Raw genomic sequence first — 96,313 nt, 5'->3', positions numbered from 1 at the left:
GAGTTTGTTGGGTGTCACCACGTGCATGCCGGCCGCCAGCCATTCGGCGTAGCGCGAGGCGACCGCTTCGTTTGCGCTGCAATCGATCAGCAACGCGTGGCGGCCGTCGTTACCGCGTACATGGGCCGCGAATTCGTCCAGATTGCCGGGGCGCCAGGTCTGCGCACTGTCATGGCGGCCATTGAGTTCGGGGTCGTCCGCATCCAGCCACATGCGTCGACTGGCGGCCACGCCGCATAGTTTCAGCTCCAGTCCGGCGTGGGCCAGGCGGGGTTGTGCGGCGCGCAGTTGATCGAGCAGGGCGCTGCCGACGCGACCGGGGCCGATCAGGCCCACCGCGAGCACGCGGGTGCGCGCGGCGCGCCTGGGCAGCGCCATGGCGTGGGGTGGCAGCGAGGGCTGTTCGAGCGAAGAGCATGCAGCAAGGTTCACGGTGGCCTCCATTCGGGGCCCGTGCTCGCTAGCGGGATTCGGGGTGTGCTCCGGCCCGCCTCATCGAGGGCGGGGCCGTTTGCGTTGGGAAACTTATTCGCGCACGGACACCCACCCCGACCCGGTGGTAATAGTGGTCGTGGTGGTGGTGGCGATGAAGGTGACGCCGACGCACAGCGGCATGCGCCCGGTCAGAGCCGGGTTGGAAAGCATGCGTGCTGGCAGGATGGACGGCGACATGGTTCCGACCATAGGGCGATGGCTGTACCGCAGTCAACAGGTACAGATGAAACTTTGGACGTCCATCCGTGCCGGCAAGCCGGCACGGATCACGCGGTCGTACGGGGCACGCCTACTTGCAGGCCGCCGTGCCCCGGGTGCTCAGTGCGACAGATCGATGGCGTAGGTTGCGGTGCCGTCGCCGTGGTCCTTGAGCTGGCGGATGTTCTTCAGGCCAGCTTCCTGGGCCACCTCGGCCTTGCCGGCGGCACCCTTGAACACCACTTCGCCACGGGTCTTCAGCGGAGCGAAGTGCCAGGAAGTGCGGGGCAAGTCCTTGGCTTCGATGGTCTGCTGGCGCTGCAGCCAGCGGGCGAGGATCTCGCGGGCGCCGTCCGGCGCAGACAGCACGATGTTCTTGCCGTCCAGGCCGGGGAAGTTGCCGCCGCCGCTGGCACGGTAGTTGTTGGTGGCCACGATGAACTGCTGTTGCGGCGTCACCGCCTTGCCGCGATAGCTCAGCTTGCGGATGCGTTCGCCTTCCGGCTTGGATACATCGATCTCGTAGCTCAGCTCGCCCTGCAGCTGATCAAAGTTGAAACCCGGGTAGCGGTCATTGATAAGCGCCTGCTCGCCCTCCTTGCTGGGGTCGATGCGGTTGAAACGCTCGGCTGACTTCTCCAGCCACGCCTTGAGGCCGGCACCATCCACCTGCACGGCGGCGAGGGTGTTGGGGTAGAAGTACAGGTCGGCCGCGCTGCGCAGGGTGAGCGGGCCGGGCGCCACGTCGGTGTAGTCGTCCGGGCCGCCAAAGCCAGTGCGGAAGGCGGCGGCGGCGGAGAGCACGGGTAGCTGGGCCAGGTCCGGGCGGGACTTGGCCAGCTCCGTCTTCACGTAGTCGCGCATGGCCGCGTTGATCGGCGCCAGCGCGGTCATGTTGCCCTCGTCGGCGAAGTAGCTGCTCATGTGCACGCGGGTCTGGCCGACCGGGGTATTCACATAGGCCATGGCCGCTTCGTGCGCTTGCGCCACCAGCGGGGCGATACCCGGGTCAGCGGCCACGCATTCGTTCTTCTTGGGGCAGATGGGCCGCACTTCGCTATGCGTCTGGCTGGCATCGATCACCCAGCGGCCGTCCTTGCGCGCCAGCGCCAGGTCGATCACGCCCAGGTCCTTGCCGAAGAAGCCGCCCATCACCGCCGGCTTGCCGCGCACGAAGCCGCGCTCGGCATCCACCTCCGCGAGGCCCTTGTAGTGCGGCCCGGGGAACTCGGTATGCGAATGACCGAGCAGCAGCACGTCGATGCCGGGCACGCCGGCCAGGTGCCAGCCGCCGTTCTCCATGTCCGAGGTATAGGGTGCGGTGCTGAGGCCGCCGTGCAACACGGCCACGATCAGGTCGGGGTGCTGGGCCTCCAGTTCGGGCAGGTACTTCTGCGCCGCTTCCACCACGCCGCTCACGGTGACCTTGCCGGCGAGGTTCTGCTTGTCCCATTCCAGGATCGGCGGCGGGGTGAAACCGATGATGCCGACCTTGAGCGGCACCTTGCGGGTGCTGCCGTCCGGCGCGGTTACGGTGATCTCCTTCTGCACCACTGTCCACGGATGGAAAATCGGCGCGCCATCGCGGGCGCTGTACACATTGGCCAACACCAGGGGGAAGTGCGGCCCGGCGCAACGATCGCCGCGGCCGCCGTCCACGTTCATGGGCGTGCCGGTGACCTGGGAGAGGAAACCCAGCCCGTAGTTGAACTCGTGGTTGCCGGCGGTGCCGCCGTCGTAGCCCATGGCGTCCATGGCGCGGTAAATGCCCAGCTCCTCGGCGCAGCCGATCGGCTTGACCTGGGCCTGGTAGTCGGCCAGTACGCTGCCCTGGATGGTGTCGCCGCTATCGAACAGGAAGTTGTTTTGGAACTGCCCGCGCGCCTGGCGGATCAGCGTGGCGGTGCGTTCGTAGCCTACCGAGCTGTCCTCGCGCTGCTTGTAGTAGTCGTAGCTGAGCACGTTGGCGTGCACATCGGTGGTTTCCAGGATGGCTACCTGGGCGCGGCTGCCGTCGGGCAGGGCGACCGGGCGGGAAGCCTGGTGGGCGCATCCGGCCAGCAGGGCCGTGGCGACGAAGGCGAGGGGGCGCAGGCGAAGCAGCATGGGCGAGCAATCCGTGGTGAGCGGGGTGGGGCAGGCACGCTAGCAGATAGCGATGTCTCAATCCCAGCGAAACCGCGGCTGAACCGCTTGGGGTCGCCGTTTGTCCGTTGCCGGCCATTGTGCTTGTGACGACGACAAGACCGTAGAATTACCTTCGAATGACATTGAGGCCAAACAGGGGGCCTTTTCCTACTATGCCGCGACAACCGCTTTCATTCTTGCGGAAGAGTGGTCCATGGCTGTGCGTGGCGGGATTCTTCCTGTTCTGCGTCAGCATGACCGCACTGCGTGAGCCCGAACTGCTGCAACAGGCGTTCGTGATCGCTCTGATGGTGTGCGCCTTTGGCGTGCTGCTTTTCGCCTTTGCCCGTCCGGCCACCGCCCTGGTGGTGACCGGAGGCCTGTTCCTGGGCCTGAATTTCCTGTCCGTGCTCAAGCTGCGCTACCTCGATTCGCCGCTGATGCCGGCGGATTTCATCTACTACGCGCGCAGCAGCCTGCTCGAAACGCTGGGCCATTACCCGCACTTGTGGGGCCTGTGCCTGCTGATCGGCGTGGTGACGCCGCTGCTGCTATGGGCCGTGTGGCGCTGGGATCGACGCATGCTCGTGCATGTGAGCCGTCGTCGTGCCTGGATGCTGCGCAGCGGCGGCGTGATGCTGTGGGCCGTGGCGTTCTGGGTATGCCTGCTTCCGGATGGCCCGTTCGCCGAGGTGCACGCCAAGAACGTGTGGGAGAAGCTCTCCGACGACGCGCAGATCACCAACTTCTTCGTCAACTTCAGCGATTCGGACATTCGCATGCCCGCCATGAGCGATGGCGCGATGGCCGAGCAGGAGTGGGGCGCCACCGCCGCCGGCGAGCCGGCCGCCGCGCCGCGTTCGCCGGAGACATACCCGGACATCGTGCAGGTGCTGGAAGAAAGCACCTTCAATCCGGCCAATTTCACCCAGTGCAATGTGCCCGAGTGCCGCGTGGGCATGTTCAGGCCCGACGCGCGCACCCGCGCCACCGGTCCGATGCGCGTGCACACCTTCGGCGGGGGCACGTGGGTGAGTGAGTTCGCCACGCTCACCGGCATGCCGCAGGACATCTTTGGCCCGGGTGGCATGTATGCGCCTTACGTGCTGGCACCGCACGTGCAGGACAGCCTGCCGCGCCAGTTGCAGCGCCTGGGTTATCTCACGGTGGCGATCTATCCCACCAACGGCAGCTTCCTCAATGGTCGCAACGCTTATAAGGCCTACGGTTTCGACCAGTTCTACGACGCCGGCCAGTTGGGGCTGGAAGAGTGGGAGGAAACCGACAAGCAGATGTTCGACGCGGCCAAGCGCGTCTACGACAAGGTGAAGAAGCCCGGCCAGCCGGTGTTCGTGATGATCCTCACCCTGGCCCAGCACGGCCCGCACGACACCGACCCGCAGTCGTCGTTGCCGGCACCGTTCAACAAGGGCGTGCTCAAGGGCGTCAACGCGCACCAAGCGCAGAACTTCAACACGTACCTGTCGAACCTGCGCAATTCCGACCTCGCGATGCGCGGGCTGGAACACGATTTCCTCGATCGCGAACAACCCACCGTGATCGTGCATTTCGGCGATCACCAGCCGTCGTTCAGTGGCCTCATCCGCGAAATGCCGCGTACCTGGCCGGAGGGGCTGTCCCCGTACAAGGACTACCTCACCTATTACATGATCAAGAGCAACTTCCAGGGTGCGCCACTGCCGCGCTACCCGATGCTCGACATCGCGCTGCTGCCGAGCATGGTGCTGCAGGCGGCGGACCTGCCGACCGATCCGTACTTCTCGGCGGCCATCGCGCTACGCACGCGCTGCAATGGCCTGTACACGGACTGTGCGCAGCCGGAGCTGGTGAAGTCGTATCACGCGTGGATCTTCGACCGGCTGCACGTGTACCAGTAAATCGCCGCGCGGCGGCAACGGGGCAACACGCGTAAAGCATCCAGCGCGCGTTGCCCGCGTCTGCGGTCTTCCTTGCATGTGGCGCTTGGCCAATACCGGCCAGGCGCGCTTGCCGCCTGCCTGCCGTCAGCTCGCGGCGTAACGCACGCCGCCGATCCAGGTTTCATGCACGTGCAGGGTATCGTCGAGCACGGCGAAGTCGGCGCGCTGGCCGGCCACCAGTCGGCCGAGCTGGCGATCCAGGCCCAGCCATGCGGCGGGGTAGGCACTGGCCATACGGGACGCTTCGGCCAGCGTCAGGCCCACCATCTGCACCAGGTTGCGCACGCCGGTGGCCATATCGAGGGCCGAGCCGGCCAGCACGCCGGCATCGCTCTGGCAGATGCCGTCGCGGGCGACGATGGTCTGGCCATTGAGCACATATTCCGGATTGGCCGCGCCCACCGGTGGCATCGCGTCGGTCACCAGCACGCTCTTGCCGCGAGCCTTGGCGGCGATGGCCACGCGCAGCGCAGCCGGGTGTACGTGATGGCCGTCCACGATCAGGCCGCACCAGCTATGCGGATCGTCCAGCGCGGCGCCGACCACACCGGGCTCGCGACTGCCCAGCGGCGTCATCGCGTTGTACAGGTGAGTGAAGCCGCACACGCCGGCGTCGAGCGCGGCGCGCGTGGCGTCATAGGTGGCGGCGGTGTGGCCGGCCACGACCAGGACGCCGGCTTCGCTGAGCTGGCGAATGGTATCCAGCGGCACTTCTTCTACCGCCAGCGTAATCATCACCACGCCGCGACGGCGCCGCGTGATGGCGGCGATGTCGTCGGCATCGGGCAGGCGGAACAGCGTGGCATCGTGGATGCCCTTGCGCGCGGTGGCGAGGAAGGGGCCTTCCAGGTGGATGCCGAGCACACCCGGCACGCCTTGTTCGATGGCGGCATCGACGGCGTCCAGCGCCTTGTGCATGACTTCCGCGGTATCGGTAATCAGCGTGGGCAGGAAACCGGTGGTGCCGAACTGCCGATGCGCGGCGCTGATGGTGGCGAGCGCCTCCACCGTGGGCTCGGCGTTGAACAGCATGCCGCCACCACCGTTGACCTGTACATCGATAAAGCCGGGCAGCAGCAGGCGGCCACCGACATCGTGTCGCTGCGCGTTGGCGATGCGGCTGTCATCGGCGCGCACGATGGCTTCGATGCGCGCGCCGCGCGTGAGCACCGCTAGCCCGTCTTGCGGGCCGTGCTCGCCCATCACGCGGGCATTGACGAGTGCAGTGAGTGGCGCGTTCATTACATGGTCTCCGTGACCTTGCGCAGATGCGGCGGTACGTCCGGATCGTAGCCGCGTGCCAGGGCCAGCGCGCTGGCGGCGCGGTAGAAGCTCTGCACGGCCAGCAGCGGCGTCACGATGGGCGCGATGTCCTTGGGCAGCGCCAGGGTATCGGGCTCCGTACTGCCCGGCGCGGCGATGAATACGCGTGCGCCACGGGCGCGGAACTCGCGCGCCACGGTAAGCGTATTGTCCAGCGTGCCATCGTCCTGGGCCAGGAACAGCACCGGAAAGCCTTCGCCCACCAGGGCCATCGGGCCGTGCTTCACTTCCGCCGCGCTGAACGCCTCGGCGTGCAGGCCGCAGGTTTCCTTGAGTTTGAGCGCCGCTTCCAGCGATGCGCCAAAGCCGTAGCCGCGACCCACCACGAACAGGTTGCGCGCATCGCGCAGGCCCTCGGTGAGTGCGCTCCAGTCGCTGTCCCAGCCGCGCCGCAGATCGTCGGGCAGGCGCTGCACCACATCGTGCAGCACCTTGTCGTTGCTCCAGTGCGCGGTGAGCTGCAGGATCGCCGCGAGCGTGGCGAGATAGCTCTTGGTGGCGGCCACGCTGAGCTCCGGGCCGGCACGCAGGGGCACGAAGGTGTCGGCCATCTGCGCCAGCGGGGAATCTTCCACGTTCACCAGCGCCAGCACATGCGCGCCGGCGGTCTTGGCGGCTTGCGCGCTGCGCAGCAGGTCCGGGCTTTTGCCCGACTGGGAGATGGCGACGAACAGGGCGCCATCCAGGTGCAGGTCGGCATCGTAGATGGAGGAGATGGACGGCGATGCCGAAGCGGTGATCAGCCCCAGGCGTGTCTCGAACACATACTTGGCATATGCGGCGGCGTGATCGGAACTGCCGCGGGCACAGGTGACGATGAAGCGCGGCGGCTTGGCTCGCAGTCGTTCGCCGAGAGCAGCCAGGATGGGCGCATTCTCGCGCAGCTGGCGCTCGACCACGGCGGCCGTTTCATGAGCCTCGCGGAACATCAGGGTGGAGCTGGCTTCTTTCATCGTCTATCTCAATGGCAAGCGTGGTCGCGCCACGCGGGGTGAGGTATGGACCTCACCCCTTGCGGGGCGCGGGGGTTTGCGGTGGCGCGGTGGAGCCGCGCACGACCAGTTCGGGTACGAAACATTCGCTGTGCGGCGCTTCGGCGGTGCCGCCGGCCTTGCGCTGCAGTTCGGCCATCAACTGCAGCGCGGCATGGCGACCGATGTCGCTGGTGGACTGGCGCGCGGTGGTGAGCGCCGGCCACGCCTGCTTGGAGAACGGGCTGTCCTCGAAGCCGGCGATGGAAAGATTCCATGGCACGTCCATTCCGCTGGAACGGGCCGCAGCCAGTACACCGGCGGCGATTTCGTCGTTGCTGCCGAAGATCGCCGTGGGCGGATCTTTCAGTGCGAGCAGTTTGCGCGCGCCGCGGAAGCCGTCGTCGAACGCATAGCGGCCAGGCAGTACGAGCTTCTTGTCCAACGGCAGGCCGTAGTCCTTCAGGGCGTCGGCATAGCCCTGGTAGCGCTCGGGGCTGGAACGATGATGCGGTTCGCCCCATAGGAAACCGATGCGCTTGTGGCCCATCTGGATCAGGTGTTCAGTGATGGCATACGCGGCGCTGCGATCGTCGATGTACACGCAGGGCGCGCCGTCGTGCGGATCTTCGCGCGAGGAAATGATGCGCACGAAGCTGATGTCGTTCGCGGTCAGCGTGGCGATCAGCTCGGCTTGTTCGGACATCGGCGGCGCCAGCACCAGGCCGGCGAGCCGGTTGCGTTCCACCAGGGCGCACAGCTCTTCGGCCAGCGTCGGCGAGGTGGAGTCGCAAGGGTGAATCAGCAGGCCGAAGCCGCGCTCCCGGCAGGCCGACAGCACGCCATCCTGCATGCTGATGACGTAGTGCGCGTTCGGGTTGTCGTAGACCAGGCCGATGGCATAGGCATGTGCGCTGCGCAGGCCGCGTGCCGATGGGTTGGGTTGGTACCCCAGCGCCTCGATGGCGCGCTCGACCTTTTCGCGCGTGTCCTGGCGCACCGACGCCTCGCGGTTGATCACGCGCGATACGGTCTTGAGCGAAACGCCCGACCGCTTGGCGACGTCCTTGATGGTGGGGTTGCGCAACGTAGGAACTCCGGCAGAACGAAGATGGGCATCGTAGCCCAGCGCGGCGCGCCATGAAGCCGCGCCGCGCGTGCGAGGTGGCTCAGGTCGCGTGTTGACCCACGCGATGGCCCCTCATGCCGTAGTAGAGGATGTACAGGTAGCAGGGCACCATCAGCAGCATGAATACCAGCTGGAAGTTGAAGTGCTGTTTCAGGTGCACGAACAGTTGCGGCACCAGGGCGCCACCCACGATGGCCATGATCAGCAGGGCCGAGCCGCGCTCGGTGAGGCGACCGAGGCCGTGGATGGCCAGCGGGAAGATCGCCGGCCACATCATCGCGTTGGCAAAGCCCAGCGCGGCGACGAAGCCCACCGAGATATGGCCCTGGGTGAAGTAGGCGCCCAGCGTAAACAGCACGCCCAGCACCGCGGACACCGCCAGGTAGCTCTGCTGCGAGATAAAGCGCGGAATCAACACCAGGCCAGCCAGGTAGCCGCCTAGCATCGCCACCAGCGTATACGAGGTGAAGTGCTTGGTTTCTTCCAGCGGCAGGCCGAAGCCTTGTCCATAGGTGCCGATGGCATCACCTGCCATCACTTCCACCCCCACATAGAGAAACAGGCACAGCACGCCCAGCCACAGGTGCGGGAAGCTGAAGATGCCACCCTTGGCATGACCGATATCGGACTCGGCGTTCGCGCCGGAAGGTTTGATCTCCGGCAGCGGCGAACGCACTACCCAGATCGCCAGCAGTACAAGCAGGCCGGCCATGATCATGTAGGGCATGTGGATCTTGGCGGCGAACGCATTGAGCAATGCCTCGCGCGCTTCCGGCGTGGGTGCGGCCTTGACCTGCTGGTCGAAGTTGTCGATGCCGCTGAGCACCAGCGCGCCGAACAACACCGGGGCGAGTGCACCGGCCACCTTGTTGCAGATGCCCATGAAGGCAATGCGCTGCGCGGCGCTGTCGATGGGGCCAAGAATGCTTATATACGGGTTGGATGCGGTCTGCAGCAGCGCGAGACCCGCGCCGATCACGAACAGGCCGAGCAGCGCCGGGTAGAAGATGCGCATGCTGACGAACTGGCCAAACAACACCGCGCCAATCGCCATCACGAACAGGCCCAGCCCCATGCCCTTCTTCATGCCCGTGCGGCGCAACACGCTCGACGACGGAATGGCCAGGAAGAAGTACGAAAAGTAGAACACCAACGGCACCAGAAACGCCGATACGTCATCCACGTTGAAAGCGAGCTTGACGAAGGTAATCAGCGGACCGTTGAGCCAAGTCACGAAGCCGAAGATAAAGAACAGCACACCGATGATCAGCATGGGTACCACGCTGGATGAGCGCGCCCCGCTGGCGGAAAGCGTAGTGGCAGACATGTAGGTGAAAACTCCCCGCGAATGGCTGATGACTGACAGGCCGCAGCGGCCCGACTCCCCCGAATTGATCTTTTATCGACGCTAATAGCAACGTTGTCAATTGTCCGCCCTTCACGGCTCATCCATGACTTATGGCGGGGGTGTTGAATGACTCTTCATGACCGCCTCTTTTGGCGCGTTGCGGCACGTTTCAGCGCTCCTGTTTTACCCTCGTGATTTGCAGTTAAATATCCGTAAATCAATGCTTTGTATTTACTGGTCTACGCAGGTATCTGCGACTCATGCTGTCCCGCCGCATCAATCGCCACCCCCCGTGCCATTTCTCTTATTGACAACGTTGTCAGTCATTACCAGACTCCGGCCAAATTCGACGCTGACTTGACAGCTTCGTGACATCGGGATGACGAGGGGATAGCAGTGGGGGAAGCCATCAGCCACGGCGTGCGCGCGTTGTCGCCAGCCAGCATGTTTCTCGCGGCGGACGTCGGGGGAACACATGCGCGCATCGGCCTGGTGAGCCCGCAGCCAGACGGCCCGCGGCCAGTCACGGTGCTGGAATACCATCGCTATGCCTGCGCCGAATGGCCCAGCCTTACCGCGGTGCTGAAGGATTTTGTCGGCCATCTCGGTCGCGCGGTGCAGGTGGATCGTTGCGCCGTGGCCAGTGCCGGCTATGTGCTGGGCGATGCCATCATCAACGACAACCTGCCCTGGCCGGTGTCGATCCGCGATATCCGCGACAGTCTCGGCATCGAGCAGCTGGCGGTGGTCAACGATTTCGAAGCGGTGGCCTATGCCACGCAGTTCCTCGGCCACGCCGACACCACACCGGTGATCGAGAGCAGTGCGCCGCAGGCGGTGGGTCCGGTACTGGTCATGGGCCCGGGCACCGGCCTGGGTTCGGCGGTGCTGCTGCCAGGCCACCCGCACGCGACGGTGCTCGCCACCGAAGCGGGCCAGATCGCGCTGGCGCCGGGCAACGAGCGTGAGATCGAGATACTCCGTCATCTCGCGCGCGATCGCGCCTACGTATCGTTCGAGCATGCGCTGTCCGGCCCCGGCCTGTTGAATCTCTACACTGCCGTTTGCGCGCTCAATCAGCAGGCGTCCGTACTCACCGAACCCAGCCAGGTCACCCAGGCCGCACTGGCGCGCAGCGATGCCGCCGCCGTGGAGGCGCTGGAGGTGTTCTGCGGCTTGCTCGGCAGCTTCGTCGGCGACCTGGTGTTGCTGTACGGCGCGCGGGGCGGCGTTTTCCTTGCCGGCGGCATCCTGCCGCAGATCCGCGACGTGCTGCTCACCAGCAGCTTCCGTCAGCGCTTCTTCAACAAGGGCGTGATGCGCGCCTTTCTGCAGCAGGTTCCCGTACGACTGATGGAGCACGGCCAACACGGCGTGATTGGCGCAGCCGGCCTGTACCTGGATGGCCGGCATGCGAAGCCTGGAGAAATCGAAGTACCGCAGTAACCACCGTTGCACTGAACCGGGCGCAAGCCCAGATCGCCAAGCCGCAGCAGGACAGCCCACACACATCCGCTGCAGAAATACCTTCGAGGGGAGGAAACCATGTCACACCGCAAAACGATTCTTGCAGCTAGCATCATCGCCAGCCTGTGCCTGTCCAGCGCGCTCTACGCCCAGGACGCCAGCCAGCAGTCCAACACGACCCAGTCCAGCGACCAGGCTGACCAGTCGAAGGCCAAGCAGCTCGAGACGGTGACCGTCACCGGTATTCGCGCCAGCCTGCAGGCGTCGATGGACACCAAGCGCAACGCCGACGCCATCGTCGATGCGATCACCTCGGAAGACATCGGCAAGTTCCCGGCCAGCAACGTGGCCGAGGCGCTCGCCCAGATGCCGGGCGTCACGCTCGATCGCCAGCTCGGTGCGACCCAGCGCGTCAGCATCAACGGCATGGACCCCAGCCTCAACCTGACCCTGCTCGACGGTCACCCGGTGGCCCAGGCCGTGTGGCTGTACGACGACGCGCCGAACCGTGGCTTCAACTACTCGCTGCTGGCGCCGGAAGTGGTCGGCCGCCTCGAGATCTACAAGAGCCCGGAAGCCCGTCTGCCGGAAGGTGCGCTCGGCGGCACCATCATCATGCACACCATCAAGCCGCTGGACGTGCCGTCCAATACGCTGACCGGTTCGGTGGGCGTGAACTACAACGACATGGTCAGCAACAGCCGTCCGTCCGCGTCGGTGTTCTATAGCTGGCATAACGACGACAAGACCTTCGGCGTCGACGTGTCGGCCCAGCATTACGAGCAGTTCCAGAACCGCCAGGGCCTGGAAAACTACGGCTATACGCCGGTGTCGGGCATCGTCTCCGCCAGCCCCGTGGCCGCCGCGCTGGTGGCTGCCGGCAAGATCAAGCTGACCGACCAGATCCCCAACCAGATCAGCGTGTCCAACTTCCAGCAGACCGAGAAGCGCGACAGCGTTACCTCGAACATCCAGTGGAAGCCGATCGACAACCTGAACTTCAACCTTGGCTTGATGTACGCCAAGGACAACCTCGACAACCTCAACCAGTCGATGTACCCGTGGCAGCTGCACAGCCCGGCCGGCATCACCTCGCTGACCGAAGGCCCCAACGGCATCATCGTCGCGGGTAGCCAGGCCGGCACGCCGTGCCAGAACAACCTCAACTGCACCAGCACCGCGCAGACCTTCGCCGACAACAATGCCCGTCGCTCGGAGATCACCACCAAGGGTGTGGACCTGAGCGGCGAGTACAAGGGTGATGGCTGGCGCCTCAATGGCCAGGCTGGCGTGAGCGTGTCGCGCAACCCGATGGAAGCCGGCGTGAAGGAAATCTTCTACGGCGGCGGCTTCGACTGGTCGATCAACAAGGGCCCGCAGTACACCGACCCGACCACCGCCAACGACCCGACCTACTGGGCCGACAACGGCTGGGGCGGCAACCTTGGCAAGGAGCTGTACAAGGCCAGGGATGTCTACGGCCAGCTCGACTTCACCAAGGACTTCGACGGCTTCCTGAACTCGGTGGCCGTGGGTGCGCGCTACGCCTCGCATTGGGAAAGCCAGACGCTCAACGTGTTCACCGGCCCGCAGGCGCTCACGCTCGACCAGATCGGCTACGGCGGCCTCACCAGCCTCGACGGCGCACGCAGCCTGGGCCTGAGCCAGACGGCCATCCAGCACGTGCAGACCGCCGGCGCCAACGCAATCTTCAATGCCATCGAGAGCTCGCCGGGCTTTGGCGTGGCGCAGGATCCCAATTCCTATTGGGATAACACCTTCGCCGTGCAGCAGAAGAACACCGCCGCTTACCTGCAGGCCAACTTCGGCAACGACAACCTGCACGGCAACATCGGCGTGCGCTACGTGCACACCGAGAACACCAGCAGCGGCTACGTGATTCCGCAGGAATGCGCTTCGGCCGATACCTGGGGGTGCGTGTTCCCGGCCGGCTTTGGCTACATCACGCAGAACAGCTCGCACAACAACTGGCTGCCGTCGTTCAACATCGCCTACAACGTTACGCCGGACATCATCCTGCGTGGTGCGGGCTCGGAAACCATCTCGTACGCACCGTACAACCAGATGGCGCCGTACTTCGCCGCCAACGACACGGTGCTCACCGCTGCCGCGGGTAACCCGAACATCAAGCCGTATCGTTCGGTGAACTGGGATGGCTCGGCCGAGTGGTACTTCAACCCGGAATCGATGGTCGCGGTGTCGTTCTTCTACAAGAACGTGCTGAACTACATCGTCAACGCCGCCTCCGTGCAGGAGCGCATCAACGGCTCCTGGGCCCTGCCTGACTTCGCCAACAACGCGGCAGCCCTCGTGGCCTCCGGCCAGTGTACGACCGCGGGTCTGTGCGCTTATGACGTGACGGCGCCGGTCGATGGCGGTCGCGCCAAGGTCAAGGGCGGCACCATCAGCTACCAGCAGGCTTATGGCTACGGCTTCGGTCTGCGTGCCAACTACACCTACTCCGACGCGTCCACCAAGACCGGCGGCGCCCTGCCGTACAACTCCAAGAACTCGTACACGGTCTCCCCGTACTACGAAGAAGGTCCGTACAGCGCGAGCCTCGCCTATACCTACCGCTCCAGCTACCTCGCCGGTGGCTATGTGGCCGGTGCACCGTCGACCTACATCGACGGCTTCAAGGAACTGGACGCGACCCTGGGCTACGAGATCAACAAGAACTTCTCGCTCAGCCTCAACATGCTGAACCTGCTGAACTCCAAGTACTACGCGTACCTGGGCAGCAAGACGCAGATGTCGAACGAGTACGTGACCGGCCGCCAGTACATGCTGAAGGCCAACTTCAAGTTCTAAGTGCGTAAACCGCGTGCCAGGGCCGGTTTGGCCCTGGCACACGGGTGGAATCCGGGCGGTGGGCGTGCTCCCGTTCTCCCGCTTGCCTGGCGAGTGTCACTCACGATGTTCGCGCACGCAGAACGGTGCGCGAACCGCGTGATCGGTTGTATCGGTGTCTACTCTTTATTGGAGCCCGCGGGCTTCCTCCCCAACGGACCTGGCGGTATTGCCCGGTCCGATTTTTCTTGTGGCGAGTCAAACCGCCTGGCTCGTCATGCCTTTTCGCTTATCTTCCGCAGGGAAGCCGATGACGCGAGACTTTCGATGAGCATTCACCGTTACGTGCTGTGCCTGGCCCTTGGCGGGGTCGCTGCCGTTGCCCATGCCGCCACCACCGTCAACGTGATTCCGCTGCCCGCACAGGTGAGCGTGGCTGGCGAGGGATTCACCGTCACAGCGCAAACACCGATCGTGGTCGATGCCGGCGATGCCGACGCTCGCCACGCGGCCGATTACCTCGCGTCACTGACCGCGAAGACGCGCCAGTTGCCATTGCAGGTGAGTACCGCACCGGTGCGCGGCCCGGCCATCGTGCTCAAGCGCGATCCGCAGGCGCCCGTGCAGGGCGAGGAAGGCTATGCCCTCGACGTCGATGCCCAGGGCATCCACGTGGTCGCCAAAGGCGAGGCGGGTCTGTTCTACGGTGCCGTCACCGCCTGGCAGCTGCTGACCGCGACGCCGGGCCAGGGCGATGCACGGATACCCGCCGCGCATATTCGCGATGAACCGCGTTTTGCCTGGCGCGGCTTCATGCTGGATTCGGTGCGCCATTTCCAGACCACCGACGAAGTGCGCACGCTGATCGACCAGATGGCCCAGCACAAGCTCAACGTGCTGCATTGGCACCTCACCGACGACCAGGGCTGGCGCATCGAGATCAAGCGTTATCCCGAACTCACGCGCATCGGCGCATGGCGCACGCCGCCGGATGCCGGAAAGAACGGCGAGCCCGCGCGCTACGGTGGCTTCTACACGCAGGACGAGATCCGCGCCATGGTGGCCTATGCCGCCGAGCGACACATCACCGTGGTGCCGGAGATCGACATGCCCGGCCACGCGCAGGCTGCCGTGGCCTCCTATCCGGAACTGGGCGTAACCGGCCAGCGTCCGCCGGTATCGGTGGACTGGGGCGTCAACCCGTATCTCTACAACGTGGACGATGCCACGGTGCAGTTCCTGCACAACGTGCTCGACGAAGTAATGACGCTGTTTCCTTCGACCTACATCCACGTGGGCGGCGACGAAGCGGTGAAGGACCAGTGGCAGGCCTCGGCCGCCGTGCAGGCCCGCATGCATGCGCTCGGCATCAAGAACGAGGATGCGTTGCAGAGTTGGTTCATCGGCCAGATGGGCCAGTACCTCAACGCGCATGGTCGCCGCCTGATCGGTTGGGACGAAATCCTGGAAGGCGGCTTGCCGGCCAGTGCCACGGTGATGTCATGGCGCGGTACCGAAGGCGCGATCAAGGCCGCCAGGCTCGACCATGATGTGGTGCTGTCGCCCGCGCCGCAGCTCTACCTGGATCAGATGCAGAGCGACCGGGCCGACGAAACCACCGGTCGCCTGCCGCCAATGTCGCTGGAGAGCATCTACCGCTTCGAGCCGGTGCCCAAGGCACTGGACGCGACGCAAGCCAAGCATGTGCTGGGTGTGCAGGCCAATATGTGGACCGAGCACATGCCCACCCTGCGTCATATCGAACACGCGGTGTTCCCGCGCATGGACGCCTTGGCGGAAGCGGCGTGGACGCCGGTGGCGCGGCGGCAGTGGCCGGATTTCCTGCAGCGCTTGCCAGCCCAGTTGGCGCGCTACCGCACGCAGGATATCGGCTATGCCGACAGCGCGTTCGCGGTCTCTATCGACGTGGACCGCAATGCGGCGCTGGCCAGCGGTCATGCCAGCGTGACGTTGTTCAACCAGGCGAAGCACGGCCAGCTGCACTACAGCACCGATGGGAGCGAACCGGGCGCCAGCTCGCCGCTGTACGTCAAGCCGTTTGCGGTCACCCTGCCGACCACCGTCAAGGCGATCGCGTTGGATGAGGCCGGCACGGCCTTGGCCGCGGCGCGTGAGCGCGTGCTGGATGCCAACGCGCTGCGCACGCGCACCACCGGTGAGTTGTCGAACTGCGCCGGCAGCGACTTCTACCTGCGCGTGCAACCCACGCCCGATGCCACCAGCATGGCTCCTTCCTACGCCATCAACGTGTTCGATAACTGCCGCATGTATGGCAAGGCGCGCCTGGATGGCATCGGTGCGATCCGCGTGGATACCGCGCGCTTGCCGCGCAACTACCAGCTGGCGCATGACGCCAAGTTAGTGGTGTCGCACCCTGCCACCACGCCCAACGGCGAACTGGTGATACGCATGGATAGCTGCAAAGGCAAGACGCTGGCGACCTTGCCGTTGCCGGCGGGTGGCTCCAACACCTTCACCTTGGAAGGCGCATTGACGCGGCAGAAGGGCGTGCACGATCTATGTCTGGTGTTCACCTCGCCGATCACCGGACCCATCTACGGTATCGGCGCGGCGACCTTGCTGCCGGCGGTGCAGACCTCGCCGTGAATGGCTTCATGCGTCGGTTGGCGTCGGTGGATGCCCTGCGCGGCTGCACCGTCGCCTTGATGTTGCTGGTCAATGATCCGGGCGATTGGCAGCACGTGTACGGGCCGTTGGAGCATGCCGCCTGGGATGGCTGCACGCCGACCGATCTGGTGTTTCCTTTTTTCCTGTTCGTGGTGGGTGTCTCCATTGCGCTGGCGATCGGCCCGCGCGTGGAGCAGGGTGCCGGGCGTGGCGCGCTCGCGCGTGCCGCCCTCAAGCGCGCGTTGCGCATCCTGCTGCTGGGCGTGGCTATCAACGTATGTGCCTGGTTGATCATGCCCGGCGCGCATCTGCGCTTTCCGGGCGTGTTGCAACGCATTGGCGTATGTTTCGCCGGCGCCGCGATGTTCGCCATCTATGTACCGGCACGCATGCAGTGGGGCGCCATCGCCGCGCTGTTGCTGGGCTACTGGGGGCTGCTGTGTAGCGGCGGTACGCTGGAGCCGTTCGTCAACATCGTCAGTCGTACGGATTTCGCCCTGTTCCGGCGCTTCGTGTATGAGATCGATCCGTTGAGCGGGTTGGGCCACGATCCGGAAGGCCTGCTGGGTTGCCTGCCATCCCTGGCCACCAGCCTGCTTGGGCTGCGCGCCGGCCAATGGTTGCGGCAGGAGCGCATGCGCGCGCTGCTGCTCGCGGGCGTGGTCTCGCTGCTGTTGGGTTACCTGTGGTCGCTGTGGCTCCCGCTCAACAAGCATCTGTGGACCTCGTCGTTCGTGCTGTGGACGGCCGGCTGGGCAATGCTGGCGCTCTACGTGTTTCATGTACTGATCGACCGGCGCGGCTGGCCCGCCGTGGGGCGGCGCTTCGGCGTGAACGCCGTGGCGGCCTATGCGGGGTCGGAGTTGATGCAGATATTGCTGTCCGGCCTGGGGGTGCAGGAGCCGCTGTACCAGCACGCGTTCGCCGGCTGGATCACCCCGCTGGCCGGGCCGTACCTGGCCTCGCTCGCGTTCGCGCTGGCCTTCGTGCTGGTGTGGTGGCTGATCGTCTATGCGATGGACCGGCGTCGGCTCTACCTCAAGCTGTAGCCGTCTGCGGGGCGTTCGGCCACACTCCGGGCATCCATGTCGGGAGGTAGCCGCGTGACGACGGAAACCGTGCTGGATGTTGCCTTCTCTGCCGCAATGTTGGGGCTGGGCGCCCTTGCCGCGTTACTGGTGCCCGTGGCTAGCCGGCATCGCGCATCGCGTTTCCTGGCGGGCTACTTTGTTTGCGTGGCGATCGACAGCCTGGTTGGATTGGTGATGAATGGCTGGCGCCCGCAGCTATCCGCCGGCGCCGTGCGCTGGCTGCACGCCGTGAATGTGCCGCTGGCGTATCTGTATGGTGTGCTGCTGTATGGCTATGTGCTCGCGGTAACCTCGCCACCGCAGCGCGTCCGCCCGCGGCGCATGCGCGCGCACCTGTATCTGTACGGCATGGTGCTGACGTTTTCGTTGGCCAATGCGTTGTTCGCGCTGGATGACACGCGAGCGGGCGCGTTCGCCTTTCTCATCAGCTATCACGGCTGGGTCGTGGTGGGGCTGGTCTATCTCGCGCTACTGGTGCAACGCATTTATCGCGCACGGCCTTTGCTGGAACAGAGCCAGGCCGATGAGGCCGCCTTGACGCTGGGCTGGTTGCGCGGCCTGGCGGCGCTGCTGGCGGTGAGCTGGATCGTTACGGCGGTGGGGCGCTGGGCCAATGTGACGGGCGAGCCGGCGTGGCCGTGGCTGGGCACGTTGTTGGACAGCATGACCATGGCCGCCTTGTTCGCCCTGGCCTGGTCTGGTGCGCACCAGCGTGTGTTGGTGCCGGGCGAGCCGGCGGTGGCGGCGCCACCGTCCGAGGTATCCGTGGGCATGCCGGCCTACGCCCATTCGGCGCTGGATGCGAACCAATGCATGGCGATGGCTGCCGAGCTGGATCGCCTGATGGCCGGCGAGCACTTGTATGTGGACAGCCAGTTCGACCTGGCCGCGCTCAGCCGGCGCAGCGGCTGGTCGCCCAATTACGTTTCCCAGGCGCTCAACCAGGGGCGGGGCCAGAACTTTTTCGAGTTCGTGAATGGCTACCGCGTGGCGGCGGCCGAGCGCTATCTGGCCGACCCCGCCGAACGTCGCACCATTCTGGAGGTTGCGCTGGCCTGCGGCTTTGGCAGCAAGTCCACCTTCAACGCCGTGTTCAAGCGCATCACCGGCCAGACGCCCAGCGGGTACCGCCGTGCCTTGCTCGTGCCGGGCGGTGAACCGGCCGCCTGACGTCCGATCCGGCCGGTTCGGACGCCAGCGGAAGCTGCGGCGATACAGGCTGCATGGTGATGCACGCATCCCGTCGGCATCCATCCCCCTTTGCCAAGGAAAGCCCATGCCCTTGCGTTCCCTGTTGCTTGCTTCGGCCTTGCTCGCCGCCGCCCCCGTGCTGGCGGATGGCGCGAACCAACCGGCTACCGTGTCGGTCGATTTCCAGTGGGGCGTGAAAATTCCCCTGCGCGACGGCGTCAAGCTCAACGCCACGCTGTATCGCCCACCCGGGCAACAGGCGCCGCTGCCGTGCATTTTCACGCTGACGCCCTACATCGCGCAGAAGTACCACGAGCGCGGCATGTACTTTGCCTCTCACGATTACGTATTCCTCACCATCGACGTGCGTGGTCGCGGCAACTCGGAGGGCGCGTTCGCTCCGCTGCTGCAAGAAGCGCGGGACGGCTACGACATTGTCGAATGGCTGGCCAAGCAGCCCTACTGCAACGGCAAGGTCACCATGTGGGGCGGCTCCTATGCCGGCTACGACCAGTGGGCCACCGCCAAGGAATTTCCGGCGCACCTGGCCACCATCGTGCCGGTGGCCTCGCCGCGACCGGGCGTGGATTTTCCATTCACCAGCAACATCTACTACGCCTATGACATGCAGTGGCTCACGCTGACCAGCGGTAAGACCGCCCAGGACGCCATCTTCGGCGATGCCACATTCTGGTCGAGACAGTTTGCCCGCCTCAGCGATGCGCACCGTCCTTTCAAAGAGTTGGATGCGGTGGTGGGCAATCCGTCGCCGATCTTCCAGGAATGGCTGGCCCATCCCGAGCAGGGCGCCTATTGGGACAGCTACAGCCCTACGCCCGAACAGTTCGCCAAGCTCGACCTGCCCATTCTCACCATCACCGGTCAGTACGATGACGACCAGCCGGGCGCGATGTCCTTCTATCGCGAACACATGCATCGGGCGAGCGCGGCGGCGCGAAATCGGCACTACCTGCTTATCGGTCCGTGGGATCACGCAGGCACGCGCACGCCCACCGAAACGTATGAAGGCGTGAGCTTTGGCGCGGCGAGCCTGGTGGACATGAATGCCTTGCACAAGGATTGGTACGACTGGACGCTCAAGGGTGGCAAACCGCCCACGTTCCTCAAGAACAAAGTCACCTACTACATGCTTGGCAAAGGCGCGGAGGATTGGCGCTACGCCCCCGCGCTGGAGGCCATTACGGCGAGCGTGAAACCGATGTACCTCGCGTCCGCGAATGGCCGCAGCAACAGCGTGTATGCCTCGGGCCAGCTTGCCACGGACGCGCCGGGCGGCGCGGTCAAACCCGATAGCTATGTCTACGATCCGCTGGATACGCATTTCACGGCGTGGGATGGCGATGAGGAGGGTGCTACCAGCCTTACCGACCAGAGCGGTTTGCTGGGCGCCTCGGGCCAATTGCTGGTGTATCACTCCGCGCCGTTCGAACAGGACACCGAGCTGGCCGGCTTCCCCAAGCTCAGCCTATGGCTGTCGTTGAATCAGCCGGACACCGACCTGGCGGCCTTTCTGTACGAGATCAAGCCGGACGGCAGCAGCATCCGCATCGGCAGCGCCTTGCTGCGCACGCGCTATCGCCTGGGCCTGCGTGAGGCGGTGCTGGTGAAGCCCGGCGCCATCGAGCGCTACGACCTGGATCAGTTCAGCTTTCTCGCCCGCCGCATCGGTCACGGCAGTCGCCTGCGACTGGCCATTGGCCCGCTCAATACCAAGTACTTCGAGAAGAACTACAACAGCGGCGGCGTCGTGGCGGAAGAATCGGGCAAGGATGCGCGTACGGTCACCGTGACGCTGTACCACGATACCGCGCATCCCAGCGCGCTCTACCTGCCCATGGCGGCGCCATCGACGCCAGGCAAGCCGTAGCGCACACGCGTCCGTTGCCTTGGTGACCGCGCCCGGATTCGACTGGGCGCGGTGCGCCACGGCACGGTCATGCATGCCGCTACTTGCGGCGGTCATCATCGATAGGCACGCTACTGGGTTTTGTGTACCCAAGCGGAGTTGCCATGTCGAGCCAAGAAACCATTCTCCAGATCATGCCCGCCACGGGCTGGGTCGCCGTGTACGACGAAGCCGGCGAAGAAACCGCCGAGGCGCTGGTCTGCTTCGCCCTGGTCGACGGCGGTCGCGCCGTGCGCCCGATGCGTGCTGACGGCAACAAGATCGCTTTCGCCGATGCGGTCGCCAACTTCCTGCGCGTGGAAGAGCTGGCCGAGTTCGAGGAAGACGAAGAAGAGGAAGAGGACGAGGAAGAAGAAGAGGACGACGAGGTCTGAGTTCCTCGCGGTCTTCGCGTGATGCGGCGCCAGCCGTCGCATCACGGTGGCGTCGATAGCGCCTGCGCCAGCGCAACACTGCGTGGCGCGGCGAGCCCACCGTAGCGGGCATCGATCCGTACCAGCTGATCGCGCGCGGGCGCCAACGTCCCGGCGCGAATCAGTGATTGCACTTGATCCAGTTGCGCATCGACGCGCGCCGCCAGCGCGCTGCGGCAGGCCTCCAACGCCTGCGGATCGGCGGGCGGCTGGTGCTCCAGCGCGCCCAGCGCCTGGCTCAAGGCAGACGCATCGGCCAAGGCGTGGCTGGTGCGATGAAGTGTCAGCACCGCCACGCGGCTCACGCACCAGGCTTTCAGCGACAACCGGCTCCGCCGATCGGCCTCCAGCCGCGCGGCGTCTTCGTCACCGGTGAGGTAAACCAGGCGTGTGTCCTGCTGGAAGCGATACAGCAGGTCGCGCGGTGGTGGCGGCAGCTGTTCGCCGATGGCATCGCTGCCGGCGTCGAGCAGGGCGCCATGAAACAGATCCGGATAGCCCAGCGCCACGCGCTGCGCCACGCGCGCGCCGCCGGAAAACCCACCCACATATACCCGTTGTGCATCGACGCGATAGCGCGCCATCACGTTGAACGCCGCCAGCAAGGCCAGCGGCTCGCGCCGGTCCAGCACATCGGCATCATTGCCAGCGTTGGCCGCCGTCACCAGGATCACGCCGTGCGCGTCCAGCTCGGCCTGCCAGTTGCCCGGCACGCGGGCTTCGTTCCATGGCGGCACGAACACCAGCAAGGCATAGCCATTGGCCGGCATCTGCGCGGGCACGTACAGGGCGAAGTGTTCCCGGGCCAGGTCGATCGGCTGTTCGCGGAGCGCGGCGCCGCTGTCTGCCACGCGTTGCTGCAAGCGTTGGGCGTTGAGCGGCGACAGCAGCCGGCGCATCAATTGGGCGCTGCTCGACAGCGGCGTGTATGCCTGGAAGGACACATCGCTGAGCAGGCCCGTGGGCGGCGCGGCGGTTTGCGCCAGCAACGCGGAGGAGATCAGCCCGAAGCCCGTCAGTACGCTGCGCCATCCCATGGGAGGGCAGGCTAGCACCGGCTCGGGCGCCGATTGTCATCGTAAATTATTACGGCACGGCTATGATCGATGGTTCACCCTGTGTCCTTTCGATCGAGGTTGCCGATGATTGCTTCGTCGCCGCTGGCGCGCCGCGCCGTGCTGCTGGGTTCGTTTTCGTTGTTGACGGCATGTGCCGGCCAGGTGGCTTCCGAGCCGCCCGCGCGTGCGTCGGCGATCGAGGTGGCCGCCATCCAGCGCCCCGACGGCGAGACCCCGCAGTGGTGGTTCCGCAGTGGTGCCGCCGCGGCGGCCAAACTTTCGGCGCAGGCCAACAGCCAGGGCCAGCGCGCCAAGAACGTCATTGTGTTCCTGGGCGACGGCATGAGCATTCCCACCATCGCGGCGGCGCATGTGCGCGCCGGCCAGCGCAAAGGCCTGGATGGCGAAAGCTATCGGCTCAGCTTCGAGCAGTTTCCCTTCAGCGCGTTGAGCCGCACCTACGAAACCGACCAGCAGACGCCGGACTCGGCCGGCACGATGACGGCGGTGATGAGTGGCGTGAAGACGCGCGGCGGTTTCATCGGCGTGTCGCAGGTGCCGCGTCGCCAGGATTGCGCCGCCTCGCGCGGGCAGGAACTGGTGAGCGCGCTGGAGCTGGCGGCCACCGCCGGCATGAGTACCGGCGCCATCACCACCACGCGCATCACGCACGCCACGCCGGCAGCCACCTTCGGCCATCTGCCTGAGCGCAATTGGGAAGTCGACGCCGACCTCACCGCCGAAGCCAAGGCGCAGGGCTGCAAGGACTTCGCCGCGCAGCTGATCGATTTCCCCGCCGCTGGCGGCCTTACCGTGGCCATGGGCGGCGGCCGTACCGAGTTCATGCTGGCCGGCGAAGACGACCCGGTGGAGCAGGGCAAGGTGGGCCAGCGCCTGGATGGCCGCGACCTGATCGGTGAATGGAAGAAGCAGCATCCCGATGGCGCCTACGTGTGGAGCGCCAGCCAGCTCAAGGCGCTGGACCTCAAGCGCACGCCGCGCCTGCTGGGCCTGTTCAATGCCTCGCATCTCAACTACGAACACGAGCGCACGAACGACAAGCTGGACGAGCCCAGCCTGGCGCAGATGACCACCCGTGCCATCGAGGTGCTCAAGCAGAACCCCAACGGCTTTTTCCTGATGGTGGAGGGCGGCCGCATCGATCATGCGTTGCATGCTGGCAATGCGTATCGCGCGCTGGATGAAACCATCGCCTTCGCCGATGCGGTGCAGGCCGCGCTGGAACACACCGACCCCAGCGAAACGCTGATCGTGGTGACGGCCGATCATGCGCACACGCTGACCTTCTCCGGCTACCCCAAGCGCGGCAATGACATTCTCGGCCTGGTGCAGGGCCATACCGACAGCTACGACGACGAAGGCGGCGCCGGCATCGCGCGCGATGCCGCCGGCAAGCCGTACACCACGTTGGGCTTTGCCAACGGTCCGGGCTACACCGGCGCCAGCGATACGCAGCCGGAAGGCAGCAAACGCTTTCCGCACGTGGTGCACGACTACTCGCTCATCACCAAGGGTCGTCCGGATCTGGGCAAGACCAACACCGCCGATCCGGATTACATGCAGGAATCGGTGCTGCCGCTCAAGGCGGAAACGCACGGCGGCGAAGACGTGGCGATCTTCGCCACCGGCCCGGGCGCGGCCGCGTTCCATGGCGAGCTGGAGCAGAACACCATCTTCCACGTGATCGTGCAGCACGCCCCCTTGCTGCGCGACGAGTTGTGCAAGCTGCACAGTTGCAATGCCGATGGCGTGCCGGTGGATCGCCCCACGTATCAGGCGTGGTTGCAGCAGGCGAGCCAGGGCGGCGCGCGCTGACATTGGCGACGCCGCCCCCGCGGATCGTGTGAAATCTTGGTGTAAACGTAATTTCATACGAGTTCCGCAGGATGCGGGGAGGCCTGCCGCCAGCAGGCGTCCCCGTCCCCTGGAGTTGCGTTTCCATGAAGAAGAACCTGCTCGCCGCCGCGCTCGCGGCGGCCATGGTCGTTGTGTTGCCCCACGCCCATGCGGCTGAGAACGACCAGCCCACCGCCGCCGCTGCGTCGACCGCCGATAGCGCAAAGAATCTCGAAACCATCTCGGTGATCGGCCAGGGCGAAACCCGCCAGGTGCAGCGCATCGCCGCGAAGGACACCGCCGTGTTGCCGGCCGGCACCAGCATCCAGAAGCTGCTCAACCGCATGCCGGGCGTGAACGTGCAGTCCAACGACGCGTTCGGCGCCAACGAAGAATCGCAGACCATCAGCTTGCGCGGCTTCAACACCGTGCGCCTGGGCTACACGCTCGATGGCCTGCCGCTGGGCGACAACGCCTACGGCAACTACAACGGCCTCAATATCAGCCGCGCGCTGATCGCCGAGAACTTCGGCGGCGTGGAACTGGCCTCGGGCATCGGTAGCCTCGGCACCGCGTCCACCAGCAACCTTGGCGGCACCGTTCAGTACTACTCGGACGATCCGGCCAGCACCTTCGGCGGCCGCTTCGGCCAGACCATCGGCAGCGACCAGAACCGTCGCACCTACGTGCGCCTGGATTCGGGCGACTACCATGGTTTCTCCATGTACCTCTCCGGCATCCGCGCCACGGCCGACATGTGGGCGCCGCCGGAATCGCCCACCACCACCAAGCAGTTCAACGGCAAGGCGGTGTATCAGTTCGATGGCGGCAAGCTCACCGCGTTCGCCGATACCTCGCGCACCTCGCAGGCCGACTATGCATACCTCTCCAAGAGCGGCATGTCGCGCGGCCTGGGCTGGGACTGGAACCTCTACGCGCCGGACTGGAAGCGCGCCCTGGCCGCCGCCTATTGCGCGCCGATCTACACCAAGGGCGGCAAGCGCGATCCGCGCTGCGCGTTCTCCGGCGGCGTGGACAACATCGACGATGCGTACTACCAGAGCCGCGCGCTGCGTCGCGATGAACTGTACTACCTCGCGGGCGATTTCTTCCCCAGCGACGCGGTCACCGTGCATACGCAGGTCTATCACCACGAAAACGCCGGCCAGGGCCACTGGTGGGCGCCGGGCCAGCCGTCCTATCCGGGCACCGCGCAGGAATTGCCCATCTCCATTCGCAGCACCAACTACACCATCAATCGCAACGGCGCGATTGCCTCGGTGAGCTGGGACCTGGAGAACCATCATCTGGAAGGTGGCCTGTGGTACGAGCAGAACCACCATTCGGTGCAGCGTAACTTCTACTGGATCAGCGGCCCGATCAGTGACGATACGTATCTGAGCGATCCCAATCGGCGCCTGTTCTATCAGAAGTACCTCATCACTACGCGCCAGGCCTACCTGCAGGACAGCTTCAAGCTGCTCGACGATCGCCTGAGCGTGGACATTGGCGTCAAGAGCCCGCACACCACCATGAAGGCCAACGAAGTGGCTGGCGTGCCGGTGGAGTCGCCGGTGGCCAACGGCGAGCTGCGCGCCAGCAAGGCGCTGCTGCCGCAGATGGGCCTGGGCTATCAGTTGGGTGGCGGCCAGGAGCTGTTCCTGTCCTATGCCAAGAACATCGCGGCCTTCCAGGGCGGCGGCGCCAGCGGTCCGCTGCTGGTGACGCAGGGCGCCTACGACGCCACGCGCGGTAACTTGAAGCCCGAGCAGTCGCGCACCATCGAAGGCGGCTACCGCGTGGTGCAGGGCGATTTCCAGGCATCGGTGGCGCTGTACGACGTCAGCTTCAACAACCGCCTGCTTTCGCTCAACCCGTGTCCGAGCATCCAGCAGGGCACCACGCCGGCGTGTACCACGCGCTTCTACAACGTGGGCTCGGTGAGCAGCCACGGCGCCGAGTTCACCTTTATCTGGAAGCCGTTCGCGCACTTCGAGTGGTACAACTCGGCCTCCTTCAACCGCTCCACCTACGACAACAACTACACGCAGAACGGCGTGACCATCCCGACCAAGGGCAAGGTCACGGTGGATACGCCCAACAAGCTCTTCGCCAGCGAAATCAACTGGGTGTATGGGCCGTGGAACGTGGGCCTGCGCGGCAAGTACACCGGTACGCGCTACTACACCTACACCAACGACCAGGGCTTTGGCGGTTACACCTCGTTCGACCTGGGCGCCGGCTACGACTTCGGCGCCTTGTATGGCCTCAAGGACGTCAAGCTCTCGCTCAACGTGACCAACCTCACCGACAAGCGCTACGCCTCCAACCTCACCGCGTTCACCAACAGCGATCCGGCCGGCCGTGCCCTGGCTTTCCATGCCAGCGCGCCGCGTCAGACCTTCCTCACGCTGGATGTGAGGTTCTAAGTCGAAAGAGCGGCAGGGGATGCGCCCCAGCGGGACGGGGCGCATCCTGGCGGCGGAACCGCACCGTGGGCGGGCTTGGCGCCGCCTGGACGCACTCGGGCCAGGCAGCGCCATGCACGTGTCAAGGAAACGACATTTAAACCCTGCACCATGGTCGGATGGCTTGCGCCAAGGCGGCGCATCGTAAGCATCACAAGGGTTTTGCCATGGGTCGTTTAAGCTGGGCCATCGTCATGATGGGTGTGTTGCTGATGGGCGCGCAGGTGCAGGCCAAGGAAGCTCCGCTGGCGTCGAAGGTGCTGGTGATCGGTCATCGCGGTGCCAGTGCGTTGCGTCCGGAACACACGCTGGCTTCCTACGGCAAGGCCATAGCCGATGGCGCCGACTTTATCGAGCCGGACCTGGTGATGACCCGCGACGGCGTGCCCGTGGCCCGTCATGAGAACGAAATCAGCGGCACCACCGATGTGGCCGCGCACCCCGAGTTCGCCAGCCGCAAGACGACCAAGACCATCGACGGCCACGCCGTCACCGGATGGTTCACCGAAGACTTCACCCTCGACGAACTCAAGACGCTGCGCGCCCGCGAGCGCCTGCCGCAGTTGCGCAGCACGGCGTACGACGGCCAGTTCCAGATTCCCACGCTGGACGAAATCATCGACTTCGTGGCCACGGAGTCAGCCACGCAGGGCCGCGTGATCGGCATCATCCCCGAGATCAAGCACGGCACCTATTTCCAGAAAGCCGGCCTGCCGATGGAAGATCGCGTGCTGGCCATTCTCGCCGCACACGCCTATACGCGCACGGCGCCGGTGGAAATCCAGTCCTTCGAGATCGCCAACCTGCGCTACCTGCGCGGCAAGCTGGGCAAGAACCATCCGAACATTCGCCTGCTGCAGTTGCTGGATGACGCCAAGGAACAGCCGTACGACGTGGTGGCTGCGGGCGGCAAGCTGAGCTACGGCCAGATGATGACGCCGGCAGGGCTGCGCGACATCGCCGGCTACGCGGACGCCATCGGTCCGAACGTCCGCGCCATCATCCCGCTCAAGGCCGATGGCACGCTGGGCGAACCCACCGCGCTGGCGCATGACGCGCACGCGGCGAAGCTGGAGCTGCATCCGTACACGTTCCGCCCGGAGAACTATTTCCAGGCCAGGAACTTCTGGCAGGGCAGCGACCCCAAGACCTTCAACGAAGCCGGTTCGGTGGCGGAGATCCGCGCCTATCTCGATGCCGGCGTCGATGCGTTCTTTACCGACGATCCGGCGCTCGGCCGCAAGGCCGTCGACGGCCGCTGAGCGTGGCCGTCCCATTGTTTCGTCGCGGCGGGCATCGGTGACGCCGATGCCCGGTCTGCCACGCCGGACGCACGTGCCTGGCGGTACGACGCGGCGCGCCCTCGATCGCACACATGTCTTCTTCTACCGGGTGACACAGATATGCGCCTCTCTCCGTCCAAGCTCGCCGCCAGCCTCCTCGCGCTGACCCTCGCCGCGCCCGCCGTCGCGGCGCCGGTGTTGATGATCTCCATCGACGGCCTGCGTCCGGCCGACGTGCTGGAAGCCCAGAAACGTGGTCTCAAGCTGCCCAACCTGCAGGCTTTCCTGAAACAGGGCAGCTATGCGCAAGGCGTGCGCGGGGTGCTGCCCACGCTGACCTACCCCAGCCATACCACGCTCATCACCGGCGTGTCGCCGGAACTGCACGGCGTGGGCGGCAACCTCACCTTCGATCCGTACAACAAGAACCAGCAAGGCTGGGATTGGTACGCCAGCGACATCAAGGTGCCCACGCTGTGGGATGCCGCGCATGCCGCCGGCTTGCACACGGCCAACGTACATTGGCCGGTGAGCGTGGGCGCGCAGGTGGATTGGAACCTGCCGCAGATCTGGCGCACCGGCACGGCGGATGACCGCAAGCTGGTTGCCGCGCTGGCCACCCCGGGCTTGTTGCCGTCGCTGGAGCAGCAGCTTGGTCCTTACGCCGATGGCATCGATGAAAGCATGGAAGGCGACAAGACGCGCGCACGCTTCGCCGTGGCGCTGCTGGAGTCACGCAAGCCCGATTTCATGACCGCTTACCTCACCGCGCTCGATCACGAGCAGCATGCCAGCGGCCCGGACACGCCGCAGGCGCGTGCCGTGCTGGAGCAGATCGATGCATTGGTGGGTGAACTGGTGAGCACCGCCAAGCGCGTGCATCCCGATGGCGTGGTGACGGTGGTGTCCGATCACGGCTTCCTGCCGGTGCAGAACGATGTGAATCTCTATGCGCCGTTTATCCAGGCTGGCCTGGTGACGGTGAAGGATGGCGCGGTATCCGATTGGCAGGCGATGCCGTGGAATGACGGCGGCAGCGCGGCCATCGTGCTGCGTGACCCGAGCGACCAGGCCGTGCGCGCCAAGACCGCCGCGCTGATCGCGCAACTGGCGAAGGACCCGGCGTACGGGATCGCGCGCGTACTGGAGCGCAACGAGATCGCGCAGCAGGGCGGCACCGACATGGCGCAGTGGTTCGTGCTGTTCAAGCCGGGCTACGAAATGGGCATCAAGCCGGACGCATCCATGCCTTCGCCCAGTCACTATCGCGGCATGCATGGCTACGACCCCTCGCTTGCCGCCATGCGCTCCACGTTCCTTATCGAAGGCAAGGGCGTGCCGGCCGGAAAGAACCTCGGCGAGATCGACATGCGCGATATCGCACCCACCGTGGCGCACACGCTCGGTGTCAGTCTGCCGCAAGCGCAGGGTAAGGTTTTGTTGCCGTAAGTGCGCTTTTTAGCGGGGTTTTCGCGCATGTTTTAAATATGCGTGTAACCGCCGCTACACACGCCAAGTTCACAATTTCCTAATGCCGTCCAAGTGGCTTGGACGGCTATTTCCCCACGCCTTTCCTATTCAATTGAGCGTGCCGACTCAAGGCGAGTCGGCGCGTGAGGATTCGTCATGCCCAAGCATTCCCTTCGCAGGACCGCGATCGCGCTGGCTACCCTGGCATCCCTCTACGGCGGTATCGTCCACGCGGACGATGTAACCTCCCCCAACGCCGCACCCGCCGCTGATGCGTCGGCCGACACCAATCGCGACAAGGCCAAGAGCCTGGAAGCGATTTCGGTGGTTGCATCGGGCGAAACGCGCCAAGTGCAGAAGGTGACCTCCGAGGACATCAAGGCGCAGGCACCGGGCACCAGCCCGCTCAAGGTGATCGACAAGCTGCCGGGCGTGAACTTCCAGTCCGCCGATCCGTGGGGCGCCTACGAGTGGTCCACGCAGATCTTCCTGCACGGCTTTGACCAGAGCCGCCTGGGCTTCACCCTGGACGGCATCCCGCTGGGCAACATGAGCTACGGCACCACCACGGGCCTGCAGATCACGCGCGCCATCAGCAGCGACAACATCAGCACCGTGGAATTGGCGCAGGGCGCCGGCGCGCTGGGCACGGCCGCCAACACCAACCTCGGCGGCACCATCCAGTTCTATTCGGCCGATCCGGATGCCGTGGCCGGTGCGCGCATCAACCAGGTGATCGGTTCGGACGCCACCAACCGCACCTACGTGCGTCTGGACAGCGGCGACTACCACGGCTTCTCCGCCTATGTGTCCTACGACCACGCCACCACCGACAAGTGGAAGGGCTACGGCGACCAGCGCTCGGAGCAGGTAAACCTCAAGGCCGTCTACCAGTGGGAAAGCGGCAGCGTGAGCCTGTTCTACGACAACTCGCGTCGCAAGGAATACGACTACATGGATCTGTCCCTGGCCAGCCAGAAGGCGCTGGGCTGGGATTGGGATTACCTGCAGCCCGATTGGGGCACTGCCGTACAGATCGCCAATGCCGCCAACGGCAAGGGCAACTATCCGGGCGTGTTGTCCAAGCTGCCGGCCGGCTATGACCTGGTGGATTCCACCTATTACGCGGGTGGCGGCATTCGTCACGACTCGCTTACCGGCTTGAGCGGCACCTTCAACCTGGCCGAGCACACCACGCTCAACCTCGGCACCTACTACCACGACAACCGTGGCGAGGGTCAGTGGGCGACGCCGTATGTGGCTTCTTCGCCGACGGTGCCGCTGGCGATGCGTACCACCGACTACGGCCTGGACCGTTACGGCGGCACCGGCTCGCTGGTGTTCTCGCTGGGCAACAACGATATCGAAGTGGGCTTCTGGGCGGAGAACGCCAAGACCAATCAGGAGCGCAACTACTTCTACCTTTCCGGTGCGTACAACTACCTCAGCAATTTCTATGAGAACCAGGAGCCGTTCCTGCGCGGCTTCTTCCAGCACTACAACACCAATACGCGCATGGCGTATGCGTCGGACACCATCCATCTGATGGATGATCGCCTCACGCTTAACTTCGGCGCCAAGGCGCTGGGCGTGACCAACACCGCCGATTCGCTGGTGGCCAGCAGTGCGCTGGCGCAAGGCCGCATTCGCGCCAGCGATGCGTTCCTTCCGCAGGTGGGTGCCAACTACAAGATCGACGCCAACCAGGAGGTGTACGCCTCCTACAGCAAGAACCTGTCGGCGTATGGCTTCCTGCCGTTCACACAGTCGCAGGCCTCGTTCGATGCGAGCAAGAGCACGCTCAAGCCGGAGCAGTCGCAGACCTTCCAGCTGGGCTATCGCGTGCACGGCGATACCTTCGAAGCGTCCGCCGATGCGTACTACACGCGCTTCACCAACCGTCTGCTGGCGGTGTCGCCGTGCAGCGCGGTGCAGACCTGCTCGGCCGTGCTCAACAACGTGGGCTCGGTAAAGAGCACCGGCGTGGACCTGGCGGTGATCTGGCGCCCGATCGATCACCTGCGCTGGCTGAACTCGTTGTCCTACGACAACTCCAAGTACCAGGACGACTACCTCAACAACGGCGTGGTCGCCACCAAGGGCAAGTATGTGGTGGGGATCCCCACCTGGATGTTCACCAGCGACCTCAGCTACAGCTACGGCGGCTGGACGGCCAACATCGACGGCAAGTACACCGGTCGTCGCTACATCACCTACGTCAACGACTCGCAGGTGCCGTCGTACTGGATGTTCGACGCGGGCGTGAACTATGACTTCGGCGCAGTGTCCTTCGCCAAGGACCTGAGCCTGGGCCTGAACATCACCAACCTGCTGAACAAGCGCTATTTCGCAACCACCGGTACCAACGGCTATGTGGCCTCCGATCCGATGGGCTGGAACCAGACGCTGATGGCCGGCGCGCCGCGCCAGGTGTTCTTCAACATCAACGCAAAGTTCTGATCGCGGCTCCATCAGCGTGCAACACCCTCCCCCCGCGGTAGCGGGGGGGGACCCGGGAGAAGCCCACCATCCCGCTGGTGCGCTCCACCCTTGCGGCCCTCCCTGTCTCGGGGAGGGCTTTTTTTTGCGCTGCGGAAACAAGCGTGCGCGCTTGGTTCTAAGATCGTGCGACATCCATCGGATGGGGGAATCACGCATGTCTGTTTCAAACACCGCCATGGCCGCCGCGCCATCGCGGCGGATCGATGGCGCCATCGCACTGGCGGCCGTGGGCGCCATCCTGGGTTCGATGCTGGCGGCGACCGATGCGGTCGACGGCTGGCGCTGGTTGCACTGGATATGCAAGCCGCTGGCGACGGTGTTGATCCTGGCCACGGTGTGGCGAACGGCCTCGCCGGTATCGGCGCCGTACCGGCGCTGGATCGGCATCGGCATGTTGTTCTCGCTGGCCGGCGATATCTTCCTGATGTTGCCGATGGACGCCTTCGTGGCGGGGTTGGTGGCGTTCCTGCTCGGTCATCTGTGTTTTATCCGCGCGCTGGTGAGCGATAGCCGCTTCGCCGTCCGCGTGTTGCCGGTGGCGGCCTGCCTGGGCTACGGCGCGCTCAATCTGTGGGCGCTATGGCCGTCGCTGCCGTCGGCACTCTACGCGCCGGTGGTGGTCTATGTGGTGGTGCTGGCAAGCATGGGCGGCCAGGCGGTGGCGCGCGCCGTGGCGCATGCGCGCGATCGCTTGGCGCTACCCGCGCAATGGGCGGCGGCCGGTGCACTGTGCTTCATGCTCAGCGATACACTGCTGGCCTGGAATCGATTCCGGCTGGCTATTCCGTGGTCGTCCCTGTGGATTCTGGCGACCTACTATCTGGCGCTGTGGTGTCTGGCGCGATCGGTGCGACGGGGTGTGTGAGTCACGATGAATACGCAGGAAATCATTATCACCTGGGCAACGCCGGTGTTCTTAGTGCTGATCGCGCTGGAGCTGCTGTGGGCGCGCCTGCGGGGACGCACCGTGTATCACACCAGCGATGCCATCAGCAGCCTCGGCCTGGGCGTGATCTCGCAGATCGTGGGCGTGTTCAGCAAGATCCTTACCCTGGGCATCTACGCCTGGTGCGCGCAGCATCTGGCCTTGTTCACGCTGCCCGCCAACAACGTGCTGGTGTGGGTCACCGCGCTGATCGCCTATGACTTTCTCTATTACTGGCTGCATCGCGCCGGTCACGAGGTGAACATCCTGTGGGCCGCGCATGTGGTGCATCACCAGAGCGAGGACTACAACCTCTCCACCGCGCTGCGCCAGACCGGCAGCGGCGTGCTGCTGGGTTGGCTGTTCTATCTGCCGATGGCGGTGATCGGCTATCCGCTGGAAGTGTTCGTGGTGGTGGCGCTGATCGATCTGCTGTACCAGTTCTGGGTGCATACGGAATTGGTGGGGCGGCTGGGCTGGTTCGATCGCGTGTTCTGCTCGCCTTCCAATCATCGCGCGCACCACGCGGTAAACGACAAATACCTGGACAAGAATTACGGCGGCATCCTCATCCTGTGGGATCGCCTGTTCGGCACCTTCGTGGAAGAGGACGATCGCGACCCTCCCGTGTTCGGCACGCGCGCGCCGCTGCGCAGCTGGAACCCGCTGTGGGCGAACGCCGAGGTGTACTGGGCCACCTTCAAGGATGCGTGGCACGCCCGGCGTTGGCGCGACAAGCTGCTGGTGTGGCTGAAGCCGCCGGGCTGGCGGCCGGCCGACGTGGCGGCGCGCTTCCCCAAGCCGGCGTTCGACATCCAGCGGGAGCGCTTTCTGCCCGTGTTGTCGCGTGGCTTCGTCATCTACAGCCTGGTGCAGTTCGCCTTGCTGCTGGTGATGGCCGTGCAGTTCCTGGATCTGGCCAAGCAGCTGCCGGCGCTGGCCTTGTTCGGTTATGCGGTATTCCTGGTGCTCAGCCTCACCGCGCTGGGCGCGCTTACCGAGAGCAAGCGCAGCGGCGTGCTGCTGGAGCTGCTGCGGCTGCTGGCAACCGCCGCCATCCCGCTGCTCAGTGGCGGCTGGTTCGGCGTGCCGCACATGAGTCCGGGCGCCATCGCGGCACTGGCCGCCATTCCCGCCGGCAGTGCGCTGGTGCTGGGCTGGCTGGTGCTTTCCACGCCGCGCCAGGCCGGCAACGGCAAGCCGATTCCGGGCTGAGGGCGGTCTCCGGGCCGGCCCGTCGCGCCTTTCGCACAGGCCTCCATGGTCGGCCCCCGCGCAGCTGCAGCATGGCAGCCGCGGGGGCTTTCGCTATGATCGCGGCTCACTCTCGGGGATGTGCTGATGGGTTTCTTCAATAAATTGGTGCGCCACAAATCGGTGGAGATGCTCCAGGCCGAAGCCGGCAAGCGTGGCGACTTCCGCCGCGTGCTGGGTCTGTGGCAACTCACCGCCATCGGCATCGGCGGCATCATCGGCGTGGGCGTATTCGTGCTGGCCGGCCAGCAGGCCGCGTTGAACGCCGGCCCTGGCGTGGCGATTTCGTTCCTGATCGCCGGCATTGCCAGCGCCGCCGCGGCGCTGTGCTACGCGGAATTCGCCGGCCTCATCCCCGTCACCGGCAGCGCTTACACCTATGGCTATGCCGTGCTTGGCGAGCTGGCGGCGTGGCTGATCGGCTGGGATCTGCTGCTGGAGTACGCCCTGATCGTGGCGGTGGTGGCGATCGGCTGGTCCGGCTATGTGCAGTCGTTCCTCTCCAGCATGGGGCTGGGCTTGCCGGTGTGGGCGCAGGGCGCCATGGGTACCGGCGAGGGCCACGTGTTCAACATCATCGCCGCGCTGGTGACGCTGGGCGTGGCGGGCCTGCTGACGTTCCGCACCGAGTGGGGCGCGCGCTTCAATACGCTGGTGGTGGCGATCAAGGTCGCGGCGGTGGCGCTGGTGATCGGCATCGGCGCGTTCTACGTGAACCCGCACAACTGGGTGCCCTTCATTCCGGAGCGCGTCATGGGTGCCGATGGGGTGCCGCACTTCGGCTTCCAGGGCGTGGCGACGGCGGCGGCGGTGGTGTTCTTCGCGGTGTTCGGCTACGACACCCTGACCACGGCGGCCGAAGAGTCCAAGAATCCCCAGCGCGACCTGCCGCGCGCGGTACTGCTGTCGCTGGCCATTTCGATGACCATGTACCTGGCGGTGTCGCTGGTGCTCACCGGCATTGCCCACTACTCCACGCTCAACACCGATGCGCCGGTGGCCGATGCCTTCAAGGGCCTGGGCCTGCATTGGGTGGCCGTGGTGATTTCGGTGTCGGCGGTGTTCGGCCTCATCAGCGTGCTGTTCGCCTTCATGCTGGGCGCCACGCGCATCTGGTTCGCACTGTCGCGCGATGGCCTGCTGCCCGGTTGGTTCGCCAAGGTGCATCCACGCTACGGCACGCCGTATCGCCCGACCTTCGTGCTGGGCGTGTTCACCGCGCTGGTGGCGGGCCTGTTGCCGATCGAGGAAGTGGCCAAGCTGGTGAACATCGGCGTGCTGTCGGCCTTCATCGTGATCTGCAGCTCGGTCATCATCCTGCGCAAGCGCAAGCCCGATCTGCCGCGCTCGTTCCGCACGCCGCTGGTGCCGCTGATCCCGCTGATCGGCATCGGCTTCTCCATCTGGCTGCTGGCCGAACTGCCGGCCATCACCTGGAAGGTATTCCTGATCTGGGTGAGCCTGGGCCTGGTGATCTACTTTGCCTACGGCATGCGTCACAGCAAGTTGGAAAAACAATCCTGAGGAAGGTCGGGGGGAATCATCTCCTTCCCCTCCGTGCTGCGAAAGCTGGCATCCAGCGCCTTTGCGCTCAGCGATGGACGGTCACGGGGTGACCAGCCTTTCGGCGGTTGAACAGCGCCTCCCGCGTACGTGTTTTCGGCGAACCGACAGCACGGGACCTGCGCCACGCCGAGACAGCCAGCGTTGTTCCGCACGACCGTGGAAGCGGAACCCGGCCGACGCTCAAGGAGCTGTCCTGGCCGCTGTGTTCAAACGCCACCCAAAGAAAAGGGCGCCCGAAGGCGCCCTTTTTATCTGGCCACGCGCCGTTTGGCAGCGCGATCAGATGACACACGCTTATTAGAAGCGGTACTCGATCGAAGCCGAGTAGGCTGCCACGTTGGCGTTGACCTGCTCTTCGCTGGCGCCGGCACGGCCGTACTTCACGTGGTAGTTGTCGTAGTTCAGCGCCAGGCTGACGTTCTTGGTGACGTCGTAGCCCACGCCGGCACCGGCGTACCAGCCGTTGTTCCAGCTCTTCGCGGTTGCCGAGACGTCGCCCACGGTGACGCCACCGGTGGTGCGCGAACGCAGGTAGCCGCCGTGACCGGTGACGTACCAGTTGTTGTAGAAGTTGTACTTGGCGGTCACGCCGATCTGGCCCACGCGCGGCTTGGCCGAGACGCTGGCGAAATCGAAGTTGTTCTTGACCTTGCCCAGGTAGGCGTAGCCGATTTCGGCACCGACGATGCCGTTCCAGCGCCAGCCGAAGCGCACGTTCTGGAACACGTCGTTCTTGTCGGACACGCCACCGATGCGGTAGTTGCTCTGGCCGAGGTTACCGGCGACGAAGAAGTTGTCGAGCTGATTGGATTCGTCGGCCTTGGCGGCGAACGGCGCAACAGCAACAACGGCCAAGGCGGCCGCAATCAGAGTCTTGTTCATGGAGTGCTCCATCTCTTTATTTTGTGATTCCGCTGCGACAACAAGGGGGGAGTGTCGGGCGGCCCGCGTTGGGGATCGCGGAATAGAAAGCATACGGGTTTTTAACGCTTGAGAACTCTCTTAGCTTTCCGCCGGGACGGCAGAGGTTCAGGCACGTCATGACCAATGGCAGGGGGTGCTGTAAGTCATCGCCCACTACGATCGATGGTTCATGCTTGGTGCAGTTTCGATCCAGCTGCACGTATCACCCTCGGAGAACCTCTTGAAAGTCTTGCGTCTTGTCACCGCCATTGCAGCCTCGGCCCTCGGCCTGGGCAGTTTCGCCGCACTCGCCGACGTACCTGCGCCGCAGGACATCCCCTTCGAAGGCACGCTGAAAATCAAGGTCGACGCCACGGATCTGGCCCACCGCATTTTCCGTGTCCATGAGGTGGTGCCGGCAAAGGCCGGCCCGCTGACCTTGCTGTATCCGCAGTGGTTGCCGGGCAATCACTCGCCCACCGGTTCGATCGACAAACTCGCCGGCCTGGTGGTGAAGGCCAACGGCAAGGTGGTGCCGTGGAAGCGCGACCCGCTCAACGTGTTCGCCTTCCATGTCGACGTGCCGGAGGGTGCGAACAGCGTGGAGGTGGAGTTCCAGTTCCTCTCCGCGCAGGACACCCGCCAGGGCCGCGTGGTGATGACGCCGGAGATGCTCAACCTGCAGTGGAACTCGGTGTCGCTGTATCCGGCGGGCTATTTCGCCAGCCGCATCAAGGCCGAAACCAGCGTCACCTTCCCGGCTGGCTGGCAGTACGGCAGCGCGCTGGAGCTGGCCTCGCGCGATGGCGATACGGTGAACTTCAAGCCGATCGATTACGACGATCTGGTCGACTCGCCCATCTACGCCGGCAAGTACTTCAAGCGCGTGGACCTGGACCCGGGCGCCAAGACACCGGTGTTCCTCAACATCGTGGCGGACGACCCGAAGTACCTGGAAATCAAACCCGAGCAGCTCAAGCTGCACCAGAACCTGGTGCAGCAGATGTACAAGCTCTACGGCGCGCATCACTACGACCACTACGATTTCCTGTTCTCGCTCAGCGACAAGATGTCGGGCAACGGCCTGGAGCATCACCGCTCCAGCGAAAACGGCGTAAGCCCGGGCTACTTCACCGAGTGGGACAAGAGCATGGTCATGCGTGACCTGCTGCCGCACGAATTCAACCACTCCTGGGACGGCAAGTACCGTCGCGGCGCCGACCTCGCCACGCCGAGCTTCAACGTGCCCATGCAGGACAGCCTGCTGTGGGTGTACGAAGGCCAGACCCAGTTCTGGGGCTACGTCATGGCCGCACGCTCGGGCCTGTGGAAGCAGGACGAAGCGCTCGACATGCTCGCCAATGTGGTCGCCACCTACGACAAGGGTCGCCCCGGCCTGCAGCAGTGGCGCAACATCCAGGACACCACCAACGATCCCATCATCGCGATGCGCCGCCCGTTGGCGTACCGCAACTACCAGATGAGCGAGGACTACTACTCCGGTGGTCAGATGATCTGGATGGAAGTGGACAGCAAGCTGCGTGACCTCACCGGCAACAAGCGCTCCATCGACGATTTCGCCAAGGCCTTCTTCGGCATGAAGAACGGCGAGTGGGACGTCAACACCTACACCTTCGACGAAGTGGTGAAGACGCTCAACGACATCGCCCCGTTTGACTGGGCGTCCTACCTGCGCGAGCGCCTGGACGGTCACGGCCCCATCATCAACGGCTTCGAAGCCAACGGCTGGAAGCTGGTCTACAACGACAAGCCCTCCGCCGCGACCAAGGCCGTGGAAGCACGCCTGGGCGGCGCCAACCTGACCTACTCGCTGGGTGTATCGCTGGCCAAGGGCGGCGACATCGCCGACGTGCTGTGGGACGGTCCGGCCTTCAAGGCCGGCCTGTCGCCGGGCATGAAGGTGATCGCCGTGAACGGCAAGGAGTTCTCCAGCGACGCCATCAAGGACGCGGTGACCCAGGCGGCGAAGGACAAGAACCAGCCGGTGGAACTGCTGGTGAAGAACTTCGACGAGTACAAGACGCTGCGCATCGACTACCACGATGGCCTCAAGTACCCGCACCTGGAACGCATCACCGGCAAGCCCGATCGCCTGTCCGAACTGCTCAAGGCGCGCTGATGGCATGCTTCGAGACGCTCCCCCACGGAGCGTCTCGAAGCCACGCCTCCCACTCGCCGTGCCCGCGTTCGTCGTGCCTGTGATCGCAGGCACCGCGCGCCCTTAGCGCACATCCCCTGAGCGGACATCGTGGACAGCTCGCATGCTCGTGTCGGAAAAGGGCTAAAGGCCGTGCCCCGCGGGCCTTGTCTCCCGGGCGGAACCACCCGTGAGCCACGGCCGCCCCGACTCCGCTATACTGCGCGTCCGCCGTGTGTCTCCGCGCACGTGCAACGCTTATGCGCCCGTAGCTCAGCCGGATAGAGTAGTGGCTTCCGAAGCCATTGGTCGGGGGTTCGAATCCCTCCGGGCGCGCCATCTGTAAAACGAAACGGCTCCTGCATCGCAGGGGCCGTTTTGCCATGCGTGCCCTGCGTCGCCGCCTTGACCCCTGGGTCAGGGAGCCACCTGCCAGCTCTCGTCACCCTCCGGCAGCGAACCGCCGTGGCTGGTCTGGCAGCCGACATATGCGATACCCGCGCCGCCAAACGTGGACGCCGAACCCGTGGTAATCGTGGCGCCGCAGCTGGTGTCGTCGCCAATGCGCGCGGCGGCGCGACCATTCACCATCACACCCGCGCTTCCGCTGGTAACGGTGCCTTCGCCGTGGATGGGGCAACTATGGCGGTGGCCAACAAGAACAATAGCGGGCATCGGGAAACTCCATATACAAGACAGGCGAAGGTGGCGAGGGCGCGCGTGCGCCTCAGTGCAGCGAGGCATCCGCAGGCAGCATGTCGTCCACGGGGAATTGCATGATCAAGTGATTGAAAATCACGCGACCCACGGGCGACGCCTGCGGCCAAAGGCTTTCCGAGGCTTCGAACGTGCACCAGCGCAGCCGGTCGCATGCATCCTCGGCCAACATATAGCGGTGCACGATACGCGGCGTTGGGCTCAGCACGCTCCGAAAGCGGATGAACCAGGATTGCATCCCCTCATCGGGCGCATGCTCCTTCTCCTGCAACACCCGGTGCCGGGTGCGCACCTGGACCATCGACTTCTTGCCGTAGGCGCTCGCGGACATGCCGAACTTGAGGGATACGTTGTTGATGACGTTCATCGACAACGCCCCGTGGCAATCGCGCCGGCCGTCGTAGCTGGGCAGGCACGCCATCATGCCGGGCGCGTTCGTCTGCGGCATCTCGCGCACCACCCAGTCCGTGGGAATCAACACCATCGCCTGCACAGTGTTGTGCTGGTGCCAGCGAAAGCCCTCGGGGGCTGATAAGGGGATATCCATGCGTTCTGCTCCTGGCTGGCTACGCATCACGCGCCATCGTGTCAGCGGCACGCCACTACAGTGCTCATGGTGCCGCACACCAAGCGGCATCCGTGTCAGCCGGCCCCTTGACCTGGGGTGGGAGCAAGCGGTACGGGTTGAGGGCGAAGTCCTGGTTGCAATGGCGCGGTGCGCGATTCGATATCCATGGCGTCGGGCCACTTCACTTTCGGTGCAAGGCGCAGGGCGAGGTTGTACCAGGGCACGGTGTTGGGGTCCTGCGGCTCGCCCGGAGGCGGCAGGGCGCTGGGGCCTTGTTGCATATAGGTGCACACGTACGCCCATGCGTGTTCGTTCGCACCCATGGTGCTCAGGTGAAAGCGGTCGATCACTTTGTTGGTGCCGGGCGCCACGATGGAGAGCATCACACCCCACTTGATAATCACGCCGCCATTTCCGGTGGCGCCGCGTTGCTTCCAGGCTTCGGCACGCACCTGCGACCAATCGTAGGCCACGGGCACCACGCGCCAGCGCTCGAACGGGTTCCACCAGCGGTATTTGAAATTGTAGACGTAGATTTTTTGGCGGGCGCGGTTGAAGCGAAGGGGAAGGTCGCGAGGCACGGCGCAATCTAGACGATAGAAAATCGCCATTGACCACGATCCCACTAGAAGAAAGAGAGTGTTTAAGAATAGAAAAGAATAGTCTCCATTAGCGAAATCTTCAAAAATAAGCGTCTGCGTCCACAATAAATAAGTTGCTGTAAAGAGCGAAAACCAAACAAGAATTCCTCTGACTGCAAGTGATCGTCGAGGAATCTCCAGGTAAACATCATCGCTATGGTTAGGGCTGTCATAGCCGAGCGATGCCGCTTCTGTGGGCGGCACGCTGGGCAGCGAAAGGTCAGCCGTCCATCCGACGCACGGCGGATCGAGCAAGGGCTTCGTCGCACTCATGTCGGGTCCTTCGCATCGAGCTTGCTTTCAATCACGGTGAGCCGGCTTTTGTCGGTGGTAATGGCGTGCAAGGGCATGGGGTTTATGGCGCGGTGCGCGATTCGATATCCATGGCGTCGGGCCACTTCACTTTTGGTGCAAGGCGCAGGGCGAGGTTGTACCAAGGCACGGCGTTGGGGTCCTGCGGCTCGCCCGGAGGCGGCAGGGCGCTGGGGCCTTGTTGCATATAGGTGCACACGTACGCCCACGCGTGCTCGTTCGCACCCATGGTGCTGAGGTGAAAGCGGTCGATCACTTTGTTGGTGCCGGGCGCCACGATGGAGAGCACCACGCCCCATTTGATGATCACGCCGCCTTGCGCGGTAGCGCCGCGTTGCTTCCAGGCTTCGGCGCGCACCTGCGACCAATCGTAGGCCACGGGTACTACGCGCCAGCGCTCGAAGGGATTCCACCAGCGGTGCTTGAAGTTGTAGGCGTAGATTTTCTGGCGGGCGCGATTGAAGCGAAGGGGTTCGTCGCGAGGTGGGGATATGTCCAAACGCACACCGCATGAAATAACCAAAATTCCGAATAGAATAAAAAAAGAATCCAATGCAATGAACGAGTAATTCGATGCACTCCATGCGTCTAAAAGGTCATATGGCATGCCCACAAGCGCCATAAGGGGGGGTAGTGTAAAAAGCGATATCACGCCACGAACCCTGGATGAGCGCCTGGGTATTTCCAGATAGGTATCGTCTCCGTGATTAGGTCGGTCGAATCCGAGCGACGGCGCGACGGAAGGCGGTTCATTAGGCGATGGCAGGTCGGCTTGCCATCCTGGGCAGGGTGGATCGAGTAGAGGCTTCGTCGCATTCATTTCGACTGGCTCGCATCGAGCTTGCTTTCAATCACGGTGAGCCGGCTTTTGTCGGTGGTAATGGCGTGCAGGGGCATGGGGTTTATGGCGCGGTGCGCGATTCGATATCCATGGCCTCGGGCCACTTCACTTTCGGTGCAAGGCGCAGGGCGAAGTTGTACCAGGGCACGGTGTTGGGGTCCTGCGGCTTGCCCGGAGGCGGTAGCGCGCTGGGGCCTTGTTGCATATAGGTGCATACGTACGCCCATGCGTGTTCGTTCGCACCCATGGTGCTCAGGTGAAAGCGGTCGATCACCTTGTTGGTACCGGGTGCCACGATGGAGAGCACCACGCCCCATTTGATGATCACGCCGCCATTCGCGGTAGCGCCGCGTTGCTTCCAGGCTTCGGCACGTACCTGCGACCAATCGTAGGCCACGGGCACCACGCGCCAGCGCTCGAAGGGGTTCCACCAGCGGTACTTGAAATTGTAGGCGTAGATTTTCTGGCGAGCGCGATTGAAGCGGAGGGGTTCGTCGCGAGGTGGGGATAGGTCAACACGTAGCGAAAATATACAGCCCCAAATCATCAGCACGGAAGATGCAACACCGATTACGGCCAACACCCAATCGTCGCTAGATAGTGAGTCTGGAATTAGAATTGGTTCTCGTACAAACCAAAAGAATAAGAATATTCCAAACCACATCATGATGCCGCGAACTCGCGAGGATCGCCGGGGCATTTCCATCCAAACTTCGTTTAGGCAGTTTGGTTCATCAAATCCGAGCGACGGCACGACGGAAGGCGGTTCATTAGGCGATGGCAGATCGGCTTGCCATCCTGGGCAGGGTGGATCGAGTAGAGGCTTCGTCGCATTCATTTCGACTGGCTCGCATCGAGCTTGCTTTCAGCCACGGTGAGTCGGCTCTTGTCGGTGGTAATGGCGTGCAGGGGCATGGGGTTTATGGCGCAGTGCGCGATTCGATATCCATGGCGTCGGGCCATTTCACTTTCGGTGCAAGGCGCAGGGCGAGGTTGTACCAAGGCACGGCGTTGGGGTCCTGCGGCTCGCCCGGAGGCGGCAGCGCGCTGGGGCCTTGTTGCATATAGGTGCATACGTACGCCCATGCGTGTTCGTTCGCACCCATGGTGCTCAGGCGAAAGCGATCAATCACCTTGTTGGTGCCGGGCGCCACGATGGAGAGCACCACGCCCCATTTGATGATCACGCCGCCTTGCGCGGTAGCGCCGCGTTGCTTCCAGGCTTCCGCGCGCACCTGCGACCAATCGTAGGCCACGGGTACTACGCGCCAGCGCTCGAACGGATTCCACCAGCGGTGCTTGAAGTTGTAGATGTAGATTTTTTGGCGAGCGCGATTGAAGCGGAGGGGTTCGTCGCGAGGTGGGGATAGGTCGAAACGAAGACCGCAAAACATAGACCAAATCCCGACTAAAGTTATAAGGCTACCCACTACTACGAACGAGTAATCTAAGCGATTCCACGCTTCTAAAAGTTCGTATGGCATTACCGCAAGCAACATAATAAAGGGTGGTACAAGAAGCGATATCACTCCCCGAATCGTGGATGAGCGCCTAGATATTTCTAGATAGGTATCGTCTCCGTGATTAGGTCGGTCGAATCCGAGCGACGGCACGACGGAAGGCGGTTCATTGGGCGATGGCAGATCGGCTTGCCATCCTGCGCAGGGTGGATCGAGTAGAGGCTTCGTCGTACTCATTTCGACTGGCTCGCATCGAGCTTGCTTTCAGCCACGGTGAGCCGGCTCTTGTCGGTGGTAATGGCGTGCATAGGCATGGGGTTTATGGCGCGGTGCGCGATTCGATATCCATGGCCTCGGGCCACTTCACGTTCGGTGCAAGGCGCAGGGCGAGGTTGTACCAGGGCACGGTGTTGGGGTCCTGCGGCTCGCCCGGAGGCGGCAGGGCGCTGGGGCCTTGTTGCATATAGGTGCACACGTACGCCCACGCGTGTTCGTCCGCACCCATGGTGCTCAGGTGGAAGCGGTCGATCACTTTGTTGGTACCGGGCGCCACGATGGAGAGCATCACGCCCCACTTGATAATCACGCCGCCTTGCGCGGTAGCGCCGCGTTGCTTCCAGGCTTCGGCACGCACCTGCGACCAATCGTAGGCCACGGGCACCACGCGCCAGCGCTCGAAGGGATTCCACCAGCGGTATTTGAAGTTATAGGCGTAGATTTTCTGGCGGGCGCGGTTGAAGCGGAGGGGTTCGTCGCGGGGTGGGGAAATATCCACCCGAAAGGCAAATAGAGCGAACCAGACAATTAGCGCTATAAAAGAAATATCAAAAAAGAAGAACGATGTATTCACATCCTCCCAAGCATTGACTATCCATTTTGAAAGGGGGAGCGGCCAAATTAATATGAGCCCCGCAAACCACATCATGATGCCGCGAACTCGCGAGGATCGCCGGGGAATTTCCATCCAAACTTCGTTTAGGCAGTTTGGTTCATCAAAGCCGAGTGACGGCGTGGCTTCGAGAGTAGCGTCTGGCGGCGGAAGGTCGGCTTGCCATCCTGGGCAAGGTGGATCGAGTAATGGCTTCGTTGCACTCATTTCGGGTCCTTCGTATCAAGCTTGCTTTGAATCACGGTGAGCTTGCCCTTGCCGTCCAGGTCGCTCTTGTCCGGCCAGTACTCCACCACCAGGGCCAGGGCGGTGATGTCGTGGCCGGAGTGCAAGTCGATGCTGCCGGTGATGCTGAGGGTGCGCGGCTTGCTCTTTTCGTCGTCATCGACCACGGGCGTGGTGGTGGTGAGGTCGTAGTCGGCAAATCTGGGCGGTGGCTGCAGTGCAAGCGGGGCGCCGTCGTTGCGGCCGGCGGCGATGATCTGCGTGTCGTGATGGCGCGTTACCGCCAGCGCCCAGCTATAGCGGGCGGCGAGCGGGTCGTAGCCCGGCAGGCGGATGGCGTATTGCAGTGCCGGTCCCAGAGTTACCGTGTCGCCGCTGCCCACGGTCACGCCCATGGGGCCAACAGCGACGGAACCTTGGGTAACGCGCAGGCGCCGATGAATTCCTACCTCGGCGGTGAGGCCGAGCACGGCGGCGTTGAGCGCGGCGATGGCCGTGTTATGGAAGTCGCTGACCAGGGCCGCCCGTTCCTGGGCGGGGAGCTTCTTGATTTCAGGGGTGTAGGGGTTCCACTGCCGCTGCTCGCTGGGCAATCCCCACAGGGTGTGGCGCGCCCATAGTTCCAGCGGCGAAGATTCTTCGCTTTTGGCCCACATGGCGATGGCGTAAGCGGCTAGGCCGAGAATCAAAGCTAAGCCCAGCGGTCCCAACAAGGATGCTTCGGGAATTAGAGCCGCCCAAAGTCCAACGCCCGCTGATAGGGCAGAAGCAGCCGCCGCACCGAAGTAAGCCTTGAACGCAGAGTTGTCCCCTTGTGCGCCCATCCGATCCGCTGCCCACGCGTACCCCACCCCATCCACGATCCCTGTCACCGCAGTGATCGCACCACCGAACTGCGCGATCCGCGCCCCCACCGGCATTACCTTGGTTTCCAGGCCCAGCCTTGTCGTGCTCAGCACCTTGGCGGTGGTGGTGATCTGTGGATAGAGCGCGGCCATGGTCTGGCCGGAAAGGGTTGCGCCTACGCCCATCACGCCGATGGAGGCGGACCACACCGCGGCCACGGCTTCGTTATGCCCTTGGCCGGGCGCCTGGGCGATGGCATCCAGGCTTTTGCGTAAGCCATCCTGCTGAAACCACAGGCTGCCCAGGGTGAGCAACACGTTGGGGCCGGCCGCGCCCAGGCGCCGGCTGGCGCTGCCGGCGCGCCGCAGCTGGTGCATGGCCTCGCCCGCGAATTGCCGCGCTTCCACCGCGCCCAGTTCCATGGCCTTGGTGATTTGGGCGGCGTTGCGTTCCAGCGTGGCGGCGCCAATGCTGATAAGGCGGCGGCCTTGTTGCGTGCCGGCGCGTACGTTGTGCGCCAGCCCATCCACCCGGCGTTTCACGCCCTCGGCCTTGTCCAGCACCCACACGGTGACGGTAATAAGGTCGGTGTTGTTGCGCGCAACGGCTACCGTCAGCGCGCCGCTGAGCACCATAGCGCGCACTTGCCGCGCGGCGGGCTGGGCTACGTTCTTGTTGAGGTTGTGGAGTAGCTCGTCGGCCTTTTCATGCAGGGTCTCACCAAGCAGGGTGAGGTATTCGCCCACCCGCAGCGTCACCTTTGTTTCGGTGATCCATTGCCCGCTGTAGCGCAGAAACGCCGCGCTGTGTATGTGGCCCACCCATTGCTGGGTCACCGGCTGGAGGTGTTTTACCAGCGCGTTGCAGGCGTTGCTGGTGGCCGCGAGCAGTTGCGCCACGGCGCGCTGTATCGGCTCCACCATGGCCCGCTGCCCTTGGGTGGAACCGATAAGGGTGCTGATGGTGTCGTAGAGCTTGTCCAGGCTTTCACCGGACAGGTCGCTCGGGATTTGTTCCAGCAGGGTCTGGTCTTTGGCGAGCAGCGCTTTATAGAGCATGCTGCCGCGATCTTCGAGCAGGGTTTGCCACAGGCGTTGGGTGGGCTCCAGCTCTTTACCGGGCTGGGGCAACGCGCCGGTGGGGCCGCCGGCCAGGCAGGCGCTGACGGTGCAGGTATAGGCCAGCGCGGAGGCGGCATCGTCGTTGCGCGTGGCTTTGTCGGCGCGGGTGCTGGCGTAATCGTGCCGCATGACCAGCTGGAACGCCGCGCTGGAAGCGTGTTGCTCGTAACGGGCGCCCAGTTTGTCGATGGCGGCCTGGTGGGCTTGCATGCCTTTGTCGTAGTCCGCCTGAAAGGCGGCGCGATCCGGCTCGCTGTAGCGTTCTTCCAGGCGCGAGTGCTGTTTCGTGGTTTTGTGCTTGGTGACCCGCTGTGTTTCGGCGGGCACGTCCACGCCCGGCATGGGCGCCTTGGCCATCAGGAAGGGGTGGGAGTTCCATTCGGCGCTGTGTTCCGCCTGGGCTTTTACTTCGGCCTTGGCCTCGTCTTGCGCCCAGTGGGCTTCCAGCTCCTTGATGCCGAGCAGGGCTTGGGAGGTAAACAACTTCAAGGGCCGCTCTTCGCTGGCGGCCCATGCCTGGGCGGCCTGGTGCTGGCGCAGGCGCAGGGCGTTGTACTCCTGCACCAGGCCCACGGGGTCGGGCAGCAGCAGCACCGGCAGGCCGTGGGTTAGCGCGTGCTGCTTGGCCGCAAGGCTGGCAAAGGCCTGCGTGCCGGCCATGCGCTGGTGGCGCGGGTAGATGCCGTGCACGCTGCTGAAATCCGGGGCGGTGGGCGCGTACTCCCACACGTTGCTGCTCAGGTCGTTCGCCTGGCTGAAGGCCATGGCGTGGTTGACCGACGAGGGGTCTTCCTTGAGCGCGGCGAGGTCGTAGAGGGTGAATCGACTTGGCGGCGCGCCGGCCTTTCGGTAGCTGTCGAGCACGCTGGCGGGCCATGGGTCGCTGGCAAAGGCTACCTGGGCTTTCTTGTATTTGCCGGTGTCGATATTCAAGAACGACGAGGGAATGTCGTGGCTGTCGCCGGTGCAGGCCAGGGTGAGCGGTGCCGGCTGGTCCCTGGGCATTTCGTAGGGATCGAACTGGCGCAGATGGCCTTCGGCGGTTACTTCGTAGGCTTGCCATTCGCGCTTATCCAACAGCACGTAAAGGTAGCCCTCGCGCAGCGTGCGCAAGGCGTCCTCGCGCCATGCGATGTCGCCGGGTCGATCCATGGGTGTTTTGTCGCCCAGCGCGGGCGCCAGCACGCGGCGCAGCGGCAGGATGGGCAGGCCCTTGCGTTTGCAGGCCCGGCAAACGCCTGCTTGCACGCGGCTGGATTCGGCCACAACGGTGTTCAGTGCTTGGCTGGTGCTCATAGCGCTTCCTGCGGGGCATCAAGGTAGGTGGCGATGTTCATCCACACGCGGTCGTGGTACGTGGCGAATAGCTCGGCGAGGGGCACGTCGCCGCGTGCCGCGTGGGCGATATCCACCCGCACGCGTTCGTGTTCGTGCAGACGCGGATGGATGAGAAGGCGATGCAGGGTGAGCGTGAGAATGTTCTGGCGGTCGCCAAGGCCCAGCGTGCGCGCCGTGCGAATCATGCGGAACGCGGTGGCGGCCGCCTGGGGCGGCAACACGGTGAGGCCTTGCCAGGCGCGCGGGGCGTAAGGCAGCCGCAGTTGCGTGGCACGACGCCAGGCGGCCAACACATCGGCGACCAGGGGCGCTTCGCGTTGGGCGTGCAGGGCCACCTCGGGCAGGGGCGTCGACTCGTCTTTCGCGCGGGCGCTCAGCGTTGCAAAGCCGCCCCAGCTCGTGGGGAGTAGCCAGTGGTTGATGGGCCACAGAAAGCCGCCCAGCTGCTGTCGCAGCGCCGCCATCAGCAGTTCCATGCGCAGCGGCTCGAACTGCGGTACGAAGGCCGCGCTCTCGATCGCCGTATGGCGACACAGATCCACAATCTGTTCGGCCACCACGTCAGGGGTGATGGCGCTGGTGAGCAGCGCGCACACGTAGCGCTTGCGATAGCCGGCGTCCTGTTGCGCGGTGGCTTCGATCAGCGCCAGTAGCTGGGGGTCGGGCGCTACGCCCGGGCGCGCCAAGGTCATCAAGGCGGGCAGGGCACGGGGCTGGTGCGCCAGGTCCGGGCGCGGCACGCGGGTTAGGGCGTCCTCGCCCAGCTGCCGGGTCAGCGCGTCGATGTGCAGGGCATGCTCGGTGGCGCAGGGTGCCAGGGGGTCGAGCAAGAGGTACAGGTAATCGGTCGGTGGCCGAAGCTCCGCATCGAAGGCCGCCAGCATGCCGGCACTCATCGCTGACTTTCCTCGCAATGGGAGGTGGAGCCATCTACCGGTGCGCCACGGAACGAGAGCGGGTTGGCGGCTCCGCCCGATTGGTGCACGACGCCTTTGAACTTGATGTTGATCGCTTCGATCGTTACGCCGGTTTTGTCGACGACGATGCTGCCGCCGGGGCCGTGGATTTCGTAGCTTTCGCCCACGCGCAGCTCGTAGCGCTGCGTCTGCCGCTCGATGCGCTGGCCGGCGTGGAGGCTGTGGTGGCCCTGCACGGTGGCTTCCACATGGCCGCCCACGTCGATGGTGTGGTTGGCGGCGATCTTCTCCTGGCGGTGATTGCCGATGGTTTCGAGGTGATCCTTGCCGATGTTCAGCGTGTGGTTGCGTTCGATGCTGAGGAACGCATCGTTTGCGATCTGGTGGCGGCGATCCTTGCCGATGGTGACCTGCTCGTTCTCGCCCACGTTCTCGCTGCGGTCGTGGCCGATGGTGATGCGCTCGTCGTGCTCGACCTGTTCGGTGCGGTCGTGGCCCACGCGGGTGGTTTCGTCGTGCTCGACGACGATGTTCTGGTCTTTCTGCGCGTGGACGTAGATTTCTTCCTGGCCGGCTTCGTCCTCAAAGCGCAGCTCGTTACTGCCCTTGCCTTTGTGTGTTTGGCTTTTGATGGTCGTGCGCGTCTTGTGACGCGGCAGCTCGTAGGGCGGCGGATTGAGGGCGTTGTACGCACGGCCCACCACGTAGGGCCGGTCCGGGTCGCCGCTTTCAAAGCCCACCATGACCTGTTGGCCAATGCGCGGAATGGCCATGGCACCCCAGCCCGCGCCGGCCCAGCCTTGCAACACGGGTACCCAGTGCGAGCTGTGTTCGTTGAACTCGCCGATGCGATCGAAGGCGAACTGCACGGCGACTTCGCCACGGCTGTTGACGTGGATTTCCTCGGCGGCAGGGCCGACCACGGTCGCCGCCATCAAGCCGTCGATGATGGGGCGGGGATCGTGGGGCGGCTTCCACTCCACGCGATCGGGCAGGATCTGTGCGCTGTATTGGTAGTGCGTGCCGACCTGGGCGTCCGCGCTTTCGTCTTCCTGGCTGGTGGCCTGGGTGCCTTCGTGCACCATGGACAGCACGCGCCAGCCGGTGTTCCAGCTTTCGCGCGGATGGCCCTCCAGGTCGAAGGCCCAGCCGGGTTGAAGGCGTGCATCGTCGCCGGTTACCTGGGCCAGCTGCGCTTGTGCGCGCAACGCGTTCAGGCGCGTGTCGGTATGCAGCTTGCCCATGGTGTCGGTGGCGCCGGGGTAACGGCCCGGGTAGCGATAGATTTCGTAGTCGTTGCGCTGGTGATCCAGGCCACGGGCGAGCTGTTCGCTCTCGTGGTTATACGCAGGGTGGTCTTCGCTGTAGTCACGCTGGGTGACGCGCGCGGTGCGCACGTGTTCGGTGTATTCGAACTGCCACACGCAGGGTTCGCGTTGATCGCCGCCGGGGTTGGCCAGGTACGGCACGGGGCCGCCGTCGGTCACGCCGTGTACGTAGAGGCGGTCGCCCAGGATCAGGGTGTGCTCGGTCGCGGTATGGCGATGGGTGTAGTACAGGCCGCTCTCCGCGGCCAAGCGGTGCACGAAGCCTAGGTGCGTCTCACCCGCTTGCATGACCGTGGGGCGGACGTCGTGCGTCTTGGTGAGCACGGCTTCCCGGTGCATCACGCCGGAGCGCTTGAGCACGTCGTCGAGTATCTGCGGCACGGTTTGCTGGCGATACAGGCGCCAATCGGCGCACAGCTCGGCGCGCGCCAGTTGCGGCTCGATCACGGCGCGGTAGCGTGTGCGGCGAAAGCCGGTCTGGCCTTGGCTCAGGCTGGACACCACGCCATGCACATAGCGCACGACCTGATCGCCGCGATGGATGGCGAATACGGCGGGCTGATCGAGCAGCGTGCCAAAGTCGAGGTCCGGGCTGGACGAGGAGAGTTCCAGCTCCAGGCGGAACGGCTGCGAGAGATTTTCGATGAGCCGAAAGCTCACCACATCGAGCGAGGGTCCCTGGCCCGGCTGGAAGGTGAAACGCAGATCGGATTGGCGCGCCATCGGCATTCCCTGAGGCTGGCAAAGGAACGGGCTACGTTGAGGCAGGACGGATGAGAAACCCATCCGTGCATGTGGACGGGTTCTGTCGGCCTTGGCGGATACATACGCGTGCGCATGCCCACACGGCCGAAAATGCAGGCCGTGTTGCCCTCGTTTATGGCGAAGGGCGTGGGGTTGGATCGCGAGGATGGGGGCGCCCCGGCCGGGCCTGATGGCACCTACGGGGCACTGATCCGAGCATCTCGGCAGGCCTTGTGTGCCAAGGCCTACATTCGAAATACGGGATGACCTACAAAGCAACCCCCGCAGAGCGGGGGGCTTTTGTGGCGGTTAGAACTTGACGCGGAATTCCGCGCCGTACATGCGGGGCGGTGTGATGTATGCGTAAGGCGTGCCCAGCACCGATTGCGAAACGGTGCCCAGGCCATTCACGTATTGCTTGTTGAACAGGTTGCTGACGTAAAGCGCCATGCCCCAGCGTCCGCTGGCGGCGCTCCAGTCCAGGCGCATGTCGGTGCGTTCCTGCGCTTTGTTGAGGCTGAAGTTGGTCGGCAGCGAGCACTTGCCCTGGTAGACCGAGGCGTCGTTACAGCGCAGCGGGCCGCGAAAGCCGTAGTTCGCACTGTAGGTAAGGTTGCCACCCACCACGTCGTGCCAGGTGTAGGCGCCGTTGACCGAGTAGTTGATCTTCGGTTCGCTTACGGGCTGGCCGGAGACGTCCTGGTAGACGATCTGGTTGGCGGCGTTGAGGCCGATCGGCACCTTGGCACTGGTGTATTTGGCGTCGATGTAGCCGCCGTTGAAGTTGAGGCGCAGATCGTCGATGGGCACCCACGACACTTGCAGGTCTACGCCGCGCGCGTCCTGGTCGGTGTTGCTGACCTGGTACTCGGGTACGTTGAAACCGGCGGTGGACGGAATCACCGTCAGCGTTTGCACGTTGTCGTAGCGGTAGTAGTAGACCGAGCCGTTGACCAGCAGGTTGTACTCGGGGAAGGTGGCTTTGAAGCCGGTTTCGACGTTCCACACCTTTTCCGGCGAGAACTCGGCACCGGGTTCGGTGCCGTCGAAGCCGCCCGCCTTGTAGCCCTTGGCCACCGACGCGTAGCCCATCACTTCCGGGGTGAACTTGTAGGAGAGCACCAGGCGCGGGCTGGTGTCGTTCCAGCGGCCTTCTTTTTCGATGCGCTCGTTCACGGCGGTGGCGAAGATCTGGTTCTGCTGCAGCAGGCTCACCAATTGCGCGCCGGTGACCTTGCCGCCGGTGAGCACCGATACCAGGTTCAACAGGCCGGCGGCCTGCATCTGCGCCAGCGTGTTGTCCAGCTCGGGCGCCGAGCGGGTGGGCGTGTACCAGCTGAAGTTCTTTTCGTCGTGGGTAAAGCGCAGGCCGGTGGTCAGGTCCAGCTTGTCGCTGAGGTGCCAGATCACGTCGCCGTAGCCGGCCACCGCGCTGAACTTGCCGTTGTTGGTGACGGTTTCGGTCCACGGATCGCCGAGCAGGCGGTAAGGCAGCGCCAGCGAGCGCAGGATGGAGTCGAAGTAGCCGAAGATGGTGCCGGTGGGCGTGTACTGTTTGCCTACGCCGGTATTGAGCGCGAGCGTGTCGTAGGTGTCGGTGTTCACGCGCGCCAGATTGGTCTGGTTGGCGTGTTCCTGGTAGTAGCTGGCGCCGGCCACCCAGTCCAGCAGGTCGTTGTTGCCGGTGAACTTGAACTCCTGGTACCAGGTGTGGCCGTCGCCGATCACGCCGGTGTTGAGGTATTCGGTGACCTGCTGCAAGCCCGTGCCGTTCTCGACGTGCGACATGCTGTAGCTGGTCCAGTTGGTGGTGGAGGTGAAGCTGCCCCAACTGAAGTTGTGATCGATGGTGAGCGTGGCGTCGTTGTAGTTGCGCTCTTCGCGGCCATCGGTGGCGCTGTTGTAGAACGGCGCGTTGATCGGGTTGTAGAAGGTGGACGGATTGGCCGGGAACGGCGCGCGCGCGTAGAGATTGTCCGCCGGCATGGGCACCAGCCCCATGTCGATGCGCGAGGGCTGCTTTACGCGATCGTGGTCATAGGCCAGCTGCACCTGGGTATCGTCGGTGACGTTCCAGCGGTACACCGCGCGGGTGCCCCACTCATCGTCCTTGCCGTAGTGCTGGCCGGTGGCGGCATCCTTGAGCCAGCCGTCGCTCTGGTTGTCCACCACGCTCACGCGCAGGGCCATGTCCTTGTTGATGGGAATATTGACCAGGGCATCGGCGTAGCGCTTGCCGTAGTTGCCCAGGCGCACGCGCGCATCGCCTTCGAATGTGTCGGTGGGCGCGTTGGTGATGATGGAAATGGCGCCTGCCGCGGTATTGCGGCCGAACAGGGTGCCTTGCGGGCCCTTGAGCACTTCCACGCGGGCGATGTCGTTGAATGCCATCAGCGAGCCGCCGCTGCGGGTCTGGTAGATGCCATTGATGTACACGCCCACGGCCGAGTCGGTGCCGATACCGAAGTCGTTGGTTTCGATGCCGCGCAGGCGATAGGTGGGTTGGATGGCGTCGGTGTTGTCCACCACCAGGCCCGGCACGAACAGGTTCATCTGGCTCAGGTCGGTGGCCGCCACCGTGGCGATGTCCTTGGCGGTGACGATGTCCATGGCGATGGGCACGTCCTGCATTTCCTGGGTACGGCTCTGCGCCGTCACGGTGACCTGCTCAAGCTTGGTGGCGTTGGTCGCGGAGGGTTTCTGGGCGGTGGCGTCCTTCTGGGTGGGTGCGTTGGCGTCCTGCGCCACTGCGGTGCCGGCGATACCGGCTGCGCCCAGGAACAGCGCGCAGCCGATGGCGGAGGCAAGCCCTCTCTTGCGGATAAACATAAGTTGAAAGTTCCCCGTGATAGTGCAGACAGCAGGCAATGCCATCGTCGTGCCTTTGCTCTCCCCCGGCGCGACGATACGTCTGCGCATGTTCACTTGGGCGACGCTGGCATGTATAGATGCGGCGCAGCATGACTGCCTGGACCGGGCAGGGGACTTGGGGCTTTGCCGACCTCTGCTGTGGGCTTTGCGCGCCGCCAGCGTCAGCGCGACGTTTAGCCGCCTTGCCGGCGGCCTGCGTCGGCAATATATTAGAATTATCTAATATATGAATAGGTGGAGGTGCGGCCATGCATCCCTGGTTGTTGGCGACCCTGGGTGGCGTGCTGATCGGCTTATCGGCGGTGCTGCTGATGGGCGCGCTGGGCCGGATCGCCGGCATCAGCGGCATCGCGGGCGGACTGCTGGCCGGTGCGGGCACGGGTGACCGTGCCTGGCGTTATGCCTTTGTGCTGGGGCTGGTGGTGGCGCCGCTGTTGCTGGCGCTGGTGCGCGGCGATAGCGGCGTGGGTGTGCCCCAGGTGAGCTGGCCGTGGATGGCGGCAGCTGGTTTGCTGGTGGGCTTCGGCACCCGTCTCGGCAGCGGCTGCACCAGTGGTCACGGGGTATGCGGCATCGCGCGCCTGTCGCCGCGCTCCTTGGTGGCCACGGGCGTGTTCATGCTGGTGGGCATCGTCACGGTGTTGGTGGTGCGCCATCTGCTCGGAGGATTGCACGTATGAAGGCCTGGATAGCCATGCTGGCCGGTGTGTTGTTCGGCCTGGGCCTGAGTCTCGCCGGCATGACCCAGCCGGCGGTGGTGCTGGGCTTCCTCGACCTGTTCGGCCGCTGGGACCCGCGCCTGATGTTCGTGATGCTGGGCGCGGTGGTGACCACCGCCGTGGGCTATCGATGCGTGTGGCGCGGGCGACGGCCGTGGCTGGCGGATGGTTTCCAACTGCCGGCTGCGCAGGCCATCGATGCGCGCCTCGTCGCAGGCGCGGCCATGTTCGGCATCGGCTGGGGCATCGCGGGCTATTGCCCCGGGCCGGCGCTGGCGTCGCTGACGGCCGGCAACCCCGCCGTGCTGCTGTTGGTGGCGTGCATGGGGTTGGGTTGGTGGCTGGCCGCCACATTCACCGCAACGACTGTTTCGCCCGCGTAAGGAGTCACCGTATGCAACGCCCCGAGGTCAAAGCCTTCTTCGACAGCGCCTCCCACACCTTCAGCTACGTGGTGTGGGACCCGGCCACGCGCGAGGCGGCGGTGATCGACAGCGTGCTGGATTTCGACCCTGCCTCGGGGCGCACCAGGCGCGACGGCGCGGATGCCATGATCGCTTTCGTGCAAGCGCAGGGCCTTAGCGTGGCCTGGGTGATCGACACCCACGTGCATGCCGATCATCTGTCGGCCGCGCCGTATATCCAATCGCGCCTGGGCGGCAAGCTGGGCATCGGCGAGCATATACGCCAGGTGCAGCAGACTTTCGGCACGCTGTTCAACGCCGGCACCGAGTTCCAGCGCGACGGCAGCCAGTTCGATCATCTGTTCACCGATGGCGAACACTATCGATTGGGCGACATCGATGCGGTGGCCCTGAGCACGCCCGGTCATACCCCCGCCTGCATGACGCACGTGATAGGCGATGCGGCTTTTGTTGGCGACACGCTGTTCATGCCCGACTACGGCACCGCGCGCTGCGATTTCCCCGGGGGCGACGCGGCGCAGCTATACCGATCCATCCAGCGCATCTTCACGCTGCCGGATCAGACGCGCATCTTCCTGTGCCATGACTACAAGGCGCCGGGCCGCGACAGCTTTGCCTTTGAAACCACGGTGGGCGAGGAAAAGCGCGGCAACATTCATGTAGGCCATGGCGTGAGCGAGGGCGATTTTGTGAGCATGCGCACCGCGCGCGATGCCACCTTGGCCATGCCGCGCCTGTTGCTGCCTTCGGTGCAGGTGAACATGCGCGCGGGTCAGTTGCCGCCGGCCGAGGACAACGGCGTTCGCTATCTCAAGCTCCCGCTGGATGCCGTGTGAGGCCGAGGCCATGAGCGCATCGCGTACTCGTACGCGCAAGTCGAATATCGATGTCGAGGCCATGCAGCGTCACGCCGACGACGCGGTGGCGGTGCTCAAGGCCTTGGGCAGCACCAATCGCCTGATGCTGCTGTGCCAGCTGCTGGAGGGTGAGCGTTCGGTCAACGAACTGGCCGATGCCTTGGGCTTGGCGCAAAGCGTGGTTTCCCAGCATCTTTCGTTATTGCGTCGCGATGGCCTGGTGGCCGGGCGGCGCGAGGGCCAGTCCATTTGCTACGCCATCAGCGATGAGCGGGTGCGCGCCTTGATGGATCGCCTGTTCGAACTGTTCTGCCACGACCAGTAATCAAAGCGCCGCGAGCGGGATATTCGGTGATCCCACGACAGGCCAAAGCCCTACGGTAAGCAGGAAACGGCTTTGCTACGGTCCGTCGATGCCGTAGGGAGAAGCAGCGCGCCGTGACGCGTGCGGTGCCTCCACCGGCCGACCCCGGAGAAGCACATGCCCCATATTCAAACCCCGATCCGTAGCCTGGCGGATGTCGAGGCGCTGGAACGCGTACCGCTGGCCCAGCGCGATCTGCCACCGAATACCTACGAACTGTTGCGCCGTTCCGCCGAGCGTTACGGGGACGCGACGGCGATCTGCTTTCTTCCCCAGGGCGTGGTCGCCGACGTGCCGTGGAAAGTCAGCTACCGCCAGCTGTTCGCTCGCGTTACCCAGGCCGCCAATGCGTTTCATCGCCTGGGTGTACGACCGGGCAAGGCGGTGTCTTTCCTGTTGCCCAACCTGCCGCAGACACACTACACCTTGTGGGGCGGCGAAGCGGCGGGCATCGTCAATGCGATCAACCCGCTGCTGGAGCCCGAGCATATCGCGCAACTGGTGCGTGCCGCCGATTCGCAGCTGCTGGTGACGTTGGCGCCGTTCCCAGGGAGCGACCTGTGGAACAAGGTGGAGGCGCTGCGCGCTTCGTTGCCGGCGCAGTGCCGTGTCGTGGTGGTGGACCCGGTCAAGCAACTGGTGGAGCCGCAGCGATCGGCCGTTGCCGCGCAGCGCGGTCCGCTGCCGGAAGGCGTACTCGATTTCGACGCGCTGCTGGATGACTGCCCGGATGACCGACTGGAGAGCGGGCGTGTGATCGCCCCCGAGGACATCGCGTCCTATTTCCATACCGGGGGCACCACCGGAGCGCCCAAGCTCGCCCCGCATAGTCACGCCAATGAGGTGGCGATGGCCGAGATCATGGGGCTGTTCACGCAGTTCAGCCCGACCGATGTGGTGCTCTGCGGCCTGCCGCTGTTTCATGTGAACGGGGTGATCGTGACGGGGCTGGCGCCCTTGATGCGCGGCGCGCGCGTGTTGCTTGCCGGCCCGCTGGGCTATCGTCATCGACCCTTGTTGCACGATATCTGGGCGCTGGTGGAGCGTTACCGCGTGTCCTTCATGAGCGCGGTGCCGACGATCTATGCCGCGCTGCTGGACATTCCCAGCGAGGGCCGCGATCTGTCCAGCCTGCGCTTTGCGCTATGCGGCGCCGCCTCGCTGCCGGTGGAAGTTCTTCGTCAGTTCGAGTTGCGCACCGGCGTGCAGATAGTCGAGGGCTACGGCTTGACCGAGGGCACCTGCGGCACCAGTTGCAATCCGCCGGAGGGCGAACGCCGGGCGGGTTCCGTGGGCTTGCGCCTGCCGTATTGCGAAACGCGGATCGTGGTGCGCGACAGCACGGGCGCCCACGTGCGTGACGCGGTGACCGACGAGATCGGCCAGGTTTGCCTGCGCGGGCCTACGGTGTTCAGGGGCTATCTGCACATGGAGGCGTGTGCCGATCATTGGATCGAAGGCGGCTGGTTCAATACGGGAGATCTGGGGCGTATCGATGCGCAGGGTTACCTCTGGCTCACCGGGCGCAGCAAGGACGTCATCATTCGCGGCGGTCACAACATCGACCCGCAGGCCATCGAAGAGATTTTGTATCGCCACCCGGCGGTAGCCATGGCCGCGGCGGTGGGCAAGCCGGATGTACGTGTCGGCGAGTTGCCGGTCGCCTATGTGCAGCTCAAGCCCGGTGCGCAGGCGGATGAAGCCGAGCTTATCGAACACGCTGCCAACCAGCTCTCCGAGCGTGCGGCGGTACCCAAGAACATCTGGTTGCTCGAGGCCATGCCGCTGACGGCGGTGGGCAAGATCTACAAGCCATGCCTGCGCATGGATGCCGTTCGTCGCGTGCTGCAGCACGACGTGGACGCCATGGGTATACCCCTGCACATCGACGTATTGCCCGATGAACGGCACGGGCAGAAGGCAAGGCTCATCGGCACGCTCGACCAGGGCGGGCGCGCCGCCCTGGCGGAAAAACTGGGCGGCTATGCGGTGCATCTGGAGTGGGTGGATACCCACTGAACCCTCTCCCGCACCTTGGTAGACCGCGGTATGGCCCTCTCCCCGAAGGGAGAGGGCGAGGATCCTGACGATCAGTGGTTGTGAAGCTTCTTTTCGAACGCCTTCACTTGCTTGTCCGCTTCGTCGCGCGCGATACCGTAGCGCTCCTGCAACTTGCCGGACAGGTATTCCGCATTGCCCTCGGTGACCTTGAGGTCATCGTCGGTGAGCTTGCCCCAGTGCTGCTTGATCTGACCACTGAGCTGTTTCCACTGACCCTTGATGGTGTCTTGATTCATGGCATGTCCTCTAGGTGGGGAAGTGCAATGCGCATTGCGGGGATCGATTCGACCAGCGCACGAGTTAAAGCCATGTGGGCATGATGTTGGCTTGTGTGGCAACGGTTCACGCGTGTATGTCGCGGCCTGATACCACTTTCGCGCCGCGTCGACATCAAAGATGCGTGGATGGCGTCTCTCAGGGGCTGGCGACAACGCAATTTCCTGGTGCATGGCACAGGTGTCTGCGCCGCAACGGTGGGGAGACAAAACTATGAGTTCTGTTTTGCAGCGCGGCATCGGCCGCACCGGCTGGTTGCTGGTGATTTACGGCATCATCTCGATCCTGTTTGGTTTGAGCGCCTTCATCTGGCCGGGTAGCACCATAGTGGCGCTGGCCTGGGCGTTCGGCATCATGGCGTTGGCGGAAGGCATCGCCAGCGTATTCGCGCTATTTCAGCGGCATGGTGGTATTTCGCGTGGATGGCTGGCGTTGTATGCGTTGGCATCCATGGTGTTTGGTCTCCTGGCGATCTGGCATCCGCTGGCGGTCGCCAATGTCTTGCTGGTCTTCCTTGCCGCCTGGTTGGTCGTGGCCGGCATCTACCGCATGGTGTTCGCCGTTCGCGTGCGCAAGGAGATCCGTGGCGAATGGATGATCGCCTTGAGTGGCCTGCTCGCCATTGCACTGGGTGTGTTGTTCGTCGCCTATCCGGTGGCGGGTCTGCTTACGGTGGCGATCTGGATCGGTGCGGCGGCGGTGTTCTATGGCGTACTGCAGCTGATCGCGGGTCTGCGGCTGCACCGCTGGAAGGCGAGCTTCTAACGCTGCGCGATCGCTGTGGGCAACAGCGGGGCGCCCTTTGGCGCCCCGTTTGTTTTCTGGGTGCTATGGGATGCCATGGACGTTCTTCGTGAGGGCCGGCGATCGGCGTAGCCACGACGCGTGCCGCGGGGCGCACGGTTCACCGCAATCCATGCACGGCCAGCCGCATAACGCTGGCGTGCACGCCGTATCGACGGCTTAATGCGGCTCCTCGCCCTTGCTGGAGCTGCTTCATGAAGCGTGTGCCGTCTGCCGTGATACTGCTGGCCTCGCTATCGATGTCGGCTTATGCCGGGCCCGGCGATGACAAGGCACATGCCGCCGATCGCGTCGAGATCCAACACCTGGTGGAGCACTTCAAGCGGGCCATCGTCGCCAAGCAGGGCGACGCGCTTCAGGCGATGTTTCTGCCGGGGGCTTCGTGGTTTCAAGGCACCGCCCCCACTTCGCTGGCAGCCATCCGTGCGAAGCAGCCGGAGGCGAAAGCCGTGGCGCCGGGGAGCTATGCGCAGTTCGCCCGTTTCGTCAGTAGCGCGCCCAGGCCGATCGAGGAGACGTTCGATAACGTGCGCATCGACACGGATGGCATCGTCGGTACGGTGTCTTTCGACTATCGGTTCCTCGTCGATGGCAAAGCCACCAACCACGGCATGGAAACCTGGCAGGTGGTGCGTACGGCTGAGGGCTGGAAGATCAGCGCGATGCTGTATTCCGTGACCCTGGATGACATCAACGGATGATCCCTATAGGGTGCGCCGTGCGTCCGGCAGTGGGGCCGGCGCCCCTTGCGAGCAACACCATGACGAGCATTTCGCGCCCCGATCCATCCGGTGGACTACCGCTGCGCGTCGCCCTGCTGGCGGGCCTGCCCATCGCCCTGTGCATGGGCGTGATGGCATTGCCGGAGTTGGGGCATGCCTATGCAGGCGCGTATCGCGCGTTCTACGCGGCCTGCTATCTGGGCTGGATCGTCCCGCTCAGCCTGTTTCAGCGCATGCTGTGGCGGCGCGATGCGTCCGCGCGCCTTCGCGTGCCGCTGCTGCTGGTGGCGACGTACGTGGCTTCGGTAATCAACAGCGCGTTGGCGCTTGCCGCGGCCGTTCACGCGGGGCTGGCGCCGGCGTTTCAGCTTCGGCGCATCTTTGTTGGCCTGGACGGCTGCTGGCTGGCGCTGATCGCCTTTTGCGCGGTGCACGAGTTGCTGCATCACTACGATGCCTTGCAAGCCGCTCGCCAGCGCGAGGCGCAGGCCGCCGCACAGGCGCGGGAGGCCCAGTTGCGCGCCTTGCAGTATCAACTGCATCCGCACTTTCTGTTCAACACGCTCAACAGCATTTCGGCCCTGGTAGCCGATGGCCGAGGACAGGACGCCACGCGCATGATCGCGCGGCTGGGTGATCTGTTGCGGGCCACGCTTGAGCGCAGCGATACGCCGGAGGTGACCCTGGCCGATGAGTTGTCGTTGACCGAACACTATCTCGACATCGAAAAGGCCCGATTCGGCCAGCGCTTGCAGGTGAACATGCGCGTGGGGCCGGGATTGCTGCAGGCCAAGGTGCCGCCACTGCTGTTGCAGCCGCTGCTGGAGAACGCGATACGCCATGGCATTGCGCGGCGCGCGATGGGGGGAACGGTGAGCCTGCGAATCGATGCCGAAGACGACCAACTGGTGATGACGCTGCATAACGACGGTGCGCCGCAAGCGGAAGAGCCGCACGCGCAACGACCCTCGGCGATCGGCCTGAGCAACCTGCGCCAGCGCCTGCGGACCTTGTACCCGGAGACGCATGCGCTGAGCGTGGCGAAGACTCCCGAGGGCAGCTATACCCTGCGCATTGGCTTGCCACTGCGACGGGCCGCCCTGGCGCCCACGTCGCACGAGCGAGCCGCATGATGCGGGTGCTGGTGGTCGATGACGAACCGTTGGCCCGCGATGGGGTGCGTGCTCGCCTGGCCGCGCAGCCGGATGTGTCGTGCGTGGGCGAGGCAGGCGATGGGGATGCTGCGGCACAGGCCGTGCAGGCGCTGCGGCCGGACCTGGTGTTCATGGATGTGCAGATGCCCGGGCCGAGCGGCATCGAGGTGTTGCGCCGCCTGCCGCCCTCGGTACGGCCACTGGCGGTGCTGCTTACCGCTTACGATCACTTCGCCGTGGCGGCTTTCGAATTGCAGGCCTTGGATTACCTGCTCAAGCCCATCGACGATTCGCGCTTTCAGGAGTCGCTGGATCGTGCGCGGGCCGCGCTGCGCCATCGCTCGCAGCCCGGCGTGGATACGGCGGCCACGCCCTGGGTCGAGCGCTTCAGCGTGCGGATCGGGCAACGCATCGCGGTGATCGACGCCAGCGACATCGATTGGATCGAGGCGCAGGACGACTATGCCGGCCTGCATGTTGGATCGCGCGTGTACTTATTGCGCGAATCGCTGCACCAGCTGAGCCTGCGACTGGACCCTCGCCGCTTCGTGCGCATTCACCGCTCCACCATCGTACGGGTGGACCGCATCGCTGAAATGGAGGCGCTATCCAATCGCGATTGCCTGTTGCGCTTGCGCGATGGCACTCCACTGCGCGCCAGCCGCACCTACATCGATCCACTGCACGCCGCGCTCGCGGCGCGTTGACTCTCACTACGGAACCTGCAACGACATGCGCTTTCCCGGTCTGGACCTGCTACGCACCGTCGCCATTCTCTGGGTGATGGTGTTTCACTCTTATCTGGTGGGCGGGGTGGGTGACCATCTCGCCGGCGCCGAGCAGTACGGCTGGATGGGCGTGGACCTGTTCTTCGTGCTGAGCGGTTACCTGATCGGCACCCAGGTGCTGCGGCCGTTGGCCGCCGGGCACAGCCTGGATTTCTACGGCTTCTATCGCCGCCGCGCCTATCGCATCCTGCCGGCGTTTGTCGTAACGCTGGCCTTGTACGCCCTGTGGCCAGCGTGGCGCGAAACACCGGGAATGCAGCCGCTATGGCAGTTCCCCACGTTCACCTTCAACCTGCTGTTCGACCAGCCGGATAACTACGCGTTCTCGCATGTCTGGTCGCTATGCGTGGAAGAGCACTTCTATCTACTGTTTCCGATTGCTGCGCTGTGGATGCTGCGCAAGCCAGCGATCAAGCCGTCGATAGGGCGCTTCGCCCTGCTGGGCGCGTGCATCGTCGGGGGTGGCATGGTGTTGCGTGCATGGTTGTGGCTGCACTGCTACCAGCCTGCGCGCCTGGCCGATGACGGTAGCTCGGGGCTGATGTTCCTTCGCTACATCTACTACCCGACCTATTCCCGCCTCGATGGTCTGCTGGCTGGGGTGGCCTTGGCCGCGTGCGCGGTGTATCGCCCAGGCTGGATGGCATGGGTGCAACGACAGGGCAACCTGGTGCTGTTGCTGGGGCTCTCGCTGTTGGCCGCTTCCATCGCGCTCTTTCGGCAGCGCACGGGCTTCGCCGCCACGGTGGTGGGCTATCCCCTGTTGTCGCTCGCCCTGTTGGCGCTGGTCGCGGCAGCCAGCGGCGGTACGTCGCTGTTGGCGAGGGTGCGCGTACCGGGGGCGGCGTGGTTCGCCGGTATTTCCTACAGTCTGTATCTCTGCCACAAGGGCATGTTGCATCTGGTGCACGAACATGTCGCCGAACGCCTGCAACACCATCATTGGCTGTTGTTCGTGGCGTATGCGATGGCGACCCTGGCCGGTGGCGTCTTGCTCCATTACGCCGTGGAGCGACCATGCCTGCGCTGGCGCGACGCGCGTCGCCGCGCAATGCCCGCGCGCATGCTGGACGAAGCGGTGGGCTGACCGCGTTGCGCGCAAAAAAAGGGCGCCCCATGGCGCCCTTTACGGGTGGCAGTGTGCGTTTCGGCTTAACTGCGAATTTCAAAGTTCTCGCTGGCGACCGGCTTGCCGTTGAGTGAAATCTGCACGCGGTACTTGCCCTGCGGCCACGCGTTGGGGTTCTGCACCTTGAACGTGGTGGTGGCCGGTCCATCGGTAGCAATGGATTCGGTGGTGCTGCTGAAGGTCTGGCCCTTGCCTTCCTCGTAGCTCCAGGTGGCATTCAAGGTGGCGCTGTCGGCGCGGCCCACGGTGTTGACGGCCGCGTAGATGGCCTTGTCTTCCGGAGCGAAGTGGCGCTGTTCCTTACTGACCGCCAGCGAGCGATCCACCGCGCTGCCGAGCGTGACGGCGGCGACCTTGATCTCGTTGTGGGCAGGGACGCTGGCCATGCCGCCGCTGGCGGGCGAGGAGGCAGGCATGGCGGGCGAGGACATGGCCGGTGCCGGTGCCGTGCCTGCCGGCGGAGGCGAAACAGGCATCGTCGGCGCGGGTGCGCTGGTGGCCGGCGCAGGGGGTGTGGTGTTGGATTCCTGCTCGTTCTTGCCGCACGCGCTGAGCATCAGCAGGCCGGCAAGGGTCGCGCAGTACATGGCGGTGTGGCGTACGTGAGCGTTCATGACTGACCCCGTGGCTAGTGACGGAACACAGCGGCTCATCGTGGATGCGACGAGCCGCTGTGCAGAGACAGGGTAGCCTTGCCGCACTGAAGCCCCCTTAAGCGAGGGCGTGGGCTGCGACATTGGCTTCACATCGTGGGTTTTACTGGCGTGCGCCGCGCGGATTGCCGGGTGTTTCGGTGCCGGTGCTGCGGTAAGGGTTGATATCCAGGCCGCCGCGACGCGTGTAGCGCGCGTAGACGCTGAGTTTCTGTGGGCGGCAGCGCGCCATCACGTCCACGAAAATGCGCTCCACGCACTGTTCGTGGAATTCGTTGTGATTGCGGAAGGACACCAGATAGCGCAGCAAGCCCGCCGGGTCGATGGGCGCGCCGCGGTAGCGGATCTGCACGCTGCCCCAGTCGGGCTGGCCGGTGACCGGGCAGTTGGAGCGCAGCAAGTTGGAAACCAGCGCTTCCTCGATCACGGGGGCGGTGGCGTCCGCTTGCAGGTAATCCGCGCGCGGCGGGCCGTAGTCGTCGATGTCGACGGTGAGTTCATCGACCAGCGTGCCATCCAGGTCGGTCACCGCATGCCCGCGTGCCTGCGCGTCGCTCAGCGTCACCGATACCGGCGCACCGGCCGCGGCGGAGAGGTCGCGCACCAGCGTATCCATCAGGGTGGCCGTATCGGTCAGGCGTTCCTGCGAAAAGCCATTGAGGTAGAGCTTGAACGATTTGGACTCAATGATATGGGGCGAAGCGGCCGGCACGCGGAATTCGGCCAGCGCCACCACCGGTTTGCCACGCGCGTCCAGCCAGGACAGCTCATAGGCGTTCCAGATGTCCTCGCCATGGAAGGGCAGCGGCAACGTCACGCCGATTTCCTCGCGCTTGGCGCTGCGGGGAATGGGAAACAACAGGCTGGGATCGTAACGGTCGGCGTAGACGGTGGTCTTGCCGAGCGGGGAATGTTCGGGAGTACTCATGGCGCCCATTGTACCGCCCCGGCGGCGACGGTCTGCGTCGATCAGGCCCCGTCGTGGCTCGGGCCATGCCGGCCAGCTCGGCGTGAGGCCAGCCGGGTACCCACACGCGCCGCGCCGCTGCGCCGGCAGAACGCCTCGGCGGGCGGATGGCAGGCGTGGTCCTTCGCGGACACGTCGCGCTGCTTGCCTATCGGCAGGCGCGGCGGCTTGGCTACTATCGGGCAATAGTCTGGGGATACCACCAATGCGGGATCAGCGCATGAGCAAGGGGAGCGGAAGCATGGGCGTGCAGACCACGGGGATGAAGCGGCACCGTGTGGTGCCGGGCATGCTGGCCGGTGCGGTGTGTGTGGCGCTGGGTCTGGTCGCTGCCGGCGCGCACGCGGCGAGTGCGGACCTTGCGCGCTGGCAGCATCAGGCGCAGGCGGTGACCATCACCCGCGATGACTGGGGCATTGCCCATGTGCATGGCAAGACCGATGCCGATGCGGTGTTCGGCATGGCTTACACCCAGGCCGAGGACGACTTTCCCCGCGTCGAAACCAATTACCTCAACGCGCTGGGCTGGTTGGCTCAGGCCGAAGGCGAGCAGGCGATCTGGTCGGACCTGCGCCAGCAACTGTGGATCGATCCGTTGCAGCTCCAGCGCCTGTACGCGCAAAGCCCTGCATGGCTGCGTGAGCTGATGAACGCCTGGGCCGATGGCCTCAACTATTACCTCGCCACGCATCCGGACGTGCATCCACGCGTGATTACGCATTTCGAGCCGTGGATGGCCTTGAGCTTCAGCGAGGGCAGCATTGGTGGCGATATCGAGCGCGTGTCGCTGAAGGACTTGCAGGCGTTCTACGGTAAAGCCGGCGATACGGTGGCCTTCGCGGATACGCCATCAAGCTGGGTGGAGCCGACCGGTTCCAACGGCATCGCCATTGCACCCAAGCTCAGCGCGGACGGTCATGCGCTGCTGCTGATAAATCCGCACACGTCGTTCTTCTTTCGCTCCGAATTGCAGATGAGCAGCGATGCGGGGCTGGATGCCTACGGCGCGGTGACCTGGGGACAGTTCTTTATCTACCAGGGTTTCAATCCGCACATCGGCTGGATGCATACCTCCACCACCGCCGATGTGGTGGACGAATTCGCCGAGACCATCGTGCGCGATGGCAGCACGTTGAGCTATCGCTATGGCGGCGCGCTGCGACCCGTACACGCGCGCGACATACGGGTGGCCTATCGCAAGAGCGATGGCTCGATGGGCACGCGTACGTTCACCACCTACGCCACGCATCACGGTCCCGTGGTACGCGAAGCCGATGGCAAATGGATCGCCACCGCGCTGATGAACAAGCCCATGGAAGCGCTGGAGCAGAGCTGGCTGCGCACCAAGGCGAACGACTTCGCCAGCTTCATGAAGATCGCCGAGCTCAAGGCCAACTCGTCCAACAACACCATCTATGCGGACGACCAAGGCCATATCGCGTACCTGCATCCGCAATTCATTCCCAAGCGCGATAACCGTTTCGACTACACCAAGCCGGTGGATGGCAGCGATCCGGCTACCGATTGGCAGGGTCTGTTGCCGCTGGACCAGGGACCGCACCTGCTCGATCCGCCCAACGGCTGGATCATGAATACCAACAACTGGCCTTACTCGGCCGCGGGTGCCTACAGTCCCAAGCGCGCGGACTATCCGCGCTACATGGATAGCGTGGGCGAGAATCCACGTGGCCTGCATGCGTTGCGCGTACTCGGCGATCGTCGGGAGTTCACGCTGGCGTCGCTGATCGATGCGGCGTTCGATTCGTATCTGCCGGCGTTCGCGCGGCAGATACCCATCTTGGTAGCCGACTACGACGCCCTGTCCGCCACCGATCCGCTGAAGTCCAAACTGGCGGGCCCCATCGGCTTGCTGCGTCATTGGGATTTCCGCTGGGGTATAGCCTCCATGCCGACGTCGCTGGCCGTGTTCTGGGGCGATACGTTGTGGGACAAGGTGGACAAGTCCGATGTATCGGAGAGTCTTTCCGTCTACGACATCATGGCCGAACGCGCCGGTGCCAAGGCCCGCCTGGGCGCACTGGCCGAAGCCGCCGATCGACTCGAACGCGACTTCGGCAGCTGGGGTGTGCCCTGGGGCGAGGTGAATCGCTATCAGCGCCTCAATGGCGATTTGGTGCAGCCCTTCGACGACAGCAAGCCCAGCATCCCGGTGCCGTTCACGTCGTCGCGTTGGGGTTCGCTGGCTTCATTTGGCGCGCATCGCTGGCCGGGCACGCGTCGCTATTACGGCACCAGCGGCAACAGCTTCGTGGCCGTGGTGGAGTTTGGTGACAAGGTGCAAGCACGCGCCATCACCGCGGGCGGTGAAAGCGGCCACCCTGCATCGCCGCACTTCAATGACGAGGCCGAGCGTTACACCACCGGCCATTTGCGCAAGGTTTATTTCTGGCCGGACGACCTGCAAGGCCACATCGAGCGCGTGTATCAGCCGGGAGGTTGAGCACGCGCAAGAACCTTCATGCTTTCCATGCCGGCAGGGCCTGTGCACTAACGCACAAAGTTTTGTAGGTGCCTTCGATGAGGCAGCATGTTTTTGCGATGTCTTCACATAGGTAATGAGGGAATCGATCTGTCCGAGAAATCTTGCGAAAGGTGAGCTTCGGTAAGCGGCGACTCATCGATTTCGGGATGTTCGCGGACGATGTGGGAAAGCGAGAAGTGAGGTTCGGCCAGCGTTCGCGTTCCGTGTCGACCAGGCGTCGCTCGCGGTAACAAGGGCACAAATCCAGCAGCTCGCACCACTCACATCCCTCTTGCGGCGCTTTTGGGGAGGCGCCGCGTCTTGATCAAGGCGATATCGAAGGTTCGAGTCATCGAGCCATCGCGGCGACGTGCACCCGCATGCATGCCGCGATCAGGCCCGGGCGCGCTGGGGCGTAGAGCCTTCGATCCTATGTTGTAAAGGAGAGATCACCATGAAGAACGCTCTTAAGGTGCAAGGTTTGGCCGTCGCACTCATGCTGGCGCTCACCGCTGAGGCGGCCGCTGTCGAGTTCGGTACCTCTCCGCCGCCATCCCCCAACTTCGATGTCAGCGCGTTACAGACGAATCAGACGTATACCGGCTTCATCATCACCTACAAGGACGGCAGCGCCGAGCGCAGCCATGCGAGCGTCGCGGTGCAGAACGTGGGGGTGGCTGTCAGCCGCGCCAGGTTGATGACCGCCAACCGGGCCACATCGCGCGCCATCAGCGTGCGTTACGGCCGCAAGCTGGCCACCGGCGCCGATCTGGTAGAAACCGATCGCGCCCTCTCGTCGAGCGAAGCGGCCACGCTGATCCGCCAGATCGCCGCCGATCCGGCAGTGGCGTTTGTGGAGCCGGAGTACATGCTGCAGGCGGTGAGCGATATCGAGCAGGAACCGGAGCCGGAGCCCGCGGGCGCGGCCGCGTTTACCGCGCCCAACGATGACTACTATGGCGGCTACCAGTGGGACTATCTCGCCGCGAACGGCGCGGGGTTCTACGACAGCACCCAGCGCATCGACATTCCCAACTGGGGGGGTACCCACACCCAAGACGCGTGGCGTCTGGCGGATGGTGCCGGCATCACCATCGCCAGCCTCGATACCGGCGTGACCAACCATCCGGATCTCAACCTGTCGATGGTCGATGCGGGTTACGACTTCATCACGGCGGCGTCGACTTCCGGCCGCGCGACCAATGGCCGCGTGCCGGGTGCCTGGGACACCGGGGACTGGGTTGTCGCCGGTCAATGTTCCGGTAAGGCCGCGGCGAACAGCAGTTGGCACGGAACGCACGTGTTCGGTACCGCGGGCGGGCAGGTCACCAACAATGGTGTCGGCCTTGCAGGTACGGCGTTCGGCGCCAGGGTGGTTCCGGTACGCGTGCTGGGTCATTGCGGTGGCTCCAATGCCGACATCGCCGATGCCATTACCTGGGCTTCCGGCGGTCCCGTTGCCGGCGTGCCGGCCAATGCGAACCCGGCGCAGGTCATCAGCCTGAGCCTGGGCGGAAAGGGCACTTGCGCGGCCACCAGTACGTTGGCAACGGCGATCACCGGAGCCATCGGGCGTGGCGCCACGGTGTTGGTGGCGGCGGGCAACGACAACGCCGACGTCGTCAACTACTCGCCGGCCAACTGTCCTGGCGCCGTGGTGGTCGCATCCACGGGTACCACCGGCGCGCGTTCGTATTACTCCAACTACGGAGCCTTGGTAACGGTGGCCGCGCCGGGTGGTGGCGTCTACAAGAATGACGCTGCCAGCGGTACGCAGGTCAACACGGGCTTCATCTGGTCGGCGGGCAACACGGGCAAGACCGTGCCGGTTGCTGGCACGTATAACGGCAAGGCCGGCACCTCGCAGGCAACGCCGCATGTGGCGGGTGTGGTGGCGTTGATGCAGAGCTATCGCCTGTCGCAGGGCAAAGGGTTGCTCACGCCAGCGCAAGTTGCCTCGTTGTTGAAGTCGACCGCTAGCGTGCCGCACGTGGCGCCCAGTGTCGGTGCGCCCATTGGCGCCGGCATCGTCCATGCCTACGCCGCCGTGCAAGCGGCGGGTGCCCAGCCGTAAACGGTCATGGCGGAGGGCCGGCGTCGCGCGACGCCGGCCCTCGCTCGTCGCTTGAATCCAGGCAACGGTGGCTGCGGGCGTCGCGCCATCTGACCAAGGGGCGGGCAACACTGTGAGCTGCCGCACAAAGCGTCGTTAGTTGTCGCGATTCCCCTGCAAATATTTGCGATTTCTTCACGTGCGCCGTGCGGCAATCGCCCTCATCGCGATTTTCTGCGTTAGGTCCTGGCCAATGGTTGGCGGGGTCTGGAAGGCCGCTCCGGTGGAGTAGGCCGGCTCTCCGCGCTGGCGGACGAGCACGTTCATGCGTCTTGTTCGACTTCTGTACCAGCCGTTCGCACCCGACCACGAGTGCGCGCGATGGGTGCGGCTTGCTTTGGCTTTGCGGCGTGTATGGGAGTGCCGCCGTGTTCCTGGGGAAAACAACGTTGAAGGCCCGAACCATCGGGCGGTCGCAGCTGCGCGTGCGTTGGCACCGTGGGCGGCCGGGTCAAGACAGGGAGGTTGCATGACACCGTCGACCCAACACTGACATGGGGAGCAACCAATGAAGCGTCTATCCAACAAGCATGGCCTGGCCGCAGCGCTGCTGCTGGCCTTCTCCGCCACCGTGGGCGCCACGGACTTCGGCACGGCGCCGCCGCCGTCGAATAACTTCGACGTGAGTCCGCTGCAAAGCGACCAGACCTATAGCGGGTTCATCATCACCTACAAGAATGGCAGCACCGAACGCAGCAATGCCAACGCGGCGGTGCAGAACATCGGCGTGGCGGCCGGTCGCGCCAAACTGGTGGCCGGTACGCTGGCCGCGCCGCGCGCGCTCCATGTGCGCTATGGCCGCAAGCTTGCCAGCGGCGCCGATCTGGTGCGCACTGATCGCGCGTTGTCGGCCACGGAAGCGGCCACGTTGATTCGCCAGATCGCCGCCGATCCGTCGGTGGCGTATGTGGAGCCGGAATACATGCTCAAAGCGGTGGACGGCATCAAGCCAGCCGGTGCGGCCACTTTCAGCGTACCCAATGATTCGTACTACGCCTCGTACCAGTGGGACTACCTGGCGGCGAACGGCACCGGCTTCTATGACAGTACGCTCGCCGCCAACGTCGCCAATTGGGGCGGCGCCAATATCCAGCAGGCCTGGAGCCTGGCCGATGGCACCGGCGTCACCATCGCCAGCCTGGATACCGGCGTGACCAATCACCCGGATCTCAATCTCGCGCTCGCCAATGCCGGTTACGACTTCATCACCAGCGCGTCCGTTTCCGGCCGCTCCACCAATGGCCGCGTGGCCGGCGGCTGGGATACCGGCGACTGGACCACGGCCAACCAGTGCGGTTCCGGGCAGGCCGCCGAAAACAGCAGTTGGCACGGTACCCACGTGTTCGGCACGGTGGGCGGCGAGATCACCAACAACGGTGTCGGCATGGCAGGTACGGCGTTCGGTGCCAAGGTGGTGCCGGTACGCGTGCTGGGTCACTGCGGTGGCTCCAATGCCGATATCGCCGATGCCATCACCTGGGCATCGGGTGGCAGCGTGGCCGGCGTGCCCGCCAATGCCAACCCCGCGCAGGTGCTTAGCCTGAGCCTGGGCGGTTCGGGCACGTGCCCGTCCAGCAGTGTGCTGGGCCAGGCGATCACCGGTGCGATTGGCCGCGGCGCCACCGTGGTGGTGGCCGCCGGCAACAGTAACGCCAACGCGGCCAACTATTCGCCCGCCAGTTGCGCTGGCGCGGTGGTGGTGGCGGCAACGGGCACCACCAGTGCCCGCGCGTACTACTCCAACTACGGCACCATCGTCACCGTCGCGGCGCCGGGTGGCGGTGTGTACAAGAACGACGGCTCCAGCGGTACGCAGGTCAATACGGGTTTCATCTGGTCGACCATCAACGCGGGCACCACCACGCCCACCAGCGGCACCTATGGCGGCATGGCCGGCACCTCGCAGGCGACGCCGCATGTGGCCGGTGTGGTGGCTTTGATGCAGAGCTATCGCCTGTCGCTGGGCAAGGGGCTGCTCACGCCGTCGCAGATCACGTCGCTGTTGAAGTCCTCGGCCACGGTGCCGCATGTCACGCCCAGCGGCAGCAAGCCGATCGGCTCGGGCATCGTCAACGCCTACGCGGCCGTGCAGGCCGCCGGCAACCAGCCGTAAGCGCCTCGGGACCGGCGACACGCGTCGTCGGTCCCGATGGTCTGTCGAGACCGTCGCGCGTCAAGTTGATCTCCATCAATAGGCGACACCCGCCGCGGCGGTGAGATCGACGTATCGCGGCGCCACGGCCTGAGGCGTGACTCCGCAGCGACTCGAGTCGACTGGGGATGGATCATGCGTAGCCTGAAAGCCAGCCCGTGGAAGCTCCTCGCCGCGGCGCTATGGGTGTGGCTGGTGATGGTCATGCCTGCCCAGGCCGTGCCGGCCTACGCACGGCAAACCGGTCAGGCCTGCGTGGCCTGTCATTTGAGCTTCCCCGAACTCACACCCTACGGGCGCCTGTTCAAGCTCAGCGGCTACACCTTCGGCAAACGGCAGGATCTGCCCCTGGCGGTGATGGCGCAGTTCGGTGTCACCAGCGTGCGCGACAACCGTGACGACCAGGGCCAGAAGATCGTCCCCAAGACCGACGAAGTCGCCTTCTCCGGCGCCAGCTTGTTCGTGGCGGGCAAGATCAATGACCACATCGGCGGCTGGGTGCAGTGGACGTACAACAATCTGTACGTCAACAACGCAGGCAAGACGGTGGGACATAGCGGTATCGACAACACCGACCTGCGCGTCACCGGCAGTTCGGCCAACCCCGACAGTACCGATCTGCGCTGGCTGTACGGGCTGACGGTGAACAACAACCCCACCTTGCAGGACGTGTGGAACAGCACGCCGGCGTTCGGGTTCCCGTTTACCTTGCCGCCCAACGGCATTACCCAGATCGCCACCACCATGCTCGATGGCAACCTGGCCCAACAGGTGGCGGGCGTGGGCGGTTACGTGTTCTGGAATCGGCGGGTCTATGTGGAGTTTTCGAACTACCAGACGGCCGATGGATTCTTCTCGCCCCTTCGCCAAGGGCAGTTGATCCATGTGCCGGGCGGTGTAACGCGACTGAACGGCTTCAATCCGTATTGGCGCATCGCCTATAGCCGCGAGTGGGGCGCCAACTCCTGGATGCTGGGCACGTATGGCGCGATCTTCAACGTGTACCCGGACAACACCATGCCGTATACGCCGACCGATCGCTTTCGCGACATCGCTTTCGATACGCAGTGGCAGCACATCGGCGATCCGCATACCTACAGCGTGCAATACACCCACATCCACGAGTCGCAGGACTATCGCGCGAGCTATCCGGCGACGCTGGCGGGCACGCCCATCGGGGTGGGTCCCACGCCTGCCAACCTGGGCGATACCTTGGTGACCGACAAGCTCAAGTTCACCTATTACTTCGAACGTAAATATGGCGCCACGCTCGCATTCAATCGAACGCACGGCACGGCGGACATGGGCTTGTATGGTCCGGGCACGGTGTCGGGCAGCCTCAATGGCAAGCCCGATACCAATTACTGGGTAGGTGAGCTGGATTATCTGCCGCTACCCAACGTGCGCCTGATGCTGCAGTACTACGACTACAGCAAGTTCAATGGTGCCGGGAGCAACTACGATGGCTCGGGTCGACGTGCTTCGGACAACAACACGCTGTTCGCCAATGTCTGGCTGGTGTACTGAGATGAGCACGCCCAGGCGCGATCGTGCCATGCAGTGTCTGTGCACCGCGCTGCTCGCCATCGCGGCGCCGCTGGCCTGGTCGCAGCAGAACGCGGTAGCTGACCAGAGCGCGGTGAAGCTAGCCACCCAGGTGTGCGTGAGTTGCCATGGGCCGGGCGGTCGCAGCAACTCGCCCCTGTTCCCGCGGCTGGCGGCGCAGCAGCAGGCGTACCTGGTGGCGCAGATCAACGCCTTCAGGCAAGGCAGCCGTGGCGAGAAAGAAGCGCACGACTATATGCTGGGCATGACCACCTTGATCGATGACCCCACCGCCGCTGCGCTGGGGCGCTACTTTGCGCGGCAAACGCCCGCCCCGGGTGTGCCCGGCGATGCGCAACGCATCGCGCGCGGCAGGCAACTGTTCGAGCAAGGCGTCAGCGACAAGGTGGTGCCTTGCGCGAGTTGCCATGGCGCGCAGGCGCAAGGCAACGGCATCTTTCCGCGCCTTGCCGGTCAGCATGCGGCCTATGTCGTGCACCAGCTGAAGGTGATCCAGAGCAACCTGCGGCAATCGCCGGTGATGCACGGCATCATCACCAAGCTCACGCCCGAGGACATGGCCGACGTGGCCGAGTATGTGCAGTCGCTGTAACGGGCCACTGGGCGCAACCCGGCATCGACTCTACGTCACCGTTCAACCCGCGCGACAGCGGGCATGGGGCGCGGTCGCGCGAATGAGGGGCGCAGGCGTCCAGACGCGCTCGCCAATACAGCGCGGCACGCCAAATCCATAGCCTGTAGCTATGGAAGTCATTGCAAGAAACGAATTCTATTGATGGTTGCGCCGGGGTAGATTCCAGGGGTTGCTGGCGAGTCGATGCTGGCGAAGCCGGCTTCGTGCCCGTCATGCCCCTGAACACAGGACATGTCACAAAGGGCGTGGTGCGGGTCAGTCGTCCACGCGCCCTAGAGGCGCCACGCCATAGCATCGTCGCATTGTGGGTACACCATCCAAGGAGATAGCGCATGTCAAACGAAGCAAAGTGCCCGTTCAAGCACACCGCCGGTAGCGGCACCACGAACCTGGACTGGTGGCCCAAACAGTTGCGGCTGGATCTGCTCGCGCAGCACTCCGGCAAGTCCAACCCGCTCGATCAAGGCTTCGATTACGCCAAGGCGTTCGGCAGCCTGGACTACGCGGCGCTGAAGAAAGACCTCGCCGCGCTGATGACCGACTCGCAGGATTGGTGGCCGGCCGACTTTGGGCACTATGGCCCGCTGTTCATTCGCATGGCCTGGCATAGCGCGGGCACTTATCGCATCGGCGATGGCCGCGGTGGCGCCGGACGCGGCCAGCAACGCTTCGCGCCGCTCAACAGCTGGCCGGACAACGTGAGCCTGGACAAGGCGCGCCGTCTGCTGTGGCCGATCAAGCAGAAGTACGGCCAGAACATTTCCTGGGCCGACCTGCTGGTGCTTACCGGCAACGTCGCGCTGGAAACCATGGGCTTCAAGACCTTCGGTTTCGGCGGCGGCCGGCAGGACACCTGGGAGCCCGATCAAGACGTGTACTGGGGTACCGAAAAGACCTGGCTGGGTGGCGACCTGCGCTACGGCAAGGGCGCGGCCGGCAACGAGGATGAAGGCGTGGTGGTGGCCGACAAGGCGCTGCACGGCACGGAGAGCAGCCGCACCGACCAGGGCCGCAACCTGGAGAACCCGCTGGCCGCCGTGCAGATGGGCCTGATCTACGTGAACCCGGAAGGCCCGGACGGCAACCCCGATCCGCTCGCCGCCGCCAAGGACATCCGCGACACCTTCGGCCGCATGGCGATGGACGATGAGGAAACCGTCGCCCTGATCGCGGGCGGTCATACCTTTGGCAAGACGCACGGCGCCGGCCCGGCCGATCACGTGGGCCCCGAGCCCGAGGCGGCCGACCTGGAAAACCAGGGCCTGGGCTGGAAGAACAGCTTCGGCACCGGCAAAGGCGGCGACACCATCACCAGCGGCCTGGAGGTGACCTGGACCACCACGCCCACCCAGTGGAGCAACGGTTTCTTCCAGAACCTGTTCGGCTACGAGTGGGAGCTGACCAAGAGCCCCGCGGGTGCGCACCAGTGGGTGGCCAAGGACAGCGAGGCGACCATTCCGCATGCGCACGATGCGGCCAAGAAGCTGCGTCCGACCATGCTCACCACCGACCTCTCGCTGCGCTTCGATCCGATCTACGAAAAGATCTCGCGTCGCTTCATGGAGCACCCCGAGCAGTTGGCCGATGCCTTTGCACGCGCCTGGTTCAAGCTTACCCATCGCGACATGGGGCCGCGCGTGCGCTATCTCGGCCCGGAAGTGCCGACGGAAGAACTGATCTGGCAAGACCCGATTCCCGCGGTGAATCACCCGCTGGTGGATGCGCAGGACATCGCCGCACTCAAGCAGAAGATCCTCGCTTCGGGGCTGGGGGTGTCCGAACTGGTGTCCACCGCGTGGGCTTCGGCATCCACTTTCCGTGGCTCTGACAAGCGTGGCGGCGCCAACGGTGCGCGCATTCGCCTGGCGCCGCAGAAGGACTGGGAAGCGAATCAGCCCGCGCAGCTCGCCAAGGTGCTCAAGGTGCTCGAAGGCATCCAGCACGACTTCAACGGCGCGGCATCCGGTGGCAAGAAGATCTCGCTGGCCGACCTCATCGTGCTGGCGGGTGGCGCGGGCATTGAGCAGGCGGCGAAGAACGGCGGTCACGCGGTCAGCGTGCCGTTCGCGCCGGGTCGCATGGATGCCTCGCAGGAGCAGACCGACGTGGTGTCGGTGGGCATGCTCGAACCGGTGGCCGACGGGTTCCGCAACTACCTCAAGGGCAAGTTCAGCATTCCGGCGGAACACCTGTTGATCGACAAGGCGCAGCTGCTTACCTTGACCGCGCCCGAAATGACCGTGCTCCTCGGTGGCCTGCGCGTGCTCAACGTGCATGCGGGCAAGGAGGCGCACGGCGTCTTTACCAGCCGCCCGGAAACCCTCACCAACGACTTCTTCCGCAACCTGCTCGACATGGGCACGGAATGGAAGCCGGAAAGCGAAGCGCGCGAGGTGTTCGAGGGTCGCGATCGCAAGACCGGCGAGGTGAAGTGGCGCGGCAGCCGCGTCGATCTGGTGTTTGGCGCCAACGCGCAGCTGCGCGCGTTGAGCGAGGTGTACGCCAGTGCCGATGCGCAGGAGAAATTCATCCGCGACTTCGTCGCCGCCTGGGTCAAGGTGATGAACCTCGATCGCTTCGATCTCGCCTGAGGTCAGGCGCCGCTCCGCCGGGGTAGGCCCGGCGGAGCGGCCTTCGCCGCCCATCACGTGCGCTGGTTCATCGGCGAGAGGGCACGGGGCTGCTCTAATGCACTGCTGCAGCATCGCAAGCGTCGTACCTCTCGATCATGGAACCCTACCGATTCGGTGACATCGCCGCGTTCGTCTCGGCGGTGAAAACCGGCAGCTTTACCGCCGCGGCCAGCTCCCTGGGGCTCACCCGCTCGGCCATCGGCAAAAGCATCGTGCGTCTGGAGACACAGCTGGGCGTGCGGCTGCTTAATCGCACCACGCGCAAGCTCAGCCTCACCGACGAAGGCGCGATCGTCTACGACCGTTGGCGCCAGATCCTGGACGAACTGGAGGACGTGGACGCCACCATGGCGCTACGTCGCAGCCACCCCACCGGCACGCTCAAGCTGATGTCGCCGCCTTCATTCGGCCAGCGGCACATCCTGCCGATCATCCACGCGTACCTGAAACAATGGCCGGAGCTGCAGACCGAGTTGTGGTTCACCGACCGCACGGTGGATCTGGTGGAAGAGGGCCTGGATATCGCCGTGCGCATCGGCGCGCCCAGGGACGACTCGCAGATACTCACGCGCACCGTGGCCTGGCAGCAATTCGTGGTATGCGCCTCGCCTGCGTACCTCGCGCGACGCGGCACGCCACAAACCCCCGCGGATCTCGCCGATCACGACACCATGGTGTATCTCAGCGGCGATCGTCCGCGCGTGTGGCACCTGCAAACGCCGAGCGGTCCGTATGTATACGAAGGCCCCGGCCTTATGAACACCGATAGTTCCGAAGCGATGCGCCAATCGGCGCTGGCCGGCTTTGGCCTGGCCTATCTGGCCAACTACCTTGTTGGCGATGACCTGCGCGCTGGCACGCTGGTAGAAGTGCTGCACGCGTTTCGACCACCGCCGGACCCGATCCGGCTGGTCTATCCCAGCCGGCGCCATCTCCCGCCGCGCACGCGCGCCTTCATCGACCTGCTGGTGCAGCAGTGGGAAGCCGGCGCGCCGTGGGAGCGTGGCCCCGCTGTCCAGGGCTGAGCCGACCGCGGCGCGTTGGGTGGTGCACGCATTGGGGATTCGCAGGACCGAGTGAGGGGCGTGCGCAGTGATTTATCCACGGCAACGATTCCGTAACACTCACGCCTTCGCTCAGCCGATTCCACCCGCGCCATGATGGCCTCCGTTCCTGCCTTGCTTCAGTCCCATCCCGTCGCCTCCCTGGCGAGGCGGCGACGAACGATGCCGCTTCACTAGCGCGTATCCCGCCACATACCGCACGAGGCCGCGCTCGTGCGTACCCACGATCCCACCATCGCCCCTTCGGCGACGTGCACGGCCGCATCGCTGCGTGCGGCGTCGACCCCGCTTTCTGTCGCCCGCGCCAGGCACCCGTTCACGCGTGGCCTTTACGGGAACCGCTGGCTCCCGCCTTTCCTCCCTACTTCAGCGAGATACCTTCACCATGCAACGTATTCAATCCATCCCCCTGCTTGTGTGTGCACTGGCCATGATCGCCGCGCTGGCGGGCTGCCATGCCACGGTCGAAGCGAAATGGGCGACCACCGACGACACGGTCTATCGCTGGGAAAAAGCCGCACCGAATCTCCCGATCGAAGTGCGTGGGCAGCTGCCGGGCGCGACCCATGCGCAGATCGTGCAGGCGCTGCCGCACGCGCTGCCTGTGAACACCGCGGATGACATGGCGAGCGGCGCGGCCAGGAACACGCAAAGCGAGCGCTGGGTGGTCGAGCTGGGCGATGCCGTCAAGCCCGACAATACCTATTGCAGCCAGCCGGCACGGTCGGCGCCGGGTAGTGCTGCCGCCACGCTGGCGTTGACCGTGGCACTGTGTGATGGCCATCGCCTGGTCGCGACCTCGCAGTCGCCACTGGATGCAAACAAGGCATCGGTGGGTGATCTTCCGCGCAAGATCAATCGCCTGAAGAACCTTACCTTGATCGGCATCGCGCGCAGCCCGGCGCAGTACGTCGAAGTGCAGAGCTGAGCGCCGATACACCGTATCGCCATGCGCGGGTAGTGACCTGCCGTCACTGCCCGTGCGCACCGCATTGCGCAGGCCTCTCGCGTTGACTGTTGCCGCCGACGCAATGGCAACGCCACACGTGGTTTCACCGCTCGCCCATGGTGGCAGCCACACACGCATCGACAGGTTGTGTCTTGATAGTTCGCTTCACTACCACCGTATCTGTCCGCCGTGCCTGTACGCGCGGCGAAAGCATGCGTAGCCCGAAAGGTGGTGCGACACCACGCCTCAATCGCGTCGCACGGTAGCGCATCCATGTCGGTGGCCTCCCCAGATCGCCCGATGGCGCGGTCGCGAACCGCCTTGGGCGAGTTCCTCGCCGGTGAGCGACAGGCGTGGATATTCGTCATCAAATGCCTGCTGGCGTTCTACCTCACGGCGTGGCTGTCGATGGCGTTTCAGCTGGAGCAGCCATCCACGGCGATGATTACCGTCTGCATCGTGATGCATCCGCACAGCGGCATGGTGCTCGCCAAGAGTTTCTATCGCGCCATTGGCACGCTGGCCGGCAGCTTGTTTGCGGTGCTGCTGATGGCGGTGTTTGCGCAGCAGCGCGAGCTGTTTCTGTTCAGCCTCTCGTTGTGGGTCGGCCTGTGTTCGGGCGGCGCGGTGCGCTATCGCAACTTCATGGGCTACGGCTTTGTGCTGGCGGGCTACACGGCTTCGGTGGTGGCTTTGCCCGCCGTTGACAACCCCTATGGCGTGTTCGATTCGGCCATGCTTCGCGTGAGCGAGGTCATGCTTGGGATCATCGTCGCTGGCCTGGTCAGCGACACCGTGCTACCGGAGCGGTTGCGCGACACGCTCAACCGCAGCGTGCGCGAGCATTACGATCACTTTATCGACTTTACGCGCGCCAGCCTGGGCGGTCGCATGCCGCGAAGCGAGATGGAGCGCGCGCATCTACGCGTGGTGCGGGCGGCGGTGCAGTTGGAAGACTTGCGCGCCTCGGTGATCTTTGAAGACGCCGAGGCTCGCGCTCGCAGCAGTCGCATGCGCTTGTTCAATCTTCGCTACATGGCGGCCACCACCAGCTTTCAGTCGCTGCATCACCTGATCGGTCGTCTGCATCGGCATCATCATCCGCGCACGGCGGGAGCGCTTATTCGCCTGTGCGGTCCGGTGGCCGATGCGCTTTCACCCTCGGTCAGGCAGAGCCGCGCGCCGCGATGCCTGGCGGCGCGACTGGCGGCATGCGATGCCGAGGTGGTGACACTGGCAGCGAACCTGCGCAAAGAGCTGCGTCAGGAATCGGCATTGTTGCTCGAATTCGATAGCGGTACCGCGCTGGTTCGTCGCTTTGTGGGTGAGTTGCGCGACTTCGTCGCGATCACCGCCACCTTGCGTGACACCCGCACGCGCAAGGTGACGCAGACCGAGCGCATACGCTTCAAGCGCGCCAACGACAGGCTTGCGCCGCTGTTCGCCGTGCTGCGTACTTTTCTGGTCATGCTCTCGCTCAGCGTGTTCTGGCTGGCGACCGCTTGGCCATCGGCGACGACCGCCATGTTGCTGGCAACGCTGTTCTCCGGGTTGCTCGCCAGCTCGCCGTCGCCGGTTTCCGCCACGGCCACTACCTGGGTGGGCTTTGCGCTGGGCGTAGTGGCCTCGTACGTGGTGACATTCTGGCTGCTCCCAGGCAGCGATGGCTTCCTGATGCTGTGCCTTGCCACGCTGCCGTTCCTGCTGATCGGGCCCTATCTCAGTACGCGGAACGCCACCTTGCCGGGCGTAGGCGCCGGCTACACCCTGGGCTTCGTGCTGACCCTGGCCCTGAAGAACCCGATGGTCTACCACCCCGAGCGCTTCATCAACGAGTCCATCGCCTCGCTCTTGGGATTGATGATGACCGGCGCGGCCTTCATGGCGATGCCCGCGCTGGTCGGCACCCGCTGGTTGCGTCGGCGCCAGCTTCAGCAACTGCGGCGCCAGGTAACGCAGGCGGCCACGGCGCCGTTGGAAGGTCTGTTGTACGGCTTCGAGAGCGAGAACAGGGATCTGTTTCATCAGATCGTGCAGTTCACCCAGCCAGACAGCGAGGAGTCCCGCAGCCTGCTGGCCTGGGGGCTGGCGGTGCACGATTGCGGCCGTACCCTGATCGAGCTGCGTCGCGACATGCGGCATGCGGACCTGCCGCCGCCGTTGGTCGAGGCCATGCAGCGGGCGGTCGCCACACTGGCGCAGCTGTATGACCGGCCGTCCGCCGCGCGCTGGCAACGCGCAGACCACGCCGTGGATCAGGCCATCGTGCTGACCACGCAGGCCCTGCCCTGGGCGCGCGGCAGTTGCGAGCCAGCGCTGGCGCATCTGCTGCAGTTGCGCAGTGCCTTGCGCGATGACGAATCCGCCATCGCTCCTTTCATCATCGGGATAGCGCAGGCAGCCAACACGGCTTGAACCTGCGCGCGGCTCAGTACACTTGTTGCACGGTAGCCTTGCCGGTAGCGAGGTCCTGCGACACCAGCCACGCGGGGCCGCCATTCCCGTAGACCAGCTTGGCTTCGAACAACGAGGACACCGTACCGTTGCAGCGCTTCACCGGCTGCAGGCTCACGCGCTCCATGGGGTACACGCCGGCCTGACGAAAGGCCTGACGTAAACGGATCAACGCGACCTTGGAGTCCACATCGTGGAGAGGCGCGCACGTATCGGCGGCCACCGCACCGTCCACCGCGAGCGCGAGCACGAGCACGAACGCCCATCGGCCGCCCGACGAGGCGCTGCGTTTGATGCGTCGCGGGTGCTGGCCCGCCTGGCTATGGCGCCGTGTCATCGCCCCTCCGTCGCTGACTACGCCTGTTCGGCACATGATCGTGTCTGGCGCGGCGTGGCTCAAGACAAAACGCATGGTGGGCCGCCAGCGGTGTGATGGGGTTGGATGAAAGGCAGCGACGGCGCGACCTGCCGGCGGGCCGAGCGCGCTGCGTGGTTTGCTGAAGATGCGCTTGTGGCCTGCACTTGTATCGATCTAAATTGCGACGGGTAGGCATGGCGCTCGCGGCCACGCAGGTGGGTTCCGGGCAGGGTGCCGCGCGACACACGGTTGCCATGGTTTTGCCATACGCAGTCATGCACCTTTGAACGCATGGCAAGGGAGAGCTGTTTACGTGAGCGCTATCGCGATGATCGAGATTCGCAAGTTCCCCACAACGCGCCTGCTTGCGCTGTGCCTGAGTGCATGGGTTGGCGTGGCGGGGGCCAACGGGGCCGCCGTGTCCGCGCCCACGGCTGAGCGCATAGGCGATGGCATGGTCGCGTTCCTGCCATCGGGCATGTCGAGCTACCCCACGTCGCTGGCACTGTCGCAGCCGCCGACGATGTTGGGGCCGGCTCCGGCAGGATGGCGTCTCCAGCCGCATTACACCCAAAAGAACGGCCACACGATCGTCACCGTGGACGTGCCGGCGGATGCCGATCTCTACGGCACCGGCGAGGTCACCGGCCCGTTGCGTCGCAACGGGCAGTGCGTGGCCCTGTGGAACACCGACAACCCCGCCTATCAACGCGACCACGGGCGCCGTCTCTATCAATCGCATCCGTGGGTGCTTGGCGTACGCGCGGATGGCAGCGCGTTCGGCGTGTTGTTCGATTCCACCTGGCGCGCCACGCTGTGCACGGCCAAGCGGATCGTATTCGACTCGCAGGGGCCGGCCATGCCGGTGATCGTGATCGATCGGCCATCGCCACAGGCGGTGGTGCAAGGCCTTGCCACGTTGACCGGCACCATGCCGTTGCCGCCGCGCTGGGCGCTCGGCTACCAGCAATCGCGCTGGTCGTACACGCCCGATACGCGGGTCGTGCAGATTGCCGACGAATTTCGCCAGCGCAAGATTCCGGCCGATGCGATCTGGATGGACATCGACTATATGGACGGCTTTCGCGTCTTCACCTTCGATCCCAAGACCTTCCCCGATCCCAGGCGCCTCAACGATGACCTGCACGCGCGCGGTTTCCACAGTGTGTGGATGATCGACCCGGGCGTGAAGGCAGACCCGGACTATCCCGTCTATGCCAGCGGCACCGCGCAGGATGTGTGGTTGCAGAACGCCAAGGGCGCGACGTTTCACGGCGAAGTGTGGCCCGGCATGGTGGCCTTTCCGGACTTCACCCGGCCGGCGACTCGCCGCTGGTGGTCCGCCTTGTACAAGGATTTCATCGCGCAAGGCGTCGATGGCGTGTGGAACGACATGAACGAACCGTCGGTATTCAACGTGCCGAGCTATACCGCGCCGGAGGATGCACGGCATCGCGGCGGCGGCGATCTCGTCCCCGGTCCACACCTGCAGTATCACAACGTGTACGGCATGCTGATGGTGCGCGCCACGCGCGAAGGCATTCAGGCGGCGCGCCCGCAATTACGTCCCTTTGTACTCACCCGCGCCAACTTCATGGGCGGCCAACGCTACGCGGCGACCTGGACCGGCGATAACGCCTCGGACTGGAAGTACCTGAAATGGTCCATTCCCATGTCGATCAATCTCGGCCTTTCCGGCCAGCCCTTCAGCGGTCCGGATATCGGCGGCTTCGGTGGTGACGCGACGCCCGCGTTGTGGGCCAACTGGATCGCGGTGGGCGCGTTTTATCCGTTCGCGCGCGGTCACGCCATCAAGGATTCCAACGACAAGGAGCCTTGGGCATTCGGCGCGTCGGTGGAGAACACCGCGCGCATCGCCATCGAGCGCCGCTATCGCCTGTTGCCGTATCTGTACACCGTATTTCGCGAGGCTTCCCTGGATGGCTTGCCGGTGATGCGACCGGTGTTCTTCGCCGACCCCAAGGATCGCCGGCTGCGCGGGGAAGAACGCGCCTTTCTGCTGGGCAGCGATGTGTTGGTGGTGCCCCGCTGGTCCGGCGAGGGCACGCTGCCTGCCGGCATCTGGCGCGATGCCTCGCTGGTGGAGGGTGATGCCGCCGATCCGTTGCAACCCGCGCTCAAGGTGCGCGGCGGCGCCATCGTGCCGCTGGGGCGTGTCGTACAGCATACCGGCGAGAACTCGCTCGATCCGCTCACCTTGCTCGTTTCGCTGGATGCGCGAGGTCAGGCGCAGGGCGAGTTGTATGAAGATGCGGGCGACGGTTACGGCTATCGCCAGGGCGACTATCGCCTGACGCGGTACCGCGCGCTGCGCCAGGGCGACACGCTGACGGTGTCGGTGGAGAACACCGAAGGCCATCTCGCCATACCGCGCCGAACGATCCGTGTGCAGGTGCTCACCGACCAGGGCGTGGCAACGGGCGAAGGCGCGGAAGAACACCTGACTTTGCCGTTGCCGCCGCAGCACTGAGTACGACACTGACCATGGTGCCGACATGGAGATGTGACAAAGCAACGCGCCTCGACGGCCAGCAAGGTCGAGCCGGTCACGCGATACCAACGCGCAGATGAATGCGTGCACGTGAGGAAAGGCTGCCGTAAACCTCAGCCGATATCTGGTGAGTCACGGCGTCGCGATCACGCGGCGCCGCTTAACCAGCGCAATCACTTTTGGAGGACGCATGAAATTGCTGTTGAAGCGCATGATGTTGACGGCGGGTCTTGGCTTGCTGCTGCCGCTTGCGGCGCACGCCGATCTACCCGGGCATCACCCGTACTACCTGCATGCCTTGTCCGATCTGCGCGCCGCGCGCTGGATGCTGGAGCACCGTCCGGGCGACGCCGCCGTGAGCGGCCAGGAAGATGTCGCGATTACCGAAATCGATCGCGCCATCGGCGAAATCAAGCATGCCTCCATCGATGACGGCAAGTCGCTGGAAGACCATCCGCCGATCGATGCATCGCTCGATCATCCGGGCCGTTTGCACAAGGCGCTGGAGCTGCTTCACAAGGTGCACCACGACGTGGATCGTGAGGAAGACGATCCCATGGTGCGCGGCTTGAAGGAGCGTGCGCTGATGCATGTCGACCAGGCATCGCACGCCGTGGAGCACGCCATCGGCGACGTACGCGACGGTCGCTGATCGCCTCGCACTGCGTGTGCAGTCACCAAGGCCGCCATTCAAATCACGCGAATGGCGGCTTTGTTTTTTTCCGCATCGGCCATTGTCTTGCGCTGGAAGCAGGCTTACGGCGCGTTGCTGGATGCGTCCGCGACAAGCCCAGCGCCATCCTGGCCGTGGCAATCCACCGCATCGGTGAACGTGGACACCAGTCCGTAGCGCCGGGTTGGGCCTTATCGCTCAGGATTTCAACTCGGCACTCAAAGCGGCGGCTTGTTTGGGAAACCACGGGCCGTTGGCGTCGAGCACATCGGTGACCAATTGCTTGGCATCGGCGGTGCGATGCAAGGCCTTGAGCGCGCGCACTTGTTGCAACGCCACCGACAGGCGATTGGCGCCATAGGCCTTGTCCGCCGCCTTACTAAGGTACGGCAACGCATCGGCGGCCTTGCCGGCTTCCACCAGGCTGCGGCCGTAGCGGTAGGCGTAGACATAGTCGTTGGGATAGGCCGCGATCAACTTACGCTGATAGGCATCCAGCTCGTCCTTGCGTCCGGCGCGTATCAGGTAGACGCGCAGGTTGTCCGCCAGGTTGCGGTCGGAGGCGAGGTTGTTGCCAAGGCGCTGGTGCGTGAGCTGGATGGCGCGATCGAGCACCGCGTTCTCGGCCGCGGTATCGCCCAATGCCCTGGCCAGGTCGGCGCTGGCGATCACGGCGCTGCGTTGGTCGGCGCACGCGGGGTTAGCCACCAGTACCTGGCTGTCCACGTAGGTAGTGAGCGCTGCACGTTGCGGAGCGAGCAACGCCTTGCGCTCGGCGCTAGGCAACTTCTCGCTGGCTTCAAGCAGACTATCCACCACATACGGACGCAGGCAGCCGATGTCCTGCGCCAATACCTTCTGCGCGGTGCGCACCACGGCCGGGTTGTCGTTGGCGGCCTGCGCCTTGGCGAGCGCCAGTTGATCCAGCGCCAATGCCACACGGGCATGGGTGCGCGCGGTTTGTTGCGTATTGGCCGGCAACGTAGCGAACCAGCTCAGGCCTGCCTCGCCATCGTTGCGCGCCTGGTAGGCCTCCAGGGCGTTGGCGATGTCATCCAGCGAGCCTTTCTGTGCGCGACGCTCGAATGCTTCCAGCGTGTCGCCGTGCGCGAGAATGGCGTTGATGCGGGGATAGAACTTGTCGCGCGGCTGCTCCGCGGCGATGCGACCCAGCTCGTTGCCGTTGGCGTCCAGTACGACGTAACTGGGCAGGAAGGATGCGTTGAGCTTCTTCATCCAGGTCTGTGCTTCGGGCGAATCGGCGTCCGCTTCCACCACGATGGCCTTGCGCTTCACCGACTCCCATTCGGGCCCGGTCAATACGTGGCTGGCCATGTAGTAGCACGAGTAGCACCACCCCGCCTGGAAATCGACCAGCACGGGGCGGTGTTGTTGGGCGGATGCCTTCAGTGCATCGGCAATGGTGGTGGGTTCGTGCTCATCGGCGGCATGGGCGAGCACGGGCGACAGCAGCGCCAGGGAAAGCGCGAGAGCAAGGCGGCGGGTCGGGGCCGGGATATGCATGGTGATGGTGCCTTTGCCATGGAGCCGATGTGGCACGGCTCACGTGAGAGAGCGGAGGGATGGCCACGCGTGCCATCCCTCCGTGGACAAGCGGCGAGGGGTCCGCCGGTCCTGTAGACGTCAGTAATCGTAGGTCGCACTCAGTCGGATGTAGCGCGGTTGCTGGCGTACCACCGCCGATCCATACAGCGGGTCAGGCGTACCCGGGGAAATCTGGTAGAACGGGTACGCATTGAGAATGGCCTGGGAGTTGAACAGATTGAACACGTTCAACGACAGGCCCAGCTTGTGATCCGCAAAGGCCGGGCGATAGGTGGCGCCCACGTCCACCTGCTTGTTCCACGGCAGGCGGTGCGTGCCCGGGGGCGACGGCTGGCCGCCGCACCAGTGGTAGTAACTGCCGTAGCCATCCGGGTCGGTCTGGCCCGGGCCGTAGTAGCCCAGGCAGTTGCGCGGGTTGCCCGAAACCAGTGACACATTGCCACTGACCAGCCACTCGGGCGTGAACTGGTAATAGCCAAACAACTTGATCTGGTGCGTGTGGTCGTTGCTCTGTGCGCCATTGCTGTAGGACATCAGCGCGGGGAAATCCCAGTCGATGCTGGTGGATGCCGCCGTCTGGCGAATATCCGAGCGCAGCTGGCCTTCCGTATCGCCGTAGCTGCGCGAGAATACGTAATCGATCTTGCCGTACCAATGGCCATCGAACGGATGCTCCAGGAAGGTCTCCAGCGCATAGTACTTGCGCTTGAGCGGCGGGAAGCCCATCTCGTTGTTGGTCAGCGTGACGCTGCGATAGGCGCCGCTGGTATCCACCACGGTAAAGGTATTGGCGCGGCCCGGGTTGATCAGGTAGCAGCTATTGGTGGCGCTGACGTTGTAACCCAGCGCGGCGGCCTTGTTCTCGATAGCCGGCACATCGCAATAATCATCGATGCCGTTGCGCAGGATGCGCTGCGTGAGCTTGGCGCCGTAAACCCACTGGTCGTCGATGGACTTGGTGAAGCCCAGGATGAACTCGTCCTGATATTCCGGTTTGATGTTCTGCGCCGTCACCGTCTTGGGATCAGGCAGTACGCCGTAGGTGTTGTTCGGCGATACCGGTTGGGAGAACGCCGTGAGGCCGGTGGGCGTGCCATCGGCCGCGATGCCGGTATAGGTGAAGTACTGCTGGGTCGCCACATAGGCGCCGGCCGCATTCAAGGCCGGATTGAGGGGCAGGCCCAGGTAGTAGCGGCCTGCATTGCCGTACACCTTGAAGCTGGCATCGCCATTCACGTCCCAGCTGAAGCCCAGGCGCGGCGCCCACTGCGCGCTGCGTTGACGGATATAGGCCTGACCATCGGCGTTATAGTCGGTGAACTGATCGTTGCGCAGACCCAGCGACAGCAGCCAGCGGTCGCTGACCTGCCACTTGTCTTCGATGTACTGCGCGCGCTGCGCCGAACGCACGCTGGCGATCGAGCTGTTGACGTACTGGATCGCGTAATACCCCGAGCCACCGCCCGGATAATTGGCCGGCGCACCCACGCCCAGGTTGGGGATGAGCGCCACGTTGGGAGTGGTGGTGTATTCGTAATCCCAGTAGTAACCCGGGCCGGATGTCTGGCTGCCCTGATCGATGGCGCGCGAGTTCTGGTTGTCGATACCCGCCGACAGCGTGTGCGACCCCAACTGGTAGCTGAGATCCAGGCGCAGGTTGTTCGTGGTGTTCTTGCGGTTGGGGTTGTACAGCGAGGAGGTGACCTGACTGTTGCCCACCGGGTTGCCGCCGTTCAGTGCCGGGTTCTGGTTCGGCACATCGGCCAGGTAGGTCAGGCTGCCGTCGTAGTTGCCCGGCACGTCGTAGTTCACCGTGTTCATCTTGCCGTAGGTGGCGGTGAACGTGAGGCTATCGGTTACGTAGCTGGTGAACTTGGCCGTGTACAGATCGCCGCCGGTCTTGGTGCGGTCGTTCTGGTTGATGAAGCTGCCCTGCGACAGGTTGGTGTAGTCGTAGTTATAGATATTGCCGGAGGTCTCGCGCTTGTTGGAGGCGCCGGTGACTTCCAGGATGTTGCTGTCGGTAATGTTCCAGTCGAGCTTGGCGTACCACTTGGGCAAGGAGTAGTGGTAGTTCACATAGGGCTTGGCGTTGGACACCTCATTCACGGTGTTGCCATCCTGGCGCTGGGCTTCCGCCGCCAGGAACACGAACAGTTTGTCCTTCACCAGCGGGCCGCCCACGTAGGCGTCATACGTGGTGGACCACTGGCGGTTCCTGCTGTTGGGGTCGTATAGGTTGCCGGCGATGGGCGAGGCGGGCAGGCCGTTGGTGTAGTAGGTATTGGTGGCATCGGCGCGCGCGAACTCCGGTTCCCACAATACCTGGCCGCCAAAGTGCCATTCATTGGTGCCGCGTTTGCCGACCATGTTGATTACGCCGCCATCCGAGCGACCGTACTGCGCGCTATAGCCTCCGGTGTAGATCTCCTGTTGCTCGATGGCGCCGTAGGGCAGGGTGAGGCCGCCCAGCCCGCGCTGCGGTTCGGTGGTGTTGAAACCGTTGATGTAATACGCGTTCTCGCTCGCCGCCGAACCTCCGAAACTCACCAGCGACTGGCCGGTGGGGCTGGTGTAGCCGCCGCTGTTGTTGGCTACGCCCGGGGCCAGCTGGGCGATGGCTTCGGCCGAACGGGCCAGCGGCAGGCGCGCCAGTTCCTGCGCGGTGATGACGGTGCGCGAGTCCACCGTGGTGACATCGATGGGCGGTGTCGTGTTGGCCGATACGTTCACCGCGCCGAGGCTCCTGGCGGCCTCGAACGACACCTCGGTACCGGCGCCCACGCGCAGCGTGATGTCATTGCGGCTATCGACCACATCGCCGCCGCGCAGCAGCGACACCGTATAGGTACCCAGAGGTAACTCGGACGCGTTGTAACGGCCACGGCCATCCACCGATACGGTGCGACTGAGGCCGGTGGTGCTCTTGATCAGCACGCTATCGCCGCTGTTGGCAGCGACCTGGCCGAAGATGCTGCCGGTGGTGGACTGGGCAAACGCCGGCAAGCTGCCCAGGGCCAGCATGGTGGCCAGGGCGAGGGTGCTGGCGCGTAGGTAGGACGCAGTAGGACGATTCAAGTGGTGATCTCTCTGATAAGTCGCAACGCAAGGTGTCGCCCGGCGCATCCATGCGCGTCACGCGAGTCAGGAGGGTCTCGCGCTGGCGACGATCTGGTAATGGGAGGAAACCCCTCCGCCGGGATCGGGGACGCCCGGCGGCTCGCAGGCTTGCCGTACGTCGTAGCGTCGGCGGCGAGCACGGCGCCTATGGAAGCGCGGCTTTAGAACGATTTAAAGGCTTTGGCAGATGAGCATTTATCATCTGCATACAACGCGGGGTTATAAGCCTTGTGCCATAAGGCATGGCGCGGTATGGACGTCCAAACGACGTTCGCCTCGACGATCGGAACTTTACTCGCCGATGTTGGCGGTGACGTTGCCAGCGTTTCCCGTGGCGAACTCCAGGGGCTTGCTGTCGTCACACGAGAACAATGCAGCCACCCGTGACAATCACTGATGTCGTTGCCGGGTGCGCTGGCCCACCGCTATCGCGGATGCCGATAGATCTGCGCCCTCGAGGACTATCGACGCAGGGGCGGGGCCGGTGCGGCAGGCTTCTCTGAGCCCGCGATCGCTTCAACGCGCCAGCGGCCATGTCGGGGCTCGCCATACGCGCTGGATACCACGCGGCGGCCATGGGACGAGGCCACGGCGCCGCTAGGGAAACGCATGCTCACGCCACGGGCGCTGCGAGGGAGTGCGCCGGATACCGGTTGCGGATGCCGCGCAGGGGCTCAGCAAGCTTCGGCCGTCGCCATGGTCGTGCCGCGCCGGTCCATTGCCATCGACACCAGCCATAGCAGTAGTCCGCCCAGCGCAAGGCCGCTGCCCACCCAGCCGGGCGACGTCCAGCCATAGCCCCGCGCGATGGCGAGGCCGCCAAGGAAGGGGCCTAATGCGTTGGCGGCATTGAATGCCGAGTGATTGAGGGAGGCGGCGAGGCTTTGTGCGTCGCCGGCCACATCCATCAGCCGTGTCTGCAACACCGTACCCAGGGCGCCGCCGATGCCAATCAGGAAAACCGTGGCACTGAGCGTCCACACATTGCCCGCGGTGAACGGAAAGACGGCGAGTGTCACCATGCTCCATAGCAGCAAGCCACCGGCCGTGCGCATGAGCGCGCGATCGGCGAACACCGGCACGATCATGTTACCCAGCGTCATGCCGACACCGAATACGCCCATCACCCACGGCAACGCATCCAGCGACAGGTGGGTCACTCGCAACATGACGTCGGCAAGATAGGTGTACACCGCAAACATGCCGCCGAAGCCAATGGCGCCCATGCCCAGCGTGAGCCATACCTGCGAGCGCTTCAACGCTCCAAGCTCTCGCAGCGGGCTCGCCTGCGGGTCCGCTGGGGTATTGGGCGCAAAGGCGAACACCGCGCTCATGGTCACCACCCCAAGCATGGCGACCAACGCGAAACTCCAGCGCCAACCCACCGCCTGGCCCAGCCAGCTCGCCAGTGGCACGCCGACAACGGTGGCGCAGGTGAGCCCGAGGAACATCTGGCCCACCGCGCGTGCGCGTCGGTTAGGGGGCACCAGCGAACTGGCGACCAAGGCGCCCACACCAAAGTAAGCGCCATGCGGCAACCCGCTCAAAAAGCGGAACAGCAGCATCCAGTGATAGCTCGGCGACAAACCGGTGAGCCCGTTGAATACGGTAAACATCGCCATCAGCATCAGCAGCAACCGGCGCCGTGGCAGGCGCGCGCCCAGTACGGTGATTACCGGTGCGCCCACCACCACGCCCAGCGCATAGGCGCTGATGGCGTGACCTGCGGTGGGTGCGTCGATACCCAGCCCCTGGGCAAACAAGGGCAGCATGCTCATCGTCGCGAACTCGGTCGTGCCAATGGCAAAGCCGCCCACGGCAAGCGCAAGGATCACCAGCCCGACATGCGGAGCGCGGACGGGAGCATTTCCCGTATCGAATGCGGGGATGGCGGCAGGCATGGGGACTCGCGACGTGGATCGATGGGGATGCTGCAAAGCAGCATCGCACAGCATAACGCCACCCACGTGGGGTTTCCAGACCGCCGAGGGACAGGCCTGCGATAGCGCCTGCTATCTCCGCAAGCTCCATCGATCGATGCAATGCACCGGCGACCACGCAAACCGCTGGCATGTTGCATGGCCCGATGGCGCATTCGCCAGCCCCACTTGGGGATAGGCACGCATAGCCCTGTATGCTCGGTGCGACGGGGCGAGCGCGCGTGAATCGGCGGCATCGCATACATAACCTACGTGCAAGGGAGTGTGGTCGAATGATGCGTCACGCAGGCCTGGTGATTCTTGTTGCGCTGTCGTGCTGGTGGCCCATCGCGCGTGCGCAGGACGCACTGGCGCCGGTGGAGGCCCGCGTACCGTTCGCACCCAGCCCCTTCGTGGGTAGCGATGGTTTGACGCATCTGGCGTATGAGCTGCATGTCACCAACTACTACGGTGACAGCGGACCGCTGAAGCCCTTGAGCCTGAGTGTGTTTGCGGACGACGCGAAAACGCCGCTTCTGGTCATGGACGCGAAGGCACTCTCGCAAATGGCCAAGCCGACCGGCACCGAGCAAAAGCCGGTGTCGATTCCTCCCGGCAAGCGGACCGTCTTCCTCGTGTGGATTACCTTGCCTGAGGGATCGAAGCCACCGCACGTGCTGCGCCATCGCATGCCCCTGGAGACATCCAAGCGGACGGTGACCATGCTTGATGGCGCTCCGGTGCAGGTGAGCGATGCGCGCGTCCTGGTCATCGGCGCCCCCTTGCGTGGGGGCCGCTGGCTGGCACACGAAGGACCGGGAGCCGCGCAGTCCCATCACTGGGGCAGTCTGGTGGCAGTGAACGGGCAACTCACCATCCCGCAACGCTATGCCTTGGACCTCGTTGGCCTCGATGCCGCCGGTCACGTAATGCGAGCGGGTGTGAAGGATATCCAGAAATCTGTTTACGCTGATTGGATCGGCTACGGTACGGATGTTCTCGCCGTGGCGGATGGCGTCGTACGCAGCGCGCGGGACGGAGAGCAAGAGCATCCCCCGCTGAGCCCCCAGCCTGAGCCGGCATCACTGACCACGAATGGGCTGTTCGGCAACTACGTCGTGCTGGAGGTCTCGCCCGGTGTGTTCGCCAGTTATGCCCACTTGCAACGCGGAAGCCTCAAGGTAAAGCCGGGTGACCATGTGCATCGCGGCGATACATTGGCCAAGCTGGGCCAGTCGGGAAACTCCGCGGCGCCGCATCTGCATTTTCAGCTATCCAACGCGACGACGTTCGAAGGTTCGGAGGGTGTCCCTTACGTATTCGATCGCTTCGTTTTTCTGGGGGCGGAGTCCGAAGCTCAGTTGTTTGGGCAAGGTGAGCCGTGGAAGGCGACCACGGCCGATCCACGCCGGGCGCAAATGCCGCTCAACGATGTAGTGATCCAATTTCCGGAGCCGTAAGTACGCCGCGCGCGTTCCCAACAGCCTCCTACCCTGTTGACCAAGGACGACGATCGAAAGTGGTCGCTTGAGGCCGACCGCTTGAAGTGACCCGTGGGCGGTGTGGAAGTTCGACGTCCAGGCCGGATGCAAAACACCAGCGAATTGCACAGTGAAACCAAGCAAACTGCACACGAGCGCCAGCTTGCACACTTGACGCTGGCCTCAGCCCACATGCGGGTCAGGCGACAGGGCCTTGCAGCGAACGGGCTGCGTTTCATCATTTCCGACATTGGGCAATGCTCTGGTGCATCAGAGCCAAACCCCGACCCCGGGCGCAGCAGAGTCGTTACAGCGTGGCGTCCGACCTTGAGCTTTTCCGCTCGCGGGAGATCTACTTCACCATGCCGGGCAATGGCTGCCCTTCTTCTGTGAACAGCCCGCAAGCGTCGAACATGGCGCGCACAACGCGTTTCGCCCATGGATGGGATGCGGGCCACCGTTAGTCGTCCGGTTGCCGGGTAGTCGAAGGATAGCCCGATGGCACGATTCCATCTGCGGCCGGCTTCCACCCAATGTAGCGACCGCACGACGGATAGGCTGCGCTGCCATCGTCGTGTTGGACGTAGGGCAAATAGCGACGCGAACCACCGGGCTGTTGGTCGATGCAGAAGACACCAAGATGCAGACGATCGGTCCAATGGAGAGAGCTGTTGGTACGTACAATACTAAAAGCGTAAGTTTCCCCAACTTCAAGTGGCTGGTCTGCGCCCACCTGCTTGTAGCCCGGTAACGTTTGCCGATACGTCACACACTCCCCCGCCTTCAACACAATGGGCTTTGCGTGGTCTTGCAGCACAATGGCCCATTCCTTGGACGGCCAGTCTCCTTCCAGCGTTCCTACTCCCACGCCCTGCATTTCCACCGGAGCTTCCCCTGATGGCAAGCATGCTGCGGGCAGTCCCTTCACGTCTTTAATGATGAGCGTTGGTAGCCCTATCGGCGCATCTTGCGCAAGAGCCACGCCCGATGCACACAGCGTCACGATGAGGGGCAAAGAAGCACTGAGTCTCATCGGCTTTTATGGGGTAGATGTTCAGGGTCTCTTGGATTCTCGAAGGGCAACATGACGCGGCGTAGCCAAACGGGGTGCATCCCCGGGTTATAAGCGCCATGCGGATGACCATATATGCAGATCATGTAGTAATCGGACATCAAGTTTCCCTGTTGCTCCATGTTGAAATCACATAATTGGCTGGTTGGCGTTAGCGTGTAGGCGTATGCGGAGTCCCCACGAATGGTTACCGTTAGCCCCTTTCTTTTCACCGGATAGCCCATTTGCCACTGCCACACATGCACCATTTCGTGCATGAATAGTCTCTTATCTGCATCATCCCCTTGTGAGTAGTCATCCCGATAGATCGGATGCGGCATATACATGCTTCCGTTTGGCGTCATGGCGGTATCTTGCTTCTGGAAGCCAAGGAGCACGCCATAGCCATGATGATTAATACGGATGCTTTTATAGTCCACGCCGTCACCAAATACGGTTCGTGCCATGGCTTCTTCGCCGGCCGTCAAGCCACGATCAGATCCTTGTGGCACCGGGACAGGCGTTATCGGCAACGTCGTCGTGGCTCGCACTGTAGTGGCAAAGGGGATACCCCCACCAATATAGACACGTTCGCTATCCACTGCCCCCATTGGAACACCACAACATGCAGGACCGCTTGCCTGCGAAGTCAAGGTAAGCCGGAGAACGCGCTGCGGTCCTGTCGTGCAGAAGAGTTCTGTCAGCCCATCCGCGTCTGTCGTTCCACACAAGCGCGAACCGTCATCCAGCAACGCTGCATAATTGACGTTTACGACCGCGCTGCCGTCCGCCTCGCAAACTAGGCGAAGTTTTGCGTAATAGAGATTCGGATCGTAAAGCGACGGTGGTGGCTTAGGCCGCGCCGCTTCCTCCGCAAGCGCCTTCTTTCGACGGCATGGGACGCAATTGGTGTTGCCGCATGTCATTGCGCTGCGTTCCTGATGAAATGCCGACGATCACATCGGCACATGCGGGAGGGCAACGAGATAAATCCTGGATCTTCGTGCGATTCTTGATCTGCTGATTTGCAGCAGCCTCAAGCTGACCCTGAGCCGCGGGTTTAAGGTGCCGCATTTCCAAGATCGCCTAGTTCCCAGTGATACTGTCGGCGTTACCCGGGCAGACTGGTGCTCGCGGGCAGTGGGTTTTGCGCGCATGAGCACCCCACTGGCGTTGGCGTGCAGTTGATTGGCGTTTAGCACCGAGGTCATGGGTGCGATTGGACGCCGATAAGGCCGTCGGTCCGAGCCGGTGCTACCCGTTGTCGCGACGGCGCTTGACGTCAGGAAGTATTTCGATAAATCTAGAAATATGAAATCCATCGATGCGCTGGCCTGCTTGAACGCGCTGGCCCAGGAACATCGCTTGAACCTCTATCGCCTGTTGGTGCAGGCGGGCGACGAGGGCATGGCGGTAGGGGAGTTGGCAGACGCCACCGGCTTGCCGGGGGCGACGCTTACCAATCATCTGCACATTCTTCGGCGGGCGGGCATGGTGAGTGATGAACGCCAGGGCAGGGTTATTCAATGCCGGGCGAACTATGAGCAGATGAACGCGTTGCTCGGTTTCCTCACGGAGAACTGTTGTGCGGGCACGTCCGCGGCAGTGGCGTGCGCTCCGGTCAGCGCATGCGTTTCTCCCAGGAGAAAATCCCGCAAGGCGCCATCGCCATGAAGCGCGTGCTGTTTGTCTGTGTCGAGAACGCCAACCGAAGCCAGATGGCGGAAGCCTTTGCGCACCTATACGGCGGCAAGGCCGTGGAAGCGTTCAGCGCCGGCTCGCGGCCATCGGGGACGATCAATCCGAAGGCGATAAGGTTCATGGCGGAAGTCGGCTATGACCTTGCACGACATACGTCCAAGTCGCTCGATGCGATGCATGGCGAGTTCGATGCGGTCGTTACCATGGGCTGCGGCGATGCATGCCCGTGCGTGCCCGCGAAACGTCGCGAAGATTGGGCGTTGCCCGATCCCAAGCACATGGACGACGACCACTATCGCGCCGTCCGCGATGACATTGCCGCTCGCGTTCGCGACCTGTTGAGCAGGCTCGCGTGAGCTTGTGGCGCAAGCTAACGGCAGAGTTCCTCGGTACCGCTCTGTTGCTTACCGCCGTGGTCGGCTCCGGCATCATGGGAGCGTCGCTCGCCGCAGGCAACAACGCCATCATCCTGCTCGCCAATGCGTCGGCTACAGCCGCGGTGCTCTACGTTCTCATCGTGCTGCTGGGGCCGCTATCGGGGGCGCACTTCAACCCCGTCGTGACGCTGGCGATATATCTGCGGCGAGAAATGACCTTGATGGAAGCGCTGGCCTATATGGTCGTGCAGTGCGTGGGGGCCATCGCCGGGGTCATGCTTGCCCACGTCATGTTCGGCGTATCGCCGGTCCAATGGGGTACGCATGGGAGGACGGGCGTTCCCCTCTGGATCAGCGAAGGGGTGGCCACTTTCGGCCTGCTGCTTACGATCCTGCTGGGGCGTGTCCATCGCCCGCATGCGATCCCGGCCTTGGTGGCTGCTTACATCTTTTCCGCGTACTGGTTCACCGCAAGCACGTCGTTCGCCAATCCCGCGGTGACCTTGGCGCGCTCCCTGACCCAGACCTTCGCCGGCATCCATCCCCACCATGTGCTCGCCTTCGTTCTGGCGCAAATCGCTGGCGGCCTGGCGGGGTGCGCCGTGGCCCATGCACTTGCGGGCCGTGGCAAGACCGCCGGATCAAGCCCGGCGCGCGCTGCGATCAACGTTTCGCCATAAGGTATCAATGCGGGCGGGGACGACTCGCCGAACGGCGAGCCGCCCTGATATCCGCGCGGCGCAACCGTGAGCCCCCTCGAGAGCCCACGGCCCGGTGTCTACATGCGCAATCGCGCGGCACATGCGGGATTAGCGCGGTCAGCGCTTGAGAATCGTGTCCAGCGAGCGAAGGACTTCGTCGGTGGTGTTGTGCAGGTTGGACGCGTAGAGAACGTACACCACGGATAGCGTGAGCAGGGCGGCTGCCCAAGGAGTCCACCATGGCCATTGGCGGCCAATGCTGTAGCGCCGTGACGCGATGTTGGCGTGTGCATCGGTCAATTGCTCCGGCGTTTCCCCACGCATCTCCCGAAGCATGCCATGCAGCTTGGTGATGAGCGCTTGAATGGATTCGTTCTGGCCGTGTTGCATGCCGTACTTGCCCTTGAAGCCAAGGCAAAGGCATACGTACTTGAACTCCAGCACGTCGCGATACTTCTTTGGGTCCATCATCATGCGTGACAGCACGGTAAAGAACTTCTCGCCGCCCCAGGTCTCGTTGTGATGCACGCTGAGCAACGACCGCGC

The 96,313-nt window shown here is 64.3% G+C and carries 71 protein-coding genes, 1 tRNA gene and 1 pseudogene; 44 read left to right on the top strand and 29 right to left on the bottom strand.

The window, feature by feature from the left end:
- The 3 genes and pseudogenes from JHD67_RS05705 to JHD67_RS05695 form a co-directional block, all read right to left on the bottom strand.
- Positions 1–378: pseudogene (locus JHD67_RS05705) on the bottom strand (homoserine dehydrogenase); the annotation flags it as partial.
- A gap of 147 nt (positions 379–525) precedes the next feature.
- On the bottom strand, positions 526–672 hold the full coding sequence (locus tag JHD67_RS05700) for a hypothetical protein (RefSeq protein ID WP_199098199.1): 147 nt from the start codon (positions 670–672) through the stop codon (positions 526–528).
- A 141-nt stretch (positions 673–813) separates the two neighbouring features.
- Positions 814–2,799 (bottom strand): bifunctional 2',3'-cyclic-nucleotide 2'-phosphodiesterase/3'-nucleotidase, encoded by a 1,986-nt coding sequence (locus tag JHD67_RS05695; protein WP_199098197.1) that lies wholly within the window; start codon positions 2,797–2,799, stop codon positions 814–816.
- A gap of 245 nt (positions 2,800–3,044) precedes the next feature.
- Between JHD67_RS05695 and JHD67_RS05690 the strand changes: the two genes are divergently transcribed.
- Complete coding sequence (locus tag JHD67_RS05690) at positions 3,045–4,718, top strand: sulfatase-like hydrolase/transferase (RefSeq protein WP_343214312.1); 1,674 nt, start codon at positions 3,045–3,047, stop codon at positions 4,716–4,718.
- A 126-nt stretch (positions 4,719–4,844) separates the two neighbouring features.
- Here the strand turns inward: JHD67_RS05690 and nagA are convergent, their stop codons facing one another.
- From nagA to JHD67_RS05670, 4 genes are all read right to left on the bottom strand, one after another.
- A complete protein-coding gene (nagA, locus tag JHD67_RS05685; RefSeq protein ID WP_199098193.1) occupies positions 4,845–6,002 on the bottom strand; it encodes an N-acetylglucosamine-6-phosphate deacetylase in 1,158 nt (385 codons plus the stop codon).
- The gene (locus JHD67_RS05680; protein WP_199098190.1) at positions 6,002–7,036 is read right to left on the bottom strand and encodes an SIS domain-containing protein; all 1,035 of its coding nucleotides are present in this window, start codon (positions 7,034–7,036) and stop codon (positions 6,002–6,004) included. The genes nagA and JHD67_RS05680 overlap by 1 nt, the downstream gene beginning before the upstream one ends.
- Positions 7,037–7,088: 52 nt before the next feature.
- Positions 7,089–8,141, bottom strand: a complete 1,053-nt coding sequence (locus tag JHD67_RS05675) for a LacI family DNA-binding transcriptional regulator (RefSeq protein WP_199098188.1) — start codon at positions 8,139–8,141, stop codon at positions 7,089–7,091.
- An 82-nt stretch (positions 8,142–8,223) separates the two neighbouring features.
- On the bottom strand, positions 8,224–9,510 hold the full coding sequence (locus tag JHD67_RS05670; RefSeq protein ID WP_199098186.1) for a sugar MFS transporter: 1,287 nt from the start codon (positions 9,508–9,510) through the stop codon (positions 8,224–8,226).
- A 417-nt stretch (positions 9,511–9,927) separates the two neighbouring features.
- Between JHD67_RS05670 and glk the strand changes: the two genes are divergently transcribed.
- From glk to JHD67_RS05635, 7 genes are all read left to right on the top strand, one after another.
- A complete protein-coding gene (gene glk / locus JHD67_RS05665; RefSeq protein ID WP_343214311.1) occupies positions 9,928–10,977 on the top strand; it encodes a glucokinase in 1,050 nt (349 codons plus the stop codon).
- A 99-nt stretch (positions 10,978–11,076) separates the two neighbouring features.
- Positions 11,077–13,830 carry a TonB-dependent receptor gene (locus tag JHD67_RS05660; protein ID WP_199098184.1) on the top strand — a complete coding sequence of 918 codons (2,754 nt, stop codon included), beginning with the start codon at positions 11,077–11,079 and terminating at the stop codon, positions 13,828–13,830.
- Positions 13,831–14,136: 306 nt separating this feature from the next.
- Complete coding sequence (locus JHD67_RS05655) at positions 14,137–16,437, top strand: family 20 glycosylhydrolase (RefSeq protein WP_199098182.1); 2,301 nt, start codon at positions 14,137–14,139, stop codon at positions 16,435–16,437.
- 8 nt (positions 16,438–16,445) lie between these two features.
- Positions 16,446–17,507 (top strand): heparan-alpha-glucosaminide N-acetyltransferase domain-containing protein, encoded by a 1,062-nt coding sequence (locus tag JHD67_RS05650; RefSeq protein WP_199098180.1) that lies wholly within the window; start codon positions 16,446–16,448, stop codon positions 17,505–17,507.
- A gap of 54 nt (positions 17,508–17,561) precedes the next feature.
- Entirely contained in the window at positions 17,562–18,719 is a 1,158-nt protein-coding gene (locus tag JHD67_RS22855; protein ID WP_199098178.1) for an AraC family transcriptional regulator, read from the top strand.
- Between the two features lie 106 nt (positions 18,720–18,825).
- Positions 18,826–20,628, top strand: coding sequence for a CocE/NonD family hydrolase (locus JHD67_RS05640; protein WP_199098176.1), 1,803 nt, complete (start codon positions 18,826–18,828; stop codon positions 20,626–20,628).
- Between the two features lie 143 nt (positions 20,629–20,771).
- Positions 20,772–21,041: a hypothetical protein gene (locus JHD67_RS05635; protein WP_199098174.1), complete on the top strand. Its 270-nt coding sequence runs from the start codon at positions 20,772–20,774 to the stop codon at positions 21,039–21,041.
- Positions 21,042–21,082: 41 nt separating this feature from the next.
- Here the strand turns inward: JHD67_RS05635 and JHD67_RS05630 are convergent, their stop codons facing one another.
- A complete protein-coding gene (locus JHD67_RS05630) occupies positions 21,083–22,117 on the bottom strand; it encodes a PHB depolymerase family esterase (protein WP_199098172.1) in 1,035 nt (344 codons plus the stop codon).
- Positions 22,118–22,222: 105 nt separating this feature from the next.
- On the opposite strand from JHD67_RS05630, the gene JHD67_RS05625 reads away from it, so the two are divergent.
- The 8 genes from JHD67_RS05625 to JHD67_RS05590 all read left to right on the top strand — a co-directional run bounded on the left by JHD67_RS05625 (position 22,223) and on the right by JHD67_RS05590 (position 35,421).
- Complete coding sequence (locus tag JHD67_RS05625; protein WP_199098170.1) at positions 22,223–23,974, top strand: alkaline phosphatase; 1,752 nt, start codon at positions 22,223–22,225, stop codon at positions 23,972–23,974.
- A 125-nt stretch (positions 23,975–24,099) separates the two neighbouring features.
- On the top strand, positions 24,100–26,424 hold the full coding sequence (locus JHD67_RS05620; RefSeq protein WP_199098169.1) for a TonB-dependent receptor: 2,325 nt from the start codon (positions 24,100–24,102) through the stop codon (positions 26,422–26,424).
- Positions 26,425–26,675: 251 nt separating this feature from the next.
- On the top strand, positions 26,676–27,725 hold the full coding sequence (locus JHD67_RS05615; RefSeq protein ID WP_233171658.1) for a glycerophosphodiester phosphodiesterase: 1,050 nt from the start codon (positions 26,676–26,678) through the stop codon (positions 27,723–27,725).
- A 141-nt stretch (positions 27,726–27,866) separates the two neighbouring features.
- Positions 27,867–29,195 carry an ectonucleotide pyrophosphatase/phosphodiesterase gene (locus JHD67_RS05610; protein ID WP_199098165.1) on the top strand — a complete coding sequence of 443 codons (1,329 nt, stop codon included), beginning with the start codon at positions 27,867–27,869 and terminating at the stop codon, positions 29,193–29,195.
- 177 nt (positions 29,196–29,372) lie between these two features.
- Positions 29,373–31,676 (top strand): TonB-dependent receptor, encoded by a 2,304-nt coding sequence (locus JHD67_RS05605; protein ID WP_199098163.1) that lies wholly within the window; start codon positions 29,373–29,375, stop codon positions 31,674–31,676.
- Between the two features lie 196 nt (positions 31,677–31,872).
- Entirely contained in the window at positions 31,873–32,583 is a 711-nt protein-coding gene (locus JHD67_RS05600) for a lysoplasmalogenase (RefSeq protein ID WP_233171653.1), read from the top strand.
- Positions 32,584–32,589: 6 nt separating this feature from the next.
- The gene (locus JHD67_RS05595; protein ID WP_199098161.1) at positions 32,590–33,858 is read left to right on the top strand and encodes a sterol desaturase family protein; all 1,269 of its coding nucleotides are present in this window, start codon (positions 32,590–32,592) and stop codon (positions 33,856–33,858) included.
- Positions 33,859–33,984: 126 nt separating this feature from the next.
- Positions 33,985–35,421, top strand: a complete 1,437-nt coding sequence (locus JHD67_RS05590) for an amino acid permease (RefSeq protein ID WP_199098159.1) — start codon at positions 33,985–33,987, stop codon at positions 35,419–35,421.
- Between the two features lie 339 nt (positions 35,422–35,760).
- Here JHD67_RS05590 and JHD67_RS05585 read toward each other — a convergent pair whose 3' ends face one another.
- Positions 35,761–36,345 carry an outer membrane beta-barrel protein gene (locus tag JHD67_RS05585; RefSeq protein ID WP_199098157.1) on the bottom strand — a complete coding sequence of 195 codons (585 nt, stop codon included), beginning with the start codon at positions 36,343–36,345 and terminating at the stop codon, positions 35,761–35,763.
- Between the two features lie 289 nt (positions 36,346–36,634).
- Between JHD67_RS05585 and JHD67_RS05580 the strand changes: the two genes are divergently transcribed.
- Both JHD67_RS05580 and JHD67_RS05575 read left to right on the top strand, forming a co-directional pair.
- Positions 36,635–38,506, top strand: a complete 1,872-nt coding sequence (locus JHD67_RS05580) for a M61 family peptidase (RefSeq protein ID WP_343214316.1) — start codon at positions 36,635–36,637, stop codon at positions 38,504–38,506.
- Positions 38,507–38,786: 280 nt separating this feature from the next.
- A tRNA-Arg gene (locus JHD67_RS05575) sits at positions 38,787–38,863 on the top strand.
- 78 nt (positions 38,864–38,941) lie between these two features.
- Here the strand turns inward: JHD67_RS05575 and JHD67_RS05570 are convergent.
- The 11 genes from JHD67_RS05570 to JHD67_RS05520 all read right to left on the bottom strand — a co-directional run bounded on the left by JHD67_RS05570 (position 38,942) and on the right by JHD67_RS05520 (position 53,300).
- Complete coding sequence (locus JHD67_RS05570; protein ID WP_199098154.1) at positions 38,942–39,199, bottom strand: PAAR domain-containing protein; 258 nt, start codon at positions 39,197–39,199, stop codon at positions 38,942–38,944.
- A 52-nt stretch (positions 39,200–39,251) separates the two neighbouring features.
- Positions 39,252–39,788, bottom strand: a complete 537-nt coding sequence (locus tag JHD67_RS05565; RefSeq protein WP_199098152.1) for a hypothetical protein — start codon at positions 39,786–39,788, stop codon at positions 39,252–39,254.
- Between the two features lie 95 nt (positions 39,789–39,883).
- On the bottom strand, positions 39,884–40,723 hold the full coding sequence (locus JHD67_RS05560) for a DUF6708 domain-containing protein (protein ID WP_199098151.1): 840 nt from the start codon (positions 40,721–40,723) through the stop codon (positions 39,884–39,886).
- 82 nt (positions 40,724–40,805) lie between these two features.
- Complete coding sequence (locus JHD67_RS05555; protein WP_343214315.1) at positions 40,806–41,369, bottom strand: DUF6708 domain-containing protein; 564 nt, start codon at positions 41,367–41,369, stop codon at positions 40,806–40,808.
- 295 nt (positions 41,370–41,664) lie between these two features.
- Positions 41,665–42,150, bottom strand: a complete 486-nt coding sequence (locus JHD67_RS05550) for a DUF6708 domain-containing protein (protein ID WP_343214314.1) — start codon at positions 42,148–42,150, stop codon at positions 41,665–41,667.
- Between the two features lie 373 nt (positions 42,151–42,523).
- A complete protein-coding gene (locus tag JHD67_RS05545) occupies positions 42,524–42,997 on the bottom strand; it encodes a DUF6708 domain-containing protein (RefSeq protein WP_199098145.1) in 474 nt (157 codons plus the stop codon).
- A gap of 385 nt (positions 42,998–43,382) precedes the next feature.
- Positions 43,383–43,985: a DUF6708 domain-containing protein gene (locus tag JHD67_RS05540; protein WP_343214313.1), complete on the bottom strand. Its 603-nt coding sequence runs from the start codon at positions 43,983–43,985 to the stop codon at positions 43,383–43,385.
- Between the two features lie 170 nt (positions 43,986–44,155).
- Entirely contained in the window at positions 44,156–47,440 is a 3,285-nt protein-coding gene (locus tag JHD67_RS05535; protein ID WP_199098141.1) for a T6SS effector BTH_I2691 family protein, read from the bottom strand.
- Positions 47,437–48,378 carry a hypothetical protein gene (locus JHD67_RS05530; RefSeq protein ID WP_199098139.1) on the bottom strand — a complete coding sequence of 314 codons (942 nt, stop codon included), beginning with the start codon at positions 48,376–48,378 and terminating at the stop codon, positions 47,437–47,439. Before JHD67_RS05530 ends, JHD67_RS05535 begins: the two co-directional genes overlap by 4 nt.
- Positions 48,375–50,450, bottom strand: coding sequence for a type VI secretion system tip protein TssI/VgrG (gene tssI / locus JHD67_RS05525; protein WP_199098137.1), 2,076 nt, complete (start codon positions 50,448–50,450; stop codon positions 48,375–48,377). The genes JHD67_RS05530 and tssI overlap by 4 nt, the downstream gene beginning before the upstream one ends.
- 330 nt (positions 50,451–50,780) lie before the next feature.
- On the bottom strand, positions 50,781–53,300 hold the full coding sequence (locus JHD67_RS05520; protein WP_199098135.1) for a TonB-dependent receptor: 2,520 nt from the start codon (positions 53,298–53,300) through the stop codon (positions 50,781–50,783).
- A 290-nt stretch (positions 53,301–53,590) separates the two neighbouring features.
- Between JHD67_RS05520 and JHD67_RS05515 the strand changes: the two genes are divergently transcribed.
- The 5 genes from JHD67_RS05515 to JHD67_RS05495 all read left to right on the top strand — a co-directional run bounded on the left by JHD67_RS05515 (position 53,591) and on the right by JHD67_RS05495 (position 57,726).
- Entirely contained in the window at positions 53,591–54,022 is a 432-nt protein-coding gene (locus JHD67_RS05515) for a YeeE/YedE family protein (RefSeq protein WP_199098133.1), read from the top strand.
- Positions 54,019–54,444, top strand: coding sequence for a DUF6691 family protein (locus JHD67_RS05510; RefSeq protein ID WP_199098131.1), 426 nt, complete (start codon positions 54,019–54,021; stop codon positions 54,442–54,444). Before JHD67_RS05515 ends, JHD67_RS05510 begins: the two co-directional genes overlap by 4 nt.
- 11 nt (positions 54,445–54,455) lie before the next feature.
- On the top strand, positions 54,456–55,322 hold the full coding sequence (locus JHD67_RS05505) for an MBL fold metallo-hydrolase (RefSeq protein ID WP_199098129.1): 867 nt from the start codon (positions 54,456–54,458) through the stop codon (positions 55,320–55,322).
- A 10-nt stretch (positions 55,323–55,332) separates the two neighbouring features.
- Positions 55,333–55,668 carry a metalloregulator ArsR/SmtB family transcription factor gene (locus tag JHD67_RS05500; RefSeq protein WP_233171652.1) on the top strand — a complete coding sequence of 112 codons (336 nt, stop codon included), beginning with the start codon at positions 55,333–55,335 and terminating at the stop codon, positions 55,666–55,668.
- A gap of 156 nt (positions 55,669–55,824) precedes the next feature.
- A complete protein-coding gene (locus JHD67_RS05495) occupies positions 55,825–57,726 on the top strand; it encodes an acyl-CoA synthetase (protein WP_199098127.1) in 1,902 nt (633 codons plus the stop codon).
- Between the two features lie 71 nt (positions 57,727–57,797).
- On the opposite strand, the gene JHD67_RS05490 is transcribed toward JHD67_RS05495, so the two are convergent.
- A complete protein-coding gene (locus JHD67_RS05490; RefSeq protein WP_199098125.1) occupies positions 57,798–58,004 on the bottom strand; it encodes a CsbD family protein in 207 nt (68 codons plus the stop codon).
- Positions 58,005–58,257: 253 nt separating this feature from the next.
- On the opposite strand from JHD67_RS05490, the gene JHD67_RS05485 reads away from it, so the two are divergent.
- The 5 genes from JHD67_RS05485 to JHD67_RS05465 all read left to right on the top strand — a co-directional run bounded on the left by JHD67_RS05485 (position 58,258) and on the right by JHD67_RS05465 (position 62,599).
- On the top strand, positions 58,258–58,809 hold the full coding sequence (locus JHD67_RS05485) for a DUF308 domain-containing protein (protein ID WP_199098123.1): 552 nt from the start codon (positions 58,258–58,260) through the stop codon (positions 58,807–58,809).
- A 233-nt stretch (positions 58,810–59,042) separates the two neighbouring features.
- Positions 59,043–59,549 carry a nuclear transport factor 2 family protein gene (locus JHD67_RS05480; protein ID WP_199098121.1) on the top strand — a complete coding sequence of 169 codons (507 nt, stop codon included), beginning with the start codon at positions 59,043–59,045 and terminating at the stop codon, positions 59,547–59,549.
- Positions 59,550–59,608: 59 nt separating this feature from the next.
- Positions 59,609–60,703 carry a histidine kinase gene (locus JHD67_RS05475; RefSeq protein ID WP_199098119.1) on the top strand — a complete coding sequence of 365 codons (1,095 nt, stop codon included), beginning with the start codon at positions 59,609–59,611 and terminating at the stop codon, positions 60,701–60,703.
- A complete protein-coding gene (locus JHD67_RS05470) occupies positions 60,700–61,431 on the top strand; it encodes a LytTR family DNA-binding domain-containing protein (RefSeq protein ID WP_199098117.1) in 732 nt (243 codons plus the stop codon). The genes JHD67_RS05475 and JHD67_RS05470 overlap by 4 nt, the downstream gene beginning before the upstream one ends.
- 25 nt (positions 61,432–61,456) lie before the next feature.
- A complete protein-coding gene (locus JHD67_RS05465) occupies positions 61,457–62,599 on the top strand; it encodes an acyltransferase (protein ID WP_199098116.1) in 1,143 nt (380 codons plus the stop codon).
- Positions 62,600–62,664: 65 nt separating this feature from the next.
- Here the strand turns inward: JHD67_RS05465 and JHD67_RS05460 are convergent, their stop codons facing one another.
- Together JHD67_RS05460 and queF are read right to left on the bottom strand one after the other, a co-directional pair.
- Positions 62,665–63,255: a hypothetical protein gene (locus JHD67_RS05460; protein ID WP_199098114.1), complete on the bottom strand. Its 591-nt coding sequence runs from the start codon at positions 63,253–63,255 to the stop codon at positions 62,665–62,667.
- Positions 63,256–63,397: 142 nt separating this feature from the next.
- Positions 63,398–64,222 carry an NADPH-dependent 7-cyano-7-deazaguanine reductase QueF gene (gene queF / locus JHD67_RS05455; protein ID WP_199098112.1) on the bottom strand — a complete coding sequence of 275 codons (825 nt, stop codon included), beginning with the start codon at positions 64,220–64,222 and terminating at the stop codon, positions 63,398–63,400.
- Between the two features lie 328 nt (positions 64,223–64,550).
- On the opposite strand from queF, the gene JHD67_RS05450 reads away from it, so the two are divergent.
- From JHD67_RS05450 to JHD67_RS05410, 9 genes are all read left to right on the top strand, one after another.
- Positions 64,551–66,722 (top strand): penicillin acylase family protein, encoded by a 2,172-nt coding sequence (locus tag JHD67_RS05450; RefSeq protein WP_233171656.1) that lies wholly within the window; start codon positions 64,551–64,553, stop codon positions 66,720–66,722.
- A gap of 475 nt (positions 66,723–67,197) precedes the next feature.
- A complete protein-coding gene (locus JHD67_RS05445) occupies positions 67,198–68,817 on the top strand; it encodes a S8 family serine peptidase (RefSeq protein ID WP_199098110.1) in 1,620 nt (539 codons plus the stop codon).
- 547 nt (positions 68,818–69,364) lie between these two features.
- Positions 69,365–70,969 (top strand): S8 family serine peptidase, encoded by a 1,605-nt coding sequence (locus JHD67_RS05440; RefSeq protein ID WP_199098108.1) that lies wholly within the window; start codon positions 69,365–69,367, stop codon positions 70,967–70,969.
- Positions 70,970–71,143: 174 nt separating this feature from the next.
- Complete coding sequence (locus JHD67_RS05435; protein ID WP_199098106.1) at positions 71,144–72,535, top strand: hypothetical protein; 1,392 nt, start codon at positions 71,144–71,146, stop codon at positions 72,533–72,535.
- 1 nt (position 72,536) lies between these two features.
- On the top strand, positions 72,537–73,166 hold the full coding sequence (locus JHD67_RS05430) for a c-type cytochrome (RefSeq protein WP_199098104.1): 630 nt from the start codon (positions 72,537–72,539) through the stop codon (positions 73,164–73,166).
- Between the two features lie 374 nt (positions 73,167–73,540).
- Positions 73,541–75,799 carry a catalase/peroxidase HPI gene (gene katG / locus JHD67_RS05425; protein ID WP_199098102.1) on the top strand — a complete coding sequence of 753 codons (2,259 nt, stop codon included), beginning with the start codon at positions 73,541–73,543 and terminating at the stop codon, positions 75,797–75,799.
- A 137-nt stretch (positions 75,800–75,936) separates the two neighbouring features.
- The gene (locus JHD67_RS05420; RefSeq protein WP_199098100.1) at positions 75,937–76,866 is read left to right on the top strand and encodes a LysR family transcriptional regulator; all 930 of its coding nucleotides are present in this window, start codon (positions 75,937–75,939) and stop codon (positions 76,864–76,866) included.
- 424 nt (positions 76,867–77,290) lie between these two features.
- Entirely contained in the window at positions 77,291–77,833 is a 543-nt protein-coding gene (locus JHD67_RS05415) for a hypothetical protein (RefSeq protein ID WP_199098098.1), read from the top strand.
- A 321-nt stretch (positions 77,834–78,154) separates the two neighbouring features.
- Positions 78,155–80,269: an FUSC family protein gene (locus JHD67_RS05410; RefSeq protein ID WP_233171651.1), complete on the top strand. Its 2,115-nt coding sequence runs from the start codon at positions 78,155–78,157 to the stop codon at positions 80,267–80,269.
- A gap of 13 nt (positions 80,270–80,282) precedes the next feature.
- Here JHD67_RS05410 and JHD67_RS05405 read toward each other — a convergent pair whose 3' ends face one another.
- Entirely contained in the window at positions 80,283–80,645 is a 363-nt protein-coding gene (locus JHD67_RS05405) for a hypothetical protein (protein ID WP_199098094.1), read from the bottom strand.
- A gap of 334 nt (positions 80,646–80,979) precedes the next feature.
- Between JHD67_RS05405 and JHD67_RS05400 the strand changes: the two genes are divergently transcribed.
- The 3 genes from JHD67_RS05400 to JHD67_RS05390 all read left to right on the top strand — a co-directional run bounded on the left by JHD67_RS05400 (position 80,980) and on the right by JHD67_RS05390 (position 84,028).
- On the top strand, positions 80,980–83,157 hold the full coding sequence (locus tag JHD67_RS05400) for a TIM-barrel domain-containing protein (protein WP_199098092.1): 2,178 nt from the start codon (positions 80,980–80,982) through the stop codon (positions 83,155–83,157).
- Positions 83,158–83,368: 211 nt separating this feature from the next.
- A complete protein-coding gene (locus tag JHD67_RS05395) occupies positions 83,369–83,830 on the top strand; it encodes a hypothetical protein (RefSeq protein ID WP_199098090.1) in 462 nt (153 codons plus the stop codon).
- Between the two features lie 51 nt (positions 83,831–83,881).
- Complete coding sequence (locus tag JHD67_RS05390) at positions 83,882–84,028, top strand: hypothetical protein (RefSeq protein WP_199098088.1); 147 nt, start codon at positions 83,882–83,884, stop codon at positions 84,026–84,028.
- Between the two features lie 21 nt (positions 84,029–84,049).
- On the opposite strand, the gene JHD67_RS05385 is transcribed toward JHD67_RS05390, so the two are convergent.
- From JHD67_RS05385 to JHD67_RS05375, 3 genes are all read right to left on the bottom strand, one after another.
- On the bottom strand, positions 84,050–85,375 hold the full coding sequence (locus JHD67_RS05385; protein WP_199098086.1) for a thioredoxin family protein: 1,326 nt from the start codon (positions 85,373–85,375) through the stop codon (positions 84,050–84,052).
- Positions 85,376–85,495: 120 nt separating this feature from the next.
- Positions 85,496–88,441 (bottom strand): TonB-dependent receptor, encoded by a 2,946-nt coding sequence (locus JHD67_RS05380; protein WP_199098201.1) that lies wholly within the window; start codon positions 88,439–88,441, stop codon positions 85,496–85,498.
- A 770-nt stretch (positions 88,442–89,211) separates the two neighbouring features.
- Positions 89,212–90,438 carry an MFS transporter gene (locus JHD67_RS05375; protein ID WP_199098085.1) on the bottom strand — a complete coding sequence of 409 codons (1,227 nt, stop codon included), beginning with the start codon at positions 90,436–90,438 and terminating at the stop codon, positions 89,212–89,214.
- Between the two features lie 311 nt (positions 90,439–90,749).
- Here JHD67_RS05375 and JHD67_RS05370 point away from each other — a divergent pair, with 311 nt between their 5' ends.
- Positions 90,750–91,916 carry a M23 family metallopeptidase gene (locus JHD67_RS05370; protein ID WP_199098083.1) on the top strand — a complete coding sequence of 389 codons (1,167 nt, stop codon included), beginning with the start codon at positions 90,750–90,752 and terminating at the stop codon, positions 91,914–91,916.
- 1,050 nt (positions 91,917–92,966) lie between these two features.
- Here the strand turns inward: JHD67_RS05370 and JHD67_RS05365 are convergent.
- Positions 92,967–93,914 carry a hypothetical protein gene (locus tag JHD67_RS05365; RefSeq protein WP_199098081.1) on the bottom strand — a complete coding sequence of 316 codons (948 nt, stop codon included), beginning with the start codon at positions 93,912–93,914 and terminating at the stop codon, positions 92,967–92,969.
- Positions 93,915–94,299: 385 nt separating this feature from the next.
- On the opposite strand from JHD67_RS05365, the gene JHD67_RS05360 reads away from it, so the two are divergent.
- From JHD67_RS05360 to JHD67_RS05350, 3 genes are read left to right on the top strand one after another with little or no spacing between them, the layout of a single operon-like run.
- Positions 94,300–94,662: a metalloregulator ArsR/SmtB family transcription factor gene (locus JHD67_RS05360; protein WP_199098079.1), complete on the top strand. Its 363-nt coding sequence runs from the start codon at positions 94,300–94,302 to the stop codon at positions 94,660–94,662.
- On the top strand, positions 94,659–95,045 hold the full coding sequence (locus JHD67_RS05355; RefSeq protein WP_199098077.1) for an arsenate reductase ArsC: 387 nt from the start codon (positions 94,659–94,661) through the stop codon (positions 95,043–95,045). Before JHD67_RS05360 ends, JHD67_RS05355 begins: the two co-directional genes overlap by 4 nt.
- On the top strand, positions 95,042–95,746 hold the full coding sequence (locus JHD67_RS05350) for an MIP/aquaporin family protein (protein WP_199098075.1): 705 nt from the start codon (positions 95,042–95,044) through the stop codon (positions 95,744–95,746). Before JHD67_RS05355 ends, JHD67_RS05350 begins: the two co-directional genes overlap by 4 nt.
- A 138-nt stretch (positions 95,747–95,884) precedes the next feature.
- On the opposite strand, the gene icmH is transcribed toward JHD67_RS05350, so the two are convergent.
- Positions 95,885–96,313 (bottom strand): type IVB secretion system protein IcmH/DotU (icmH, locus tag JHD67_RS05345; RefSeq protein ID WP_199098073.1); only part of this gene is annotated, 429 nt, incomplete at its 5' end.

Origin of the sequence: Dyella sp. ASV21, assembly GCF_016428975.1 — a bacterium.
Lineage (GTDB): Bacteria > Pseudomonadota > Gammaproteobacteria > Xanthomonadales > Rhodanobacteraceae > Dyella.
Note: the sequence above shows the minus strand (reverse complement) of the source record. Positions and strands in the feature narration are given on the sequence as shown.

Excerpts from the sequence above, each read along its gene's own strand:
- JHD67_RS05700 (WP_199098199.1), bottom strand. The coding sequence starts at position 672 with ATGTCGCCGTCCATCCTGCCAGCACGCATGCTTTCCAACCCGGCTCTG.
- JHD67_RS05695 (WP_199098197.1), bottom strand. The coding sequence starts at position 2,799 with ATGCTGCTTCGCCTGCGCCCCCTCGCCTTCGTCGCCACGGCCCTGCTG.
- nagA (WP_199098193.1), bottom strand. The coding sequence starts at position 6,002 with ATGAACGCGCCACTCACTGCACTCGTCAATGCCCGCGTGATGGGCGAG.
- JHD67_RS05680 (WP_199098190.1), bottom strand. The coding sequence starts at position 7,036 with ATGAAAGAAGCCAGCTCCACCCTGATGTTCCGCGAGGCTCATGAAACG.
- JHD67_RS05670 (WP_199098186.1), bottom strand. The coding sequence starts at position 9,510 with ATGTCTGCCACTACGCTTTCCGCCAGCGGGGCGCGCTCATCCAGCGTG.
- JHD67_RS05660 (WP_199098184.1), top strand. The coding sequence starts at position 11,077 with ATGTCACACCGCAAAACGATTCTTGCAGCTAGCATCATCGCCAGCCTG.
- JHD67_RS05655 (WP_199098182.1), top strand. The coding sequence starts at position 14,137 with ATGAGCATTCACCGTTACGTGCTGTGCCTGGCCCTTGGCGGGGTCGCT.
- JHD67_RS05650 (WP_199098180.1), top strand. The coding sequence starts at position 16,446 with ATGCGTCGGTTGGCGTCGGTGGATGCCCTGCGCGGCTGCACCGTCGCC.
- JHD67_RS05640 (WP_199098176.1), top strand. The coding sequence starts at position 18,826 with ATGCCCTTGCGTTCCCTGTTGCTTGCTTCGGCCTTGCTCGCCGCCGCC.
- JHD67_RS05635 (WP_199098174.1), top strand. The coding sequence starts at position 20,772 with ATGTCGAGCCAAGAAACCATTCTCCAGATCATGCCCGCCACGGGCTGG.
- JHD67_RS05630 (WP_199098172.1), bottom strand. The coding sequence starts at position 22,117 with ATGGGATGGCGCAGCGTACTGACGGGCTTCGGGCTGATCTCCTCCGCG.
- JHD67_RS05625 (WP_199098170.1), top strand. The coding sequence starts at position 22,223 with ATGATTGCTTCGTCGCCGCTGGCGCGCCGCGCCGTGCTGCTGGGTTCG.
- JHD67_RS05620 (WP_199098169.1), top strand. The coding sequence starts at position 24,100 with ATGAAGAAGAACCTGCTCGCCGCCGCGCTCGCGGCGGCCATGGTCGTT.
- JHD67_RS05615 (WP_233171658.1), top strand. The coding sequence starts at position 26,676 with ATGGGCGCGCAGGTGCAGGCCAAGGAAGCTCCGCTGGCGTCGAAGGTG.
- JHD67_RS05610 (WP_199098165.1), top strand. The coding sequence starts at position 27,867 with ATGCGCCTCTCTCCGTCCAAGCTCGCCGCCAGCCTCCTCGCGCTGACC.
- JHD67_RS05605 (WP_199098163.1), top strand. The coding sequence starts at position 29,373 with ATGCCCAAGCATTCCCTTCGCAGGACCGCGATCGCGCTGGCTACCCTG.
- JHD67_RS05600 (WP_233171653.1), top strand. The coding sequence starts at position 31,873 with ATGTCTGTTTCAAACACCGCCATGGCCGCCGCGCCATCGCGGCGGATC.
- JHD67_RS05595 (WP_199098161.1), top strand. The coding sequence starts at position 32,590 with ATGAATACGCAGGAAATCATTATCACCTGGGCAACGCCGGTGTTCTTA.
- JHD67_RS05590 (WP_199098159.1), top strand. The coding sequence starts at position 33,985 with ATGGGTTTCTTCAATAAATTGGTGCGCCACAAATCGGTGGAGATGCTC.
- JHD67_RS05585 (WP_199098157.1), bottom strand. The coding sequence starts at position 36,345 with ATGAACAAGACTCTGATTGCGGCCGCCTTGGCCGTTGTTGCTGTTGCG.
- JHD67_RS05570 (WP_199098154.1), bottom strand. The coding sequence starts at position 39,199 with ATGCCCGCTATTGTTCTTGTTGGCCACCGCCATAGTTGCCCCATCCAC.
- JHD67_RS05565 (WP_199098152.1), bottom strand. The coding sequence starts at position 39,788 with ATGGATATCCCCTTATCAGCCCCCGAGGGCTTTCGCTGGCACCAGCAC.
- JHD67_RS05560 (WP_199098151.1), bottom strand. The coding sequence starts at position 40,723 with ATGAGTGCGACGAAGCCCTTGCTCGATCCGCCGTGCGTCGGATGGACG.
- JHD67_RS05555 (WP_343214315.1), bottom strand. The coding sequence starts at position 41,369 with ATGCCATATGACCTTTTAGACGCATGGAGTGCATCGAATTACTCGTTC.
- JHD67_RS05550 (WP_343214314.1), bottom strand. The coding sequence starts at position 42,150 with ATGATTTGGGGCTGTATATTTTCGCTACGTGTTGACCTATCCCCACCT.
- JHD67_RS05545 (WP_199098145.1), bottom strand. The coding sequence starts at position 42,997 with ATGTTTTGCGGTCTTCGTTTCGACCTATCCCCACCTCGCGACGAACCC.
- JHD67_RS05540 (WP_343214313.1), bottom strand. The coding sequence starts at position 43,985 with ATGTGGTTTGCGGGGCTCATATTAATTTGGCCGCTCCCCCTTTCAAAA.
- JHD67_RS05535 (WP_199098141.1), bottom strand. The coding sequence starts at position 47,440 with ATGAGCACCAGCCAAGCACTGAACACCGTTGTGGCCGAATCCAGCCGC.
- JHD67_RS05530 (WP_199098139.1), bottom strand. The coding sequence starts at position 48,378 with ATGAGTGCCGGCATGCTGGCGGCCTTCGATGCGGAGCTTCGGCCACCG.
- tssI (WP_199098137.1), bottom strand. The coding sequence starts at position 50,450 with ATGGCGCGCCAATCCGATCTGCGTTTCACCTTCCAGCCGGGCCAGGGA.
- JHD67_RS05520 (WP_199098135.1), bottom strand. The coding sequence starts at position 53,300 with ATGTTTATCCGCAAGAGAGGGCTTGCCTCCGCCATCGGCTGCGCGCTG.
- JHD67_RS05515 (WP_199098133.1), top strand. The coding sequence starts at position 53,591 with ATGCATCCCTGGTTGTTGGCGACCCTGGGTGGCGTGCTGATCGGCTTA.
- JHD67_RS05510 (WP_199098131.1), top strand. The coding sequence starts at position 54,019 with ATGAAGGCCTGGATAGCCATGCTGGCCGGTGTGTTGTTCGGCCTGGGC.
- JHD67_RS05505 (WP_199098129.1), top strand. The coding sequence starts at position 54,456 with ATGCAACGCCCCGAGGTCAAAGCCTTCTTCGACAGCGCCTCCCACACC.
- JHD67_RS05500 (WP_233171652.1), top strand. The coding sequence starts at position 55,333 with ATGAGCGCATCGCGTACTCGTACGCGCAAGTCGAATATCGATGTCGAG.
- JHD67_RS05495 (WP_199098127.1), top strand. The coding sequence starts at position 55,825 with ATGCCCCATATTCAAACCCCGATCCGTAGCCTGGCGGATGTCGAGGCG.
- JHD67_RS05490 (WP_199098125.1), bottom strand. The coding sequence starts at position 58,004 with ATGAATCAAGACACCATCAAGGGTCAGTGGAAACAGCTCAGTGGTCAG.
- JHD67_RS05485 (WP_199098123.1), top strand. The coding sequence starts at position 58,258 with ATGAGTTCTGTTTTGCAGCGCGGCATCGGCCGCACCGGCTGGTTGCTG.
- JHD67_RS05480 (WP_199098121.1), top strand. The coding sequence starts at position 59,043 with ATGAAGCGTGTGCCGTCTGCCGTGATACTGCTGGCCTCGCTATCGATG.
- JHD67_RS05475 (WP_199098119.1), top strand. The coding sequence starts at position 59,609 with ATGACGAGCATTTCGCGCCCCGATCCATCCGGTGGACTACCGCTGCGC.
- JHD67_RS05470 (WP_199098117.1), top strand. The coding sequence starts at position 60,700 with ATGATGCGGGTGCTGGTGGTCGATGACGAACCGTTGGCCCGCGATGGG.
- JHD67_RS05465 (WP_199098116.1), top strand. The coding sequence starts at position 61,457 with ATGCGCTTTCCCGGTCTGGACCTGCTACGCACCGTCGCCATTCTCTGG.
- JHD67_RS05460 (WP_199098114.1), bottom strand. The coding sequence starts at position 63,255 with ATGAACGCTCACGTACGCCACACCGCCATGTACTGCGCGACCCTTGCC.
- queF (WP_199098112.1), bottom strand. The coding sequence starts at position 64,222 with ATGAGTACTCCCGAACATTCCCCGCTCGGCAAGACCACCGTCTACGCC.
- JHD67_RS05450 (WP_233171656.1), top strand. The coding sequence starts at position 64,551 with ATGCTGGCCGGTGCGGTGTGTGTGGCGCTGGGTCTGGTCGCTGCCGGC.
- JHD67_RS05445 (WP_199098110.1), top strand. The coding sequence starts at position 67,198 with ATGAAGAACGCTCTTAAGGTGCAAGGTTTGGCCGTCGCACTCATGCTG.
- JHD67_RS05440 (WP_199098108.1), top strand. The coding sequence starts at position 69,365 with ATGAAGCGTCTATCCAACAAGCATGGCCTGGCCGCAGCGCTGCTGCTG.
- JHD67_RS05435 (WP_199098106.1), top strand. The coding sequence starts at position 71,144 with ATGCGTAGCCTGAAAGCCAGCCCGTGGAAGCTCCTCGCCGCGGCGCTA.
- JHD67_RS05430 (WP_199098104.1), top strand. The coding sequence starts at position 72,537 with ATGAGCACGCCCAGGCGCGATCGTGCCATGCAGTGTCTGTGCACCGCG.
- katG (WP_199098102.1), top strand. The coding sequence starts at position 73,541 with ATGTCAAACGAAGCAAAGTGCCCGTTCAAGCACACCGCCGGTAGCGGC.
- JHD67_RS05420 (WP_199098100.1), top strand. The coding sequence starts at position 75,937 with ATGGAACCCTACCGATTCGGTGACATCGCCGCGTTCGTCTCGGCGGTG.
- JHD67_RS05415 (WP_199098098.1), top strand. The coding sequence starts at position 77,291 with ATGCAACGTATTCAATCCATCCCCCTGCTTGTGTGTGCACTGGCCATG.
- JHD67_RS05410 (WP_233171651.1), top strand. The coding sequence starts at position 78,155 with ATGGCGCGGTCGCGAACCGCCTTGGGCGAGTTCCTCGCCGGTGAGCGA.
- JHD67_RS05405 (WP_199098094.1), bottom strand. The coding sequence starts at position 80,645 with ATGACACGGCGCCATAGCCAGGCGGGCCAGCACCCGCGACGCATCAAA.
- JHD67_RS05395 (WP_199098090.1), top strand. The coding sequence starts at position 83,369 with ATGAAATTGCTGTTGAAGCGCATGATGTTGACGGCGGGTCTTGGCTTG.
- JHD67_RS05390 (WP_199098088.1), top strand. The coding sequence starts at position 83,882 with ATGGCGGCTTTGTTTTTTTCCGCATCGGCCATTGTCTTGCGCTGGAAG.
- JHD67_RS05385 (WP_199098086.1), bottom strand. The coding sequence starts at position 85,375 with ATGCATATCCCGGCCCCGACCCGCCGCCTTGCTCTCGCGCTTTCCCTG.
- JHD67_RS05380 (WP_199098201.1), bottom strand. The coding sequence starts at position 88,441 with ATGCTGGCCCTGGGCAGCTTGCCGGCGTTTGCCCAGTCCACCACCGGC.
- JHD67_RS05375 (WP_199098085.1), bottom strand. The coding sequence starts at position 90,438 with ATGCCTGCCGCCATCCCCGCATTCGATACGGGAAATGCTCCCGTCCGC.
- JHD67_RS05370 (WP_199098083.1), top strand. The coding sequence starts at position 90,750 with ATGATGCGTCACGCAGGCCTGGTGATTCTTGTTGCGCTGTCGTGCTGG.
- JHD67_RS05365 (WP_199098081.1), bottom strand. The coding sequence starts at position 93,914 with ATGACATGCGGCAACACCAATTGCGTCCCATGCCGTCGAAAGAAGGCG.
- JHD67_RS05360 (WP_199098079.1), top strand. The coding sequence starts at position 94,300 with ATGAAATCCATCGATGCGCTGGCCTGCTTGAACGCGCTGGCCCAGGAA.
- JHD67_RS05355 (WP_199098077.1), top strand. The coding sequence starts at position 94,659 with ATGAAGCGCGTGCTGTTTGTCTGTGTCGAGAACGCCAACCGAAGCCAG.